A 113,103-nucleotide genomic window follows, 5' to 3' on the forward strand; every position below is an offset into this window, starting at 1 on the left:
CGCGGCCGTCGTAGACGCCCTGACCGGCGAGGTCCTCTACGACCGGGATGCTGACGAGCCCGCGGCGCCGGCCTCCGCGGTCAAGATCCTCACGGCCATCGCCGCCCTCGAGGTGCTCGGCCCGGAGCACCGCTACACGACCTCGGCCGTGGCCCTGCCCGGGCACGTGGGGGCCAAGGAGGTCACCCACGTGGTCCTGGATGCCGGTGGCGACGTGCTGCTGGGCACGGGCGGCAACGGCGAGGAGGCCAGCGGCCGCGCCGGGCTCGGGACGCTGGCCCGGCGCGCGGCGGACCGGCTGGCCGAGGAGGGCACCACGGGGACCGTGACGGTGCGCGTGGACGACACGGGGTACGCCGGCCCGCGCGCCTCCCCGGACTGGAGCCCGGACATCGTCACCTCGGGCAACGCCTCCGTGGTCCAGCCGATCGCCACCTACGGCGGCCGGGCGTGGCCGAGCACGGCCACCGACCGGCTGAACGACCCGGCGCTCTACGCGGCCGAGGTCTTCCGCGACCGGCTCGCGGTCCACGCGGCCCGGAAGGGCCTGGACGTGGTGGTGGACGACGGCGTGGAGCGGCTGGCGCTCAAGGGGCGCGGGACGGAGCTGGCCGGCGTGGAGTCGGCGCGGGTCGCCGAGCAGGTGCAGTACATGCTCAAGGCCTCGGACAACCAGGTCGCCGAGGCCACCGGCCGCAACGTGGCCCTCGCCGAGGGCGGCCGGGGCAGCTTCGAGGGCGCCGCCGCGGCGATCGAGCGGGCGGTGGCCCGCCTCGGCGTGGACACGGAGGGCCTGCGCCTCGTGGACGCGTCCGGGCTGTCCGGGGAGAACCGGGTCACCGCGCTGCAGCTGACCGGGGCGCTGCAGGCCGCGGCCACGGACCCGGACCTGGACACGGCGGCCACGGGACTGCCCGTGGCCGGCCGGGACGGCACCCTGGAGCAGCGGATGGTCGGCACCCCCGCCGAGGGCGTGGTGCACGCCAAGACCGGCACGCTCAGCGAGGTGGCGTCCCTGACGGGCACGGTGGAGACCGGGGACGGTCGGCAGCTGCTGTTCAGCTTCATCGCCCGGGACCAGCCGGGCGTGCTCACGGACGCACGGCTCGCCGTGGACCGCGGCGCGGTGCTGCTGGCCGAGTGCGGATGCCGTCGGGACGAGTGATCCGTCCGGCCCTGTCTTTGCCTTCGCAAACCAGCGGGTAGGATCGTGGCCATGTCCCTGCCCGTGACCGAACACCGACTGTCCCAGCAGCGGGCCATCTACGGCAGCCCCCTCGCCGAGCGCTTCGGGGCCGTGATGGCGGCCTACGGGCTCAGCCAGCGGTCCCTCGCCCGCGTGCTCGGGCTGTCCGCGCCCATGCTCTCCCAGTTGATCAACGCCCAGCGCATCAAGATCGGCAACCCGGCCGTCTACGAGCGCCTCGTGCTGCTCGAGGAGCTGCAGGACCAGCCCGATCCCGAGCACGTCCTCGCCGAGGTGCAGGCCTCCGAGCCGGTGCTGACCACGCACGCCTCGCGGGCCCGTGTGCCGGACACGGGCCGGCGCCCGGGCGGGGAGGTCGTCGTGCCCCTGTCCCGGCTGGCCGGGCGCGCCCCCCTGCTCGCCGCCGCCGAGGCCGCCCGGCAGGCCGGCTCCGAGGGCCTGGCCCTCGCGCTCGAGCAGGCCGCCGCGCTCAGCCGCGTGGACTGAGCCCCGCGGGCCCCTCCGCGGACACCGGGGCCCTCCGGCGCCGCGCCCTCCGCGGCGACCTCCCACCGGGGACCCGGCCCGGTCCCCGCGCCGGGCGCCCCGCGCCGTGCCGCCCCCCTGTGGCGGGGTGGGCGGGTGTGGTGGGATGGGTCCATGGACTCCACCGTCTCGGACCCCGCCGCCCCCACCCCGCAGGGCGTCACCCCGCCCATCGACTGGGACGTGGCCGCCGCCACGGCCGCCCGGCTGTGCGCGGCCGGCCCCCGCTTCACCCGGCGCCAGGCCGAGCGCGAGGCCGAGGGGCTGCGGCGCGCCGCCGAGGCCTCCGTGGACCACGTCCACCGGCTCACCCGGCTCGAGGCCGCCCGGGACCTGCGCGACTCCGACGTGCTGGTGGTGGACCGCCCCACGTGGATCCGCGCCAACACCCAGGCCTTCTCCACGCTGCTTGCCCCCGCGTTCGAGCACATCCGCGCGGCCCGGCCGGCCGAGTACGCCCGGACCACGAGCGGGCTCGCCCCGTCCGCCACGGGCGTGGAGACCGGTGCCGTGCTGGCGTTCCTGTCCTCGAAGGTCCTGGGCCAGTACGAGCCCTTCTGCGCCCTGCCCGGCCCGGACGGCACGCCGGCGGGCCCCCACGGCGGGCGGCTGCTGCTGGTGGCCCCCAACATCGCCGAGGTCCGCGTGGAGCTCAACGTGGACCCGGAGGACTTCCGGCTGTGGGTGTGCCTGCACGAGCAGACCCACCGCGTGCAGTTCGCCGCCGCCCCGTGGCTGCGCGGGTACCTGCAGGACAACATCATCACGATGGTCTCGGGCATGTTCGACAAGGTGGACACCCTGCCCGAGCGGCTCTCCACCCGCGTCCGGGCGCTGCTGCGCGGCCCCGAGGCGGACGAGCGTTCCGTGGCCGGGGGCGAGGGCTCGCCCGAGCTCGGCACCGACACCCACCCGGCCTCGATGGGCCTGCTCGAGCTGATCCAGGACCCCGAGGACAAGGCCAGGCTGGCCCAGCTCACCGCCGTGATGTCCCTGCTGGAGGGGCACGCCAACGTCATCATGGACGGCATCGACGCGTCCGTGGTGCCCACCGTCAAGACCATCCGCCAGCGCTTCGACCACCGGGACGCCACCCGGTCCTCCCTGGACCGGTGGGTCCGCCGCTTCCTCGGCATGGACGCCAAGATGCAGCAGTACCGGGACGGCCAGCGCTTCGTGAAGCGGGTCGTGCGCGACCTCGGCATGGACGGGTTCAACGCGGTGTGGGAGGCCCCCGGGCACCTGCCCACCGAGCGCGAGCTGCACCACCCCGAGGAGTGGATCGAGCGGATGCGGGGGCGCAGCTGAGCGCACACCCCGGCCCGACGGCGCCCGCCGGGCCCCCGGACTGGCCGCCTCGGTCCCGCTGGCCCGAGCCGCTGCACCGCGCGGTCGCGGCGGTGCGCGCCGCCGTCGCGGGCCGCGCGCTGCCCCTGGTCGCCCTCTCCGGCGGTGCGGACTCCGCGGCCCTCGCCGTCGCCGTCGCCGAGGCCCTGCGGACCGGGCCGGGACTGCCCGGCGGGGCCGGCGCCGTCGTGGTGGACCACGGCCTGCAGGCCGGCTCGGCCCGGGTGGCGCGCGACGCCGCGGCCCTGGCCCGGCGGCTCGGACTGGACCCCGTGACCGTGGAGACCGTGGAGGTGACCGTCTCCGGGTCCGGTCCGGAGGCCGACGCCCGCGCCGCCCGCCACGCCGCGCTCGCCGCGGCCGCGGCCCGGGCCGGTTCGCAGGCGGTGCTGCTGGCCCACACGCGCGACGACCAGGCCGAGCAGGTCCTGCTCGGGCTGGCCCGCGGCTCCGGGACCCGCTCGCTGGCCGGGATGCCGCCCGGGCGCGGGCTCCTGGTGCGCCCCCTGCTCGGGCTGGGCCGCCGGGACACGGAGGCCATCTGCCGCTGGGCCGGGATCCGCTGGTGGGAGGACCCCGCCAACGCCGACCCGGCCTTCCTGCGCTCGCGGGTCCGCACGCTCGTCCTGCCCCTGCTCGAGGATCCCCGGCGCGGACTGGGCCCCGGGGTGGCCGCCGCGCTCGCGCGCAGCGCCGAGATGGCCGCCGAGGACGCGGACGCCCTGGACCAGTGGGCGGCGGCCGAGTACACCCGGCTGGCGGCCGGAGGTCCGGGGGGCGGTGGCCCGAGGGCTGGCGGCGGGGACGGCGGGCCGCTGGCGGGCGACGCGCGGGACGCCGTCGCGGGGGCGGCCGCCGGGGCCGCGGTGGCCCTGCCGCTCGAGGACCTCGCGGCCCTGCCGGACGCGGTCCGGCGCCGCGTCATCGGCCGCGCGGTGGTCTCGGCGGGCGGGGAACGGCCCAGCCGGGAGCGCGTGCTGGCGGTCGACGCCCTGGTGGGGACGCGCTCGACGGGGGGCGGATCGGCGGGCCCGGTCGAGCTGGCCGGCGGGGTCACCGTGCGCCGTCGGCGCCGGGCCGGGTATGCGAGACTGGTCTTCTACGCCGGCCGGCCGTCACCCCCCACCTCGGGGCCGGACCGCCCGCCGGCGTCATCCCGGTAGCAGAACTCAGCAGGAGCAGCCCGCATGGAAGCACAGGACGTGCACGGCGACCTGGATCACGTGCTCATGACCACGGAGCAGATCCAGGAGACCATCAAGGATCTCGCAGCGCAGATCGACCGCGACTACGAGGACAAGGACGTCCTGCTGGTGGCCGTGCTCAAGGGCGCGGTCATGGTCATGGCCGACCTCTCGCGTGCCCTGCGCTCGCACGTGACCCTCGACTTCATGGCCGTCTCCTCCTACGGCTCCGGCACCCAGTCCTCCGGCGTGGTGCGCATCCTCAAGGACCTCGACGCCGACCTCATGGGCCGCCACGTGCTGATCGTCGAGGACATCATCGACTCGGGCCTGACCCTGTCCTGGCTCAAGACCAACCTGGAGTCCCGCGGCCCGGCCTCCGTGGAGATCTGCGCCTTCCTGCGCAAGCCCGAGGCCATGAAGGTGGACATCGACGTCAAGTACGTCGGCAAGGACATCCCCAACGAGTTCGTGGTCGGCTACGGCCTCGACTTCGACGAGCGGTACCGCAACCTGGACTTCATCGGCACGCTCGCCCCGCACGTCTACTCCTGAGCCGCCTCCACAGGTTGTCCACAGCGTGATTAACAGCTGTGGGCAACCTGTGGACAACGTGCCGGACGCCGATCCCCCGGCGCGCGGGCGTCCCGGCCGCGGCCCCCGGTGGCCCCGGGCATTCCACCGCTCGCGAACGGCGGGCTCCCAGCACCGCGCCGTAGACTCGCGCCCGGTACCGTTGACGGGTACGGCAGGACCGTGTCCCGCCGCCGGTGGACGGATCGTCCGCGCCGCAGGCCGAGGTCAGGAGAGTTGTTGAACGCCAAGAAGGTCTTCAAGGGCCCGATCATCTGGATCGTCCTGGCCGCGTTGTTCCTCGTCCTGCTCGTCCCCGCCCTCACGCAGGGCTCGAGCGCCCGCGTGGACACCAACGTCGGCCTGGCGCTGCTCCAGGAGGACAAGGCCGAGCAGGCCCGCATCCAGGACGGCGAGCAGCGCGTGGACCTGACGCTGCGGGACCCCTACGTCCAGGACGGCCGGGAGCTCGGCGAGGAGGTCTACTTCTACTACTCCACGGCCCGCGCGGAGAAGGTGGTCGAGGCCATCGACGACTCCTCGCTGGACGGCTTCACGGACCAGCCGGTGCAGAACAACTGGCTGCTGTCCCTGCTCGGGTTCATGGTCCCGTTCATCCTGATCGCCCTCGTGTTCTGGTTCCTGATGTCCCGGGTCCAGGGCGGCGGCGGAAAGGTCATGCAGTTCGGCAAGTCCAAGGCCAAGCTGATCACCAAGGACATGCCGCAGGTGACGTTCGCGGACGTCGCCGGGGCGGACGAGGCGGTCGAGGAGCTCCACGAGATCAAGGAGTTCCTCTCCGAGCCCACCAAGTTCCAGGCCGTGGGCGCCAAGATCCCCAAGGGCGTGCTGCTCTACGGCCCGCCCGGGACCGGCAAGACGCTGCTGGCCAAGGCCGTCGCCGGCGAGGCGGGCGTGCCGTTCTACTCGATCTCCGGCTCGGACTTCGTGGAGATGTTCGTCGGCGTCGGCGCCTCCCGCGTGCGCGACCTCTTCGAGCAGGCCAAGAACAACTCGCCGGCCATCATCTTCGTGGACGAGATCGACGCCGTCGGGCGCCACCGCGGCGCCGGCGTGGGCGGCGGCAACGACGAGCGCGAGCAGACCCTGAACCAGCTGCTCGTGGAGATGGACGGCTTCGACGCCACCACCAACGTCATCCTCATCGCCGCCACCAACCGGCCGGACGTGCTGGACCCGGCCCTGCTGCGCCCGGGCCGCTTCGACCGCCAGATCCCGGTGGAGGCCCCCGACCTCGAGGGCCGGCACCGGATCCTGCAGGTGCACGCGCAGGGCAAGCCCATGGCGCCGGGCGTGGACCTGCACGCCCTGGCCAAGCGCACCCCGGGCTTCACGGGCGCGGACCTGGCCAACGTGCTCAACGAGGCCGCGCTGCTCACCGCGCGCTCCAACGCCCAGCTGATCGACGACCGGGCGCTGGACGAGGCGGTGGACCGCGTCATGGCCGGCCCGCAGAAGCGCTCGCGCCTCATGAAGGAGCACGAGCGCAAGGTCACCGCCTACCACGAGGGAGGCCACGCCCTGGTGGCCGCGGGCCTGCGCAACTCGGCGCCCGTCACGAAGATCACCATCCTGCCGCGCGGCCGCGCCCTCGGCTACACGATGGTGGTGCCGGAGGACGACAAGTACTCCGTGACCCGCAACGAGCTGCTGGACCAGCTCGCCTACGCGATGGGCGGCCGCGTGGCCGAGGAGATCATCTTCCACGACCCCTCCACCGGCGCCTCGAACGACATCTCCAAGGCCACGGACACCGCGCGCAAGATGGTGACCGAGTACGGGATGAGCGAGCGCGTGGGCGCCGTGAAGCTCGGCGCCGGCAGCGGCGAGCCGTTCATGGGCCGGGACATGGGCGCGGGCCGCGACTACTCCGAGCAGGTGGCCGGGCTCGTGGACGAGGAGGTCCGCCAGCTGCTGGACCAGGCCCACGACGAGGCGTACTGGATCCTCACGAGGAACCGGGACGTCCTGGACCGCCTGGCCTACGAGCTGCTCGAGAAGGAGACGCTCAACCAGGCCCAGATCGCGGAGATCTTCGCGGACGTGCGCAAGCGCGACCCGCGCGAGGTGTGGCTCTCGAGCGAGGACCGGCCCGTCTCCGACCAGCCGCCCGTGCTGTCCCCGGCGGAGCGCCGGGCGCGCGCCGCGAGCAACGGGCACGAGGCCGGGCCGGTGGACCCCGAGTCCACCTCGGACACCCTGGTGCCCACCGTGGACCCGACGCCGGGCAGCCAGCTCCCCGGGGAGGACCCCGGCGGTTCCGGCGGGGGCCCGGGGGCGGGACCGACGGACCTGCCCTCCCAGCCGCAGGGATAGGATCGCTGTCGTGACTGAGACTGATCGAGTGACGGCCCAGGAGGCCGAGCGGGTGGCCGGGCTGCTGGCCGACCCGGAGGCCGAGCTGCCCCCGGCGGGCGTGGACCTGCAGCGCATCGAGGCCGCCGTGCGGGAGATCCTCGAGGCCGTGGGGGAGGACCCGGACCGGGAGGGGCTGGAGGACACCCCCGCCCGGGTGGCCAAGGCCTACGCCGAGTTCTTCGCCGGCCTGCACCAGGACCCGGCGGACGTCCTCGGCACCACGTTCGACATCTCCCACGAGGAGCTCGTGCTGGTCAAGGACATCCCGTTCTACTCCACGTGCGAGCACCACCTCGTGCCGTTCCACGGCACCGTCCACATCGGCTACATCCCCTCGAAGGACGGCCGGGTGACGGGGCTGAGCAAGCTCGCCCGGCTCGTGGAGGTCTTCGCCCGGCGCCCGCAGGTGCAGGAGCGGCTGACCACGCAGGTGGTGGAGGCGCTGATGACCCACCTGCACCCGCGCGGGGCGATCGTGGTGGTCGAGGCCGAGCACCTGTGCATGTCCATGCGCGGGGTGCGCAAGCCGGGGGCCAAGACCGTGACCTCCGCGGTGCGCGGCCAGTTGCGCGACGCCACCACCCGGGCCGAGGCGATGGGGCTCATCCTGCACGGCTGAGCCCGGCCCCCCGACGACGACCCGCGCGAGACGCCGCGGCGGAGCGGCCCACCGCGGCCGGCGACCATCCCGACGGCCGGCCCCGGCCCGGACGACGACCACCCGCGACGACGAACCGCCACGGCCGTGCCCGGCGCCGGGACGGCCGCAGACGAAAGGACCACCCTTGGACTCGATGGCAGCACAGGCAGGCACCGGCCCGGCGACGGGACCGCTGACGGTGATCCGCAAGGTCCGCCGCCGGACCCTGGCCGACCTCCCCACGGACCGCACGCTCGTGATGGGGATCCTCAACGTCACGCACAACTCCTTCTCCGACGGCGGGGACTACCTGGACACGGAGACGGCCATCGAGCAGGGGCTGCGCCTGCACTACTCGGGGGCGGACATCATCGACGTCGGCGGGGAGTCCACCCGTCCGGGGGCCGAGGCCATCGACACCCTCACGGAGCAGAACCGGGTGCTGCCGGTCATCGAGGCGCTGCTGAAGGCCGGCGCCGTGGTGTCCGTGGACACCATGCACACCGCCACCGCGGAGGCCGCGCTGAAGCTCGGCGACGTCATCGTCAACGACGTCTCGGGGCTCAACCACGAGCCGGACATGCCCGAGCTGATCGCCCGCACCGGCGCCCCCTACGTGCTGATGCACAACCGCGGGGACGCGCAGACCATGGACTCCCTCGCCGAGTACGAGGACGTCGTGGAGGAGGTGGTGGGCGAGCTCTCCGGCCTCGTGGACCGGTTCCTCGCCGCCGGCGTGCGCCGCGAACAGCTCATCCTCGACCCGGGACTGGGCTTCGCCAAGGCGGGGGACCAGAACTGGGAGCTGCTGCGCGGCCTGGACCGCCTCGTGGGGCTGGGCCTCCCGGTGCTCGTGGCGGCCTCCCGCAAGCGCTTCCTCGGCAGCCTGCTCGCCACCCGGTCCGGCGCCGAGCCGGCCCCCAAGGACCGCGACCACGTCACCGCCGCCGTCTCCGCCCTCTCGGCGGCCCACGGGGCGTGGGGCGTGCGCGTGCACCACGTGGAGTCCTCCCTGCACGCCGTGAAGGTGGCCCGGGCCTGGACCGGGGGCCCGGGACCGGTCGGCCGCCAGCCGGGGGCGTGAGCGGCGTGGCGGACCGGATCGCGCTCACCGGCCTGCGCGCCCGCGGCTTCCACGGGGTCTTCCCCGAGGAGCGGCGGGACGGCCAGGACTTCGTGACGGACGTCGTCGTGCACCTGGACGTGGCGCCGGCCGCCGCCACCGACGACCTCTCGCTGACGGTCAACTACGCCGAGGTCGCCGGCGCCGTGCTGGAGGTCGTCACGGGCGAGCCGGTCGACCTCATCGAGACCGTGGCCGAGCGCATCGCCCGGTCCGTCCTGGACTCCCAGCCGGTCGCCGCGGCCGTGGACGTCACCGTGCACAAGCCCGGTGCGCCCATCGAGGCCGACTTCGCCGACGTCGCCGTGACCGTCTCCCGGAGCCGGCCGTGACCGGCCGGGATCCCGACGCGCGGGAGGCGGCGCCCGCGGACGGGCCCGTGCCGCCCCGGTCGCCGGGGGAGGGCGCGGGGCCCCACGCGCCGGCCGATCCGCTCGACCGGGCGCCCGGCCGGCCGGTCCCGGCCGTCCTCGCCCTCGGGGCCAACCTCGGTGATCCGGCCGCGACGCTGCAGGCCGCGGTCCGCGCCCTGGCGGAGCGCGAGGGCATCGAGCTGACCGGGGTCTCGCCCGTGGCGGTCACGGCGCCGGTGGGCGGCCCGGCGGGACAGCCGGACTACCTCAACCTGGTCCTGGCGATCCGGACCACCCTGGCCCCGCGGGCACTGCTCGCCGCCTGCCACGCCGTCGAGCAGGCCCACCACCGCACCCGCGAGGTGCGCTGGGGTCCGCGCACCCTGGACGTGGACATCATCGCCTACGCCGACCTCGCCTCGGACGTCCCCGAGCTGACGCTGCCCCACCCGCGCGCGCACGAGCGGGCCTTCGTGCTCGCCCCGTGGTCCTGGCTGGATCCCGACGCCCGGCTCGGCGGCGTGCCCGTGGCGGAACTCGCGGCCCGCGCGGCCGACGCCGGCACCGTCCGCCGGCTGGGCGACGCCCCCGCCGCCCCGGGGCCGGGAGCGCCGGCGTCGTGAGCTCGATCCGTCCCCTGTGGCTGCTGGTCGTGTGCGCCGTGAGCGGCGTGCTGGGCTGGCTGGGCGCGCTGCTGGCGGCCCGGTCCGGCCTCGTCGCCCCCGTGCTCGTGGCGTCCTCGGTGGTCACCCTCGCGGCGGTGGCCGTGCTGGTCCTGGCCCTCGGGATCCGCGTCCAGCGGGACAAGCGGCGCCCGCCGGCCGCGCGGATGGACCCGGTGGCCGCGGCCCGCACGCTCGTCCTGGCGCAGTCCGGGGCGTACGCGGGCGCGCTGATCGCCGGATGGCACGCCGGGGTGCTCGTCCACCTGGCCTCCGCCACGGGATTCGGCACGGCCACCGTCAACGACGCGCTGGTGATGATCATCGGCGGCCTCGTGCTGGTTATCGTGGGGTTCGTGGTGGAGCAGTTCTGCCGGCTGCCCCCGGACGACGGGGCGGACGGCACCGCCAACGGGTCCGGAGGGGACCCGGACGGGACCCGGCGCACCCAGGGCCCCGCCTACGGCACGGAAGGGGAGGGCGGCTATGCCCGGTCCACGGGACGATGACCACGCGACGGCCTGGGACCTGCGGTCCCTCGAGGGCGTGGAGTGGACGCCCGTCTCCCGCAAGCTGATCCCCGCCCGGATGCTGGGGGAGGGCCTGGGGGCCCTCGCCGTCCTCCTCGTGACCTGCGTGCCGCTGGTCCTGCGCCTGGCCGGGGCGTGGCCCGGCTACCCGGCGTGGCTGGCGTGGGGGCTGCCGGCCGTCGTGCTCGTGTGGTCGCTCGTGGACCTGGCCCTCGTCCCGCGGCAGGTCCGCGCGCTGGGCTACGCCGAGAGGGAGGACGACGTCCTGGTCCGCTCGGGCCTGTTCTTCCGCCGGGTCCTCGCGGTGCCCTACGGCCGGCTCCAGTACCTCGACGTCAAGGAGGGCCCGGTGCAGCGGCGCTTCGGGATCCGGACCCTCGAGCTGCAGACCGCCTCGGCCGCCACGAACGCCACCCTGCCGGGCATCCCGGTCGAGGACAGCGAGCACCTCCGCGACCGCCTGATGGCCCGCGGGCAGGCCCGGCTGGCGGGGCTGTGACCGGCGCGGGGCCGGACCGGCCGGAGGCGGCCGACGGCGACTGGCACCGCGTGCACCCCATCAGCCCCTGGGTGCGGGGCTGGGTGGTCCTCGTGGGGCTGCTGTTCGTGGCCACCCAGTCGGTGGGCGAGGACCTCGTCGGGGCCCTCGTGGGCGCCGGGGAGTTCCGCGCCGCCGAGGGGCTGTGGATGACCCTCGCGGTCTACGGTGCGGTCTTCGTGGTCATGGTGATCGCCTACTTCTTCTCGTGGCGGTTCACGAAGTACCGGCTGGGGGAGGAGCAGGTGCTGCTGGACAGCGGCGTCGTCTTCCGTCAGCACCGGCGGGTCCGGTACGACCGCGTGCAGGCGGTGGACATCCGCCAGCCGCTGCTCGCGCGCGTCTTCGGCCTCGCCGAGCTGCGCTTCGAGGCGGCCGACGGCGGCCGGACCGCCCTGCAACTGGCCTTCATCCGGGAGGAGGAGGCCCGCGTGCTGCGCGCGGAGATCATGGGACGCGCCGCGGGCGTCCGGCCCGGGTCCGACCCGGCACCGGGCCATGCTCCGGGCCACGCCGCGGTGGCCCTCGCCCCGGGGGCCGGGGCCACGGGCGAGGGCCGGCACGGTCCGGCGGGCGCGCCGGCACCCGGCCCGGCACCGGCACCGGGCGAGGGGCCGTCGGGCGCGGGGGCCGGCGCCGCCGTCGGGCCTCCCGTGCCGCACCCCCTGCCCGAGGCGCCCGAGCAGGTCATGCTGCAGGTCCCGGTGCCGCGGCTGGTCGGTTCGCTGCTGCTGTCCGGCGGCACGGCGGGGATGGCGACGGTCCTGGTCCTGCTGCTGGCGGGCTCGGCGTTCGCCGATGCCGTCCTCCCGGCCGGCATCGACGAGCCGTGGTCCGCGGCCCTCCTGTTCTCCCTCATCCCCTTCGGCTTCTCGCTCGTGAGCTTCCTGTGGAGCGGGTTCAGCAAGGGCTACGCCTTCACGGTGGCGACCTCCCCGGACGGGCTGCGGCTGCGCTACGGCCTGCTGGAGACGGCGCAGCAGACCGTGCCGCCGGGGCGCGTGCAGGCGGTCTCCGTCCGGCAGGGGCTGTTCTGGCGCCCCTTCGGCTGGTACCGGATGAACGTGAACGTGGCCGGCTACGGCCCCGGCACGGAGCCGGGGGGCCCGGACAAGACCCTCGTGCTGCCCGTGGGCACCCTCGAGGACGTGCTGCGCGTGCTGTCCGTGGTCGCCCCGGACCCCGGCGTGGAGGAGGCCCCGGAGGTCATCCGGGCCGGGATCGTGGGCCGGGGCGACGACCGCGGGTTCACGGCCTCCCCGCGCCGGGCCCGCTGGCTGGACCCGCTGGCGTGGCGCCGCAACGCATTCCGCTCCACCCGCACCATGCTGATGCTGCGCTCCGGCCGTCTCGAGCGCCGGCTCGTGCTCCTGCCGCACGAGCGGATCCAGTCCATCGACGTCCGCCAGGGCCCCCTCGACCGGCGGCTGGGCCTGGCGCGGATGCGGTTCCACTCCACCCCGGGCCCGATCGCGCCGGCCCTGGAGCACGCCGACGCCGCCGTGGCCCGCCGCCTGTTCCGGGAGGCGGCGGACATCGCGGCCGTCTCGCGCCGGCTGCGGGACCGCAACCAGTGGATGCGGCCGGAGGAACTGGCCCGCTTCGACCGACGCACCCAGGAGGTGGCCCGATGAGTTCGCCCTTCGGCAACGCACCGCAGAGCCGGCCCGGCCGGCTGGGGATCGGCGTCATCGGCGCCGGGAAGGTGGGGGCCGTGCTCGGGGCCGCCCTGCGCAACGCCGGCCACGCGGTCACGGGCGTCCACGCGGTCTCGGAGGCCTCCCGGACCCGGGCGGAGTCCCTGCTGCCGGACGTGCCGGTCCTCGAGATCCCCGAGATCCTGCGCCGCTCCGAGCTGGTCCTGCTCGCCGTGCCGGACGACATCCTGCCCGAGCTGGTCTCGGGGCTGGCCGAGGCGGGCCACTTCCAGGCCGGGCACCTGGTGGTGCACACCTCGGGCCGGCACGGGGTGTCCGTCCTGGACCCGGTGCGCCCGGCCGGGGCCATCCCGCTGGCCATCCACCCGGCGATGTCCTTCACGGGGCTGAGCCTGGACCTCGCGCGGCTGCAGGACTGCATGTTCGGCGTCACCGCGGACGCGATCGTCCTGCCCGTGGCCCAGGCCCTCGTGGTCGAGATGGGCGGGGAGCCGACCGTCATCGCCGAGGCCGACCGCGGGACCTACCACGCGGCCCTCTCGCACGCCTCGAACCACCTGGTCACCCTCACGGCGCAGGCGGCGCAGCTGCTCGCCTCGATCGGGGTGGAGCAGACGGACCGGATGCTCTCGCCGCTGATGCACGCCTCCCTGGAGAACGCGCTGGCCAACGGGGACGGGGCGCTCACCGGGCCGGTGGCGCGCGGCGACGTCGGCACCGTGCGCCGGCACCTCGAGGTGCTCTCCGCGCTCCTGGAGGACGGCATGCCCGCCGACGTGCTGCAGACCTACCGGCAGCTGGCCCGCGCGACGGCCATGCGCGCCCACGCGCGCGGTGCCCTGCGGGACGACGTCGCCGCCGGGCTGCTCGAGGTGCTCGCCGAGGGCGGGCCGGGGACCGCGCCCGGCGCCGCCTGACTACGCCGGACACGCCGGAGGCGCCGGCGGTCCCTGGACCACCGGCGCCCCCGGCGCCGTGACGCGCTGTACGGCTCAGTACTGCTCGCTCGCGCCCTTGACGTTCTGCGCGGCCCGGGTGGACTCGTCCTTGAGGTGGCCCGCCTTGTCCTGGCCCTCGGCCTTGACGTGCTCTACGCCGGAGGTCGCGGTCTCCTTGACGGAGTCCACGGCGTCCTGCGCCTGGGGCTTGAGGTGTTCGCCCATGTCCCGGGCCACGGACTTGGCCTCGTCCACCACCGGCCCGGCGTGCTCCTTCACCCGCTCGGCGGCGTCCTGCTCGGCACGCGAGGCCGGGATGAGCGAGCCCACGAGCCAGCCGGCGCCGAGGGCGATCAGCCCCGCCGCCAACGGGTTGCCACGGGTGCTGCGGCGGACCCGGGCGGGGGCCTGCTGGACGGCGTGCACGGCGTCCTCGGCCCGGTGCTGGGCCTCGTCGGCGAGCCCGTGGGCCCGGTCGGCCAGGCCCGGCGAGCCGGTCCCGGCGGAGTACGGGTCGTAGGTGTCATGGGGTGATCCCATGACCGACTCCTTGAGGTTGACCAGGCCCTCGCGGACGCGGTCGCCCTGCCGGTGGACGGCCCGGGTGGGACTGGTCTTCTCGGCCAGGGCGTCCACGTCGCGGCCGAGCTCGTGCCGGGTGCGCTCGATGTCGGCGCGGATCTCATCGGGATTGTTGCTCATGGCGTCTCCTTGTTCGGGTTCAGGGTCGCGGGGATCTCCTGGACCGTCTCCTGGGTCTGGCGCAGGCCCCGGAGGCGTTCGAAGTGCTTCTTGCCCATCAGGGCGAGGACGGCGGCCACGATGCCCCACAGGACGGCCACGATCAGGGCCGCCCAGCCCGGGTGCATGACCGCGGACAGCGCCCACATGAGGGCGGTGGACAGGAACAGCAGCACGAAGACGGCGGCGAGCGCGGCCCCGGCGAACATCCCGGCGCCCGTCCCGGCCTTCTTGGCCTCGACCGTGGCCTCGGCCTTGGCCAGGGCGATCTCCTGCCGGAACAGGGTGCTCAGGTTCGCCGAGAAGCTGGCGAACATCTCCCCGAGCGACTCGTGGCGGGCCCGGAACTCGGCCTCGGGCTCGGGCGCTGCCGTGGCCCCGGTCGCGGGGCCGGGATGGCCCAGGGGGTCGCTCGCGGCCGCGGCGGCCGCCCGGGGCGGCACCGGCGCCTCCTGGCGTGGGTCCGTGGTCATGGGCGACCTCCCGGCTCGCCCGGGCCGGCGCCGTACGGCTTCTCGGCCGCCGGCGTCCCGAGGACCTCGGTGGCCGGGGCGCCCGTGCCGAGGTCGGGCTCCTCGTCGGCGCCGCCGACGGTCGGGGGCACGGCGGGCGGCAACGGTGCGTCCGCGTCATGGCCCCCCGTCCCCTGCCCGGGGTAGACGCCGGCCGGGGGGCCGGCGTAGCCGTCCCCGGAGGCCGCCGCGGAGTACTCGCTACCGGCCCCCGCGCCCAGGGAGGCACCGGCCGGGGTGGTGTCGCCCGGGTAGACGGTCCCCGGCACCCGGCCCACCGGCGCGGGGCCGGTGGCCGGACCGGGGCGCACGGGCGCCGTGGTCGGGCGCACCTCATGGCCCGAGGAGTCCTTCAGGCCGCGGGTCAGGCGCCCGGCGACCAGGCCGACGCCCGCGGCGATGGCCAGGAAGGTCCCGGGACGCCGGGCCGCGAAGCGCCGGACGTCGTCGAGCAGGTCCATCGGCTCGCGCGTCTCCAGGTGCTCGGTCACCCGGCGTGCCCGCTCCGAGAGCATGGACACCGCCTGGTTGACCATGTCCGACTCCGGGCGCTCACCGCGGGCGATCCGCTCGAGGTCGTCGGAGACGGTGCGCGACTGGGAGGCCAGCCGGTCCTTCTGCGTGGACAGTTGCGAGGTCGCCTCCTGCCGGGCCGAGGCGGCCAGGTCCTTGGCCTGGCCGACGGCCTCCTCCTTCACGTGGCGGGCCTCGTCCTTGGCCGTGCCGGCGACGTCCCGCGCGGCGTCCTGCGCCTCCGTGCCGAGCCGGCCGGCCTCCTGCTTCGCCGCGTCCTGCGTCCCACCGCCGGACGTCGTGGGGTATTCGGGGTTCAGCGTCATCAGTTGTCCCTCCCGTTCAGGGCCACGGCCTCGGGTATCGGCCGTGCCTAGACGGCGACCCTAGGCACACTTCCGCACGGATGGACATGACTGGCGGCCGGTTTGAGGTTTTCCCAGCTTGCACCCGGCCGGCGCCAAGCCGGCCGGTGACCCCGGCCACTGCTGGGACACCGTGGCTCCCCGCAGCGGGCCGGTCCGTAGACTCGAGGCCGTGACCCCGCTCGACCGCGTTCCCGACCGCACTCCCGTCCCCGCCGGCACCGGCCTCACCCTGGAGGACACCGTCCGGCAGGCCCCCGGCGACCGCCCCCTGCCCGCCGTGCACGCCACCCGGGAGGGGTTCCGGGCGGCGCTCGCCGCCCGGGTGCGCGACGTCGTCGCCTCCGGGGTGCCCGAGCCCACCGTGGGCCTGGTCCCGACCATGGGCGCCCTGCACGGCGGGCACGCGGCCCTCGTGCGACAGGCGCGGCAGGAGAACGACATCGTGGTCGCCTCGGTCTTCGTCAACCCCCTGCAGTTCGGGGACCCCGCCGACCTGGAGAACTACCCGCGCACGCTCGAGGCGGACCGCCGGGTGCTCGGCGCGGAGGGCTGCGAGCTGGTCCTCGCCCCCGGGCTGGAGGAGATGTACCCCGGTTACCCGGACGCCCCGATCGTCACCGTCTCGGCCGGCGCCATGGGCCAGGTGCTCGAGGGCGCCAGCCGGCCGGGGCACTTCGACGGGGTCTGCACCGTCGTCGCCAAGCTCTGGCACGCGGCCATGCCGCCGGCCCCGGCCCGGCTGCGCAGCTACTTCGGCCAGAAGGACGCCCAGCAGCTGGCCGTGCTGCGGCGCATGCGGGCCGACCTCGACTTCGACCTCGAGATCCGCCCGGTGCCCCTCGTGCGGTCCCCCGAGGGGCTCGCCCTGTCCAGCCGGAACACGCGGCTGTCCGCCGAGGCCCTGCGGGCCGCCCTCGTCCTGCACCGCGCCCTGGACACCCTGCGGCTGGCCGCCGAGGCCGGCCGCCCGCTGGACGTGGACGCCGCGCGGGAGATGGTTCGGGCCGAGCCCCTGGCCACCCTGGACTACCTCGAGGTGGTGGACCACGCCACCCTCGAGCCGCTCGGCGCCGCGGAACTGGCCGGACCCCTCGAACGGGAGGCGCTCGCGCTGGTCGCCGCGGAGTTCGAGCCCGTGCGGCTCATCGACAACATGGTGTTGCCCGCCGCCTCGGCCTGACGCCCGGCCCCGCGCCGCCCTCCCCGCGCCGCCCTCCCGGCGCCGGCCCCCGCTCCCGGCCCCGCCCGGCCTCCCGTCCGGTTCCCGGCCCCGCCCGGCACCGCCCCGGTTAGGATCGGACCCAAGCCCGGCCCGCGGGCCCGTCCGGCGTTCCGGTCCGGGACCCGCCGGGCCCGGCGCACCCGCGCGCCGGCGCCGCCGTCGTCCCCGTCAGCCCGAGGAGCCCACGTGACCGAGACCGTGACCGCCACCCGCCAGCCCACCGCCCGTGAGGACCTGTACCGGCACGTCAACGGGGCGTGGATGGAGACCGCCTCGATCCCGGCCGACCAGGGGTCCTACGGGGCGTTCATGGAGTTGCGGGACGCCTCCGAGGTCGCGGTCCGGCGGATCGCGGAGGACGCCGCCGGGCACTTCTGGTCCGGCCCCGGGGCCAGCCGGGAGTCCGGCCCGTTCACCGCCGGGGACGACGACGCCGGGGCCCGCCGGCGCATCGGCGCCCTCTACGCCTCGTTCATGGACGAGTCCGCGGTGGAGGACCGCGGGCTGGAGCCCATCGTGGCCGACCTGGCCGAGGTGACGGCGGTGGAGACCCCCGAGGAATTCATCGAGCTCTCGGGCCGGTTCCAGCGCTCCGGGGTCAGCGGCCTGATCCACACGGGTGCCCTCAACGACGCCGGCAACCCCGAGCGCATGCTCCTGCACCTGCTGCAGGACGGCCTGGGCCTGCCGGACGAGTCCTACTACCGCGAGGAGCGTTTCGCCCCCCTCGTGGCGGACTACCGCCAGCACGTGGCCAACATGTTCCAGCTCGGCGGCATCGGCGGGGACTCCCCGGAGACCCGCTCGGACGCGGACCGCGTGGTGGACCTCGAGGCCCGTATCGCCGCCGCCCACTGGGACGTGGTGAAGTGCCGGGACGCCGTGGCCCGCTACAACCTGCTGGACCGCTCCGCGCTGCTGGACTCCTTCCCGCTCGCCGAGCGCTGGCTCGAGGGCATCGGCGCCGCCGGCTCGCGCAGCGCCGAGGTGGTCGCCTGGCAGCCGGACTTCCTCGCGGCGATGCAGCGCCTGCTCGTGGAGGCCGACCTGGAGGACTGGAAGCTGTGGCTGCAGCTGCAGGTGCTGCGCTCGGCCGCCCCGTACCTCACGGAGGCCTTCGTGGAGGAGCACTTCAGCTTCTACGGCCGCAAGCTCGCCGGGGCGGAGGAGGTCAAGCCGCGGTGGAAGCGCGGCGTGGGCTTCGTCAACGGCGCGGTGGGCGAGGACGTGGCCCGGCTCTACGTGGCGCGGCACTTCCCCGAGGGGCACAAGGCGGCCATGGACGAGCTGGTCTCCACGCTGCTCGAGGCCTACCGGCGGTCCATCACCACGCTCGAGTGGATGGGGGAGGAGACCCGGCAGCGGGCCCTGGAGAAGCTGTCCATGTTCAAGCCGATGGTCGGGTACCCGGTGAAGTGGATCGACTACTCCGCCCTCGAGGTGGACCCCGAGGACCTCGTGGCCAACGTGCGGGCCGCCGCCGCGTTCGGCTTCGAGCGGGACCTGTCCAAGATCGAGACGGGGCCGGACCCGGAGGAGTGGCACATGACCCCGCAGACGGTCAACGCCTACTACTCGCCCCTGGAGAACGCGATCGTGTTCCCGGCGGCCATCCTGCAGCCGCCGTTCTTCCACCCGGACCGCGACCCCGCGGAGAACTTCGGGGCCATCGGCGCGGTGATCGGCCACGAGATCGGCCACGGCTTCGACGACCAGGGCTCGCAGTATGCCGGGGACGGCTCGCTGCAGAACTGGTGGACGGACGAGGACCGCGCCGCGTTCGAGCAGCGCACCGCGCGGCTCGTGGACCAGTACGAGGTCCTCTCCCCCGCCGAGGCGCCGGAGCACCACGTCAACGGGCGGCTCACCCTGGGCGAGAACATCGGGGACCTGGGCGGGCTGGGCATCGCGTACGAGGCCCTCGGGATCTGGCGCGAGGAGCACGGCGACGCCGGCCCGGCCGGCGACGGCGGCGGGGTGGCCGACGGCGACGTGCCCACGGTCGGCGGCGCCGGGGCGGCGCGGGCCGGGGCCCGGCCGCAGGCGGACGGCCCGGCCGAGCGGGCGGACGCGGAGGCGGCGCGCGTGGAGCAGGACCGGGCGTTCTTCGCCTCCTGGGCCGAGTGCTGGCGCCAGCTGTCCCGGCCGGAGACCACCATCACCCGGATCACCTCGGACCCGCACTCCCCGAACGAGTTCCGGTGCAACCAGGTGGTGAAGAACCTCGACGCCTTCCACGAGGCCTTCGGCACCGAGCCGGGGGACCCCATGTGGCTGGACCCGGCCGACCGCGTCACCATCTGGTGAGCCGTAGACTGGTGGACCGTGACGACCCAGAACACCCCGGTCCCGCCGGCGACGGCGGGCGGCCAGCCCAGCGACCCCACGACGAGCGACCAGCGGCAGGTGCGCCGGGACAAGCGCGGTGAGATCCTCGCCGCCGGCCGGGAGGCGTACCCCGTCGCCGTGGAGCGCACGCACTCCCTGACCGAGGTCCGCGCCGCGTACCCGGACCTGGAGCCGGGGGCCGAGACCGGTGAGCGGGTCGCCGTGGCCGGGCGCGTGGTGTTCCTGCGCAACACCGGCAAGCTGTGCTTCGCGACGCTCCAGGAGGGCGGCGAGGACGGCGCCGGGGCCCGGCTGCAGGTCATGGTCTCCCTGGCCAAGGTCGGGGAGGAGTCCCTCGCGGACTGGAAGCGCCTCGTGGACCTGGGCGACCACCTGGCGGTCCAGGGCGAGGTGATCGCCTCGCGGCGCGGGGAGCTGTCCATCATGGCCGAGGGCTGGCAGATGGCCTCCAAGGCGTTGCGGCCGCTGCCCGTGCTGCACGCCGAGCTCAACGAGGAGACGCGGGTGCGCCAGCGCTACGCGGACCTCATCGTGCGCCCCGAGGCACGGCAGATGGTGCACACCCGGGCCGCGGTCATCCGCTCGATCCGGCGCACCCTCGAGGACCACGGCTACGTGGAGGTGGAGACCCCCATCCTCCAGCTCATCCACGGCGGCGCCCACGCCCGCCCCTTCAAGACGCACCTGAACGCGTTCGACCAGGACATGACCCTGCGCATCGCCACCGAGCTCTACCTCAAGCGGGCCGTGGTGGGCGGCATCGACCGGGTCTTCGAGATCGGCCGGGTGTTCCGCAACGAGGGCGTGGACTCCACCCACTCCCCGGAGTTCACCACCCTGGAGTCCTACGAGGCCTGGGCGGACATGCACGTCATGGCCCGGCGGATGCAGGAGATGATCCTCAACGCCGCGGACGCCGTCGGCGCCGGGCGCACGCTCGAGACCCCGCGCGGCACCGTGGACCTGGGCGGGGAGTGGCGCTGGCTGGCCGTGTACCCCGGGCTGTCCGAGGCCGTGGGCCAGGAGGTCACCCCGGACACCCCGGCGGACGTGCTGCGTCGGATCGCCGAGGAGCACGAGGTGGCCTTCGACCCGTTCTGGGACGAGCAGAAGCTCGTGATCGAGCTGTTCGGGGAGATCGTGGAGCCCACGCTCATCAACCCCACGTTCGTGTACAACTACCCGCCGGCGGCCCAGCCGCTGGCGCGCCCGCACCGCTCCGAGCCCGGGGTGATCGAGGCCTGGGACCTCATCATCGGCGGCATGGAGCGGGGCACCGCCTTCTCCGAGCTCATCGACCCGGTCATCCAGCGCGAGCGGCTCACCGCCCAGTCCGAGGCCGCCGCCGCGGGCGACGACGAGGCCATGCAGCTCGACGAGGACTTCCTGCGCGCGCTGGAGTACGGCGCCCCGCCGATGGGCGGCATCGGCCTCGGCATCGATCGCCTGGTCATGCTCTTCACCGGCGCCGGCATCCGGGAGACCATCCTGTTCCCGCTGCTCAAGCCGGAGGCGCCGGGGGCCGCCGGCTGATGGCCTCGTTCTGGGAGTACTTCTCCGTCCTGGCCCCCTCCGTGGGGCTGGGGCTCATCTTCTGGCTCGTGATGCGCTCCCTGTTCCGCGCCGACAGCGGCGAGCGGAAGGCGCGGGCCGAGCTGGAGGAGCGCGAGGCGCGCGAGTGGGCGCGGCTGCGCGCCGAGCGGGAGGGCACGGCGCCCCCCGCGGAGCCGGGGCCCGGGCGCGACGACGCCGCGGGCTGACGGGACGCCGCAGCGGGCTGACGGGACGCCGCAGCGGGATCCCGGGCCACCCCTGCCCGGAATGCCCTGCTCAATGGGACATTCCCGGACACGGGATGCCCCATTGTGGAGCGGGGACTTCGCCGTGGGGGTCGCGATCCAGTCCGCTCAAGTTGAACAATTCCTTAATCATCCGGGATACTGGGGACCGGCGCCGGATCCTCGACCGCGGAATCTTCATTCCCCTGACGGGATATTCGATCAACCGGTGTCGGTGAACGTCAGATCGACTGACGCACCGGGCTCGACCGAAGGGGAAACGCCGTGGCGCAGAAAGTGGAAGTGGTCTTGGTTGACGATCTAGACGGAACTCCGGCCGAGGAGACGCTCCAGTTCGCCCTGGACGGTCGGCACTACGAGATCGACCTCTCGGCGGAGCACGCGAAGGAACTGCGGACCACGCTCAAGGCGTACATCCGCAAGGCGCGCGCGGTCGCCCCGCCGGCCCCCGCCAACGAGGCGGCGAAGATCCGGGAGTGGGCGGCGGAGAACGGCTACGAGGTGTCCCAGCGCGGACGGCTGCACCGGGACATCGTGGAGGCCTACCGCAACGCCAAGAAGTAGCCCGGCGCCGGGGCTCCGGAAGGCTCCCGGGCGGCTGTTCTCCCTGTGGCGAACAGTCGCCCGCAGCCGTCCACCGGTGCGTAGCATCGGAGGCACAGTCAGCAAGGAGTGTGCCCATGTTTGAGAGATTCACGGACCGTGCCCGGCGGGTGGTGGTGCTCGCGCAGGAAGAGGCGCGGATGCTCAACCACAGCTACATCGGTACCGAGCACATCCTGCTCGGTCTGATCCACGAAGGCGAGGGAGTGGCCGCCAAGGCCCTCGAGTCGCTCAACATCTCCCTGGGGGCCGTGCGCGAGCAGGTCCAGGAGATCATCGGCCAGGGCCAGCAGACCCCCTCCGGCCACATCCCCTTCACGCCGCGCGCGAAGAAGGTCCTGGAGCTCTCCCTGCGCGAGGCGCTGCAGCTGGGCCACAACTACATCGGCACCGAGCACATCCTGCTCGGCCTCATCCGCGAGGGCGAGGGCGTCGCCGCCCAGGTGCTCGTGAAGCTCGGGGCGGACCTGAACCGCGTCCGCCAGACGGTCATCCAGCTGCTGTCCGGCTACCAGGGCGGGGCCGGCGGCAAGGAGGCCGCGGGGGCCGGAGTGTCCTCCGGCGGCCAGACCGAGGGCGCCCCGGCCGGCTCCGTGGTGCTGGACCAGTTCGGCCGGAACCTCACCGCCGCCGCCCGCGAGGGCAAGCTGGACCCGGTGATCGGCCGCGCGCTCGAGATGGAGCGCGTCATGCAGGTGCTCTCCCGGCGCACCAAGAACAACCCGGTCCTGATCGGCGAGCCCGGCGTCGGCAAGACCGCCGTGGTCGAGGGCCTGGCCCAGGCGATCGTGCGCGGGGACGTGCCGGAGACGCTGACGGACAAGCAGCTGTACACGCTGGACCTCGGGTCCCTCGTGGCCGGCTCCCGCTACCGCGGTGACTTCGAGGAACGCCTGAAGAAGGTCCTCAAGGAGATCCGCACCCGCGGGGACATCATCCTGTTCATCGACGAGATCCACACCCTCGTCGGGGCCGGTGCCGCCGAGGGCGCGATCGACGCGGCCTCCATCCTCAAGCCCATGCTGGCCCGCGGCGAGCTGCAGACCATCGGCGCCACCACGCTGGACGAGTACCGCAAGCACATCGAGAAGGACGCCGCGCTCGAGCGCCGCTTCCAGCCGATCCAGGTCAACGAGCCCTCCGTGGACGAGACCACCGAGATCCTGCGCGGCCTGCGGGACCGCTACGAGGCCCACCACCGGGTGTCCATCACCGAGGACGCCCTGCGGGCCGCCGCCTCCCTCGCGGACCGCTACATCTCCGACCGGTTCCTGCCGGACAAGGCGATCGACCTGATCGACGAGGCCGGGGCGCGGCTGCGCATCAAGCGCATGACCACCCCGCCGGAGATCAAGGAGTACGACTCCCGGATCGCCGAGGTGCGCGCCGAGAAGGAGGCGGCCATCGACGGCCAGGACTTCGAGGGCGCCGCCAACCTGCGCGACCAGGAGCAGAAGCTCACGGACGAGCGCAACCGCAAGGAAGAGGAGTGGCGCACCGGCGTCACCGAGGGCATCGCCGAGGTGAACGAGGACCTCATCGCGGAGGTGCTGTCCGCCTCCACCGGCATCCCGGTCTTCAAGCTCACCGAGGAGGAGACCGACCGCCTGCGGAACATGGAGGCCGAGCTCCACCAGCGGGTCATCGGCCAGGACGAGGCCATCAAGTCCCTGTCCCAGGCCATCCGGCGCACCCGGGCCGGGCTCAAGGACCCGCACCGGCCCTCGGGCTCGTTCATCTTCGCCGGGCCCACGGGCGTCGGCAAGACCGAGCTGGCCAAGGCGCTGGCGGAGTTCCTGTTCGGGGACGAGGACGCCCTCATCACCCTGGACATGTCCGAGTTCCAGGAGAAGCACACCGTCTCCCGGCTCTTCGGTGCCCCTCCCGGCTACGTCGGGTACGAGGAGGGCGGCCAGCTGACCGAGAAGGTCCGCCGCCGGCCGTTCTCCGTGGTGCTGTTCGACGAGGTGGAGAAGGCGCACGCCGACCTGTTCAACTCCCTCCTGCAGATCCTCGAGGACGGTCGCCTGACCGACTCCCAGGGCCGCGTGGTGGACTTCAAGAACACCGTGATCATCATGACCACGAACCTCGGCACCAAGGACATCTCCAAGGGCGTCATGACGGGCTTCCAGTCCGCCTCGGACACCCAGACCGGGTACGACCGGATGAAGGGCAAGGTCCAGGAGGAACTGCGCCAGCACTTCCGGCCCGAGTTTCTCAACCGCGTGGACGACGTCATCGTCTTCCCCCAGCTGTCCAAGGGCGAGATCGTGCAGATCGTGGACCTGTTCATCGCCCGGCTGCAGAAGCGGCTGGACGACCAGGACCTCACCATCACGGTCACCCCGGCCGCGAAGGGCTTCCTGGCGGACCGCGGCTACGACCCGGCCTTCGGTGCCCGCCCGCTGCGGCGGACCATCCAGCACCTGGTGGAGGACCAGCTCTCGGAGAAGATCCTCTTCGGGGAGATCCTCCCGGGCTCGAGCATCACCGTGGACCTCGAGGGCGAGGGGGAGACCGCCAAGCTCACCTTCGCCTCCAGCGGCAGGCCCGAGGCGATCGAGGGCACGCACGTGGCCGGCGAGATCGAGGCGCAGGCCTCCGGCCAGTGACCCCGGCGGGTGCCGGTCCCCGGACCGGCACCCCTCCCGCCACCCTCGACCCGCTGTCCCCCGCGGGCCCGGGTCCCGTCGCCGCCCCGGCCGGGGCCGACGTCGGTGCGGTCCGGGCTCCGGGACGCGGCCGGCGGAGCGGCGGAGCGGCCCCGGCCGGCTCCCGCCCGTCCCGTGATCGCCCGCCCACCGCGGGCCTACACTGAACCGATGGACTCCCCCCAGCTGCACCTCCGTCCGGCTCGGACGCAGGACGTCCCGGCGATCCGCGCCCTCGTGGAGCCGCTCGCGCGCCAGCGGGTGCTGCTCCAGAAGGAGGCGGTGGCCTACTACGAGGCCATCCAGGAGTTCCTCGTGGCGGAGGCCCCGGACGGTTCCCTCGCGGGCTTCGGGGCCCTGCACGTGATCTGGGAGGACATCGCCGAGGTGCGCACGCTGGCCACCTCCCCGGACTGGCGGGGGCACGGCGTGGGGCACCTGCTGCTCGAGCGGCTGCTGGACCGGGCGCGGTCCGTGGGCGTGGGCCGGGTGTTCTGCCTGACGTTCGAGGTGGAGTTCTTCACGCGCCATGGCTTCGAGGTCATGGCGGACCAGTCCGCGGTGGACCCTGAGGTCTACTCGGAGCTGCTGCGCTCGCACGACGAGGGCGTGGCCGAGTTCCTCGACCTGGCCCGGGTCAAGCCCAACACCCTCGGCAACACCCGCATGATCCACCACCTGTGATGCCTTGCGGGCCGGGCCCGCTCGTGGTTTCTTGTGGTGACAGGCCACCGGCACCGGGCCGGGGCCCGTCTGGTCAAGGAGGTTCCCCATGGGTACCGGAGATCGCGTGGAACACGGCATGGAGGAGGCCAAGGGCAAGATCAAGCAGGGCATCGGCGAGGCGACGGACAACGACCGCCTGAAGTCCGAGGGCCGTGCCGACGAGGCCAAGGGCAACCTCAAGAACGCCGTCGAGGACGTCAAGGACGCCTTCCGCGGGGACAAGCACTGACCCGCTGATCCCCGGGACCCGTTCCGGCGCCCCGGGGCCCTCGGCCCGGAGACCCCTCAGCCCGGAAGGCTGAGCGTGGGCTCCGGGCCGTCGTCGTGACGGACCGCGAGCCCGTCCGCGAGCAGCCCCGCCACACAGCGGTCCAGCTGGGCGTCCTCGGGACGGTGCGAGCCCAGGCGCCCGGACTCCTGTGTGCGCCGCGGCAGGGCCGCCACGGGGACCGGGCCCTCCTCCCGGAGCAGGGCCATGATGGCGCCGCGCACCTGCCGGTCCGTGCCGGCCCAGGCCTGCCCGGTGGGGCGGTAGTGCGGCTCGGGCATGCCGGCGGCGCGCCAGGCGCACAGGTCCGCCACGGGGCACTCCCCGCAGCGCGGGGAGCGGGCCGTGCACACCAGGGCGCCCAGCTCCATCACGGCCGCGTTCCAGCGGCACGCCTCGTCCCGGTCCGCCGGCATGAGGTCCCGGGCCAGGGCCATCTCGGCGGCGGTCAGCGACTTCTCCGGCAGGGCCCGGCCGGAGACGAGCCGGGCGTGGACGCGACGGATGTTGGTGTCCACCACGACCTCCGGCTGGCCGAAGGCGAAGCACGCCACGGCGGCCGCCGTGTAGGCGCCGACGCCCGGCAGCGCCAGCAGTTGCCCGTGGTCGGCGGGGACGAGCCCGCCCGGGGACTCGGCGATGGCCGCCGCCGCGGCCTGCAGGCGCAGGGCGCGCCGGGGGTAGCCCAGGCGGCCCCACGCCCGGATGACCTCCGCGGCCGGTTCGCGTGCGAGGTCCGCCGGGGTGGGCCAGCGTTCCATCCAGGCAGTCCACACGGGCAGGACCCGGACCACGGGGGTCTGCTGGAGCATGATCTCGCTGACCAGGATCCCCCAGGGGGTGCACGCCGGGTCCCGCCACGGCAGGTCCCGGCCGTGGGCGGCGAACCAGCCGTTGACGCGCCGGTGCAGGGTGGCCGTGATCCCCTCCGGGGAGGGCGCGGACCGGGCATCAGGCATGCGTTCCAGTCTAGTGCCGGGTTACTGCCGGATTCCCGGGGGCGCGAGCCGTAGTCTGGAGCCATGTCGAGTGCGCCCCGAAACAGCGGTCTGCTGGGTCCGCAGCCCCCCGAGGTCTACCGGCGTCGCCGCCTCACGGCCCTCGTGCTCCTGCTCGTCGTCCTGGCGGTCGTCGTGGGCCTGGTGTGGTGGCTGGTGTCCCTGTTCCGGCCGGACGGGGGCGACGCCGGCCAGGCCGCCGCGCCCGCGTCCCCCGTCGCGACCGCCCCGGCCTCCCCCGCCGGGGACCAGGCGTCGCCCGGGTCCCCCGACCCCTCCGCCAGCCCCGGCGCGACCGGCGGCGCCAGCGCCTCCCCCTCCGACGGGGCCTCGCCCTCCGACGGTGCCTCGGCGTCCCCGGACGCCTCGGACGGGGCCTCGCCGAGCGCGACCGCACCCGAGTGCCTGCCCGGCGACCTGGTGGTCTCCGGGGCCACCGACCGGCAGGCGTACGGCGAGGGGGAGGATCCCGTGCTGGAACTGCGGGTGGACAACACGGGCCAGGAGCCGTGCCAGGCCAACCTCGGCACCACCCAGCAGGTCTTCACCGTGTACTCGGGCTCGGACCGGATCTTCTCCACCGAGGACTGCCAGGTGGAGGGGCAGGACGCGATGATGGTCATCTCCCCGGGCGAGCAGGAGCGCTCCCGGTTCACGTGGCCGCGCGTGCGCTCGGCCCCGCAGTGCGCCGAGGTCACCGCGACGCCCGGCAGCGGCACCTACCGCCTGGAGGTCTCCCTCGGCGACCTGACCGCCCAGCCGGTGACCTTCACGCTGCAGTAGCGCCGTCCGGCCCGCACCCCGGGGTCCGGCCGTGGCCGGGTGGGCCCTCGGCCCGATGACCCCGGGGCGCGGCCGCGGGCGTCCGCGGGCCGCCGGGAGCCGCCGGCCGGCTCAGCCCCCGACCCAGTGGCGCATGGTCTTGAGCGCCTCCTCGAGGGTGGCCACCTCGGAGACGGTGACGTTCTCCGGCAGCTCGCCGAGCGGCTCCGGCGAGACCGGCACGACCGCCCGGCGGAAGCCCAGGCGCGCGGCCTCGCGGATCCGCCGGCCGATGCCCGGCACGGGGCGCACCTCCCCGGCGAGCCCGAGCTCCCCGAAGGCGATCATGCCCGAGGGGACCGGCGCCTTGACCTTGGCGCTCGCGATCGCCAGGGCCGCCGCGAGGTCCGAGGCGGGCTCGGTCAGCCGCACGCCGCCCACGGTGGCCACGTAGCAGTCGTCGTCCGTCAGCGGGAAGCCGGCCCGCCGCTGCAGGATGGCCAAGATCATGGTGATCCGGGCGGAGTCCAGGCCGCTCACGGTGCGCCGGGCGGCGCCCTGGCCCGAGGGCGTCAGCAGGGACTGCACCTCCGCCACGAGGGGGCGCCGGCCCTCCAGGGTGACCGTCACGCACGTGCCCTCCACGGCGGTCTTCGTGCCCGAGAGGAAGAGCCCGGAGGGGTCCTCGAGGGACAGGATGCCCGAGTCGCCCAGGTCGAAGCAGCCGACCTCGTCCGTGGGGCCGAAGCGGTTCTTCACGGCGCGCACGAGCCGCAGGCGCGAGTGGCGCTCGCCCTCGAACTGGCAGACCACGTCCACGAGGTGCTCGAGCAGCCGCGGGCCGGCGATCGAGCCGTCCTTGGTCACGTGCCCCACCAGCACGGTGGTCATGTTGCGGTTCTTCGCCTCGGTGATGAGGCTGGCCGCCACCTCGCGCACCTGGGTGACGCCCCCGGCGGTGCCCTCCACGGACTGCGACTGCAGGGTCTGCACGGAGTCCACGACGAGCAGGTCCGGGTCCGCCTTCTCGATCTGGCCCAGCACGCGGCCGAGGTCCGTCTCGGCCGCGAGGAACAGCGTGTCCGCGACGGCACCGATGCGGTCCGCGCGCAGGCGCACCTGGGCGGCGGACTCCTCCCCGGTCACGTACAGCACGGTCCGGGTGGCGCCCTCCGGCCGGCGGTGCCGGGCCACCTTGGCGGCCACGTCCAGCAGGAGGGTGGACTTGCCGATGCCCGGTTCGCCGGCCATCAGCACGACGGCGCCCGGGACCAGCCCGCCGCCGAGGACGCGGTCCAGCTCGGACACCCCGGTGGTGTGGAAGCGCGCCTGGGAGGCGTCCACGTCCCCGATGGGCACGGCGGGCACGGCCACGGTCGCGGCCGGGGTGCGCCCGGCGGTGGCGTCCGCACCGGTCTCCACCACGGTGCCCCAGGCCTGGCACTCCCCGCACCGGCCGACCCACTTGGCCGTGGTCCAGCCGCACTCGCTGCAGCGGTAGCCGGGGTTCGCGCGCTTCGCGGTCTTCGTTGCCATGCACCAAGGCTAGTGGCGGGGCCGGACGCGATAGCGCCGCGCCGGCTCAGAGCCGCGGGAGGTAGGACACGGCCTCCTCGTGCGTGGCCCCGGTGGCCTCGAGCAGGTCGACCATCATGGGCCGCAGCAGCATCACGAGGGCCTCGCCGTGCAGCGAGGTCGCGCCGAGGTCGGCCGGGTCCAGCCGCGCGGCGGCGCCGCCCAGGGCGTCGCGCGCCACGGACAGGGACCGGTGCCGCCCCCGGGCGCCGGGCTCGCCGAGCGAGCGGCCCAGGATCGCGACGGCGTCCGCCGCCTCGTCGAACCAGTCCGCGAGCCGCTGGACGCCCTCCTCGTCCAGGGAGTCGTTGTCGATGACGCTGATCACCCGCCGGGCCACGATGCGCAGGCTGCGCACCGCCAGGTCCGACTTCTCCACGGCGTGCGCGGTGGACTCCAGCTGGGGCCGGGCGCGGCGCTGGGTGGGGGAGAAGGTGGCCACCTCGCGGGCGTTGCGGATGTCCTTCTGCAGGTTGTCCACCGCCGCCTGCGTCCCCCGGCAGGCCACGAGCGCCATCCACGCGGTGCGCGAGTCCCCGCCGCGCAGCGCCTCCGAGCAGTCCCGCAGGGTGCGGGTCATGGTCGCGTGCAGGTCCCGCAGCCCGGTGGCCGCGTCCTTCTGCAGGTTCTTGGGGTACAGCAGCGTGACGAGCAGGGCGATGAGGCCCCCGACGACGGCGTCCTGGCTGCGCGTGAACGGCCCGCCCTGCCCGGCGGGCAGCAGGACGACGAGGATGGACTGCAGGCTCATCTGCAGGGTGAAGGCGGCGCCGGAGTCCAGGAAGCGGGCCACCATGATGGACGTGAAGACCACCAGCACGGCCTGCCAGTAGCCCTGGCCCAGCGCGTGCTGCATCAGGTCGCCGATGAGGATCCCCAGCGTGCAGCCCGCCGCCACCTCGACGACCTTGCGCACCTTGGGGTCGCGGTTGAACCCCAGGGCGATGAGCGAGGCGGTGGCCGCGAAGAGCGGGTCCTCGTGGCCCAGGACGAACTCGGCGAAGACGTAGGCGAGCACGGCGCAGACGGCGCTGAGGGCGGCCGGCACCACGCTCGAGCGCACCCGGGCCGCCCCGGCCCGCACGCGCCGGCGGCCGAAGGACCGCGTGCGTGACCACGCCTCCCGCAGGGCGGGGGACCGGGCGGCCCGGGAGGCGGTCTCGTGCATGGCACCAGCCTACGGCGGGCGGTGGGGGACGGGCCGAAGGACCACCCCGGGCGGACCCTTGCCCTGCCACACCCTACCGGTCGATGTCGTGAGATTACTCACAATGACGACGCCGGCGGGGCCCGCGCGCCGCCCGGTCCGGGGCTCGGGATGCGCACCCCAGGGCCGGGATTCCGGGCTGCGGTGGGCGCTGCGGGGCCACGCGTCCGCGTCGGGGGCGGTGGGCTCGTTAAGGTCGCGTTAATCTTCGACCGCCCTCCGTGTCACCTTCCGCCCCTAGCTTCTTCGATGGAACGAGGCCCGCAGCACCAGGAGTCCCGCGCCCGTGAGACCACGGGCAGCCGGTGGCGATGGCCTCGCCGGCACTGTCGTCAAACTCGAAAGAGGCATCCCGTGAAGGCTCTCCGCTTCGGCCGCTCCGCTGCCGTCCTGTCCGTCGCCGCCCTCGCCCTGACCGCCTGCGGCGGCAACGGCGGCTCCTCCGAGTCCCCCGCGGCCGAGGGCGGCTCCGGCTCGGCCCCCGCCGAGGTGCAGGGCACCCTGATCGGTGGTGGCGCCTCCTCGCAGGAGTCGGCCATGACCGCGTGGACCAACGGCGTGACCGAGGTCCAGTCGGGCCTGACCGTCCAGTACGACCCGGTGGGCTCCGGCTCCGGCCGCGAGGGCTTCCTGGCCGGCCAGTACTCCTTCGCCGGCTCCGACGCCGCGATGGACGAGGAGGAGATGACCCAGGCCCAGGACGTCTGCGGCCCGGAGGGCGTCTTCCACGTCCCGGCCTACATCTCCCCGGTCGCCGTGGCCTACAACCTCGAGGGCGTCGACGAGAACATCAAGATGGACGCCGAGACCATCGCCAAGGTCTTCACCGGCGAGATCACCACCTGGAACGACCCGGCCATCGCCGAGCAGAACGAGGGCGTCGAGCTGCCGGACACCCCGATCACCGTGGTGCACCGCGCCGACGACTCGGGCACCACCGAGAACTTCACCGAGTACCTCGCCGCCGCCGCCCCCGAGGCCTGGACCTACGACGTCGTCGAGACCTGGCCCTCCGAGATCACCGCCGAGTCCGCCCAGCAGACCTCCGGTGTCGTCTCCCTGACCCAGTCCACCGACGGCGCCATCACCTACGCCGACGCCTCCCAGATCGGCGAGCTCGGCACCGTGGACGTCAAGGTCGGCGAGGAGTACGTGCCCTACTCCTCCGAGGCCGCCGCCGCCGCCGTCGAGAAGGCGGAGCCGGCCGAGGCCGGGGCCGTCGAGCTCGACCGCAAGACCACCGAGGCCGGCGTCTACCCGATCGTGCTCGTCTCCTACCACATCTACTGCAACCAGTACCAGGACCAGGAGACCGCCGACATGGCCAAGGCCTTCGGCGAGTACGTGGTCTCCGAGGAGGGCCAGGCCGCCGCCGAGGAGTCCGCCGGCAGCGCCCCGATCTCCGACAAGACCCGCGAGGCCGCCCTGGAGGACATCCAGGCCATCTCGGTCCAGGGCTGACCCCCGGTTCCGACCGGTCTTGACAGACACCTGACGCAGCCGCCGGTCCCTCCTCGTGAGGACCGGCGGCTGCGTCATGCTTAGATTGGCCATCCGACCCCCCGGATGCGGGATCACCGCCCGCACCACGAACTCCGAAGGGAGTCCCCGTGACTGACACAGCCACCGAGCCGTCCAAGGAGACGTCGCTCAAGGGCTCGCGCGGCGGCGCGGCCGGAGACAGCGTCTTCTCCGGACTGGCGCTGGCTGCCGGTGCCCTGATCCTGCTCGTGCTCGCCTTCGTGGCGATCTTCCTGGTGTACGAGTCCCTGCCGGCCCTGTGGCCGGAGGTGTTCTCGAACCGGGACTCCATCGAGAGCGCGGACACGTTCTGGCAGTACGTCTGGCCGCTCATGGCCGGCACGCTGATCGCGTCCGTCATCGCGATCATCCTGGCCACCCCCGTGGCCGTGGGCATCGCCCTGTACATCTCGCACTACGCCCCGCGGTCCATCGCGACCCCGGTCGGCTACGTGATCGACCTGCTGGCCGCGATCCCCTCCGTGGTGTTCGGCGCGTGGGGCATGACCGTGCTCGCGGGGGCCATGGTGCCGATCTACGGCTGGCTCAACGAGTACCTGGGCTGGATCCCGCTGTTCTCCGGCTCCCCGTCCACGACGGGCCGCACGCTGCTGACGGCGGCCGTGGTGCTGGCCGTGATGATCCTGCCGATCATCACCTCGCTGTGCCGCGAGATCTTCCTGCAGACCCCCAAGCTGCACGAGGAGGCCGCCCTCGCCCTCGGCGCGACCCGCTGGGAGATGGTCAAGATGACCGTCTTCCCGTTCGCCCGCGCCGGGATCGTGTCCTCGGTCATGCTGGGCCTCGGCCGTGCCCTGGGCGAGACGATGGCGGTGACCCTCGTGCTGTCCCCGGGCATCTTCTCCTGGAGCCTCCTGCAGTCGGGCCGCAACGCGACGATCCCGTCGGAGATCGCGCTGAACTTCCCCGAGGCCTTCGGCATGCGCCAGTCCGAGCTGATCGCGGCCGGCCTGATGCTGTTCATCATCACCCTCGCGGTCAACATGGTGGCCCGCTGGATCGTGAGCCGCCACAAGGAATTCTCGGGAGCGAACTGATGACGATGACGAACGACACCGCTGCCCGGCACCGCGCTCCCCAGCAGGGCCCCCGGCAGAGGAACTCGCTGACCGCCGGCCAGATGCCCGGCTGGACCTGGATGGCCGTACTGGCCGGCGCCCTCGTGGTGGCCGCCGGGCTCACCGCACTGGTGGGCGCGGGCGGGTTCAGCTGGGTGGGCTGGCTGGTCCTCTCCGCCGTCCTCTACGTGGCCGGCATGTACGTGACCACCCTGGTGGTGGAGAACCGCCGGCGCGCCACGGACGGGTTCTGGCGCAACCTCGTGTGGGCCGCCTTCATCCTGGCCCTCATCCCGCTCCTCTCCGTCATCTGGACGGTGCTGGCCAACGGCCTGCCCACGCTGATCGAGACCCCGCAGCTGCTGTGGCGGGACATGCAGGGCGTGACCGGCGCGGACGACATCGCCACGGTCGAGGAGGGGGCGCCGCTCGCGGGCGGCTTCCTGCACGGCCTCGTGGGCACCCTGATGATCACCCTGCTGGCGACCGTCATCTCCGTGCCCATCGGCCTGCTCACCTCCATCTACCTCGTGGAGTACGGACGGGGCGGCTGGTTCTCCCGGTCCATCGTGTTCTTCGTGGACGTCATGACCGGCATCCCGTCCATCGTGGCCGGCCTGTTCGCCTTCGCCCTCATGGAGCTGGTGATCACCTCGATCCTGGGCGAGGGCCCGCGCCAGCTGCAGATGGTCAAGATGGGCCTGTCCGCGGCGATCGCCCTGTCCGTGCTGATGATCCCCGTGGTCGTCCGCTCCACGGAGGAGATGCTGCGCGTGGTGCCCAACGAGCTGCGGGAGGCCTCCTACGCGCTGGGCGTGCGCAAGTGGCGGACGATCTTCAAGGTCGTGCTGCCCACGGCCATGTCCGGCATCGCCTCCGGTGTCACCCTGGCCATCGCCCGGGTGACCGGCGAGACCGCCCCCATCCTGGTGACGGCCGGCTACGCCGCCACCGTGAACTGGAACCCGTTCGGCGAGTGGATGACCGCCCTGCCGGTCTACATCTACCGCCAGCTGATGAACCCCACGGCCCCGGCCGCCGGCCTGCCGTCCGCGGAGCGCGCCTGGGCGGCCGCGCTCGTGCTGATCGTGATCGTGATGCTGCTCAACCTCGCGGCCCGCATCATCGCCAAGGCGTTTGCGCCGAAGAAGACCGGCCGCTGAGCCGAGCAGACTGCTAGAGAAGGAAAGCTCCATGTCCAAGCGCATCGACGCCATCGACCTGAACGTCTACTACGGCGGCTTCCGCGCCGTGGAGGGCGTGAACATCAACATCGAGCCGCGGTCCGTCACCGCGTTCATCGGCCCCTCGGGCTGCGGCAAGACCACCTTCCTGCGCACCATCAACCGCATGCACGAGGTCCTGCCCGGGGCCCGCGCCGAGGGCAAGATGCTGCTGGACGGGGAGGACATCTACGCCCCCGGCGTGGACCCCGTGACCGTCCGCACCATGGTGGGCATGGTGTTCCAGCGGCCGAACCCGTTCCCCACCATGTCCATCCGGGACAACATCCTGGCGGGCTACAAGCTCAACGGCACCCGGATGTCCAAGTCCGCGGCGGACGACATCGTGGAGAAGTCCCTGCGGGGGGCCAACCTGTGGAACGAGGTCAAGGACCGCCTCGACAAGCCCGGCTCCGGCCTGTCCGGCGGCCAGCAGCAGCGGCTGTGCATCGCCCGCTCCATCGCCGTGGAGCCGGACGTCATCCTGATGGACGAGCCGTGCTCGGCGCTGGACCCGATCTCCACGCTGGCGATCGAGGACCTCATCAACGAGCTCAAGGACAACTACACGGTCGTCATCGTCACCCACAACATGCAGCAGGCCGCTCGCGTGGCGGACAAGACCGCGTTCTTCAACATCGCCGGCACCGGCAAGCCCGGCAAGCTCATCGAGTACGACGACACCTCCGTCATCTTCAACAACCCCAAGAACAAGCAGACCGAGGACTACGTCTCCGGTCGCTTCGGCTGACCGGGAGACCGGGGGCGAGCGCTCCCGGGCACCCACGGGGCGGGATCCGGCGCGGGTCCCGCCCCGTCGTCGTCCCCGGGGTCCCGCGCGGCCGGCCTCGACGCGCCGCCCGGCCCGCCCCGTCGTCGTCCCCGGGGTCCCGGTCGCGCCCTCCGGCGCGGCGCGCTCAGAGCAGGGGGGTGCCCGCCGCGGCGAGGAGCAGGGCCGCGCCGCCGCAGGCGAGGAACGTGACCACCCAGTAGGACGCGATGCGGGAGAGCTCCTGCCAGCGCACCGCCGTGTAGCGCTGGTTCTGCCCGGCGCCGGCGATCGCCCCCACCGTGGCGTGCGTGGAGGACAGGGGCAGGTGGAGGGCGTAGGAGCCGGCGAACAGCAGCAGGGCGCTCACCGTGGAGGCGACGGCGGAGCGGAGGGGATCGAGGACCACGATCCGCTCGGTCAGGGTGTGCGCGATCCGCCAGCCCCCGAGGAGGGTGCCGAGGCCCAGGATGCCTCCCGCGAGCACGGGGATCCACCACGCGGACCCGAGGGAGATGCCGGCGGGGACGAAGGCCAGGAGCAGGCCGAAGCTGACCCGCTGGCCGGACTGCACCCCGTGGCCCAGGGCGTTGGCGGCCCCGGTGACGGACAGCGCCATCCGGGCCACCCGGTTCACGGTCCGGGTGGCCGCCTCCCGGCCGAGCCAGGCCGCAGGGGTGACGAGCAGCCACGAGAGGAGCCAGGCCAGGCCCGGGGTGACCACCAGCCCCAGCGTCACCACCAGCACGAGGCCCCACCACCAGTCCATGTCGATCCCGTGGTCGCCCGTGATCGCCAGGGCGGCGCTGCCCCCGACCAGCCCGGCCAGCAGGGAGTGCGTCATGGACACGGGCATCCCGCGGGCCCAGGCGAACAGGCCCCAGCCCACGGCCCCCAGCAGGGCGGCGGTGCCGAGCAGCAGTCCGGAGCCGCCCTGGTAGAGGCCCGGCGGCAGCGCGGCCCACGCCGTGGAGAGGAGGCCGCCGGAGAGCACTCCGCCCACCGCGTTCATCGCGGCCGCCAGCACCAGGGCCGACCCCGGCGTCAGGGCGCGGCTGCGCACGGGCAGCGCGATGGCGTTGGGGGCGTCGCGGAAGCCGTTGACGAGGCCGAAGGCGAGGGACAGCGCGACGACGACGACCGTCATCACCAGCAGCGTGGTGGGCACCGGTCAGGACTCCCGCACGAGGACGCGGCCGAGGTGGACGGCGACCTGGCGGACGGCGGCGACGGCAGCCTCCAGGCCGCGGGCGGTCTCCCGCTGGCGGTTGTAGTTGCGCTGGAGCAGGTCCCCGGTCATCCCCGAGACCCACTGGACCAGGAGGCGCTCGGCCCGCGTGCACATGCGCTGCAGCTGGACCCAGGTCTCCTCCAGCTGGTCGAGGTCCCGGAACTGGCGCGTCGCGTCCTCGAGCAGGTCGGCCTGGCGGCCCAGGATCTCCAGGATGTCCATGGCCTCGCCGGGCAGGCGGTACTGCTGGGTGGCGATGATGACGCCGCCGGCGATGCAGACCTTGTCCACCGCGTTGTTGAGGCCGTCCGCCAGGAGGTAGAGGTCCTCCCGCGGCAGCGGGGTGATGAAGGCGCTGCGCAGGCTGGTCATGAGGCCCATGAGCCGGGCCGTGGCCTCGGCGTCGATCCGGGCCAGTTCGGCGTCCACGTCCGCCGCGTGGGCGGGGGTGGAGCCCATCAACTGGGAGACCTGGTCCACGGCGGAGCGCATGGCTGCGGTGAGGGCGGCGAGGTGTTCGAGGCTGGCGGAGTCCGGTGCGAGCAACCGGGACAGGGAGAAGCTCATCACCCCGTAGGATAGCCCGCCGCGGGGTCCCGGGGCGGCGTCCGGAGTCCTGTTGAGCGACGTCCGGGGGGAGGGCGGTGCCGGACCGGGAACGCCTCTCGGCGAGTGGCCGCTCGTGGCGGCGAGATATTGGAGCCCGGGGTTACCGCGGCCCGGCACCGGCATCCAGTGTGCGCGCCGGACGGGGCCGCTGTCCACCGCGGGAGGCGGGATCAGCCCGCGGCGGAACCGGGAATGCGCGAGGGCGGCCCCTCAGTCCAGGGTGCCGGCGCGCCAGGCCGCCGCGGCCTCCTCCAGCTCCTCGGCCGTGCCGAGCAGCCGCTTGGCCTGCCGCAGGAGGGCGCCCGCCTGCTCCGGCCGGCCCGCCTCCAGCGCCTCGGCGTGGTGGGCCTGGCCGAGGCAGACCACGCGGCAGTACGCCGCGGCGCGCTCGAGGGCCACGTCGAAGTCCCCGGTGAAGGCGCCCGTGAGGATGTGGTCGGTGAGCACCTGCAGCTCGCGGGCGCCCGGGGGCTCGATCGCCCCCGCGATGGCCCGGGCCACGTGGGCGCCGTAGCCGGCGCGGTACCACGCGGCCCACTGGGCGCCGTTGCGGGTCGTGGCGGTGCGCAGGGCGTACAGCCGCCACAGGGCGCCGCCGAGGGAGATCGCGGGGGCGTCGGCCCACAGTCCCGCCACGGTGTCGATGCCGGTCTCCTCCACCAGCCCCACGAGCCGCTGCACCGCCTGCTCGTCCGCGCCGCCGCGGCCGCCCTCGACCAGCGCGCGCGCCAGCAGGGCCGCGCCCTCCGCCGTCTCCGCCGGGTCCGGGCCGCCCTCGAAGGGGGCGAACTGCTCGGGAGCGAACGGCCGGGGCCGGTGGTGCCGGACGGTGCCGGCCGCCGTCGAGCTCGGGGACCGGTGGGACTGCCTCCGGGGGGACGTCACGGGTGGGGGACCTCTCGAGGTGCGGGGACGGGGGTTCCCCCACGGTACGCCTCCATCCTGAGGGGTGGCTGGCCGTGGCCGTGCGCCGTGCCCGCCGGCCTCCGCGGGCCGGATCCCCGGGTCCGACGGCGGCCCCGTCCGGTAGCATGGACAGCGGCCTCGGGCAGGCCGGGGGCCTTTAGCTCAGTTGGTAGAGCATCGGACTTTTAATCCGCTGGTCGCGGGTTCGAGCCCCGCAGGGCCCACCACCGGGCGGTCCCCGCCGTGGACGGCGTCCGCGGCGGGGACCGTCGCCGTCCGGGAGGACGGGTGCTCGCCCCTCGCCGCGCGAGAGGTTTCGGAATGGTCACGGCCCCCCGGTCCGCATCAAGATTCCATAACCCTCGGGCGGTCGGCCGGAGGGTGCCCGGGATGGGCGCGGTGGGCTGCCGCCCGGCGGCACGCGGGCCAGAAGCCGCGTGACATGGGCGTTCCCGGCCTCTCCGCACGCGCCGGGGGCCGAGCGGCCCGGTCGTCGGCCGCCGGGCCGAGGATGAACTACCGGTCAGTAACCCCCTGTCGCGGCGTGCGGTTCATGCCTACCCTGATCGGCATGAGTGCTTCCCTCCGGAGGCTCCGCCGCAGGGTCCTCCTCGGCGGCGCCCTTGTGCCCGTGGCCGCCGTGGCCACGGCCCTCGGCATCCCCGGGGCCGCCGCGGCCCCCGGTCCCGAGGTGCACGCGGCCATGGTGGCGGGACGCGACACCCGGCTCGCGTTCGACCTCGACGATGCCCTGCCGGAGCACCCCGACCTGGTGCGCCGCCTGCAGTGGATGCGGGCCGGCGAGGTGCCCGCCGCCCGGCCGGGCGACCTGCGGGTGGCCACCTTCTCGGCCGGGCTGAGCCGATCCGTCCCCGGCCGGCTGGCCGAGGAGGTCTCGGCCCCCGGCTCCGAGCGGGCCGAGCGCGTGGCCGAGACCGTCCAGCGCGCCGCCCCGGACGTCGTGCTGCTGACGGACGTGGACGTGGACGGCGGCGACGAGGCCGCGCGGGACTTCCGGACGAACTACCTGGCCGTGGGCACCGGCGGCCAGGAGGGCATCGACTACCCCTACGTCTACACGGCCGAGGTCAACAACGGCGTGGACACCGGGGCGGACCTGGACGACGACGGCGTGATCGGCGGGACGGGCGACTCCTTCGGCCCGGGCGAGTTCGCCGGCCAGCACGGCATGGTGCTCTACTCCCGCTATCCCCTGGACACCGGGTCGATCCGCACCTTCCGGGACCTGCGCTGGGACGAGATGCCCTACAACGCCCTGCCGGAGGACGACTACACCGAGCTCGAGCGGTCCGTGCTGCGGCTGTCCTCCACCGCCCACTGGGACATCCCGGTGCGGGTGGGCGGCCGCACGGTCCACGTCCTGGCCTCCCAGCCGGTGGACCCCGCGTCCGGGGAGTCCTCGGCCGCGCGCCACCACGACGAGATGCGGTTCTGGTCCGACTACGTCACCGGCCGCGGGGACTACATCACGGACGATGCCGGCCGGTCCGGCGGGCTGGCGCGGGACAGCGACTTCGTGCTCGCCGGCACCTTCGGGGACCGCACCGGGACCGCCCTGGACGAGGACCACCCCTCGGCCATCCGGGCGCTGCTGGACGCCGAGGTCATCCGGGACCCGGAGCCGGAGTCCGCCGGGGCGCGCGCCGCCGACCGGGACGAGGCCACGGCCACCCACGCGGTGCGGGACGGCGAGGGCGAGCTGGTCCTGGACCGCACCGACTTCGTCCTGCCCTCCGCCTCGCTGTCCACGAGCGCCTCGGGCGTGTTCTGGCCCCTCCCCGGCCAGCTGGGCTCCCACCTGACGCCGACCGGCGGCGACGCGGACCGGGCCGGCCTCAGCGAGCACCGGCTCGTGTGGGCCGACGTCACCCTGGGCTGAGGCCGACCGTGCACGCCCAGACCCTCTCCAGCGGCCACCACGTCGTCTGGTCCCGTCCGCCCGCCGAGCGCCGCGGCACCGACCTGGTGGTGGTGGTCCACGGCTACGGCGCCAACGAGGTGCGCGCGGCCCAGGCCTACTTCGGCATGCTCCCCGAGGGCACCACCGGCCTGGCCGTGCGCGGGGGGTTCGAGATCGACGCCGGCGCCTACCCCGTCGCGGACGGGACCGACGGCGCCGGGGCGGGCCCCGGCGGGCCGGACCCGGGCGCGTGGGGCTGGTTCCTGCTGGACTACTTCCTGACGAACGACTTCGCCGAGGTGGTCGCCTCCGCCCACCGGGTGTTCGACCTGCTCGACGCCGAGGAGGTGTCCGGCGCCGGATTCGGCTCCGTGGCGCTGCTCGGGCACTCGCAGGGCATGGCGATGGCCTCGACGGTCTGCCGGCTGAGGCCGGAGGCCTTCGCCTGCGTGGTGGGACTCAGTGGGTTCGTGCTGTCCAACCCGCTGCTGGCCACCCTCGACGCCCCGCCCGAGGGTCCCGGGCCCCGCCCGTTCTTCTGGGGCCGGGACGTCGCGGACCTGGTGATCAACCCGGACGCGATCGCGTTCACCGCCGACTGGCTGGAGCGGCACACCCACCTGACGGCGCGCACCTACGAGGGCATGGGCCACGGCACGAGCCCGGAGGAGGCCAGGGACGTGCGGATCTTCCTCAAGCACGCCCTGGCCGCCGCGCGTCAGTAGTCGCGCGTCTCCCGCCGGGTGATCGACTCGCCCGTGTCCGGGTCCTGCACGTTCCGGGCCTCGGTGACGCGGCGCCGGGAGCCCGAGGCCCCCATCTGGACGAGGGACAGGACCAGGAGCAGGGCGCCGGCGGCCATGAGGATGTAGCCCGCGATCGTCAGGTCGATGCCGGGGATCACGTCCTGCACGGCGAAGGCGATGATGGCGCCGATGGCGATCAGGGCGATGGAGCTTCCGAAACGCATGGTGTTCCCCTTCGGTCGAGCGTGCGGCCGGACCCCGCTCGGGCCTGGCCTGCGCGTAGTGTTTCAGGAGCAGGGGCGAACGGGCCACCCGTGCCGCCCCGGTGCCACCAGGACAGCCAGCACAGGAGGACACGATGGCCAAGAGGTCGATCATCGCGGGCATGGCCGGGCGAAGGGCCGCCGACTTCGCCCTGAACCGGGCCCTGGACGAACAGGGCAACCCCACGCCGGCGTTCCAGCGCATGGTGCTCAAGGCCATGGACGTCCAGCGGCCCCTCGTGCTGCGCAACCTCAACCGGCTGCGGCGGCAGAACCCCTCGGACACGCCCGCCCAGCTGGCCGAGCGGCTGGGGGCGCAGTACCTGAGGGCGGTCACGGGGGGCGGCGCCGCCGTCGGGGGCACCGCCGTGGTCCCCGGCGTGGGCACCGCGGCCGCGCTGGGACTGTCCGCGGCCGCCACCGTGGGGTTCCTCGAGGCGACCGCCCTCTACGCGCAGTCGATCGCCGAGCTCATGGGCATCCCCACGGACGACCCGCAGCGGGCCCAGACCCTCGTGATGGCGGTGATGCTCGGCGACGACGGCCGCCGGCTGCTGCGCGACTTCACGAGCCAGGCCCACGGTGCCGGCCCCGGGCCGCTGGCCGGCCCCGGGCCGCTGGCCGGCGCCGTGTCCGTGCTGTCCGGCTCCTCCGGGATCTCCGAGGCGCTCTTCCAGCAGATGAAGCGGATGTTCCTCAAGCGGTTCCTCATCCGCCAGGGCGCGGGCCTGTTCGGCCGCCTCGTGCCCTTCGGGATCGGTGCCGTGATCGGCGGCCTGGGCAACCGCGCCATGGGCAAGGGCGTGGTCAAGGCCGCGCAGGACCTGTTCGGCCCGCTGCCGGAGCAGGTCCCCGGCACGCTGGCCGCCGAGTTGCGGGCCCTGCCGTCCGGCCGGGGCGCGCGCCAGGACGCGGGCCGCGAACCGGCCGCGCCGGAGGCAGTGGACGGCGCGGAGGACGCCGGGCCGGCCGGCTTCCGCGCCCTGCTCGCCGAGGACGAGCGCCGGGACGCCGAGGAGCTGCGGGACGAGGGGACGCTGGCCGAGCTCGGCGTGGACGAGACCCCGGAGGAGTTCGCCGCGGAGGTCGAGGCGGCCCGCCGGGCCCACCGGCGGGCCCGCGGGGAGCGGTAGGGGCGTCCCGGGCGGGGCCCGGGCCCGCGGCCGGAGCGCGGTCCTCGGCCACGCGCCGGGCCGCGCCCGGTCCTCAGCCGAGGACCGCGGTGGCCACGGAGTAGATGGCCAGTCCGGCCAGGGCGCCCACGATCGAGCCGTTGATGCGGATGTACTGCAGGTCCCGGCCCATGTAGAGCTCGATCGTCCGGGACGCCTGCTCGCCGTCCCAGCGCTGGATCGTCTCGCTGATGACGCCCACCAGCTCGGGGCCGTAGTTCCGGGCCAGGTGCTGGGCGGCGTCCGAGGCCCAGCCGTCCACGCGGCCGGCCAGGGCCCGGTCCTCCTGCAGCCGCACCCCGAGGTCCTGCAGCGCCGCGACCATCGCCCGGTGCAGGTCGGAGGAGGTGTCGTGCAGCTGGCCCAGCAGGGCGTCCTTGGCGGTGGCCCACGCCTGGCCGGCCCACTCGCGCATGCGCGGGTCGTCGAACAGCTCGCGCTTGGCCTGCTCCACGCGCTCGCGCGTCACGGGGTCCTCGCGCATGTCCCGGACCAGCTCGTCGAGCCACTCGTCCACGGAGCGGCGCAGCTCGTGGCGCGGGTCGTCCCGGACCGAGGCCAGGTAGCGCAGCACCTCGGCGTGGATCCGCTCGGCCAGCAGCTGGTCCACCACCTCCGGGACCCACTGGGGGGATCGGCGCCGCACGCTGTCCACGAAGAACTCCGGGTTCCGGGCCACCCAGTCGCCCGCGCGCGTCACCACGAGGTCCACCACGCGGTCGTGGTGCCGCTCGGCGACCACCTTGGCCAGCACCGTGGACAGCGTGGGGGACCAGTCCGGCTCGATCATGTGGCGCTGGACCAGTCCGGCCAGCAGGTCCCGCACCAGCACGTCGTCCAGGGCGGCGAGGATCCCCTCGGCGGCGGCGGAGACCTCGACCGCCACGCGTTCGGCGTTGGGGCGCCGGCGCAGCCACGCGCCGCCCCGGTGGGCCACCTCGAGGGACTCGAGCTTCTCCCGGGCCACCTCACCGGCGAGGAAGTTGTCCTGCACGAAGGTGCCGAGCGACTCCCCGATCGAGTCCTTCTTGCGCGGGATGATGGCCGTGTGCGGGATCCGCAGGCCCAGCGGGTGGCGGAACAGGGCGGTCACCGCGAACCAGTCGGCCAGGGCGCCCACCATGCCGCCCTCCGCGGCGGCGCGGACGAAGGCGAGCCACGGATAGCGCTCCTGCAGGCTGAAGGCCACCACGAACACCACGGCCAGCGCCACCAGCAGCCCGGTGGCCACGGCCTTCATCCGCCGGAGCCCGGCCGCGCGCTCGGCGTCCGTGGTCTCCCCGCCGCGGGGGGTGCGCGGGACGCGCGGCCCCGCGCCCCGGCCCGTCCCGGCGCGGTGGGACCCGGCGACACCGGGCCGCCGTGCGCGGACCGGCCCGGCCTCGGGGGCGCGGACGGCACCCGGTCCCGACGGCGCCCGGCCGGGATCCCCGCCCCCCGCGGTCGTGTGGGGGGCACCGGTCCCGGTGGTCCCCACCGGTGCGGCGGGCGCGTCCGGGCGGGCCGGGGCGGGGCCGGCGTCGGGAAGGTTCTCGTCCATGGGTCCTCCGGCCGGGGTCAAGGTGTCAGCACAAGTTAACCAGCCGGTCGCCTCCCGGGGGCGGCGTCCGGCACACCGCCGGTCCTAGGCTGGCCGCGTGTCCGACACCCCGACTCCCGTCAGCCCGGAACACCGTCCCCCCGTCGACGACCGTCCCCTGGTGATCGCCCACCGCGGGTCCTCGGGAGCCTACGCCGAGAACACGCGTGCCGCCTTCCTGCACGCCCTGGCCGAGGGGGCGGACGGCGTCGAGGTGGACGTCCACCTCACGCGGGACCGGCACCTGGTGTGCCTGCACGACGCGACCCTCGAACGCACCACCAACGGCTCGGGTGCCGTCTCCGACCACACGCTCGCCCAGCTGCGCCGGCTGGACGTGCACAGCTGGAAGGGCGCCCGGCTGCCCGGCGACTACGGTCCCCCCTCGGCCCAGCTGCTCACGCTGCCCGAGCTCGTGGACCTGCTGGTGGCCGCCGGCCGGCCCGTGCGGCTGGCCGTGGAGCTCAAGCACCCCAGCCCCTTCGGCCACGAGCTCGAGGAGCGGGCACTGGCGGCCCTGTTCGCGGCGGGCTGGGACCCGGAGACCTCGCGCGTGGGCGCGGTGGAGGTGTCCTTCATGAGCTTCTACCCGGGCTCCCTGCAGTACCTCGCCCCGATCGCGGGCACCGACCACCTCTGCCAGCTGCTGACCGTGGTGCCGCGCGAGCCGGTGCCCAGCCGCTTCAGCCTGGGGCCGCTGAGCCGCGCCGCCGTGCGGGCCACCCTGCGCCAGGCCGTGGCGGACGCGGAGCGGCTCGTCCGGGAGGGCCGGACGGGGATGGCCGGGCCCGGGGTGGCGTACGTGCGCCGCCACCTCGCCGACGTCAAGGCCTGGCACGCCGCCGGACGCCGGCTGCGCGTGTGGACCGCGGACCGGCCCGCGGACGTGGAACTGCTGCGCGGCCTGGGGGTGCAGGAGATCACCACGAACCTGCCCGCGCGCGTCCTGGCCCAGCTGGCCGCGCGCCCGGCACCCGTGGCGGAGGCCCTGTCGGGGCCGCACGTCGCGGGGTACGCCACGGCCGGGCGCCGCTGACCTGCGCGGAGTCCGCCGGGAGGGACCCCGGGGGCTCCCGCGACCGCCGTCGGTGTGACTATGCTCACGGTACGCACCGGGGCGCCACGAGTGCCCCCGCACGACTCGCCGTCACTCGATCGTCACTCGACACCCGGGAGGGACCCATGCCCGCATCCGCCAGGCGACGCCTCACCGCCCTGACCGCCGCCGCGGCCGCCGCGGCCCTGCTGCTCTCCGGCTGCGCCCAGAGCCAGCGCGAGGACTCCGGCGGAGGGGACGCCGAGGGCTCCGGGGGATCCAGCGAGCAGGTGGACAGCCGGTTCATCTTCGCCTCGTCCTCCGACCCCAAGACCCTGGACCCGGCCTTCGCCAACGACGGCGAGACGTTCCGCGTCTCCCGCCAGGTGTTCGAGGGGCTCGTCGGCACCGAGCCGGGCACCCCGGACCCCGCGCCGCTGCTCGCGGAGTCCTGGGAGGCCAGCGACGACGGCCTGACGTACGACTTCACGCTCAAGCAGGACGTGACGTTCCACGACGGGACGCCGTTCGACGCCGAGGCCGTGTGCGCGAACTTCGACCGCTGGTACGGGTTCACGGGCATCCAGCAGGCCGAGACGATGTCCTACTACTACGGCAAGCTCTTCCGCGGCTTCGCCGACAAGCCCGAGGACGCCGTCTACGAGTCCTGCGAGGCCGTGGACGAGAACCACGCCACCGTGACCCTGGCCCAGCCGTGGGCCGGGTTCATCGCCTCGCTGTCCCTGCCCGCGTTCGCCATGCAGTCCCCGGCCGCGATGGAGGAGTACGGAGCGGACGAGGCCAAGGGCACCGCGGAGTCCCCGCAGCTGACCGAGTACGCCCGGGCGCACCCCACCGGCACGGGCCCGTTCAGGTTCGAGTCCTGGAACGTGGGCCAGGACATCACCCTGACGGCCAACGAGGACTACTGGGGCGAGCAGGGCGACGTCCAGGAGATCACCTTCCGCGTGATCGACGACCCCGTGGCCCGGCGCCAGTCCCTCGAGGCCGGGGAGATCGACGGCTACGACCTGGTGGCCCCGGCCGACGTGGCCGACCTGGAGGAGGCCGGGTTCAAGATCTTCACGCGCGACCCGTTCACCATCCTCTACCTGGGCCTGAACCAGGAGGTCGAGGAACTGCAGGACGTCAAGGTGCGCCAGGCCATCTCGCACGCGATCGACAAGGACGCGCTGATCCGCCAGACCCTGCCCGAGGGCACCAAGAAGGCGATCGAGTTCATCCCGGACTCCGTGAACGGCTACACGGAGGACGTGGAGACCTACGACTACGATCCCGAGCGGGCCAAGGAGCTGCTGGCCGAGGCCGGCTACCCGGACGGGTTCACGGTGGACTTCAACTACCCCACCGGCGTCTCCCGGCCCTACATGCCCACCCCGGAGCAGGCCTTCTCCAACATCTCCGGCCAGCTCGCCGAGGTGGGCATCGAGGTCAACCCGGTGCCGGAGAAGTGGAGCCCGGACTACCTGGACCGCATCAACGGCACCTCCGACCACGGCATCCACCTGCTCGGCTGGACCGGTGACTACAACGACACGGACAACTTCGTGGGCGTGTTCTTCGGCCAGGAGAAGCCCGAGTTCGGCCTCGACGACCCGGAGCTCTTCGCGGCGCTCGAGAAGGCGCGGCAGACCGCGTCCCTCGAGGAGCAGACCCCCCAGTACGAGGACATCAACCGCATGGTCTCGGAGGTCGTCCCGGCCGTCCCGCTGGCGCACCCGGCCCCGTCCCTGGCGTTCGCGGACCGGGTGGAGGACTACCCGGCGAGCCCCGTCAACGACGAGGTCTACAACGAGATCGAGCTGAACGAGTGACCGTCGGGGTCCCGTCCGCGGGACCCCGACGCCACCCTCGAAGGGACGCCGCGTGCTCAGACTCATCGGCAGGAGGCTGCTCCTGCTGGTCCCCACCCTGTTCGGCCTGTCCGTGCTGCTCTTCCTCTGGGTCCGGGCCCTGCCCGGCGGACCGGCCACCGCCCTGCTGGGGGACAAGGCCACCCCGGAGGCCGTGGCCCGCGTCAACGAGGCCTACGGCTTCGACCGCCCCCTCCTGGAGCAGTACGTCCTCTACATGGGGCGCATCATCTCCGGGGACTTCGGCACCTCGCTGCAGACCAGCCGGTCCGTGCTGGAGGAGTTCGCCTCCCGGTTCCCCGCCACCCTGGAGCTCACCGTCTTCGCCATGGTCTTCGCCGTGGCGCTCGGGATCCCGCTGGGCTACTGGGCCGCCCGCCACGTGGGCCGGTGGCAGGACCAGGTCGCCGTGCTGCTGTCCCTCATGGGCGTGGTGGTGCCGGTGTTCTTCCTGGCGTTCATCCTCAAGTGGGTGTTCGCCGTGCAGCTGGGCTGGCTGCCCACGGACGGGCGGCAGGACCCGCGGATCGACGCGACGCACTACACGAACCTGTTCGTGTGGGACGGGATGATCACGGGGGAGTACGACGCCGCGTGGGACGCGCTGCTGCACCTCGTGCTGCCGGGGGTGGCGCTCGGCACCATCCCGCTGGCCATCATCGCGCGCATCACCCGGGCCTCCGTGCTGGAGGTCATGAACGCCGACTACGTGCGCACCGCCCGGGCCAAGGGCCTGGCGCCCCGGCTCATCCGCGACCGGTTCGTCATGCGCAACGCGCTGCTGCCGGTCATCACGACGCTCGGCCTGCAGCTGGGCCTGCTGATCTCCGGCGCGGTGCTCACGGAGACCGTCTTCGCGTTCAACGGGATCGGCAGCTTCCTGTGGGACGCCATCTTCAACCTCGACTTCCCGGTCCTGCAGGGGTTCATCATCTTCATCGCCCTGATCTACTCGCTGATCAACCTGGTGGTGGACGTCTCCTACGGCCTCATCGACCCCAGGGTGCGTGTCTCATGAGCGTGAACCTCCCGCCCGTCCCCGGCGGTGCCCCCGTCCCCGGCGGGGGGCCGGGGCCCGAGCGCGTCCCGGGCGGCGTGCCGCTCGCGGCCGCTCCCGTGCCCGACGGCGGCGCGCCCGGCCCGGAGGCCGGCGCCGGCGGTGACGGCTCGGGCGCGGCCCGGGGCACCTCCGTGTGGCGGGACGCCTTCCAGCGCCTGCGCCGCAACCCCGCGGCGATCGCCGGGGCGGTGATCGTGGCCCTGTTCCTGCTCGTGGCCCTGCTGGCGCCGGTGCTCGCCCCGTACCCCGGGGAGTCCGTGCCCGGCGCCCGGGAGATCACCCCGGGGGACATCCCCGGACCCGGGGAGCTGCCCGCGTTCCCCCTCGGGCTGGACCGCTTCGGCGGGGACGTGCTGTCCAAGCTCATCTGGGGGGCGCAGTCCTCGCTGGTCATCGGCATCGTCTCCACCGCGCTGGGCCTGGTCGGCGGCATGCTGCTGGGCCTGCTGGCCGGCACGTTCGGCGGCTGGGTGGACGGGCTCGTGATGCGCATCGTGGACATCCTGCTCTCCGTGCCGAACCTGCTGCTGGCGGTCTCCATCGCGGCGGTGCTCGGCCAGGGCGCCTACGCGGTGATGATCGCGATCGGGGTGTCCCAGGTGCCCATCTTCGCCCGGCTGCTGCGCTCGTCCATGCTCAGCCAGAAGGGCTCCGACTACGTGCTGGCCGCCCAGACGCTCGGGCTGGGCCGGCGGACCATCACCATGAGCCACGTGCTGCCCAACTCGGTGGGGCCGGTGATCGTCCAGGCCACGCTGACGCTGGCCACCGCCGTGATCGACGCCGCCGCACTGTCCTTCCTCGGCCTCGGTGGTGGCCGGCCGGAGACGGCGGAGTGGGGGCGGATGCTGACCTACGCCCAGGCCGAACTGGGCATCGCCCCGTGGCTGGCCTTCCTGCCCGGCCTGTGCATCGCCGTCACCGCGCTCGGGTTCACGCTGCTCGGCGAGTCCCTGCGCGAGGCGCTGGACCCGAAGTCGCGGGCGCGGTGAGCGGCGTGGGCGGGGCGGCCGCGGGACCGGGGAACGAGCACGAGAGGAGGGACCGCATGCAGGACCCGATAGAGGACGGCGTGGGGCGCCGCCGGGCGGCGGCCGCGGAGCCGGACGGGCGGGTAGACCCGGGAGCGGCAGCGCGGACGGACGTGGGACCGGAGGGGGCCCGGCCCCTGCTGGAGATCTCGGACCTGCAGGTCGACTTCACCACGATGCACGGCGCCGTGCGCGCGGTGGAGGGCGTGTCCCTGGCCGTGGCGCCGGGCCGCACCCTGGCGATCGTGGGGGAGTCCGGGTCCGGCAAGTCGACCACCGCCATGGCCGCCATCGGGCTGCTCCCGGGCAACGGGCGGGTCACCGGAGGCTCCATCCGCTTCGACGGCCAGGACCTGGTGGGGCTGCCGGAGTCCCGGATGCGCTCCCTGCGCGGCCGCCAGGTGGGGCTGGTCCCGCAGGACCCCATGTCCAACCTCAACCCGGTCTCCCGCATCGGCACGCAGGTGGCCGAGACGCTGCTGACGCATCGGCTGGCCACCCGGCGGGACGTGGACGGCGCGGTGGCCGAGGTGATGCGCCGGGCCGGGATCCCGGAACCCGAGCGGCGGGCGGGGCAGTACCCGCACGAGCTCTCCGGGGGCCTGCGCCAGCGCGCGCTCATCGCGATCGCCCTGGCCTGCCGCCCGCAGCTGCTCATCGCGGACGAGCCCACCTCCGCGCTGGACGTGACCGTCCAGCGGGTCATCCTCGACCAGGTCGAGCAGATGACCGCCGAGCTGGGGACCGCGGTGCTGCTCATCACCCACGACCTCGGGCTGGCCGCCGAGCGCGCCCAGGACCTGGTGGTGATGCACCGCGGGAGGGTGGTGGAGACGGGGCCGGCGGCGCGGCTGCTGGAGGACCCGCAGCACCCCTACACGCAGTCGCTCGTGCAGGCGGCGCCGTCCGTGGCCGCGGTCCGGCTCACGCCCGGCGCCTTCGCCGCGGGCCCGCACCGGGCCGGCGCGCCGGGTGACCAGGACGGCGCGACGCCGGCCGCGGCGGGCGGGCGGGACGGCGCCGGGGTCGGGGGCACGGGGCCGGGCCGGGAATCGGCGGGGCCGGGGACGGGAAGCCCGACGGCGACCGGTGCCGGGGCCGCCGTCGAGCCGCTCGTGCGGATCACCGGCCTGACGAAGGCCTACCCGGTACGCGGCCGCGAGGACTTCTACGCCGCGCGGGACGTCACGCTGGAGATCCCGCGGGGCACCACGGTGTCCATCGTGGGGGAGTCCGGGTCCGGCAAGACGACCACGGCGCGGATGCTGCTGCGGCTCATCGAGCCGACCTCCGGCTCGATCGAGTTCGACGGTCGGGACGTGCTGGGGCTGGACCGGGGCGGGCTGCGGGACTTCCGCCAGCGCGTGCAGGCCGTGTTCCAGGACCCCTACTCCTCGCTGAACCCCATGTTCACGGTGGGCCGGATCATCGAGGAGCCCCTCGTGGCCTACCGCCGGGGCGGGGCGCGGGAGCGCCGGGCCCGGGTGCGGGAGCTGATGGAGCAGGTGGCGCTGCCGGCGGGCATGGTCCGCCGCTATCCCTCGGAGCTCTCCGGCGGCCAGCGCCAGCGCGTGGCGATCGCCCGGGCGCTGGCCCTGAACCCGGACCTGATCGTGTGCGACGAGCCGGTGTCCGCCCTCGACGTGCTGGTGCAGGCCCAGATCCTGCGGCTGCTGGGCGCGCTGCAGGAGGAGCTGGGGCTGAGCTACCTGTTCATCTCGCACGACCTGGCCGTGGTGCGGCTCGTCTCCGACTACGTGTGCGTCATGAAGGACGGTGAGCTCGTGGAGGCGGCCACGTCCGAGGAGGTCTTCACGAACCCGCGGCACCCCTACACCCGCCGGCTGCTCGCCTCGATCCCGGGCAACGCGCTGGACCTCGACCCCGAGGCCGCCTGAGCCCGGGAGCCTCCGCCGCTACAGCGCCCCGTGCCGCCGCGCGACGTCCACGGTCAGCTCGGCGATCGCCTTCTCCTCGTTCGTGGGCACCACGAGCACCGGGATGGCGGAGTCCTCGGTGGAGATCACCCGGGGCGCGTCCGAGCGCTCGAGGTTCCGCTCGGCGTCGTAGGCGATGCCCAGGGGCTCGAGGCGGTCCAGCACCGCGGCGCGGAACGGGGCCGAGTTCTCCCCGATCCCGGCGGTGAACACGACCGCCTGCGCCCCGCCGACCGCCACGTGGTAGCCGCCGACGTACTTCGCCAGCCGGTAGGAGGCCACCTTCAGCGCCATCCGGGCCCGGCGGTCCCCGGCGTGGGCGTTGTCCACCACCTGGCGCATGTCCGCGTGGCCGGACATGCCCAGCAGGCCCGACTCCTTGTTGAGCACGCGGTCCATCTGCTCGGCGTCGTAGGTGCCGTTGCGGATCAGGTGCGTGATGATCGAGGGGTCCACGTCCCCCGAGCGCGTGCCCATGACGAGCCCGGCCAGTGGGGTGTAGCCCATGGAGGTGTCCACGGAGCGCCCGCCGCGGATCGCGGTCGCCGAGGCGCCGTTGCCCAGGTGCAGGACGACCGCGCGGAACTCCTCGCGGGGGATCCCCAGCGTCTCGGCGGCGATCCCGGTGACGAGGTCGTGGCTGGTTCCGTGGAAGCCGTAGCGGCGGATGCCGTCCTCGGTGTAGAGCGCGTCCGGCAGCGCGTAGCGCCAGGCCTCCTCCGGCATCGTCTGGTGGAAGGAGGTGTCGAAGACGACCACCTGGGGCATGTCCGGCCAGCGCTCGCCGATGGCGCGCAGTCCCTGGGCGGCGGCGGGGTTGTGCAGCGGGGCCAGCGGGGCCAGCCGCTCGATGGCCCGGATGACCTCGTTGGTCACGAGCGCCGGGGCCTTGAAGCGCTCGCCGCCGTGCACCACGCGGTGGCCCGCGGCGTCGATCCTGCGGTCGCCGATCACCTCCGCCAGCTCGGCGTGCACCCGGTCCAGGGCCTCGGCGTGGTTGTCGATCCCGGAGCCGGGCACGCCGATGCGCTCCACGAGGCCCCGCGCGAGCACCGCGTCCGCCGGCACCGCCCCGGGACCGTCCGCCGTCCCGTCCGGCCTCCCCGCGTCGTCGGCCACCTCCCGGAGCTGGTACTTCAGCGAGGACGAGCCGGAGTTGATGACGAGGATGAGCATGGCGGGGGCCTTTCGGAGCCGGCGGGGCCGGTCGGGAGGGGACGGGACGGGGCTGCTGGTCGGGACTCAGGCGCCCTGCGCCTGGATGGCCGTGATCGCCACCGTGTTGACGATGTCGTCCACGGTGCAGCCGCGGGAGAGGTCGTTGACGGGCTTGTTCAGGCCCTGCAGCACGGGCCCGACGGCGACGGCGCCGGAGGACTGCTGGACCGCCTTGTACGTGTTGTTGCCCGTGTTCAGGTCCGGGAAGATGAACACGGTCGCCTGGCCGGCCACCTCGGAGTCCGGCATCTTCGAGGCGGCCACGGAGGCGTTGACCGCGGCGTCGTACTGCAGCGGGCCGTCCACCTTGAGCTCCGGGTGGTCCCGGCGCACCAGCTCCGTGGCGGCGCGCACCTTGTCCACGGCCTCGCCCGAGCCGGAGCCGCCCGTGGAGTAGGACAGCATGGCCACGCGCGGGTCCACGCCGAACTGCGCCGCCGTCACGGAGGAGGCGTAGGCGATGTCCGCGAGCTGCTCGGCGTCCGGGTCCGGGTTCACGGCGCAGTCGCCGTAGACGAGGGCGCGGTCCGGCAGCAGCATGAAGAACACGGAGGAGACGATGGAGACCCCGGGCCGGGTCTTCACGAACTCCAGCGCCGGACGGATGGTGTTGGCGGTGGTGTGGGCGGCCCCGGAGACCATGCCGTCCACGTCCCCCAGGTGGACCATCATGGTGCCGAAGTACGCGCCCTCGGTCATGACCTCGCGGGCCCGGGCGATGTCCACGCCCTTGTGCGAGCGCAGCCGGGCGTACTCCTGCGCGTAGCGCTCGTGGTCCGCGGCGGTGGCCGGGTCCACGAGCTCCAACCCGGTCAGGTCCACGCCCTCGCGGGCGGCCACCTCGCGCACGGCGGCCTCCGCCCCGAGCACCACGAGGTCGCACACGTCCCGGCGGCGCAGGATCTCGGCGGCGCGCAGCACGCGGGGGTCCTCGCCCTCCGGCAGCACGATCCGCTGCCGGTCCGCGCGCGCCCGCTCGATCAGCCCGTGCAGGAAGCGCAGCGGGGTGGTCCGCTCGGCGCGCGGCAGTCGGATCCGCTCGAACAGCTCGTCGCCGTCCACGCGCTGGTGCCACGCGCCCAGGGCGGCGGCCGTCTTGCGGGGCTGGGCGCTGGAGAGCTCGCTGCGCACCGTGGCCACGGCGCGGGCGGTGCCGAAGGTGTCCGCGAAGGTGCTGAAGATCGGGAACGAGGCCCCCGCGTAGAGCCGCTGGATCCTCTCGTTCGGCTCGATCCCGTTGGTCAGGATCATCCCGGAGGGCACCGGGAACTCGGGGGCCAGGGCGGAGGCCACCGTGGCCAGCACGGCGTCCGAGCGGTCCCCGGAGACCAGCACGAGCGCGCCCTCGCGCAGGATCTGCAGGAAGTTCCCGCCCTCCATGGACACGGCGCGGACCTCGGAGACGTCCCGGTCCAGGTTGGTGCTGCCGGCCACCTGGGTCAGGTTCAGGGCGGCGGCGACCTCCGCGACGGAGGGCAGTGCCAGCTCCGGCAATTCCGGCAGGACGTACACCGGCCAGGCGTGCCGGCCGGGACGGATGGCCGCGGCGACGGCGTCCAGCCGGGCCGGGTCCGCCCGGTTGACCATCATGGCCAGCAGCTCGACGCCGGACTCGTCCAGGGTGCGCCGGGCCAGGTCCACGGCGTCGGCGACGCCGGCCGCGTCGAGCCCCGAGCCGGAGACGACGCCCACCACGGGAGTCCCGAGGTGCCGGGCGAGGGAGGCGTTGAGGTCCAGCTCGAAGGCGGGATCCGCCCCGGTGAGGTCCGTGCCCTCCACGACGATGATCGAGCACCGGCCGGCCATCTCGTCGAACAGCGCCACGCACCGCTCGTGGAGCTCGTCCGAGCGGCCCTCCGCCATCAGCCCCCGCGCCTCGGCCGCCGTCATCCCGCCCCGGGCCCGCTCGGCGTCGAGCCCGTAGTTCTCCCGCATCAGCAGGACCATGGGGTCGGTGTCCACCGATCCCCCCGGGACCACCGGTCGGAAGAAGCCGATGGACCCGGTGCGCTTGTACAGCGAGTCCGCCAGGCCCAGCGTGACGAGGGACTTGCCCGCCCCGCTCGTGGTGGTGGTGACGAAGATGCCCTGCGTCATGTCGCGTTCCAAGCCTTCCCGTGGACGGTTGCTCCGGGTCCCACTCTATGTCCGGCTCCCCGTCCGGCTCCGCCCCGTGCCGAGGCGGCCGGGGTGCACCCCGCTCCGCCGGGCCCGGTCCCGTGGGGCCGGGCCCGTCGGGCCGGGCCCGGCGCCGGCGTCACGGGGCGGCCGGCGTCGGCGGCGACCCGCGTCACCGACTACCGTGTCCTAGGTCATGGCGGTGCCCTCCGCCCTGGCATCCCATCGCACCCCACCTCGCACCCCAAGGGGAGACCATGTCATCGCATCACCCCGTGGACCGCCACCATCCGGTCCACAATCCCGACGTCGTCGGGTTCACGCAGGCCGAGATCGACGAGACCCCGGTCCGGGTCCGGTGGAACTCCCTCGGCCCCGGCATCGTCGCCGCCGCCACGGGCGTGGGCGCCGCCGACCTCGTCGCCACCCTGACCGCGGGCTCCCGCTACGGCTACATGCTCATGTGGGCCGTGGTGCTCGGCGTCATCTTCAAGATCGTGCTCGTGGAGGGCACCGGCCGCTACTACCTGTCCACCGGCAAGACCATCTTCCAGGGCTGGCGCACCCTGGGGGCCTGGACCAGCTGGTACTTCGGCATCTACATCATCGTCTGGGGCTTCGTGTACGGGGCCACCGCGATGAGCTCGGTGGCGCTGCCGCTGGCGGCCCTGTTCCCGGGCGTGGACTCCAAGGTCTTCGCGATCGCCTCCGGGCTGATCGGCCTGGCCCTCGTGTGGATCAACAAGTACGGGCTCATCGAGAAGCTGATGACCGTGCTGATCGGCATCATGTTCGTCGCGGTGCTCGTCTCGGCCGCGCTGACCGCCCCCAACCTCGGGGAGATCCTCACCGGGCTGGTCCCGCGCATCCCGGCCGAGCCGGACGCCATGTTCTACGTCCTCGGCCTGGCCGGCGGCGTGGGCGGCACCATCACGCTGGCGGCCTACGGCTACTGGCTGCGGGAGAAGGGCTGGAACACGCCCAAGTGGATGAAGGTCATGCGCTACGACAACGCCACGGCCTACGTGCTCACCGGCGTCTTCGTCATCGCCACCATGATCATGGGCGTGGAGCTGCTGCACTCCGCCGGCCTGGCCATCTCCGCGGGCGACCGCGGCCTGCTGGACGTGGGCAACGTCCTGGCCGAGCGCTACGGCCAGGCCTTCTCGGTGATCTTCCTCGTCGGGTTCTTCGCGGCCTCCTTCTCCTCCCTGCTCGGCGTGTGGCACGGCGTCTCGCTGATGTTCGCCGACTTCTGGACGAACTTCCGCAAGCCCGCGGACAGCCTCGACCAGGACGACGCTCCCTCGCTCGAGTCGAGGCCGGCCCGGTTCTACCTCATCTGGCTGACCATCCTGCCGATGTCCCTGCTGTTCCTGGACCGGCCGATCTTCCTGATCCTGCTCTACGGCACCCTCGGCGCCCTGTTCATGCCGTTCCTGGCGATCACCCTGCTGTTCCTGAACAACCAGCGCCGGACCGTCCCGGCGCGGTTCCGCAACCGGTGGTTCCACAACGTGCTGCTCGGCCTGACCGCGCTGGTCTTCGTGCTGCTGGGCGGCAACGAGCTGGTCAAGGCGGTGGCCCCGCTCCTCGGCGGCGGCGCCTGACCCGCCCCTCCCGGCGTCCCTTGGGGCGCCCGGCGGGGTGCGGCAGACTGGAGGCATGATCGTCGCCTTCTCCGTCTCCCCCTCCGGACGCCCCGAGGGATCCGCCGCCCGGGCCGAGGCCCCGGACGGCTCCGTCCACGACGCCGTGGCCGCCGCCGTCCGGGTGGTCCGGGACTCCGGGCTGCCGAACCGCACCTCCTCGATGTTCACCGAGATCGAGGGGGAGTGGGACGAGGTCATGGGCGTCGTCAAGCGTGCCGTGGAGGCGGTGGCGCCGTTCGGCTCCCGCATCTCCCTCGTCCTCAAGGCGGACATCCGCCCCGGCCACAGCGGGGAGCTGGACGGCAAGGTCGAGCGGCTCGAAGCGGCCCTGAAGGAGCTGTGAGCCGCCGGGACGACCGGCCCCGCCACTACGTCCGCGACGCCGCCCGGGCCGACCTCGAGGCCGTGCTCGCCATGAAGGCCCGCGCCTGGCGCGAGGCCTACGGCTCCGTGCGCGACGAGGCGTTCTTCGCCGCCGCGGAGGCGAGCCTGCCCGGACAGCTCGAGCACTGGCGCCGCGAGCTGGCGCGCGGCACCGCGCTGTGGCTCGCCGAGGACGCGCGCGGGCGGTGCGTGGGCATGGCCGCGGCCGGCCCGGCCCGGGAGCCCGACGGCGGCGCGGGCACCTCCCTGCCCGCCCTCGAGCTGTACTCCCTCCACGTCCTGGAGGAGGCCCAGGGCACCGGGGTGGCCGACGCCCTGCTCGAGCGCGCGATCGGGGACGCGCCCTGCCGGCTCTCCGTCCCGGCCGTCGACGCCCGGGCGCGGGCCCTCTACCGCCGCCACGGCTTCGTGGAGGTCGGCGACCCGGAACCGATGACGGGCCCCTGGGCGGGCCTCGACGCCCAGCGGATGGTCCGCCGTGGCGCGTGACCGTTCCGCCCGGCGCCGGTCTGCGGCCGCGGGCGGCCCCGCGTCCCGGCGGGGCGCGGGCGGCGAGCCCTCGATCGAGCCCGGCCTCTACCCGATCGACGCCGGCACCGCCGAGATCCTGCGCGACCCGTTCACGGAGGGCGCGTGGCTGCTGCGGCTCAACGGCGCGGAGTCCTCGCAGCTCAACCCGGACGACCCGCTGGAGCTGGGCTTCGAGTACATGCGGTGGATCGCCGCCGTCGTGCGCCACCGCTGGGGGCGGGACGCCCCGCTGCGGATCCTGCACCTCGGGGCCGCCGGATGCAGCCTCGCCCGCTGGGCGGCGGCCTGGTACCCGGGCTCCCGGCAGGTGGCCGTGGAGCTCGACGCCGGCCTGGCCGCCCTGGCCCGCGACCGCTTCGGCCTGCCCCGCGCCCCCGCCCTGCGGATCCGCGTGGGGGAGGCCGGCGAGGTCCTGGCCGGGTCCCGGGACGGCAGCCGCGACGTGGTCGTGCGCGACGTCTTCGCCGGGTCCGGACCGCGGGACCAGGCGACACCGGCGCACCTGACGGGGCTGGACGCGGCCCACCACGCCGCCCGGGTCCTCGGGGACGGCGGGATGTACCTCGTCAACCACGGCGGCGGGCCGGACCTCACGGCCGCCCGCCGCGAGGCGGCCACGCTGCGCGCGGCGTTCCGGACCGTGGCGGCGATCGCGGACCCGCAGATGCTCAAGGGGCGCCGCCGCGGGAACATCGTCCTGGCCGCCACCAACGGCCCGCTGACCGCCGGCGGGGACGGGCCGCAGGGGCGCGACGCCCTCGTGCGGCACCTGCTCGCGGACCCGTTGCCGGCCCGGCTCGTGGAGCCCGTGGACGGCTTCGCGGCGGGGGCGCGACCCTTCGACGAGCCGCTGCCGAGCACTAGACTGGAACCATCATCCGCCCGTGTCAACGACGACAACGGCGTGAACCACAGGAGGCCGTCATGACCGGAACCCACGACCAGGACCGCACCCCGATCACCCCGGAACAGGCCACCACCCACGGCGTCGTGGTGGGCGTGGACGGTTCCGAGCAGTCCGTCTCCGCCGCGAAGTGGGCCGCCCGGGAGGCCGAGGCCCGGAACCTGCCGCTGACGCTCGTGACCGCCTACACCATGCCGGTGTTCGCCGCCTCCGCCCTCGAGGCCGGGTACGGCGTCCCGGACGACACGATGATCCGCGACGGCGCGATGCAGGTGCTGCAGGGCGTGGTCAACCAGATCGGCACCCTCGCCGTCCCGCTCGTGCACCGCGTGGAGATGGGCGACGCCGCGGGCGTCCTGGTGGACTACTCGGCCGATGCGAACCTGCTGGTGGCGGGCACCCGCGGCCGCGGCGGGTTCTTCGGCCGGCTGCTCGGTTCCGTGGCCTCGGCGCTGCCGGCCCACGCCAAGTGCCCCGTGGTGATCGTGCCCAAGGGCGAGCACGCCACGCGCGCCGCGGAGGGCGTGCCCGTGGTCGTCGGCGTGGACGGCTCCGAGCAGGGCCGCGTCGCCGCCCTGGCCGCCGCGCTGGAGGCCGAGGTCCGCCACAGCCCGCTGCGCGTGGTCATCGCCATGCCGCCGATCTCCGGCGCCGTGGCCTGGCTGCCGGCCACGGTGGACGAGCAGGCGATGGTCGAGGACATGCAGGAGAAGCTGGACGCCGGGGCCGAGTGGCTGCGCTCCGAGTTCCCCGGGCTCGAGGTCACCGCCGAGATCGTCGACGGCGTGCCCGTGGACGTCATGGTCAACGAGTCGAAGACCGCCCGGCTGACCGTGGTCGGCACGCGCGGGCACGGCGGCTTCACGGGCGCCCTGCTGGGCTCCACGAGCCAGGGCGTCATCTCCCACGCGCACGGACCCGTCATGGTGGTGCCCTACCTCAAGGACAGCCGCCTGGCCACGCGGGCGCGCTTCGGGCCGACCTACTCCTGAGCCGCCCCGCGCCGCTCAGCCCCAGCCGAGCTCGTGCAGCGTGGCGTCGTCGATGCCGAAGAAGTGCGCCACCTCGTGCACCACGGTCACGGTGATCTCCTCCACGAGGTGCTCGCGGTCGGCGCACATCCTCAGCAGGGGGCCGCGGAAGACGACGATCCGGTCCGGCAGCTGCCACGGCATCCCGGCGCGCTCGGTCAGCGGGATGCCGTCGTAGAGCCCGAGCAGCTCGGTGTCCGGGTCCTCCCACGGCTCGGGCTCGTACTCCTCCTCCACGAACACGGCCACGTTGGAGAGCCGCTCGGCCAGGGCCGGCGGCAGGGCGTCGAGGGCCTCCGCCACGGCGCGGTCGAAGTCCTCCTCGGACATCTCGACCCCGACGCCGTCCGGCGAGCGGCCGGCGTCGGGGTCCTCGGAGGGTCCTGCGGGGTGCTCGGTGGTGTCCATCCCTCCATCGTGCCCTCTCGCGGGCCGGGCCGGTGCGGGAGCCGGTTTGCGGTGGACGCCCGGAAGCCTCTACACTCTTACAGGTCCACTTCGGAGAACCCGGAGCGACTGGGCCCCCATCGTCTAGAGGCCTAGGACACCGCCCTTTCACGGCGGCGACACGGGTTCGAATCCCGTTGGGGGTACGCAAGTCTCGCTGTTCCAGGCGATCCGGGCAACCGGAGAGCGAAGGTGGTCAGACCACCGGAAAACGTCTGGTAGAGTTAGGTCTCGCACACTGGCCCTGTAGCGCAGTTGGTTAGCGCGCCGCCCTGTCACGGCGGAGGTCGCGGGTTCAAGTCCCGTCAGGGTCGCTCGGATGTTCCGATCGCCGGTCTCGCCGGCACGGAGGATCTTGGTGATCACCGGTCCACGGACCGGATGGTGCCAGGCTCTGTAGCTCAGTTGGTAGAGCGTTCGACTGAAAATCGAAAGGTCACCGGATCGACGCCGGTCGGAGCCACCAGCAGCACCGAAGGCCCCCGCTTCCCGCGGGGGCCTTCGTCGTTCCCGGGGAGTGTCCTGTGCGCGCTGCCGGCGCTCCGGCACCCCACCGGGACGACGACGGCCCCCGCCGCGTGGCGGGGGCCGTCGTCGTCCGTGGGCGCGGGACCGGTCCGGGGCCGGTCCGCCCCGTTAGTCCCGCCCGGGCGCGTGGCGCCCGCCGTCCTCCGCCCTCCGGCGGGAGAGCCAGGACGTCCGCGAGGCCGGTCGGGGGTCGGCCCCCTCGGCAACCGCCGCGTCGAGGGCGATCTGCTGGCGGCGGGACCGGGAGAGGTTCGCCCACCAGAAGTCGGCGGAGATCCCGCCGGTCTCCTGGGCGTCGTCGTCCGTGCTGAGCCCGAAGCGCTCCTGGATGTCCGCCAGGAAGGCCTTGCGGCGCAGCGCCTCGACCCGGCGGACGTTGGCGTCCAGGCCGCGGAACACGGCGATGCACATCAGCACGAGCAGGACGCTCATCGGCAGGCCGATCGTGATCGCCAGCGTCTGGATGGCGGTCAGCCCGCCGGCCAGCAGCAGGGCCGCCGCCATCAGCGCGGTGGCCACGGCGAAGAACACGCGGTACCGGTGGGCCGGCTCCGGGTCCCCGCCCGTGGCGATCATGGCCATCACGAGGGAGCCGGAGTCCGAGGACGTGATGAAGAAGATCGCCGAGAGCAGGATGGCGCCGATGATCAGCGCGGTCCCGCCGGGCAGCTGCTCGAGCACCTGGAACAGCGCGGAGTTGACGTCCACCGAGCCGTCCGGACCGATCACCGAGGTGTAGCCCGCGGGCCGGTTGATCTCTTGGTAGATCGCCGTGCCGCCGAGCACGCCGAACCAGACCACGGAGATGGCGGTGGGCACCAGCAGGACGCCGACCATGAACTGGCGCACCGTGCGCCCGCGGGAGATGCGGGCGATGAACACGCCCACGAACGGGGTCCAGGACATCCACCAGGCCCAGTAGAAGGTGGTCCAGCCGGCCTGCCAGTCGTCGCCGGCCTGGCCGTAGAAGGCCGAGCCGTCGAGGGACATGCCGATGTAGTCCTGCAGGTAGCCGCCCAGGGTCTGGACGAGCTCCTTGAGCAGGAACTGGGAGGGCCCGGCGATGAGCAGGAACAGCACGAAGCCGGCGGCGATGAGCAGGTTCGTGGTGGAGAGCCACTTCATGCCCCGGTTGACGCCGGAGATGACGGACCACAGGACGAAGGCCGTGATGACGGCGATCATGGCGTACTCCACCCACGGGCTGTCCTGGGGGACGACGCCGAGCGAGCGCAGTCCCGCGGACATCTGCGTGACGCCGAGGCCCAGGGAGGTGGCCACGCCGAACACGGTGCCCACGAGGGCGGTGGCGTCCACGAGGTGGCCCCACGGGCCCCGCGTGGCCTTCTCGCCGATGAGCGGCTCGAGGGCCCAGCGCATGGACAGTGGCCGCCCGCGCCGGTGGATGGCGTGGGCCACGGCGAGGCCGACGACCGCGTAGATGGCCCACGGCTGCAGGCCCCAGTGCAGGTACGTGGTGGACAGGGCCTGCTGGGCGCGGACGGCGGCGGAGGCCTGCTCGGCCTCCAGTGCCGGGCGCGGGGTGGCGAAGTGCATGAGCGGCTCGGTCATGCCGTAGAACACGAGGCCGATGCCCATGCCGGCGGCGAAGAGCAGGGCGAGCCACGACCCGGTGGAGAACTCCGGGGTGCTGTCCGGCCGGCCCAGGGTGATGTTCCCCTTGCGGGAGAAGATGAGGTAGAGGCAGAACACGGCCAGCAGGAAGGCCATGAGCAGGTACCACCAGCTGAAGTTGCTGATGATCGCCTGCTGGACCACGCCGATGCCGGCCTCCATGGCCTGCGGGAAGGCCATGGTCACGGCCACGAAGGCCAGGATGACCACGGAGGAGGGCCAGAACACCCAGGGCACCAGCCGGGAGCGCTGGGCGTCGTCCGGGGTGGCCGGCACCTCCTGCGAGGGCACCGGTCCGGGGGTCTGCGAGGGCGGCGAGGTCGGGGGGCTGGTGGTCGATGACATTACTCCACCGTAGCGCGGCGGCCCGCGGCGCCCCCGGCCCTCGTGGGGTCCCTCACAGGGCCCTGACAGGCTCCCTTCGCCCGGACCCCTGCCACGGGCCCTGCCGGCGACCGCCCCGGACCCTCCCTTCCTCCCTTCCCCGGGGCGGTCGTCAGCGCGGGGCCATGCGCAGGGCGCCGTCCATCCGGATCGTGGTGCCGTTGAGGTAGTGGTTGTCCACGAAGGTCTCCACGAGGGAGGCGAACTCGGCGGGCCGGCCGAGCCGGTGGGGGAACGGCACGCCCTCCGCGAGCCCCGCCCGGTACTCCTCGCTGATCGTCATCACCAGCGGGGTCTCGATCACGCCGGGGGCGATGGTGTTCACCCGGATGCCCTGGCCGGCGAGGTCCCGGGCGGCGGTGATCGTCAGGCTGTGCACCCCGCCCTTGGAGGCGGCGTACGCGGCCTGGCCGATCTGTCCCTCGAAGGCCGCCACGGAGGCCGTGTTCACCACGACCCCGCGCTGGCCGTCCTCGTCCACCGGCTCCGTGGCGGCCATCGCCTCGGCGGCGAGCGTCAGCACGGTGAACGTCCCGAGCAGGTTCACCCGCACCACGGTCTCGAACAGGCCGAGGTCGTGCGGGCCGGACCGGCCGAGGATGCGCGCCGAGGGGGCGATCCCCGCGCAGTTGACCACGGTGCGCAGGGGACCGGCCGCGGAGGCGGCGGCGACGGCGGCCCGCACCTGGTCCGGATCCGTCACGTCCGCGGGGACGTACGTGACGCCCTCGACGGCCGGGGCCTTCTCGGTGGCGGCGGCCAGGTCGACGCCGATCACGTGGGCGCCGCGCCCGGCGAGCACGGCGGCGGTGGCGGCGCCGAGCCCGGAGGCGGCGCCGGTGACGAGGGCGGAGGTGTTCGCGAGGTCCATGCGGGCAGGCTATCCGGTGCGGCGGGCGCGTGTCGCCCGCCCCACGGGAGGGCTCAGCGCCGCAGGAACCAGGCGGCGGAGTCCGGCATCAGCTGGCCGTCCTGCAGCGCCTCGTCGTGGCTGAAGATCGCCGCCGCGTAGTCCTCCGGCACGTCCACGGCGGTCTCGGCCAGGTTGGCCATCACCAGCACCACGGTCTGCGGCACGGTGTCCCCGGAGGCCGGGTCGCGCCAGCCGCCGGTGGTCACGGTGAAGGCCAGCACGCCGTGCTCGGGGCTGTGGAACCGCGACCACGCGAAGGCGCCCGTGCCGAGGTCCAGCTCGCCGCGCACCTCGATCAGCTCGCGGTACAGCTCGAACGTGGAGCCCTCCACGTCCACCTGCTGGTCCGCCGCGTAGCGCGCGTAGGACTCCGGCTGGGGCAGCCAGGGGGCCGCGGGCCGGGCCGGTCCGCCGGGGGCGGTGCCGCCGTCGGGCCCCTCGGTCCCGGCCGCCTCCCCGGTGCCGGAGCCGGTCCCGACGGCGAATCCCAGCCCGGGCGCACCGGCCCGCCAGGGCATGGGGATCCGGCAGCCGTCCCGGCCCTTCTCCTCGCCGCCCGTGCGGAAGAAGGTGGGGTCCTGGCGCAGCGCGTCGTCCAGCTCGGTGTGCTCCGGCAGGCCCAGCTCGTCGCCCTGGTACACGTAGGCCGAGCCGGGCAGGCCGAGCTCGATGAGGGCGGCGGCGCGGGCGCGGCGCCAGCCCAGCGCCTCGTCCGGCTGCTCGTCCTCGGCGCCGATGCCCGAGGGGTAGCGGGTGGGGTCCGTCAGCCCGAAGCGGGAGGCGTGGCGGACGGTGTCGTGGTTGGAGAGCACCCACGTGTTCGGCGCCCCCACCTTGTCCGCCTCCTCGAAGGACACGGTGATCGCGTCCGAGAGCCGCACGGCGTCCCAGCCGGCCAGCAGGAAGGTGAAGTTGAACGCCTGGTGCATCTCGCCCGGGCGGACGTAGCGGAACAGCCGCTCGAGCGGGGCCACCCACGCCTCGGCCACGAGCACCGGGTCGTGGTCGTACTCGGCGAGCACCGCGTTCCAGGACCGGTAGATCTCGTGGACGCCGTCCTGGTCGTGGTACGGCACCGGGTGGGAGTGGTCCCGGGGGTTCTCCTCGGCGTGGCCGGAGACGTCCGCGCCGTCGTCGGGCCCGGGCAGCGCCCCGGACTCCTCCGGGCGGGTGACCGCCACGGCGGCGTCCGTGACCATGCCGGGGCGCTCGTGGTGGTCCGGCAGGCCCTCGGCCTTGACCAGCCCGTGCGCCACGTCCACCCGGAACCCGTCCACGCCGCGGTCCAGCCAGAACCGCAGGATGTCCTCGAACTCCTCGCGGACCTCCGGGTTGTCCCAGTTCAGGTCCGGCTGGGAGGAGTCGAACAGGTGCAGGTACCAGTCCCCGGGCGTCCCGTCCGGGTCCGTGGTGCGCGTCCAGGCCGGGCCGCCGAAGGTGGACTGCCAGTTGTTCGGCGGCTCGGAGCCGTCCGGGCCGGTCCCCGGACGGAACATGTACCGGTCCCGGGCGGCGCGGCCCTCCGGGGTGGCCGGGTCCGCCGCCAGGGCCTCGACGAACCAGGGGTGGGCGGCTGAGGTGTGGTTGGGCACGAGGTCCACGATGAGGCGCAGTCCGGCCTCGTGGACGGCCTCGAGGAGCTCGTCGGCGTCCTCGAGGGTGCCGAAGAGCGGGTCCACGTCCCGGTAGTCGGCCACGTCGTAGCCGCCGTCCTTCTGCGGGGAGACGTAGAACGGGGAGAGCCAGAGCGCGTCCACCCCGAGTTGCTGCAGGTAGGGCAGTCGGGCGGTGACGCCGGCCAGGTCCCCCATGCCGTCGCCGTCGGCGTCCGCGAAGGAGCGGGGGTAGACCTGGTAGATCACGGCGTCCACCCACCAGGGGTTCTGCGGGCGGTTGCGGGCTTCGGACGGTGGGGTGCTCAGGGGTCCCGTGGTCATGGGTCCCACCCTAGTGGTGCGCCCGTGGTGGGCGGTGGGTTCCCGGGTCGCGAACCGGGGGTGCCGGGCGGCGGGACCCGTGGTTCATGACCCGGGAGGCAAGGGGGCGGGAGGCGCCGCGGGGTGGGGGAGCGGAGCGCGGGTCAGTCCCCGGCGGCGGGGAGCATGGGCCGGTGCTCGAAGAAGGTCTGCAGCACCACGGTCGTGCGGGTGTTCACGGAGGCCACCTGCCGCACCTCGTTGACGAGCGCCTCCAGCTCCTTGGGGGTGGCCACGCGCACGAACAGCATGTACGCGGCGTCCCCGGCCACCGAGTGGCAGGCCTCGATCGCCGTGATGGGCTCCAGGAGCTCCGGGGCGTTGTCCGGCTGGCGGGGGTCCAGGGGCGTGATCTCGATGAACGCCGAGAGCGGCCTGCCGATGGCCTCTGGGTCCAGCAGGGCCCGGTAGCCGGTGATGACGCCGCTGCTCTCGAGCTTGCGCAGCCGCGCCTGCACGGCCGAGACCGAGAGGCCCACCCGTTCGGAGAGCTGGGCGAGGGTGGCCCGCGGGTCGTGGGAGACCTCGGTGGCCAGCCTCAGGTCCACGGGATCGTCCATGGAGTGCACGGTACCAGCCCGGATCGTCTCGGGGAGTTGACACCACCCCCGCCGTGTGTGAATGTTCCCGTGTGTGATGCATATCACCGGAAAATTTACGTTCAATCCCATCAGGAGGGCCTAAATGTCCACGTCCCAGCAGGCAGTGCAGGCGATCATCGGCGAGCCCGAGGTCGTCGAGGACGCCCATGGCGTGGAGACCAGCCCGGCCTGGCTGCGGCTGAAGGCCGCGGCCACCGCGCTGCAGGGCCTGCAGGCCCGGGATGGGTCCGTGCCCGATCCCACCGACCACCCCGCGGCGCGCCGCCACGTCGAGGAGATCGTGGCGTCCGTCGTCGAGCTCGCCCCCCGGTTCCCGCACGACACGGCGTACCTCGAGGCCCTGCCGGCGGACTTCGCGCGCTGGGCCGACGGCGGCTTCGGCGAGCCGGACTTCCTCGACTCGCTCGTGGAGTTCCAGCCGCAGCGGCACCGCGTGGACGGGGTCCGCCACCTCGTGGTGTTCCCGATGTACACCCAGAACGGCTCGCCGGACCGGCACGTCGAGGCCCTGCTGGTCGAGGCGATCTGGCCGGAGTTCATCGCCGCACTGGAGGCCGGGGACTACGGCAACAGGCTCTTCGTCTCCCTGCGGCTGGTCGACTTCACGCCGGGGTACGACACCAACTCGGCCGTGCTGTTCCCCGAGACGGTGGCCACCCGGGAGACGCCCGTGTTCACGTGGGGCGCGATCTTCCAGGACCGCGAGGCGGCCCGCTACCGCCGCGTCGTCTCCGCGGCGGCGGAGATCACCCGGCTGCGACTGCCGGACGAGGCCGCGGCCCTACTGGCGGACCAGGACCTCGCCGAGAGGACCTTCGTGATGTGGGACCTCATCCACGACCGGACGCACATGCGCGGGGACCTGCCCTTCGATCCCTTCATGATCAAGCAGCGGATGCCGTACTTCCTCTACACCCTGGAGGAGCTGCGCTGCGACCTGACGGCGTTCCGCGAGGCGGTGTCGATCGAGCGGGGCCTCGCCGCGCGCGCCGCGGCCGGGGAGGAGCTCACCGCCCTCGAGGAGCAGACCCGGCGCCACGCCGGACTGGTCCAGTACGCGGTCGTCTTCGACCGGATCTTCCGCTTCGCCCTCACCGGCTCGCGCGTGCGCAACTACGACGGCCTGGGCGGCCAGCTGCTGTTCGCCTGGCTCCACCGCAAGCACGTGCTGCAGTGGCGGGACGTGGAGCTCAGCGTGGACTGGGGGGCGATCGCGGACGCCGTCGTGGAGCTCGGCGAGGCCGTCGACCGGCTGTACTGGGAGTCGATCGACCGGCCCAGGACGCTGCACTGGCTCAAGGCGTACGAGCTCATCGCCGCCGTCGTGCCCCCGCACCCCGCCTCCGCCTGGGCGCAGGGACTGCCGCGGGACGTGCTGGCCGGTCCGCCCCGGGGCTACACGGACCTGGTGCTGGACGACGAGTTCCCGCTGTCCATGTTCTTCGAGGCGCTCGGCCGGAAGCTGCGCGGCGTCATCGAGTCCACGGCCGGCATCCGCGCCACGGACGCCTGAGCGATGGCCGACCTGACCGGACGGACGGTGCTGGTCGCGGGCGCCGGCAGCGCGTCCGGGCTGGCGGCGACGCGCGCCCTGGCCGCCGCCGGGGCCCGCGTCGTCGCCACCGGCCGCAACGCCGCGCGGCTCACCCCGCTCGCGGCGCTCGGGGCGGACACCGAGGTGGTCGACCTCGCGGACGAGGTCGCCGTGCTCGGCCTCGTGGACCGCCTGCGGGAGCGCGGCCTCGCGGTCGACGGCGTCCTCCACCTCGTCGGCGGCTGGCGCGGGGGAGGGGGGCTGGCGGGCCAGGCGGAGGCGGACTACCGCGCCCTGGAGCCCTCCCTCACCGCCCTGCGGCACGTCAGCCGCGCCCTCGACGACGACCTGCGGTCCTCGCCGGCCGGCCGGCTGGCGATCGTGTCCTCGACGGCGGTGGCGCGCCCGCTCGCGGGCGGGGCCAACTACGCCGCCGTCAAGGCGGCCGCCGAGGCGTGGACCCGCGCCGTGGCGCAGGGCTACGCGAAGGCGGCCCGCGAGGCCGGCGAACCCCTGCGGGCCGCGGCGGTCGTCTACCGGGTGAAGGCCCTGGCCGGGCTGGAGGACCGCCTCGCGGCCGCCTACGCCGGCCTGTGGGACGCGGACGCGGCCCGACTGAACGACTCGATCATCGAGATCCACGAAAGGTGATGCACGGAATGCAGAGGATCCACGACCCGCAGGTGCGGGGATTCGCCTCGGACAACTACTCCGGGGTCCACCCCGAGGTGCTGGAGGCCCTCGCCGTGGCCAACGGCGGCCACCAGGTCGCCTACGGCGAGGACGAGTACACGGCCCGGCTGCAGGAGGTGGTCCGGGGCCACTTCGGCGCCGGCGCCACGGCGTGGCCCGTCTTCAACGGCACGGGCGCCAACGTCGTCGGCCTCGAGTCCATGCTCCCGCGCTGGGGCGCGGTGGTCTGCGCGGACTCGGCGCACATCCACGTCGACGAGGGCGGGGCGCCGGAGAAGTCCGCCGGCATCAAGCTGCTGCCCGTGCCCACGGCGGACGGCAAGCTCACGCCCGAGCTGATCGCCCGGGAGGCCTGGGGCTGGGGGGACGAGCACCGTGCCCAGCCCCTCGTCGTCTACCTCACGCAGTCCACCGAGCTCGGCACGCTGTACACGCCGGAGGAACTCCGGGCGATCACCGACCACGCCCATGCCCACGGCATGGCCGTGTTCATGGACGGGGCCCGCCTGGCCAACGCGGCGGCCGCCCTGGGGCTGCCGCTGCGGGCGTTCACCACCGACGCCGGCGTGGACGTGCTCTCCCTCGGCGGCACCAAGAACGGGGCACTCGCCGCCGAGGCGGTGGTGGTCCTGGACGAGGCGGCCTCCCACGGGCTGGTCTACCTGCGCAAGCACCAGATGCAGCTGGCCTCCAAGATGCGCTTCGTCTCGGCGCAGCTGCTGGCCCTGCTGGACGGGGACCTCTACCTGCGCACCGCGGGCCACGCCAACGCCATGGCCCGGCGCCTGCGCGAGGGCATCGAGGCCGGCATCGCGGACGGGTCCCTGCCCGGCGTTGCCTTCACCCAGCCGACCCACGTCAACTCGGTGTTCGCCACCCTGCCCCCGGGCATCGCGGACCGGCTCCGGCAACGTTTCCGGTTCTACGACTGGGACGCCGCCCGGGGCGAGGTCCGCTGGGTGTGCAGCTTCGACACCACCGAGGAGGACGTGGACGCGTTCCTGGCCGCCCTGCGCGCGGAGCTCGTCCCCGTCGGCTGATCCGGGCGGGGGCGCCCGGGCGGATCCCGGCCCCCCGCCCGGCCGCGTTCCCCCGTCCCCCCGTCTCCCCGTGCTCTCCACGTCCACGTCGGCCGGGCCCGCAACGGTCCGGTCCCGCCCCTGCTCCCGCCGCGGAGCACCCGTCGTTCCCCGAGGAGGAACCACCGTGACCACCACGTCCACCCAGCCCGCCGCCCCGGCCTCCGGCCCGGCCGCCGGCCGCTTCGCCTGCCGCTCCGTGGACCCCGCCACGGGCACGCTCCTGGCCGAGTACCCGCACGCCACGGACCGGCAGGTCCGGGAGGCCCTGGCCGCCGCCGAGTCCGCCTTCCGCGACTGGCGGTCCCGGACCATCGAGGACCGGGCCGCGATCATCGCGCGGGTCGGCGAGCTGTTCGCCGAGCGCGCCGGGGACCTGGCGGCCATCGCCACGCAGGAGATGGGCAAGCCGCTCTCGGAGGCCCGGGGGGAGGCGGAGTTCAGCGCGGAGATCTTCGCGTACTACGCCGAGCACGGTCCCGTCCTGGCCGCGGACCAGCCCCTGCCGACCCCCGGCGGCACCGGGCGGGCCGTCATCCAGCGCCGGCCCGTCGGCCCGCTGCTGGGGATCATGCCGTGGAACTACCCCTTCTACCAGGTGGCCCGGTTCGCGGCGCCGAACCTCATGCTCGGCAACACCATCCTGCTCAAGCACGCCGAGATCTGCCCCGAGTCCGCGCTGGCCCTCCAGCAGCTCATGGACGACGCGGGGGTGCCCGCCGGGGTGTACCAGAACCTGTTCGCCACGCACGGGCAGGTCTCCACGATCATCGCCGACGACCGAATCCAGGGCGTCTCGCTGACCGGCTCGGAGCGGGCCGGGGCGGCGGTGGCCGAGCAGGCCGGCCGGCACCTGAAGAAGGTCGTGCTCGAGCTCGGGGGCTCCGATCCCTACATCGTGCTGGACACGGACGACGTCGCGGCCTCGGCCCGCGCGGCCCTCGCCACCCGGATGGGCAACACCGGCCAGGCCTGCAACTCCAACAAGCGGATGATCGTCTCGGCGGGGATCTTCGAGGAGTTCGTGGCCGAGCTGACCCGGCAGGCCGCCGCGCTGGTGCCCGGCGACCCCGCCGTCGAGGCCCCGGGCACCTACGCCCCGCTGTCCTCCCGGGCCGCAGCCGAGCGGCTGGCCGGCCAGGTCCGCGCGGCGGTGGAGGCCGGGGCCATCCTGCACATCGGCGGCACGCTGGCCGAGGGCCCCGGGGCGTACCTCGCCCCGGCCGTGCTGACGGGCATCACCCCGGGGATGGCCGCCCACCACGAGGAGCTGTTCGGCCCCGTGGCCGTGGTCTACCCCGTGCGGGACGACGAGGAGGCCGTCGCCCTGGCCAACGACACCCCCTACGGCCTGGGCGGCGCCGTGTTCAGCACCGACCCCGAGCGGGCCCGCCGGGTGGCCGAGCGGCTGGAGGCCGGCATGGCCAACGTCAACGCCGCCGAGGCCGAGGGCGCGGGCATGCCCTTCGGCGGGGTCAAGCGCTCCGGCTTCGGCCGGGAGCTCGGCCCGCTGGGCATGGACGAGTTCGTCAACAAGCGCCTGCTCTACATCAACGACTGACCGCCGCCGGGACGGCCGGGCACCGCGCCCGGGCTCCCGGCGCCCCCACCCGTCCTGTCCACGGAAAGGCACGCATGGACACCCTCACACCTCCCACGACGCACCTGGCCGCCCCGCCCGAGGCCCATGCCCGGCTGCGGCGCAGCCTCAAGCCGCGCCACCTCACGATGATCGCGATGGGCGGGGCCATCGGCACGGGCCTGTTCGTGGCCTCGGGCAACACCATCGCCACCGCCGGTCCCGGCGGGGCCCTGCTCGCCTACGTGGCCATCGGCCTGATGGTGTACCTGCTCATGCAGTCCCTCGGCGAGATGTCCACCTACCTGCCGGTCTCCGGCGCCTTCGAGGAGTACTCCACCCGCTTCGTCAGCCCCTCGTTCGGCTTCGCCATCGGCTGGAACTACTGGTACAACTGGGCGATCACCGTGGCCGCCGAGCTGGTGGCCGCCGCCCTCGTCATGCGGTACTGGCTACCGGACGTGCCCTCGTGGATCTGGTCGGCGCTGTTCCTGGCGGTGCTGTTCGGGCTCAACGCCCTGAGCACGCGCGCCTACGGCGAGAGCGAGTTCTGGTTCTCCCTCATCAAGGTGGCCACGGTCGTGGTCTTCCTCGTGCTCGGCGTGCTGATGATCGTGGGCATCCTCGGCGGGGAGTCGCCGGGCTTCGCCAACTGGACCGCGGGGGAGGCGCCGTTCGTCGGCGGCGGGGCCGGGATCCTGGCCATCTTCATGGTCGCCGGCTTCTCCTTCCAGGGCACCGAGCTCGTCGGCGTCGCCGCCGGCGAGGCCGAGGACCCGGACCGGAACGTGCCCCGGGCCATCCGCACCGTCTTCGTGCGCATCCTGCTCTTCTACGTGGGCGCCATCGCCGTCGTCGGCTTCCTGGTCCCGCACACCAGCCCGCACCTGCTGGGCAGCGGCGTGGAGGACATCTCCATCTCGCCCTTCACCCTCGTGTTCGAGAACGCCGGCGTCCTGGCCGCCGCCACCGTGATGAACGCGGTGATCCTCACCGCCATCCTCTCCGCCGGCAACTCGGGGCTCTACGCCTCCACCCGCATGCTCTGGGCCCTCGCGGACAGCGGCAAGGCCCCCCGCTTCCTCGCGAGGGTCAACCGGCGCGGGGTGCCGATGAACGCGCTCATCGCCACCACCACGGTGGGGGCCGCGTGCTTCCTGACCACCCTGGTGGGCGACGGCGCCGCCTACGTGTGGCTCGTCAGCGCCTCCGGCCTGGCCGGGTTCATCGTCTGGATGGGCATCGCCTGGAGCCACTACCGCTTCCGCAGGGCGTACTTGGCCCAGGGCCACGACCTCGCCGACCTGCCCTACCGCGCGCGGTTCTTCCCGCTCGGGCCGGTGGTCGCGCTCGCGCTGTGCGCCGTGGTGATCCTCGGGCAGAACCACCAGGCCTTCGTCGGCCAGGTCGACCTGCTCTCGGCCGCCACCGCCTACATCGGCCTGCCGGTCTTCCTGGCGCTCTGGGCCGGCCACCGGATCGTCACCGGCTCGCGGATGGTCCGGTACGAGGAGGCCGACCTGAGCCGCCCCGTGGACTGATCCGCCGCGCCGGTGCGAGGTTCCCCCGGCCCCGCGGCCGGACGGGGAGCCGCACCGGCGGGCCGGTCGTCGCCGCTCTGGCCGGAGGCGCCCGGCCCGCGCCCGGTTCAGCTCGCCCGGCCGAGCTGCCGCACGGGCAGCCAGCGGCGCACCATGCGGTGGTTGGCCACGACGGCCGCGTCCGTGTCCCCCTCCTCGAGCGCCTCGAGGGCGGTGTGCACGTCGAACGGGGAGTCGTCCGGCCACACGAGCCGGGCCAGCCCGCCGTAGTCCAGCTCCACCACGGAGTCCGGGTGGAAGGACTCGAGCCAGGACACGAGGATGGTCAGGTCCCCGAGCAGGTCCATGTCCGGGGCGTGCAGCGAGAGCACGACGGCGGCGCGCCGGGCGCGCTCGAGGGCGAGGGCCAGCGGGACGGTGATCCGCACCGAGCGGACGGAGCCGGCGTCGAACCGGCCGCCGGGCCCCTCCGGGGCGGGGCCGTCCGTGCCGATCTCGATGGCGTCGTCCTCGTGGACGAGGGCGAACCAGGCCGCCGGGACGCCCCACACGGCGGTGCGGGTGTGCACGTGCCGGATCTCCTCGAGGTCCTCCACGTCCATCCGCGCGGCCAGCCGCTCCACGTTCGCCTGCCGGGCCGCCTCCGGGACCAGCAGGCCGAAGGTCGGCGGCCGCATCGACTCGGCCAGCTGCCCCGCGGCGAGTTCGCAGCGCAGCGCCATCTCGTCGGGGCAGAAGTACTCCGAGTACGCCGGTCCGGCGCCGCTCCCCGGACCGCCCGACGACGGCCCCTCCCCGGGTGCGCCGGTCCCGGCCACCGGGACCCGGAGCACGCGCACCAGGTCCTCACCATGGGGGAACGGGTCGGTCACGTCGCGCAGCAGGCGGATCCACGCCCGCCGGGCCGCCTCCTCCTCGGTCTCCGCCCGCGTCCGGTGACGGGCGCGCAGGAGACCGGCCTGGACGGCGTCGGGAAAGGCGGCGAGGGGCTGGTAGACCCGGAGCTCGGACTGGTATTCCATGGCCCCCGCTCAGGCCCCCGCGGCGGGGCCGAGCTCCACGACGACCGGGGCGTGGTCCGAGGCGCCCTTGCCCTTGCGCTCCTCGCGGTCGATCCAGGCGTCCGTGACGGAGTCGGCCAGCGCGGGGGAGGCCAGGACGAAGTCGATGCGCATGCCCTCCCGCTTGGGGAAGCGCAGCTGCTTGTAGTCCCAGTAGGTGTAGACGCCGGGGCCGGGGTGCCGGGGCCGGACCACGTCCTGGAAGCCGGCCTCCTCGAAGGCGTGGAAGGCCGCCCGTTCACCGGGGGAGACGTGGGTGAAGCCCTCGCGCCGGAACAGCTCGATGTCCCACACGTCCTCGTCCTGCGGGGCGATGTTCCAGTCACCGGTCAGCGCCAGGCGCAGCCCCGGGTCCTCGGCCAGGGCGCCTGCCGCGCGCTCGCGCAGCACGTCCAGCCAGTGCAGCTTGTAGGCCATGTGCTCGTCCTCCAGCCCGCGGCCGTTGGGGACGTAGAGGGACCAGATCCGCAACGCGTCGGCACCCTCGCCGACCGTGGCCGCGATGGCCCGGGCCTCCTGGACGGGGTCCACGCCGCCCTTGCCGAACTCCGGCTGGCCCACGAAGGTGCGCTCCACGTCCGCCAGCCCCACGCGGGAGGCGATCGCCACGCCGTTCCACTGCGAGAAGCCGAAGTGCGCCACCTCGAAGTCCATGCGCTCGAAGAGCTCCCACGGGAAGTTCTCGTCCTTGCACTTGGTCTCCTGGATGGCCAGGACGTCCACGTCGCTGCGGTCCAGCCAGGCCTCCACTCGGTCGGCGCGGGCTCGCAGGGAGTTCACATTCCAGGTCGCGATCTTCACCCGTCCAGCCTAACGACACTCCCCGGCCGCCCCGGCCATCCCTCGCGCTCGCGGGGGCGGAGGTCAGCCCTCGCGCCACCAGGTGTCGAGGATGCTGACCGGGGTGGTCCGCTTGTGCCGGGAGCGCAGGTAGAGCTGCTCGAGCTTCTCCGCGGTCACGGCGGGGATGACCCGCCCCTCGAGGTAGTCGTCGATCATCTCGTAGGTCAGCCCCAGCTCGGCCTCGTCCGTCTGGCCCGGCTTGTCGTCGAGCAGGTCCGCGGTGGGGACCTTCGCCCACAGCCGCTCCTCGGCACCCAGGTGCTTGAGCAGCTGGCGGTTCTGGCGCTTGTTGAGCCCGAACAGCGGGAGCACGTCCGCGCCGCCGTCGCCGTACTTGGTGAAGAAGCCGGTGATGGACTCGGCGCCATGGTCCGTCCCGATCACCAGCAGGCCCTCGGCGCCGGCGATCGCGTACTGGGCCACCATGCGGACCCGGGCCTTGACGTTGCCCTTGTTGTAGTCGGAGATCGGCTCGCCCGTGGCGGCGGTGAACTCGGACTCGAAGCCGTCCACGGCGGGGGCGATGTCGTAGGTGGTCTCGGCGTCGCCGTCGATGAAGTCCAGGGCCGCCTGGGCGTCGTCCTCGTCGTGCTGGACGTTGTAGGGCAGCCGGACCGGCACGAACTCGGCCTGCACGCCCTGCTCCCGCAGCCCCTCCACGGCCAGCTGGGCCAGCCGGCCGGCCAGGGTGGAGTCCAGTCCGCCGGAGATGCCCAGCACGAAGCCCCGGGCCCCGCTGGCGCGCAGGTAGTCCTGCAGGAACCGGACCCGCTGCTCGACCTCGGAGGCCGGATCGATCTCCGGCTTGACACCCATCTCGGCGATGATCGCCTTCTGCAGTTCACGCATGGGCCCCAGCCTAGGGGTGAGGACCCCCCGCGCGCAGGTCCTGCCGCCGGTCAGCGGGGGGTCAGCTGCGCGTCCACCCCAGGTTGCGGGCCATGGTCTGCAGCGCGCTCATGACGGTCTCGTACTGCTGCTCGTCCAGGCCCTCGGTGATGTCCGCGCGCAGCTCCTCGACGACGGCGGCCACCCGCTCCCCGCTCGTGCGGCCGGTGCTGGTGAGCGTGTAGAGGTCGCCCTCGGTGACGAGCCACCCGGACTCGACCAGTTCGTCCAGGTGCTCCTTCACGGTCCGCGGCCCCTCGTCCGCGCCCGCCACGGACATCGGCAGGGCGTGGGCGAGCTCCTCCGTGGACTGGGGCCGGGTGGTGAGGGCGTTCATGAGCTGCCACTGCGCCCGGGTCAGGCCGTGCTCGGCGAGGGACTCGTTGACGCGCTGGGTGAGGAGCGTGTCCACCATGTTGAGCCAGTAGCTGAGCAACTGTTCGGTGGGACGCTCCTGCGGGGGTTCCTGGTGCTGCTGGGAGTCGCTCATGTCACCACCCTAGGAGGGGTCCGGCCGAGAATCTAGGATGGACGGCATGACTACTCAGACCCCGGATTCCCCGTCGGCGCGCACCGCCGAGCAGAAGGCACAGGACCGCTCCCGGCTGCTGGAGCTCATCCAGGACCTGGCCGTCGTCCGGGGCCGGGTGACGCTGTCCTCCGGCAAGGAGGCCGACTACTACATCGACCTGCGGCGGGTCACCCTGCACCACGAGGCCGCCCCGCTCGTGGGCCGGGTCATGCTGGACATGCTGGACGAGGCCGGGATCGGCTTCGCCGCCGTGGGCGGGCTGACGATGGGCGCCGACCCGGTGGGTACCGCCATGCTGCACGAGGCCGGCCGGCAGGGCCGCGCGGTGGACGCCTTCGTGGTGCGCAAGGCGCAGAAGTCCTACGGCATGGGCCGGCAGGTGGAGGGGCCCGCGGTGGAGGGCCGGGACGTCGTGGTGCTCGAGGACACCTCCACCACCGGCGGATCGGCCCTGACCGCCGTGGAGGGCGTGCGCAACGCCGGCGGGAACGTCCGCGCCGTGGCCGTGATCGTGGACCGCTCCACGGGGGCCGCCGAGCGGATCGAGGCCGAGGCCGGCGTGCCGTACCTCTTCGCCTTCGGCAAGGACGAGCTGGGCCTGGACTGATCCCGCTCGCCCATTCCGGACTTCGCGGGCAATAGCGACCGGTCGCTATTGCCCGCAAAGCGGCCGGCCCGGCTTCGCCCCCCCGGTCCGGGACGCCTACGCGGCGATCATCCCGTGCGGGTCGATCACGTACTTCTTGGCCGCGCCCTTGTCGAAGGCCCGGTAGGCCTCGGGCGCCTCGTCGAGCCCGATGGTGGTGGCGTTGACGGCCTTGGAGATGTCCGCCTTGCCCGCCAGGATGAGGTTCATCAGCTTGCGGTTGTAGCGCTTCACCGGGCACTGGCCCGTGGTGAACGAGAGCGACTTGGCCCAACCGGTGCCCAGCTGGACGCCGATCTGGCCCACCTTCGCGTTCTCGTCGATGCCGCCCGGATCGCCGGTCACGTAGAGGCCCGGGATGCCCAGCGCGCCGCCCACCTGGGTGACGGACATGATGTCGTTCAGCACGGTGGCCGGGGCCTCGGCGGCGTTGGCACCGTGGCCGCGGGCCTCGAACCCGACCGCGTCCACGGCGGCGTCCACCACCGGGACGCCCAGGATCTGCTCGATCCGCTCGGACAGAGAGCCCTCCTGGCTCAGGTCGACCGTCTCGCAGCCGAAGCTCGCGGCCTGCTTCAGCCGGTCGGCGTTCATGTCCCCCACGATCACCGCGGAGGCGCCGAGCAGCTGCGCCGAGAACGCGGCGGCCAGGCCCACGGGCCCCGCGCCGGCCACGTAGACGGTGGAGCCGGTGGTCACCCCGGCGGTGTACGCGCCGTGGTAGCCGGTGGGGAAGATGTCCGAGAGCATGGCCAGGTCGAGGATCCTCTCCAGGGCCTGGTCCCGGTCCGGGAACTTCAGCAGGTTGAAGTCCGCGTAGGGGACCATGACGTACTCCGCCTGGCCGCCGATCCAGCCGCCCATGTCCACGTAGCCGTAGGCGGCTCCGGGGCGGGCGGGGTTCACGTTGAGGCACACGCCGGTCTTGCCCTCGTTGCACATGCGGCAGCGCCCGCAGGCGATGTTGAAGGGCACCGAGCAGATGTCCCCCTCCTTGACGAAGAGGACGTCCTCGCCGGTCTCCACGACCTCGCCCGTGATCTCGTGGCCGAGGGACTGGCCCACGGGCGCCGTGGTGCGGCCGCGCACCATGTGCTGGTCGCTGCCGCAGATGTTCGTCGCCACCAGCTTGACGATCGCGGCGTGCGGCGCCTTCTGCTGGATCCCCATCTTGGTGGCCACCTCGGAGGGCAGCTCCAGCTTGGGGTAGTCGATCGCCTCGACCGCGACCTCTCCGGGGCCCTTGTAGACGACTACGCGATTTCCCGTCATGGTGGTTCCTTTCGATGGTGGATGACACGCAGGGGACGGGCGGGGGCGGATGGTGCCCTCGCCCTTGGTGGTCTAGACCTCGGGGGAGCGCCGGTCCCTCCGGTGGCGTTCCTCCGCGACGGCCCGCTCCCCGGACAGCACCGGGTCGTCGGCGCGCGGCTCGGCCTCGGCGAGGTCCCGCGGACGGGCGATGAGGTCGTAGGCGACGGCGGCGGCGCAGGCCCCCACGAGGGGACCAATCACGTAGACGGCGAACTGGGACCAGTCGACCGCCCCGCCGAACAGGGACTGGGCGAGGTACGGCCCGAAGGTGCGCGCCGGGTTGAGCGAGCCGCCGGTCAGGGGTCCGATGACGAGGATCGCGCTGGCCACGGACAGCCCGATGATGAGCCCGGCCCAGCCCTTGGGGGCCCGCTGGTCGACGGCGACGGCCATGATGGCGAGCATGAGCGCGAAGGTGCCCAGCACCTCGGCCACGATGCCCTGGCCGAGGGAGACGCCGCTGCCCAGGACCGTCGCACCGCTGCCGAGGTCCACCGCCGTCGTGCCGAAGGCCGCGACCAGCAGCAGGCTGCCGATCGCCGCGCCCAGGAGCTGGGCCACCACGTAGGGGACCACCTCCGCCCACGGGAAGCGCCGGGTGACGGCCAGGGCGAACGTCACGGCGGGGTTGATGTGCGCACCGGAGACCGCCAGGAACGCGTAGACGGACACCGCCACCGCGATCGCGAACCCGAGGGCGATGAAGCCCACGGCGGGATAGGAGAGGGTCCCGGCGTCCACGGTCAGGGCGGCCAGCACCGTGCCGACGCCGAGCACCACGAGGACTGCCGTTCCGAGGATCTCGGCGGCGAGGCGCCGCCAGAGGCTGGGGGCCATGGTCACCCTTCGCAGGAGGGGCCCGGAAGCAGCGGGGTCGAGGACGCCGGCACGGATTCCGGGGAAGTGACGCGAGGGTAGGCAGGCGCGCGTCAGGGGGTCAAGGGGTCGTGACCGTTCCCCGCGCAGGTCGGCGGCCGGTCCGCCGGCGTCAGAGCCAGTCGTTCTTGCGGAACAGCACGAAGAGCACCACGGCCATGGCGAGCATCAGCGCCACGGCGAAGGGGTAGCCCAGGGCCCAGTGCAGCTCGGGCATGTGCAGGAAGTTCATCCCGTAGACGGACCCGACGAGTTGGGGCGCGAAGAGGATGGCCGCCCAGGAGGAGATCTTCTTGACCTGCTCGTTCTGCCGTACCGAGACCTCGGCGAGGTTCTTCGCGGCCAGCGTGGAGTCCAGTTCCAGGGCGTGCTCGAGCATGGTGCGCATCGCGGTGACCCGGTCGTTGAGCTGCACCGTGTGGTCGTGGACGTCGCGCAGCTTGCGGACCACCTCGAGCGTGGAGGGGTCACCCTCGAGGTCCTCGATCATGGTCTCGAGCATCATGGGCAGCGAGCGCACGGCCCGCTGGAAGTTCACCACCTCGCGCGAGAGCTGGTAGATGCGGCGGGAGACGTGCCCGTCCCCGGCGAAGATCTGGTCCTCGATCTCGCCGATGTCGTTCTCCAGGCCGTCCGCCACGGGGAAGTAGTCGTCCACCACCGAGTCGAGGATGCCGTGGACCACGGCGGAGGTGCCGGCGGCCAGCCGGTCGGGGCGGTCTCGCTCCAGGTGCCGGCGCACCCGGGACAGGTCCGGGACCTCGGAGTGCCGCACCGTGACCACGTAGTCCGGTCCCACGAACACGTTGAGCTCGCCGAACTCGACCGTCTCCGTCTCGTCGAGGTACCGGGCGGGGATGAGCACGAGGAACCGGTCGTGGTCCCCGTAGTGCTCCAGCTTGGCCCGCTGCCCGCCGGAGAGGGCGTCCTCGACCGCCAGCTCGTGCAGGTTCAGCTCCGCGGCGACCTCCTGCAGCTCGGCCTCGTCCGGGCGGTACAGGCCCATCCACGCCATGCCGCCGATGCGCTGGCACTCCTCGAACGTCTGCTGCAGGCTCGTGGGGGCCAGCACGCGCCGGCCGTCCTTGTAGATGGCGTTGTCGACGATCGTCACCGCACCATTGTGCGCCACCGGAGGGCCCGACGCCGGTGCCCGGCCCGGGTGCCCCGGACCGCTAGGTGCCGGGGCGGGGCACGCCGGCGCGGGCCAGGTAGGCGGCCAGGTCCGTGGTGAGGGGCAGGGTGCCCAGCGCGGCCGCGCCGACCCACCGGGCGTCGTCGGCGTCGTCACCGGGCACCAGGGTGCCGCCGGCGACCGTGGCGGCGAAGTCGTGCACCTCGTAGGCCCGCCCGTCGCCCGTGGGGATCCGCAGCCACCACAGCTCCCGGCCGACCCGCACGCGCAGCCCGGTCTCCTCGAGGGCCTCCCGGGCGGCGGCCTGTTCCAGGGTCTCCCCGGGCTCCACCCGGCCGCCGGGCACCGACCAGCGCCCCCGCTGCGGCTCGCGGCCGCGCAGGACCAGCAGCACCCGGCCGGCCTCGTCCGAGATCACGGCGCCGGCGGCGAGGATGGTCTCCACGCTCCCCACGGTAGTGGCACCGGAGCCGGAGGCCGGATGCCGCGGGGCGCGGCCTAGCAGCAGCGGCCCTGCGGGTTCCGGTCCTGCCAGTCCATCCGCTCGCGCCAGAACTCGCGCTCGGACAGGGCGGGGGTGCCCGGGTGGGTCCGGGCGTGGTGCTCCAGGTAGCGCTGGTAGGCGTCCGCCCCCATGACGCCGCGCAGGAGCCACCCCGTGGAGCGCCAGGCGCCCCGCAGGCCCCGGAGCGGCTCCGCGGACACGGTCAGTGCCTCCGGCTCACGGGCCGCATCCCGGCCGGCAGGGCCTGCCACTGGGCCTCGAGCTCCTTCTCGGCCGGGGTGGGAACCAGGCCCGCCGGCGCGTAGATCTCGGACTCGACGCGCGGGTCCTCGTTCTCCGGCAGGCCGCGGACCCGGAAGGACCGCACCGTGGCCATCACGGAGGTGGTGATGACGATCAGGGTCAGCACGAGGAAGACGACCGACAGCGTGCCCTGGACGGTGGTGTTGCGGACGACCGCCTCCATGGCCTCCACGGACTTGGCGGTGCCGAAACTCGTCTCGCCGGCCGCCAGCGCCTCGCGGAAGGCGCTGTTCTGGGCCCAGTAGCCCACGGCGGGGACCGGGGAGAAGATCTTGAACAGCGAGGCGGTGACCGTCACGACGGCCGCGAAGGCCAGCGGCAGCACGACCACCCACAGGTGCCGGAAGGTGCCCCGCTTGGCCACGATCGCCATGACGACCGCCAGGGCGATGGCCGCCAGCAGCTGGTTGGCGATCCCGAACAGCGGGAAGAACGTGTTGATGCCGCCCAGGGGGTCCGTGACCCCGAGGATCAGGATGTACCCCCAGCCCGCCACCATGATGGCCGTGCACAACCACGCGCCCGGCCGCCAGGAGGTGTCCTTGAACCGCGGGATGACGTTGCCGATGGTGTCCTGGAGCATGAAGCGGGCCACCCGGGTGCCCGCGTCCACCGCGGTGAGGATGAACAGGGCCTCGAACATGATGGCGAAGTGGTACCAGAAGCCCATCATCGCCGGACCGCCGAACCACTGGTTCATGATGGTCGCGATGCCCACGGCCAGGGTCGGGGCACCGCCGGTGCGGGAGACCACGGACTCCTCGCCCACGCCGGCCGCGAGCGAGGTCAGCGCGTCCGGGGTCAGGTTCACGCCCGCCAGGCCGAGGGAGTTCACGAACGCCACGGCGCCCTCCACCGTCCCGCCGGTGACGGCGGCGGACGAGTTCATGGCGAAGTAGATGCCGCGGTCGATCGAGATCGCCGCGACCAGCGCCATGATGGCCACGAAGGACTCCATGAGCATGCCGCCGTAGCCCAGGAAGCGGGTCTGGCGCTCCTTCTCCACGAGCTTCGGGGTGGTGCCGGAGGAGATCAGCGCGTGGAACCCGGACAGGGCGCCGCAGGCGATCGTCACGAACAGGAACGGGAACAGCGAGCCGGCCACCACGGGGCCGTCCTCGCGCCCGGCGAACTCGGAGAACGCCGGGACGGAGACCTCGGGGCGGACCACCACGATCGCCACGGCCAGCAGCCCGATGACGCCGATCTTCATGAAGGTGGAGAGGTAGTCGCGCGGGGCCAGCAGCAGCCACACGGGCAGGACGGCCGCCACGAAGCCGTAGACGATGATGGCCCAGGCGATCGTGGTGCGGTCGAGGCTGAACAGTTCCGCGCCCCACGGGGACTCGGCGATCCAGCGCCCGGAGATGATGGCGAACATCAGCAGCACGAAGCCGATGACCGAGACCTCCATGATGCGACCGGGGCGCAGGAACCGGAGGTAGACGCCCATGAACAGGGCGATCGGGATGGTCAGGCCCACGGAGTACACGCCCCAGGCGGATTCGCCCAGGGCGTTGACGACCACGAGGGCCAGGATGGCCACGATGATGATCATGATGGTCAGGGTGGCCAGCAGGGCCGCGGTGCCCCCGATGACCCCCAGCTCCTCGCGGGCCATCTGGCCCAGCGAGCGGCCCCCGCGGCGCATGGAGAAGAACAGCACCAGGTAGTCCTGCACGGCCCCGGCCAGCACCACGCCGACGATGATCCACAGGGTCCCCGGCAGGTAGCCCATCTGGGCGGCCAGCACCGGGCCCACGAGCGGGCCGGCGCCGGCGATCGCGGCGAAGTGGTGCCCGAACAGGACCCGGCGGTCCGTCGGCATGAAGTCGCGCCCGTTCTCGTTGTACTCGGCCGGCGTCGCCCGGGTGTCGTCCGGACGGGTGACCTTGCGCTCGATGTACCTGGCGTAGAAGCGGTACGCGATGAGGTAGGTGCACACGGCGGCGAACACGAACCAGATGGCGTTGATCGTCTCGCCGCGGGAGATGGCCAGGACGGCCCAGGCCACGCCGCCCAGCAGGGCGATCACGCCCCACAGGGCGATCTTGCCGGGGGTCCACCGGCGGTCCTCGGCCTCGGCCACCGCCGGGTCCACGGCGGTGGGTGGCAACCCGGTGGCGGGTGCGGAGTGCTCAGTCATGTCATCCCTCGTCTCGGCTGCCGTCCGGGCCCATGCCCCACGAGGCCCTCGGCGAGAGGGCGGGGCGGCAGGTGCAGGTCTTACTGTGCTCTCGGCCACGGGGGGCCGTCAACGACCATGGGCCGTGGCGTGGCGCGGGTCCTCCGCTCGCCTCACGGGTGCCTCCCGCCCGCGTGTCCCGGGGCGGCGGGGCGACTACCGTGGTGGCCATGAGTGATCGTGGAGTCTTCAAGCCCGCCGAGTCCGTCACCACCGCGCCGCTGGCCGCGCTGGGCCTCATCGGCGGCTACCTGGCCGCGCGGGAGACCGGCATCCGTCCGCTCGGCGGCGTGGTGCTGGCCGCCGCCGGCGCCTACGCCGGCCGCACCTGGGCCGCCAAGGCCGGTGCCCCGGCGACCACCGCCCTGGCCCTTCTCTACCTCGGCGGGTTCGGCGCCTCGCACCCGCTGGCCAAGCGGATCGGGGCCTGGCCCTCCGTGCTCACCGTCGCCGGCGCCTCCGCCCTGGCCTCGTGGGCCCTGGTGGACCGCCGCCGGTGACCTCCGCCCCGGCGTCGGGCCCGCGTCCCGGGTCCGACGACGGCCCGGCCGCCCCGGTGCCCCCGGCCACCCCGCAGGGTGGGCCGGACGCGGACCGCGCGGTCGGCGTCGGGCCCTGGGAGGGCGAGTGGCCCGCCGGCGGGCACTGGGACCCGGAGCTGCTGCGCGCCGGGGACCGGCGCAACGTGGCCGACCACTACCGGTACTGGTCGCTCGAGGCGATCGTCGCGGACCTGGACACGCGCCGGCACCCCTTCCACGTGGCGATCGAGAACTGGCAGCACGACCTGAACATCGGCACCGTGGTGCGCACGGCCAACGCCTTCAACGCGGCGGGCGTGCACGTCATCGGCCGGCGCCGCTGGAACCGGCGCGGGGCCATGGTCACGGACCGGTACCTGCACGTGCACCACCACCCCACGGTGGCGGACTTCGTGGCCTGGGCGCGCGCCGAGGGCCTGGCCGTGATCGGCGTGGACATCTTCCCGGACTCGGTGCCGCTGGAGACCCACGACCTGCCCGAGCGCTGCGTGCTGGTGTTCGGCCAGGAGGGCCCGGGGCTGTCGGAGGAGGTGCACGCCGCGGCCGAGGCCACGCTGTCCATCGCCCAGTTCGGCTCCACCCGGTCGATCAACGCCGGCGTGGCCGCGGGCATCGCGATGCACGCGTGGATCCGCCGGCACGCCTTCGGCCAGCATCCCTGAGCTCCTGCCCGCCCCCGGTCCGCGCCTCCGGAGCGCCCGCCCGCGCACCCGGGGAGGCGGGGCGTCGTGGACTCTGGCTCCCGGCCCCGCTCTCTCGTACAGTGCACCCAGAAGTAGCAGGAGCAGTCAGTCCGTCAGCACTGCGGACCGCGCGGCCCATTCGGGCCGGACGGGGCAATGGGAAGCGGTATGCAGCATGCCGCTTCACCCCGCCGGATCACCGGCGGGTCTCCATCACCCGAGAGAGGTTCCCATGGCCACCGGCACCGTCAAGTGGTTCAACGCCGAGAAGGGGTACGGCTTCATCGCGCCGGACGACAACTCCGCGGACATCTTCGTGCACTACTCGTCCATCCAGGGCGGGGGCTACCGCGAGCTGCAGGAGGGGCAGAAGGTCGAGTACGAGGCCGAGCAGGGCGCCAAGGGCATGCAGGCCTCGTCCGTGCGCCCGCTCTGAGCCGAGCCGCCCCCAGCCGTCCGCTCCCACCCGGCGTGCCCGCCCCCTCCCGGGACGGACATGCCGGGGCGGCCGTCCCCCAGCGGGGGGGGGGCGGCCGCCCCGTGAGCGGTCCCGGCGCCGGTCAGTGGCCGGGCTTCTTCACGCCGAACATGAACAGCCGCCGGTCGATGTCGTAGTAGACCGTCTTCGTCGCCTCGAGGACGTCCTGGAGGACGTCGGCGTCATCGGGCGTCAGCGTGATCACCTCCTCCCACGCGCCCTCGTCGAGCACGAGCTGCAGGGTCCACGTGCCGTTGCCGCCCGCGTCCCCGGCGCGGAAGCTGAACTGGTAGTGGCTGAGCTGGCGCACCTGGATGCTGTCGTCCGTGACCCTGGTCTGGTCTGCCATGGTCCTCATCTCCTGGGTGGTTCGCACTGGTCCCCGTGACCAGTGCCGCAGAGGGTAGTGAGGCCGGATCGGCGCGCACAAGGACCCGGGAACCGCAGGGCGCGGGCGATGACTAGGATGGGCGCAGGACAGGGTCTGCAGCGGGGCGGCCTGCCCGCCCCGACCGCGGACCGCGCCACCCGAGGCCGGCGAGCCGCCGGTCCTCACGGTCACCACAGCAAGGAGCTGCCATGCCCATCGCCTCCCCGGACAAGTACGCCGAGATGATCGACTCCGCCAAGGACGGCGGCTACGCCTACCCGGCGATCAACGTCACCAGCTCCCAGACCCTGAACGCGGCGATCCGCGGCTTCGCCGAGGCCGGCTCGGACGGCATCATCCAGGCCTCCACGGGCGGCGCGGCCTACTTCTCCGGGTCCTCCGTGAAGGACATGGTCACCGGCTCGCTGGCCATGGTGGCCTTCGCCCGCGAGGTGGCCAAGAAGTACGACGTCAACATCGCCCTGCACACGGACCACTGCCCCAAGGACAAGCTGGACGGGTTCGTGATGCCCCTGCTGGACGCCTCCGAGGCCGAGGTCAAGGCCGGCCGCGACCCGCTGTTCAACTCCCACATGTGGGACGGCTCGGCCGAGACCCTCGAGGAGAACCTGCGCATCGGCCGGGAGCTGCTGGCCCGCACCCACGCCAACAAGCAGGTGCTGGAGGTGGAGATCGGCGTGGTCGGCGGCGAGGAGGACGGCGTGGCCCACGAGATCAACGACAAGCTCTACACCACCGTCGAGGACGGCCTGGCCACCATCGAGGCCCTCGGCGCGGGCGAGAACGGCCGGTACATCACCGCCCTGACCTTCGGCAACGTCCACGGGGTCTACAAGCCCGGCGGCGTGAGGCTGCGCCCGGAGATCCTGGACCAGATCCAGCGCGAGGTCGGGGCCAGGATCGGCAAGGACCGTCCCTTCGACCTCGTCTTCCACGGCGGCTCGGGCTCCTCCGCCCAGGAGATCAAGGACGCCGTGTCCTACGGCGTCATCAAGATGAACGTGGACACGGACACCCAGTACGCCTTCACCCGCCCGGTCGTGGCGCACATGTTCCAGAACTACGACGGCGTGCTGAAGATCGACGGGGAGGTCGGCAACAAGAAGCTGTACGACCCCCGCACGTGGGGCGCGAAGGCCGAGGAGTCCATGGCGGCCCGCGTGCAGCAGGCCTGCCAGGAGCTGGGCTCCGCGGGGCAGTCCATCAAGTGACCGGCCGCGGGAGCGCCGCGGCCGGCTGAGCCGGAGGTGGAGGGATGCAGTGGTTCGCCGCCATCGCGGTGGTGGCCATCCTGGTCTGGGGCCTGCTCATGCTCGTGAGCATGACCACCGGCACGGCGCTGCCCGGGCGCCCCGGGGCGCCCGACCCGGACGAGCTGGCCGACCTCCGCCGCCGCGTGGAGGAACTGGAGCGCGGGGCCGTCCCGCCCGAGCTGGAGCGCCGGATCGACCGGCTCGAGGCCCGGCTGGACCGGCGGGAGGCCCGCGAGCTGGAGCAGGACCGGTGGACCCGGCAGGCCCGCGAGCTCGGCCTGGACGACGACGGCCGGGGCCCGGGCGCCCCCGGTCCCGGCCCGCACGGTACGGGCCCCGACGTCCCCGACCCCTGTGGCCCCCGCCCGGACGCCTGAGGGCGTCCGGGCGCTCCCGGCCCTCGTCCGGCGGGAGGGGCGCGACTAGAGTCGGGGGTGAACCCGCCCCGTCGTCCCGCAAGGAGCACCATGTCAGACGCGTCCCTCGTCGGCCGGAACCTGATGCAGCCCGAGCCCACCCGGCTGCCCGAGGAACCGGAGGTCCTCGCCCGGATCGAGGCCGGTGACCTCCCGGAGGACATCGCGCCCCGCTTCCCGAAGTCCTCGCTCGCGTGGTCGCTCATGGCGGAGGACGCCTGGGGCGAGGGCCGGACGATCGACGCCTACGCCTACGCCCGCGTGGGCTACCACCGCGGCCTGGACGCCCTGCGCGGCGCCGGCTGGCGCGGCGCGGGCCCCGTGCCGTACGAGCACGAGCCCAACCGCGGCTTCCTGCGCTGCCTGTACCTCCTGGGCCAGGCGGCCGCGGCGATCGGCGAGGGCGAGGAGGTCCACCGGATCGAGGCCTTCCTCGCGGACGCCGACCCCACCGCCGCAGGGCAGATCGCCCGGGGCTGAGCCGTGAGCGCCACCCCCGGCCCGGCGGGCACCCGCTCCGCGCGGGGCACCGTGCTCGTCGGGACCTTCAACGAGCCGGGGGACCTGGCCCCGGCGCTGCCGTCCCACGGCGGCCTCGTCCTCACGGAGGGCTGGCCGGCCGCGCCACGGGCCGTGGCCGGCTCCGGCCCGGACGCCCCCTCGTGGCTCGTCCCGGGCCGGCCGGGCACGCCCTCCGAGGGCCGGCTCTATGCCGCCCAGCACGTGCGCCGGGGCTCCGTGGCAGTGCTCTCCCCGTCCGCGCCCCTGGAGTCGGGCACGCACGAGGCCGGCTGGGCCACCACCCAGCGCGTGCCCACCGCGGGGGAGAACACCTGCCACGCGGACCTCAACCCCGCGGGCACCTGGCTGGCCGCGGCCTCCTACGACTCGGCCACCCTCACCGTGGTCCCCGTGCTCGACGACGGCCGGCTGGGCCGCGCGCTCGCGGTCCAGGCCCCCGCCGGCTCCGGTCCCGTGCCCTCGCGCCAGGAGGGGCCGCACCTGCACTTCGTGCTGTTCCTCGACGACGACCGCCTGCTCGTCACCGACCTCGGCGGCGACCGCATCCTGGAGTACTCCGTGTCCTCGATCGAGGCGGCCGCCGACCGAGGTGACGCCGACGCCGGCTCGCCGGGTGCGGCCGACGGCCAGGCCTACCGCGAGGAGCCCGGCCGCGCGCCGGGCGAGGTCCCGGACCGCGACCGCGGCCCCGACTCCGGCGAGGGGTCCGGTGAGGGGGACCCGGCCGGCGTCGTGGCCGTGGCGGCGGCCCCGCGCGCGGTGCACCACCTGCCCGCCGGGACCGGGCCCCGGCACCTCGCGGTGCTGCCCCCGCTGGAGGGCGCCGCGCACCCCGGGCGGCACTTGGCGGTGGTGGGGGAGCTGGACTCCCGGCTGCACGTGCTCGGGCTCGAGCCCGGCCCGGAGGGCTTCCACGAGGTGGGGATCGTGCCCACGCACGCCCAGGACGCGGACCCGGAGTCGGCGCGGGACAACCTGCCGAGCCACCTCGTGGTCTCGGCGGACGGGACCCTCGTCTACGTGGCCAACCGCGGGCGCAACACGATCGGGGTGATCCGCCGGGGTGACTCGCCCGAGTTCGTCGCCGAGGTGGACTGCGGCGGGGACTGGCCCCGGCACATCGCCCTCGCCCCGGGGCCCGCCGGGCCGGGGCTGCTCGTCGCGCTGGAACGGGAGGACGCCGTCGTGCTCCTGCCGATCGGCCCCGACGGGCTCCCGGGGCCCGCCACGGGCCGGGTGGCCGTGCGGCGCCCCGGGTTCGTGCTGCCCCGCGGCTGACGGGCCGCCGGCGTCCCTTCCCCGCCCGCCCCGGCTCGCCCGCGCTGCTCTCCCTGGCTCCCGGGTCGCGAACCGTGCGTGCCGGCGCCCGGGACCCCCGGGACGTGACCCGGGAGCACGCCGACGCAGGAGCCCGGGGCGCCCGCGGCGCGGGTAGGGTGTTCGTGCCGAACCAATTCCCGACACCCTGGAGGCTGCCCGATGCTGTTCCTGGCCCGCATGGACGTGACGTTCCCCGAGTCGATGACGGACGAGGTCAAGGCCGACTTCGTCGCGAAGGAGAAGGAGTACTCGGGCAACCTGCAGCGCCAGGGCAAGATGCAGTCGATCTGGCGGGTCGTGGGCGAGTACGCGAACTACTCGGTGTACGACGTCGAGGACAATGACGAGCTGCACGCCATCCTGTCCGGCTTCCCCATGTACCCCTACATGAAGATCAAGGTCACCCCGCTGGCCAAGCACCCGAACTCGATCCGCTGACCGCCGGTCCGTTGCCCGCGGATCAGCTGAACGCCCGGGCGCCCGCCGTCCCGGTGGACGTCCGGGCGCAGAACTAGACTGCTCGACCGTGGCCAAACTCTACTTCCGCTACGGTGCGATGAACTCCGGCAAGTCCACCGGGCTGCTCCAGGCCGCGTTCAACTACGAGGAGCGCGGCCAGCGGGTGCTGCTGGCCAAGCCCCGCGTCGACTCCAAGGGCGGGGACCAGATCGTCTCCCGGCTCGGGGTGACCCGCACGGCGGACGTCCTCGTCCCGCCCGGCGCGGACCTGCTGGAGCTGTACCACCGCCACGCCACCGCCGAGGACCCCTCGGCGCTCATCGCCCACGTGGACGCGCCGGTCCGCCCGGTGGCGTGCCTGCTCGTGGACGAGGCGCAGTTCCTCGAGCCCGCCCAGGTGGACGACCTGCTGCGGATCGCCGTGGTGGAGGACGTGCCGGTGATGGCCTACGGGATCCGCACCGACTTCCGCACCGCCTCCTTCCCCGGATCGGCCCGGCTGATGGAGCTCGCCCACTCGCTCGAGGAGCTCAAGACCATCTGCCGCTGCGGGCGCAAGGCCATCTTCAACACCCGCAAGGTCGTGGACGTGACCGGCGAGGAGGCCGTGGAGCGGTTCGTCTTCGAGGGGGACCAGGTGGCGATCGACGGCGTCGAGGTCACCTACGAGTCCCTGTGCGGCGTGTGCTACCTGGCGGAGTCCGGCGGGCGGCTGGGGTGAGTGCTGCTCCTGCGCGACGGGACTATAGGGTGGCGCCCGCCGTCGCGCAATGGGGAGATGAACCCTCGTCAGGGCTCAGTGCGGGATCCTCCCGGCTCGTAGCATGGTGATGGCGAAAAGGGGGTAGCCATGGTCGATTTCACGATCGACGTCGATCCGTTCAACGGTGTGGTCAACGGCGTGGACGGTAGCCTGGCGGATGTCGACACCGGCAGGGGTTCCGTGATTGATACCGCGGACGAACTCTCGGGGGTGGCACGGCACGCAAACCTGCTGTCCGCGGTCCAGGCCCTCAAGGACGAGACCTTCGCGGTCCTGGCCACGGACTCGAAGGCGTACATCACCGAGGCCATCACCGCGGCCCGGGAAGCGCGGGACGCATACCTGGAGTTCAACGCCACCGTCGAGGCCGACACTCCTGACGGGGCAGGGGGATAGGCCGTGGTCACCATCGACACCTCCGCCCTGACCCAGTGGGAGTCCTCGAACCGCCTGGACGAACTCGGGATGGACCTCCTCTCGCACACCGGGGCATTCCGCACCACGGTCGACGGGCTCAATGGCGACTGGAAGAGGATCGATCCCTTCTACCATGGGGCGGGGAACGACGAGCTCGTCAACGGACTGATGCCTGCCGTGCGGAGGGCGAACCAGCTGGCGAATGCCGGCGTCTCCGCGGACTCCGCCCTGCTGACCCTTGCAGAACGCCTCCGATCACTCGAATCCGACCGGTCCACCCTTGGATCCGACGTGGCCGCGTTCCACGCAGCCCACGGGTGGACGGCCCTGGACGACCTAGACTCAACGGCCCGGGCGGAGTACTACCGGCTCAATGGCACGGCGGGGTCCTTGCAGGGCCGCTATGAGACGGCCATTCGCACGTGCGTCGATGCCCTGGGCCGAATCCGCCCCGACCGGCTCTCCGGCGATTCCCCGGACGCCAGGAGCGTCGGCGCCTCCGCGATGACGGGCGTGGAGACGGTGATGTTCGGGGCGTTGCCGGGTGTCATCGCGGACACGGGTACGGTGCGTTCGCTGCGCCAGGGCGCCCATGCTCCCTCCCCCCACGTCGGGCGTCACGTCACGGTCTTCGGTCGGCACATCCGGTTCCTCGATCCGGTGATGGACGTGGTGGGAAACCCCGGGGGCGCGTGGTCGGCCCTCATGACTCCAGCCACCGCACCAGGACGTCACCGTAGTGGGTCGCGGGCCTTCGGGCCCCCACGCCACCTCAGCGAGGCAATCCACCGGCACACGCTGCCTTCCGCCGGCACGCCCGGGATGACCCTGGCCCAGCGCGCCCGGCACGTCGGGGGTCGGTTCGGGCAGGCGTTCCTGGATGGACTGCCCATCGTGGGCGAGGCCCGGGGCGGTCGCACGTCCGCGGCCTTCACGCAGCACCGAGGGTACGAGGTGAGCACGAGCCGCACGACCGGGGTGCTCAAGACCGGGGGTCGCGCCCTCGGCACCATCGGCACCGTGTTTACCGCGACCCTTACGTACCGGGAAGAGCGGGAGGTCGAGACGGCGCAGGTGGCGGCCGAGAATCCGGAGCTGGATCGACAGCAGGTCGAGCAACGGGCTACCGAGAATGCCGTCGCGGGCACTGCCGGACGCGTCGGGTCCACCATCCTCGCCTCGGCGGCCGTCGGCGCCGCAGCAGGTTCCGTGGTTCCCGGGCCCGGGAACGTCGTGGGCTTCGTGGCCGGCCTGGCCGCCGGTATCGCCATGGAGGTGCCGGTGGCGGACGTAGACGGTGACGGACAGCGGGATTCGCTGTCGAAGATGGCTGGCGAGGGCCTGAAGGACGCCTGGGACTGGGTCCGTGGACGCTGAGGCGAACAGCGATGACCCGGCCCTCGTCCCGATGGTCATCGGCCCTTTCCTGATCGACGTTCCGGGTGAATGGGAGATCGTGGACCTTCCGGACGAACGCGTCACGGTGATTAGGGAGCCGAGGGCTCCGGACGACCCCCTGCTGGCCATCCCGGGTTTCGTCACACCGAATGTCGCTCTCCGCTTCTTCGAGGCCCCGTCTGCCGAGGGCGGGGCCGCGAAGGCCGCTGCCCGGGAGGCCGCGGCGACGTATGACCAGGTTCCTGGATCGGTACTGCTGGCGATCAGCCCCTTCATGACGCGGGAGGGATTGCCGGGACGGGCCCACGTGATGGCCGGGATCCACGAGGGCATCCCGTTCCAGTCCGCGCGTTGGTTCGCCGGGGACGGTGCCTTCGTCATCGAAATCACCCTGATCGGGCCGGCCACGCCCCTGGGCGGACTGGTGGAGTTGGGGCAGCGAATGGCCGACAGCATCAGGCCGACAGCGGAAGGCAGGGGCGACATCACCCCCCTGATCCCGGAGGACCTGCAGGACCGGGCCATGATGGACGGCCTGGGCGTACCCGCCCGGGCCGAGACGGCCCGGGCTCCCGGCCTCGAACGCGTTGATCCCATTCTTGCCGCCCGCCCCCTGCTCCGTCCCGTCCCGGAGACCGTCCCCCTGTGCCCGGAGGCCTGGTCCTCCCTGCTCGAGCTGGCCCACGGCGGCATCAGGGGGCGTCTGATGGGGGCGACTCGGTCGACGCCGCACCCCGAACTGGTCCAGGCCGGACTCGCGACGGAGCGCCGACTGACGGACGCGGGGCGCGCATGGGCCACCCTGGGCGGGTTTCCGGTCGCCCTGACCCTTCACGGGGCCCGGGCCGACGGTGAACGGTACGGTGAGATCCGACTGGACGGAATGGACTGCCTCGTCACCCTCGACCAGCCGTTCCCCACGGATCGCGCTCTCACGCCCACCGGTTCCGGATCTCGACTGGTGGGAGCCCTTCTCACCCTGGCGTTGCCCACCGTGCTCCTGGACTGGTCCGGGGCGAGAGCGGACTGGTTCACGGACCTTCGGGCCACCGGACCGGCACGCCACTTCGTGCCTGGCCGGGCCTCCGTCGAGGACGCCTCCTCCTGGTCCGTGGAATCCGGCGACGTCATCGCGGCGGAGGTCCTTGCCGGCCAGGGCACTCGGTGGACCGCTGCCTTGGCCACCGGAGAACCCCGGGTGTCCTGGTACCAACCGGACGGGCGGGGGCCACTGATGGTCGCGCCATCGACCGATGGCACGGTGAGGCTGGAGTCGACGACCGGTCTGGCCCTGTACGAGACGCTGTCACGGTTGATCCGGGACGTGGCCCGCTACCCAGCGGATACCGTAGTGCCATGACGGAATCTCCCCGGACGAACAACCTCTCTCGCCCGGCCCCGGGCCCCTTGCCGGCCACGGCGAGGGTCGGCGTGGTGCGTTGGTATCTTGTCGGCATCGCCTGCTTGGTCATCACCCTCTGGCTGGCGCTCGCCGTGTTCGGGATCCCGGCCTCGTTCTTCAGCGATCCCTCCCCGATGCTCGGCTTCCTGCGGGTCGTCGCGGTGCCGGGCGTGCTGCTGGCCGGGTACGCCGCCTGGTACTACCTCAACGGGGCGCTCCGGCCGCAGCACGTGACGGTCGACGAACGCGGCGTCACCACGCCGGCATGGACCCTGGCCTGGGAGGAGATCCTCAATGCGGAGGTGGCGCCTGCGCCCTGGGTCGAACCGCACAAGCAGCAGTTGGCGTTCCACGTGACGGACGAGGCCTTCGCCAGGGTCCGTTCCGCGAATCGGGGGCATTCAGGGCGGCCGTTCGGGATGGGCGGATTGGTCGCTAATCGTCCGATCGTTAGGACGCAGTACGGGACCTGGCCCATGGCGAGCGAGCTCCTCCCCGTCGTCGAGGCCCAGCTGGAGGCAACGCCGTACCCGGGCAGGCGGCCACGATGGCCCCAGTAGGACCCGCTGGCGTCACGGCCCGCCGGCCAGGCCTTCCGCTGGCGCCGCCTTGCCGAACAATCCGTCGAGGATGACCCGTAGCCCCCACTCGAACGCATCGTCACCGAGGGGGTTCGTGGCAGCCGCGGGATCGACGGTGGCCAGCCGGGCGGCCTCCTGCGTGGCCGCGATGGAGCCGAGGACGTGGTTCATCACCAGGTGCTGGGCCCAGGCGGCGTTCTCGATCCCGGCCGCCTCCAGGAGGCTCCGGAGCCGATTCAGGGGCGTGAGGGCCTCCGACTGGAGGGACTGCGCCACCCGGACGACCTCCGCGCTGTCCGGCACGCTGACGAGCGCTGTCCGGATGCCCCGTGCCAGATGTGCGATGACCTCGCGTGCCCCGGCGCCCTCGAGCGTGGGGGTGTCTGCCTCGACGCCGCGCAACAGCCGCGCCGCCACGCCCACCAGCAGTTCCTGCTTGTTCTTCACGTGCCAGTAGAGCGCGCCGACCTGGACGTCGAGCTCCCGGGCGAGCCGGCGCATGGACAGGTCCGCCAGGCCGAAGCGGGTGAGGATGCCCAGGGCCGTGTCCTCCACCTGCTCCCGGGTCAGCGTCATGCGCTCCAGTGTAGGGTCCGCCGCCATCCCGGCTTCACCGGGCGTTCACCCCGCCCGCGGAGGCGGACGGAGTCGCGCCGGCGTGCCGTCCCGTCATCTTCTTGAACACCGTTCAGGACTGTGCTGTACTCGGCAGCGCATTGACTTGAACGCCGTTCAAGGCCGGATCCCCGGCCCGCGGCCCTCCGGAAGGCATCCATGGCACAGACCGCTCCCGAGACCACCCTGCCCGCGCCGGCCGAGGCCGTCACGGCGGACCAGCCGCCCGCCGTCGCGCCCGCCGCCCCGGCCGCCGTCGCCCCCTCCGCGCCCGCGGCCTCGAGCCCGGCACCCGCCGCGGCGGACCCCTTCGCGGTGGCCGCCGCCGTCGCCGCCGGCCACCGGCTGAACGCCGCGGAGGGCCTGGCGATCCTGTCCACCCCGGACGAGGACACCCTGCGGCTGGTCACCGAGGCGGGCCGCCTGCGGCGCCGGCACTTCGGCAACACGGTCAAGGTGAACTACCTCGTGAACCTGAAGTCCGGGCTGTGCCCCGAGGACTGCACGTACTGCTCGCAGCGCCTGGGCTCGACGGCCGAGATCCTGAAGTACACGTGGCTCAAGCCGGACGAGGCCGTGGAGCAGGCGAAGATGGGCATCGGCGGCGGCGCCTCCCGCGTGTGCCTGGTCGCCAGCGGGCGCGGCCCGACGGACCGGGACGTGGATCGCGTGGCCACCATGACCGAGGGGCTCAAGGCCGAGCACCCCGAGGTGGAGGTGTGCGCGTGCCTGGGCCTGCTCAAGGACGGCCAGGCGGACCGGCTCCGGGAGGCCGGCGTGGACGCCTACAACCACAACCTCAACACGGCGGAGTCCAAGTACGCGGAGATCTCCACCACCCACACCTACGCGGACCGGGTGGAGACCGTGGAACGGGCCAAGGGCGCCGGGCTGTCCCCGTGCTCCGGGCTGATCGTCGGCATGGGGGAGTCGGACGCGCAGGTCGTCGAGGCGGTGCTGGCCCTGCGCGAGCTGGACAGCGACTCGATCCCGGTCAACTTCCTCATGCCCTTCGAGGGCACCCCGCTGGCCGGCACGTGGGAGCTGACCCCGCTGCGCTGCCTGCGCATCCTCGCCCTGGTCCGCCTCGCCTGCCCGGACACCGAGCTGCGCCTGGCCGGCGGCCGCGAGATGCACCTGCGCGGGCTGCAGGCCACCGCCCTGGAGGTCGCGAACTCGCTGTTCCTCGGGGACTACCTCACGAGCGAGGGGCAGACCGCCGAGCAGGACCTCGCGATGATCGCCGACGCCGGCTTCCGCGTCCTGGGCGCTGGGGAGACCCCGGGCCCCGAGGCCGCTGCCGGGCAGGCGGCCCCCTGGGCGGCAGTGCCCGCCGAGGATGCCGTCGCGCAGGCCACGACGCCGGCCGGCGGGTCCTGCGGCGCAGCAGCGGTGCCCGGTGGACCGGCGGCGACGCCGTGCGGCTCCCACGCGGCCGAGGGGGCGGGATGCGGATGCTGTTCGGCCGAGACGGTCTCCGACACCGTCGCCGACACCCCGGCCGGGGTTCCCGCGGGCGTGGAGCCCCGGATCCGCCGTCGCGGGGCGGGCACCGCCGAGGCCCCGAACGCATGACCAGTCCCACCCTCGATCAGCCCCGGACCGCGCCCGCCCCACCGGGCCGACGCTCGCTGCTGGCCCGGGACGCCGGGCTGCTCTGGCACCCTTACGCGCCCGTGGACGCCGGTGCGCTGTACGCGGTCCGGGACGCGCGCGGCGCCCGGCTCGGCCTCGAGGACGCCGCGGGCGCCCGGCACGAGGTGGTGGACGGCATGGCCTCGTGGTGGTCCGCGATCCACGGCTACCGCAACCCGGTGCTGGACGCCGCGGCCCGCGAGCAGCTGGACTCCTTCAGCCACGTGATGTTCGGCGGGCTCACGCACGAGCCGGCGGTCGGGCTGGCCGAGCGGCTCGTCGCGATGGCCCCGGCTGGGCTCGAGCACGTGTTCCTCGCGGACTCGGGCTCCATCAGCGTGGAGGTCGCCCTCAAGCTCGCCCTGCAGGTGCAGGCGGCCCGCGGGGAGACGCGCCGGACGCGCTTCCTCGCGCTGCGCGGCGGCTACCACGGGGACACCTTCGCCACCATGGGCGTGTGCGATCCGGTGGACGGCATGCACGCGGAGTTCTCCGGGCTCGTACCCGCCCAGGTGTTCCTGCCCCGCCCGCCCGCCGCGCGGCTCGGCGCGGACGAGGCCTGGGAGTACGACGACGGCGCGCTCGCCGCGTGGGAGGCGGCGGCCCGCGAGACGGCGGCCGCCCACGCCCCCGAGCTCGCGGCGATCGTCTGCGAGCCGGTGCTCCAGGGCGCCGGGGGGATGCACGCCTACCCGCCGGCCGTCGTCCGGGTGCTGCGCGAGCTGGCCGACGAGCACGGGCTGCTGCTGGTCCTCGACGAGATCGCCACCGGCTTCGGCCGCACCGGGCGGCTGTTCGCCTCGGAGTGGACGGCCGGGCCGGACGGCCGCGGGGCGATCGTGCCGGACATCCTCTGCGTGGGCAAGGCCCTGACCGGGGGCTACCTGACCCTGGCCGCGATGCTGTGCACCACCGCCGTCGCCGCCGACCTCGGCGCGGGCCCGAACGGCGGCGCCCTGCTGCACGGCCCCACGTTCATGGGCAACCCGCTGGCCTGCGCGGTCGCCACCGCCTCCCTCGACCTGCTCACGGGCTCCCGGCAGCCCTGGGGGGAGCAGGTGGAGACGCTGCAGTCCCGGTTGCGCACCGGGCTGGCCCCCGCCGCCGGCCTGGACTGCGTGCGGGACGTCCGGGTCCTCGGCGGGGTCGGCGTCGTCCAGCTGGACGGTCCCGTGGACGTGCCCGCGGTGACCCGCGAGGTCGTGGCCCGCGGTGCGTGGGTGCGCCCCTTCCGGGACCTCGTCTACGTCATGCCGCCGTACGTGACGCCGGCGGAGGACGTGGCGCGGCTGTGCGCGGCGATCGTCGAGGGCGTGGACCGTGTCCACGGCTGAGGCGGAGCGGGCGGAGGTCCCGGCCGCGGCCCCGCCGGCCGACCCCTGGCGCGACTGGATCGGCTCGCGCGCCCGCGTCCGCCGGGCGCGCGACGGCGAGCGGCGCGACCGTTCCCTGCCGGCCGGCGCCGAGGACCTGGCCTCCAACGACTACCTCGGCCTGTCCCGGGACGCCTCCGTGGTGCGGGCCGCCGCGCTGGCCGCCCGCGCGCACGGCACGGGGGCCGGGGCGAGCCGCGTGGTGACCGGCACCCACCCGCTGCTGCACGGGCTGGAGGCCGACCTCGCCCGGTACGCCGGGCGGCGCCAGGCGCTCGTGTTCTCCAGCGGCTACACCGCGAACCAGGGGCTGCTCGGGGCGCTCGGCGGCCCCGGCGCGCTGCTCGTCCTCGACGCCCACGCGCACGCCAGCCTCCACGACGGCGCCCGGCTCTCGCGCGCCGAGGTGCGCGTGGCCGCCCACGGCGATCTGGCGGAGGTCGAGTCCCTGCTGCGCGCCCACCGGGACGCGCACGGGCCGCGGGCCCGGGCCGCCGTCGTGGTGGAGTCCGTCTACTCCGTGCTGGGCGACGCCGCGGACCTGGCCGCGGCCGCCGCGGTGTGCGCGGCGCACGACGCGCTGCTGGTGGTGGACGAGGCCCACACCCTCGCCGCCGTGCCCGGCGGCTCGGCGGTGCGCGCGGCCGGGCTGCACGACGCCGGCCACGTCCTGGTCACCGCGACGCTCTCCAAGGCGCTGGGCGCCCAGGGCGGGGCGGTGCTGCTGGGCGGGCCGTCCGCCGGCGCCTGGCGGGAGCACCTGCTCAACACCGCCCGCACCTTCCTCTTCGACACCGCCCTGGCCCCGCCGGCCGCCGGCGCGGCGCGGCGCGCGCTCGCCCTGGCCGACGAGCGGCGTATCGGCCGGCTCGCGGCGAACGCCGAGCTCGCCCACCGCCTCCTGGCGGCGCACCCCGCGACGGCGGACCGCGTGGAGCGCGGGGCGGGGGCCGTGCACTCGGTGCGGATGCGCACCCCCGCCGGGGCGGTGCGCGCGGCGGAGGCCCTGCGGGAGTGCGGCATCGCGGTGGGCTGCTTCCGTCCGCCGAGCGTTCCGGACGGCATCGCCCGACTGCGCATCACCGTCCACGCCGACCACGGCCGGCGCCGGCTCGCCCGCGCGCTCGAGGCCGTGGCGCAGACCATCGACCGGGAGGACCCATGAGCTGCCCCTTCGCCCCGACGACGGCCGCCCCCGCGGCCTCGGCAGTCGTCCCCCAGCGCGTCCCCGTCCCGGCGGGCGCGCCGATCGCCGCCCCGCTGCCGCAGGCCTATCCGGAACAGGTCCTGGACCGGCACCGCTGCGTGGAGGACCCTGCCGTGGTCCGGGAGATCCTGCGCCGGGCCGAGGACTTCGTGCCGGACAACGCCCTGACCACGGTGGTCCCCCTGGCCCCGGCCACCCTGCGCCGCCTGGCCGCCGCCCGGTTCAGCCTGCCCGCCGTGCTGGCCAGCGCCTCGGGGGCGGCCCACCGGACGGTGCGCCGTACCGTCGCCCGGTACTTCAGCCCCGCCCGGGTGGCCGCGCAGGCCGGTCCGGTGGCCGGGCTGGTCCGGGACGCCTGCGCCGGGCTGCGGGACCGCCTGGGCGCGGGCGGGGAGGCCGACCTCGCGGTGGAGGTGGCCGGCGTCGTGCCCCCGGCGATCCTCGAGGCGCTGACCGGCGTGCCCAATCCGCCGCACGCGGACCTCAAGCGCTGGAGCCGGGACTCGCTCGAGCTGTTCTGGGGCTGGCCGGACGCCGCGCGCCAGCTCGAGCTCGCCGAGAGCGCCGTGGCCTTCCACGCCTGGCTCGGCGGGGCCGTGGACGACTGCCTCGCGGCCGGTCCCGTGCCGGGGCTGCCGGAGGGGCGGAACCTGTTCGCTGCCCTGGCCGCGGCCGGCGTGGACCGGGACCGGATCCGCTCGCTCGGGTACTTCCTCGTCATCGCCGGCCAGGAGACCACCGCGATGCTGGCCCAGACCGTGCTGACGACCGCCCTGGTCGACGGGCACTGGGCGGCGTGCGCCGATCCCGACGGCGGGGCCGCGGCGGCGCGCGACGTGGTGGGGTCCGTGCTCGCCCAGGCCTCGTCCGTGCCGACGTGGCGCCGGGTCGTGGCCGTGGACACCGCGATCGGCGGCGAGGCCTTCGCCGCGGGGGAGCACCTCGTGCTGCGGCTGTCCGGCGGTGGGCTCGGGTCGGGCGCGGACACCTCGCTGGCCTTCGGGTTCGGACTGCACCGGTGCCTCGGCGCAGGCCTGGCCGAGATGGAGGCCGCCGTGATCCTGCACGAGTGCGCGCGGGCGCTGCCGGGGCTGGCCGGCGTGGACCGGCCGGATTGGGGGCACCTGCTGTCCTTCCAGGCGCCGCGCACGGTGCGCGTGCGCGCGGTGGCCGGGGCGGGGGTGGCGGCGTGAGCGCGGCCGTGCTGTGCGTGACGGGCACGGACACGGACGTCGGCAAGACGATCGCGACGGCGTGCCTCGCCGCCGCGGCGCTGGCCGCCGGCGAGCGCGTGGCCGTCTACAAGCCCGCCCAGACGGGGGTGGGCCCGGACGAGCCCGGGGACGTGGACACGGTGGCGGCGCTGCTGGGCCGCCCCGGGCGGCTGACCGTGGCCGAGGGCGTGCGGGTGGGTCCGGCGATGGCGCCCGTCGACGCGGCACTCGAGGCCGGGGGAGAGGCCGCCGCGGCCGCGCTGCCGGACCTGCGCCGGCACCTGGACCGCATCGCGGACCTCGCCGCGGCCCACGACACCGTGCTCGTGGAGGGGGCCGGGGGACTGCTCGTGCAGCTGACGCCGGCGGGGGACACGATCGCGGACGTGGCCCTGGCGTGTGAGGCGCCGCTGGCCGTCGTCGCCCGCCCGGACCTCGGGACCCTGAACCACACCGGCCTGACGCTCGAGGCCGCCGGCCGGAGGGGCGTGCGGCCGGGGCCGCTGGTCGTGGGCAGCTGGCCCGCGGAGCCGAGCGCGGTGCACCGCGCCAACCTCGTCCGGCTGCAGGAGCTGGCCGCGGAGCACGGGTACGCCTTCGGCGGGACCCTGCCCGCGGGGCTCGGCGCCGCGGAGGCGGCGGAGGTGTTCCGGGTCGCCGGCGGGCTCGTCGCGTCCGGTCGGGGCCGGTAGTCCGGGGACCCTGGCCCCCCGACGCGCGACGGTCCGGCACCCCTCGAGGGGTGCCGGACCGTCGTCGGGGGGTCCTGGAGCGCCGGGGTCCTGGAGCTCGTCAGGACGGTGCGGCTCAGGCGGGGTCCGCGGGGGCCGTCACCTCGGGCTGCGGATCCGCGAGGGTCTTCGGGACCGTGTCCTCGAACTGCGGGAGGCGGTTCAGGTAGTCCACCACCGAGTCGGTGGACTCCACGTCGCCGAACTTGTTGTCGATGTCGTAGAGGTTCCACTGCACGACGCCCGGGACGCGGTCGCCGATGGTCTCCCGGGGGATGATCGGACGGAAGCCCTTGGCGATCGCGTCCTCCACGGTGTGGCGCACGCAGCCGGCCGCGGTCGCGCCGGTCACGATCAGGGTGTCGATGCGGTTGGAGGTCAGGAAGAGCTCGAGGTTCGTGCCCGGGAACGCGGAGGCGCGGTTCTTCTCGATCACGACCTCGCCCTCGGCGGGGGCGATGCGGTCGTCGATCTGCGCCCAGTACGAGTCCGCCGGCAGGGTCTCCACGGGGATCTTCGAGTACCACAGGCCCATGTCGTTCGTCCCCGAGCTCGCGTCCCGGTTGCGGTAGACGTTCGTGGTGTAGAAGACCGGGACGCCCTTGGCGCGCGCGGCCTCGTTGATCCGCTGCACGTTCGGGATGATCTCCTCCATGCCGGGGCAGCTGAAGGGGTGGCCCGGGCGGGTCCAGGCGTTCGCCAGGTCGATGTGGATGACGGCGGGGCGGTTGCCGTAGCCGATCCGCCGCTTGAAGCCGCGGTCGTTGTAGATGCTCGTGCCGGCCTCGAAGGCCTCCTCCAGCACTGCTGCGAGACGGGCCTCGATGTCGTTGGACGTGATCGTCATGGTTCTCTTCACTCCTTGGGATGCTGAGTTGCTGACTAAGCAACTGGGTTGCTGTGATAGGTAACCTAACCCACCGATCGACCCGGCGCTAGGGGTGCGGGGAAATTCTTTTCCCGCGTTCCGGTTGCTGCGGGAAACGCTCGTGAAACAGCGCCGTCACGCAGTCGGGATAGCGTGCCACCATCCATTGCGTGTTGCATCCATCAGAACTACATTGCTCAGTCAACAACAGCTGGTGATCCAGGTCACTCGTCGCGCACGGCGCGCGGCCCACCCCGCCTCCACGGACAAGGACTCCTCATGAGAGCACCGAACGCACCTACCCACTCCACCGGCCCCGCTCGCGGGCTCTCGGACACCCTCGAGAAGGTCCGTCCCGAGCACCTGCGCAAGGTGGTGAGCGCGTCCTTCGCCGGCACTGTCGTCGAGTGGTTCGACTTCGCCATCTATGGCTACATGGCCACGCACATCGCCGCGACCTTCTTCACCTCCACCGATCCGGTGATCGGCCTGCTGGAGGCCTTCGCGGTCTTCGCGGTGGCCTTCGCGCTACGCCCCCTCGGCGGGATCGTCTTCGGCCGGCTGGGTGACAGGCTGGGCCGCAAGAGGATCCTCGTCCTGACGGTCCTGCTGATGTCGGCGTCCACGGCGGCCATCGGCCTCATCCCCGGCCAGGAGGCGATCGGCGTCTGGGCCGCCGTCCTGCTCGCGGTGGCCCGGTGCGTCCAGGGCCTCTCCGCCGGCGGCGAGTACGCCGGTGCCACCATCTACGTGGTCGAGCACAGCCCGGACCGCCGGCGGAACCGCCATTCCAGCGCCATGTCCGCGGCCACCTTCGTCTCGTTCGCCCTCGCCGCGGGGCTGGGCGCGCTGCTCAGCACCGTCCTCCCGCCCGCGGCGATGGGCGAGTGGGGCTGGAGGGTCCTGTTCCTGCTGTCCATCCCGATGGGCCTGATCGCCTTCTACATCCGCTCCAAGCTCCACGAGTCCCCCGAGTTCCAGGCCATGGTGGAGGAATCCGCCCACCGTCCGGCCCCGACCCTCGGCCAGGTCGTGCGCACCCAGTGGCCGCAGATGCTCAAGCTGGGCGGATTCGTCATGCTGACCGCCCTGTCCTTCTACATCTTCTCCACCTACATGGCCACGTTCCTCATCCAGGTGGTCGGCCTGCCCCAGCACTTGGCGCTGCTCTCCAGCCTCGTCTCCCTCCTCTTCGCCACGGCCCTGTCCCCGGTGATGGGCCGCGTCTCGGACCGGATCGGACGCCGTCGCACCATGCAGCTGGCCGCGTCGCTGCTCGTCGTCCTGACGATCCCGGCGTACATGCTGGCGGAGACGGGCACCCTCGGCGGCGCCGTGGCCGGCCAGCTGCTCATCGCCACCGGAGCCGTCACGGCCAACGTGGTGACCTCCGTGCTCATCTCGGAGATGTTCTCCACGGACGTGCGGTACACGGCCTCGGGGATGAGCTACAACATCACCTACGCCGTCTTCGGCGGCACCGCCCCCTACATCGCCACGTGGCTCGTGGCATCGACCGGCAACTCCCTGGCCCCGGCCGTCTACGTCTCGATCGTCGCCGCGGTGTCCCTCGTGGTGGTCTCGGCCTTCATCAGGGAGACCGCCGGGCGTCCGCTGCGCCGCTTCCACGACGACCCGGTGGCAGCGGACGCCTGACGGCCCGCCTGCCGACCACGCCGTGGCCGCCCCCTCGTCGTCGCGGACCGCTCAGCGGCTGCCCAGGCGTGCGGAGACCTGCCCGGCCGCGCGCAGGACGGCGTCCCGCAGGACGTCCTGGCTGGCCCGGAACTGCACCCGGGACCGCGGCGCGCTGGCCGTGATGCAGCCCACGGCCCGTCCGCGGTAGTCCCGGACGGGCGCGGAGACGCCGTACTCCTCGAAGGTGGTCTCGCCGTCGTTGACGGCGTAGCCCTGGTCCCGGACGGTCCGCAGGTGCTCATGGGCTGGGTCGTCGAGCCCCCGGTAGCTGTCCCGTTGGATGATGCCCCCCGAGAGCAGGCGGCCGACCTCCTCGGGCGGCAGCTCGGCCAGGAACACGCGGACGGACGAGCTGGCGTACTTGTTGTAGCGCGTGCCGATCGAGGCGCTGTGCTTCACCTGGTGCGGGCTGGCCGTCTGCTCCACCACGATCGCGTTGGTGCCGTTCCAGACGGAGATCGCCGCAGTCTCGTCGGTGGCCTCGGTCAGCTCCTCCAGGTGGGGCACCGCCGCCCGGCGCACGTCCAGCTCGGCCAGCAGTGGGCCCGCCAGGCCGATCATCCCCAGGCCCAGGCGGTAGCGCCCGGAGTCCTCGTCGCGCTGCACGTAGCCGGACTCCGTCAGGCCGGCGAGCATCCGGGAGACGGTGCTCTTGTGCAGTCCGACGAGCTCGGAGATCTCCGTGACCCCCAGCAGTGGACGCGAGGTCACGGAGAAGGCCTCCAGCACCGCCAGCCCGTTCAGCAGTGACGCTGCCGCACCCTGCGGCTTGTCCCCCTGGGACTGGGTTCCCGGCATGATCTTCCTCCCCGGGCGAGTGCACCGTGCCTCCGCCGCCTGTCCGTGAACATGCTAGGCGATGCCCTCGCGCCCCCCACCGGCCCCCCGGTGTCGCGGGCCGCGTCCCTCCGCGGGGGCTCGCGCAACATCCCGGAAACGCCGACTTAACCTCCCAGGCCTTGCGATGTCGTTGCGCGGGAGGAAATTCTGTTGGTGTAACCACAACACATCGGCCGAAGATAGGGCTCCAGCGCCTGACATGGGAAGGGACGGGCGGAGAAACGAGCCATTGCGCGTTGCTCTAGATGGAACTACATTGCTAGCCAAGCAACCCGTGATCCAGGTCACAGCCTGCTTCGGGGTCGGCCCGGGCCGTCCGGCCCGCTTCCCGCCCCGGATGGAGTTCCACTCCACCTCTCGAAACCATCCTCCCATCCCCACCAAGTCCCGAGCCCCTCTCGAAAGGACCCATCATGAAGCGCATCGGAGTAGACGTCGGCGGCACCTTCACCGACCTGTACTTCTCCGACGACGAGCAGCGCCTCGCCGTCGTGGAGAAGGTCCCCTCCACCCCGCACGATCCCTCCGAGGCGGTCGTCAGCGGGATCGCGAGGCTCTGCGAGAAGGCCGGGGTGGCCCTGTCGGAGATCGACCAGCTCGTCCACGGGACCACGGTCGCCACCAACACCGCGCTGACGCACACCGGTGCGGAGGTCGGCATGATCACCACCGAGGGCTTCCGGGACATCCTCCACATCGCCCGGCACAAGAAGCCCCACAACTTCTCCCTGCAGCAGGACCTGCCCTGGCAGACCAAGCCGCTCGTCAAGCGCCGCCACCGCCTGACCGTGAACGAGCGCATCACCGCCCCGCACGGCGACGTCCTGCGCCCCCTGGACGAGGACGAGGTCCGCGAGCGCGTGCGGGAGCTGAAGGCGGCCGGCGTCGAGGCCATCGCCGTCTGCCTGCTCCACTCCTACCTGAACCCGGTCCACGAGCAGCGGATCGGCGAGATCGTCCGCGAGGAGTTCCCCGAGGCGTTCCTCTCGCTGTCCAGCGACATCGTCCCCCTGTACCGGGAGTACGAGCGGTTCTCCACCACCGCGCTGAACGCCTACGTCGGCCCCCGCGTCTCGGCGTACCTGCACCGGCTCCACGACGAGGTGACGGCCCTCGGCTACCAGCGGGAGATCCTGCTCATGCAGTCCTCCGGTGGCATGGTGCCCATTCGCGAGGCGGCCCGCCGTCCCGTCACGCTGATGATGTCCGGCCCGGTCGGCGGACTGATCGGCGGGGTGTGGGCCGGCAAGCAGTCCGGCTTCGAGAACGTGGTGACCCTGGACATCGGCGGCACGTCCGCGGACATCGGCGTCGCCTACCAGGGCGACCTGCGCATGCGCCACCTGCTGGACACCAAGATCGGGGACCACCAGGCCATGGTGCCCATGGTGGACATCGACACCATCGGCGCCGGCGGCGGGTCCATCGCGTACGTGGACGCCGGCGGGGTCTTCCGCGTCGGCCCCCAGTCCGCCGGCGCCGTCCCCGGCCCGGTCTGCTACGGCCGCGGCGGGACCGAGCCGACGTCGACCGACGCCCAGGTGCTGCTCGGCCGCATGCGCCCGGACCGGGTCCTCGCCGGCTCCGGACTGGACATGGACCTCGAGGGAGCGCGCGCGGCCATGCAGGGCCTCGCGGACCAGCTGGGCATGTCCGTGGAGGAGGCGGCGCTGGGCGCCCTGCAGATCCAGAAGTTCGGCATGACCCAGGCGATCGAGCAGAACTCGGTGCGGCGGGGCTACGACCCCCGCGACTTCACCCTCGTCGCCGCCGGCGGCGCGGGGGCGCTCTTCGCCTGCGAGATCGCGGCCGAGCTCGAGGTCCCGCACGTGCTGATCCCCGCCCACCCCGGCATCATCGCGGCCACCGGCCTGCTGGCCACCGACGAGAAGTACGAGTTCGTGGCCACCAGCCGCTTCCGGTTCGCCGACGCCGACCCGGCCGTCATCCAGGCCTCCTTCGAGCAGCTCGAGCGCGAGGCGAACGCCCAGCTCGACGCCGAGGGCGTGCCGGCCGGGCGGCGCCGGCTGGACTGGCTGGCCGACGCCCGCTATGAGGGACAGGGCTACGAGATCCGCTTCGACGTGCCGGAGGGCCCGGTGACCACGGCCTGGCTGGACCAGGCCGAGGCCGCCTTCCACGACGCCCACTTCGAGGAGTACGGCCACCGCTTCAAGGACGGCGCCGTGGAGGTCATCAACATCCGCGTCGAGGCCCGCGCCGTGATGGACGAGCTCCCGACGCCGGAGGCCACCCAGTCCGGCAGCCTCGAGTCGGCCCTCGTCGAGACCCGGCCGGTGACCTTCGACGTGGACGGCAAGCCGACCACCGTGGACACCGGCTTCTACGACCGGGAGAGGATGGGCGTGGGCACCACCTTCGTGGGACCGGCGGTGATCGAGCAGTACGACTCCACCGTCGTGGTGCCGCCGGCCTTCAGCGGCCGGGTGGACGAGGCCGGCAACCTGGTCATCGCCTGCCCGGTGGCCACGGAGACCGCCGAGAAGCTCGCCACGCCGATCCTCATGCGCGTGATCGGCGGCGCCCTGAACTCCGCGGCCAAGGAGATGGCCTCGGTCCTGTTCCGGATGGCGTACTCCTCGATCATCCGCGAGTCCGAGGACCTCGGGGCCGGCCTGTTCGACAAGGACGGCAACGTCCTGGCAGAGTCCGACTCCACGCCGATGTTCATGGGGTCCATGCCGAAGATCGTCAAGGGGGTCATCTCGGTCCTCGGGGACGACATCCACGAGGGCGACGTCATCCTGCACAACGACCCCTACCTCGGGGCCACCCACTCCCCGGACGTGGCGATCATCGAGCCGATCTTCCACGACGGTGAGCTCGTCGGGTTCGCCGGGGCCTCGGGCCAGCTCATCGACAACGGCGGGGCCTTCTCCGGTCTCATGGTGGACATCCAGGACGTCCAGTCCGAGGGCACCATCTTCCGGGCCGTGAAGGTCTACGAGAAGGGCGTCCGGCAGGAGTCCCTGATCCGGCACATCCTCCACAACACCCGGACGCCCACCTCGAACGAGGGCGACTTCCAGGCGATGATCGCCGCCTGCGAGCTCGCCAAGTCGCGGTACCTGGCCCTCGTGGAGCGCTACGGCCGGGACGCGGTCCGCGACGCCGGACAGAGCTGGATCGACTACTCGGAGCGGATGCTGCGGCAGGAGATCGCGAAGATCCCGGACGGCGTCTACGAGACCGAGGTGGGCTACCTGGACGACGACGGCCGCAACTACGGCAAGAAGCTGCCGATCGCCGTGAAGGTGATCGTGGAGGGCGACGAGATCACCTACGACCTCACCGGCTCCTCCGAGCAGGTCCCGACCGCGTACAACTGCGCGTTCGAGGGCACCACCGTCTCGGCGTTCACGTTCATCACGCGCATGATGTTCCTGGACGAGGTCGCCTTCCCGGTCTTCGTGCCGCAGAACGAGGGCATGCTCAAGCCGCTGAAGGTGATCGCCCCCGAGGGCACGATCTTCAACCCGAAGTACCCGGCCGCCACGTTCTCCCGGTTCTCCCAGGTCCAGCGGGCCGTGGACCTGGCCCTGCGGGCCCTGGCCCCGGTCATCCCGGACCGGGTCACCGCGGGCAACTCCGCCCACATCCACTTCATGTCCTACTCCGGGTGGGACGAGGCGCAGGGCGAGTACTGGGTCTACCTCGAGGTCAACGAGGGCTCCTACGGGGCCCGGGCCACGAGCGACGGGCCGGACTCCGTGGACAACCTCATCGCCAACACGCGCAACAACCCGATCGAGGAGCTGGAGTGGCGGTTCCCGATGCGCACCGACCGGTACGAGCTGCGCTCCGAGCCGGCCGCGGCCGGGGAGTACCGCGGCGGCATCGGCATCGTGCGCGAGAACACCTTCCTCACGGACACGGTGGTCACGTGCGAGGGCGAGCGCCACGACTCGGACGCGCCGTGGGGCGCCTACGGCGGGCACGACGGGCTCAACGCCTCCCTGGTGAAGAACCCCGGCCGCGAGGGCGAGGAGTCCTGGCCGTCCAAGGTGACCGGCCGCCAGATCCAGGCCGGTGACTCCCTCCAGATCACCGTCCCCAGCGGCGGCGGCTTCGGCGATCCGCTGAAGCGCGATCCGTTGCGCGTGCTCGAGGACGTCCTGGACGGCTTCACCACCGCCGAGGCCGCCACGCGCGACTACGGCGTCGTCCTCAAGGAGGTGGACGGCCGGCTCACGGTCGACCTGACGGCCACCGCCCAGCAGCGCGAGCGGCGGGGCGCGGAGCTCAGCACCGTCTCCTGACCCGGGGCAGCACCACGCGAGGGGTGGCCGGGGCCGGTCACGCACCGGCCCCGGCCACCCCTTCCCCCGTTCCGGCTCCCGCACCGCCCTCCCCAGCGGTACTCATCGGCACCCCGCCCCGGCCGTTCGCGCCCTCGGGCACCCCCTCCCACCCACGCAAGGAACCGCCATGTCCATCACCCAAACCCGGCAGGTCGAGTCCACCGACATCACCCCCCAGGACGTCCGCCTGGCCACCTGGATCTGTTTCTTCGCCTGGACCTTCGCGGTCTACGACTTCGTCCTCTTCGGCAACCTGTTGCCCCAGTTGGCCTCCGACCTCGGGTGGTCCGCCGCCCAGTCCACCGAGGTGAACACGTGGGTCACGGCGGGCACCGCGCTGGTGGCCTTCGCGATCGGCCCCGTGGTCGACCGGATCGGCCGCCGCAAGGGCATCCTCGTCGCGGTCATCGGGGCGGCGGTCGCCTCCCTGCTGACCGCCATGGTCGGCTGGGTCGCCGGCATCACCGTCGGACTGGGGATCGTCTTCCTCGTCCTCGTCCGCTCCCTCGCCGGCCTGGGCTACGCCGAACAGGCCATCAACGCGGCCTACCTCAACGAGATGTTCGCCCACAGCCACGCGGACCCGGCCAGGGCCCGGCGCCGCGGACTGGTGTACTCGCTCGTCCAGTCGGGCTGGCCGATCGGCTCCGTGCTCGCCGCCGGCTCGGTCTACCTGCTGTTCCCGGTCGGCGGGTGGCAACTGTGCTTCATCGTCGCCGCGGTCCCGGCCGTGTTCATCGTCATCGCCGGCCGCTGGCTGCGGGAGAGCCCCCAGTTCGCCCGCCGTCGGGAGATCGACCACCTGCTCGCCGAGGGCAAGGAGGTCGAGGCCCAGCGCCTCGGCGTGCAGCACGGGATCGACGTCACCGCCCAGGCCAGCCCCCTCGTCTCCGTGTTCCGCGGGGAATCGCTGCGGTCCACCCTCACGATCGGCGGCGCCTTCCTGCTGAACTGGCTCGGCGTGCTGGCCTTCTCCATCCTCGGCACCTCACTGCTGTCCGCGCCGGACGGCAAGGACATCGCCTTCGACAACGCGCTGCTGATCCTGATCATCTCCAACGCCACCGCCTTCGCCGGGTACCTGTTCCACGGCTGGCTCGGCGACCGGATCGGGCGGCGCAACGCGATCGGGATCGGCTGGATCCTGTGCGCGGTCTCCTTCTTCACCATGCTCCAGGTGCCCAACGGGGACTTCCCGCTGATCGTGGCCCTGTACAGCGCCGGACTGTTCTTCCTGATCGGCCCGTTCTCCGCCCTGCTGTTCTTCACCGGCGAGAGCTTCCCGGTCCACACCCGCGCCACGGGCAGCTCGATCATCAACGCCGCCGGCCAGGTCGGGGCCATCATCGGCGGCCTGCTGCTCACCGCCACCCTGACCGCCGGGGCGGGCTGGGTCAACGCGGCGATGTGGTGGGGCGTCGTCCCCATCCTGGCCTCGGGGCTGCTGATCTTCGCCGCCCGGAACGTCGATCCCCGGACCGTCCGCACCGACTGATCGGCACGGATCCAGGCCCGAGACCGGCCTCCGCCCGGCGGCACCTCCATCGAGCCCGGGAGGTGCCGCCGGGCGGAGGTCATCCACCTCCTGGGGATCGGAGACCGCAGCAGGGCCACCGCGCCCAGGACCTTCCGCAGACTTGTAAAGCGGCCTTTACGTCAAGCGGTCTTGTCTGTAAAGTGTGTTTGACACTGCAGGTCATGGACGAGGGGAAGGACCTCCACGATGGACACCAACAGGGGCATGAAGAGCGCATGGGGGCGGGCGCGGTTCGGCGGCGGCTCGACAACACTGCTGGCGGCCTCACTGACTGCCGGAGCCCTCGTGTCAGCCGGCCTGGGCGGACTCTTCCTGGTTCTGGGCAACACGCAGGATCCGGTGCTGGCCTTCTCCGTGGTCGCCGTCGTCACCCTGCCGGTCACGGCAGTGCTCGCCTGGGCGGTGCTGGTGGATCGCTCAACGCTGGCCGGGGCTCTCGAGAAGCCGGAGGACTCGATCGAGTCGGCCTGGTACGACAGGGCGGCCGGCGGGGCGTTCGGAGACGTCCTCATCGTCGGGGGCCTCGGTGCCGGTGCGCTCGCGTTCACGGGAACCGAGGCACCCTTGGCCTGGGCGTTGTCCGCACTGGTCCTCTTTGCCATGCTGGACCTCGCCGTGCGCTACCTGTGGCTGAAGAGGGCGGCGCGGTAGTGGAGAACACGCTTCCGCAGCACCGGCAGGGCCTTGGCTGGTCCCAGCAGCGACTGGCTGACGAGCTCGGCGTCTCCCGGCAGACCATCATCTCGATCGAGAAGGGGCGGTACGACCCCTCCTTGCCCGTGGCGTTCCGGCTCGCACAGGCCTTCCACTGCACCATCGAGGAGCTCTTCACCCCTCCGAACGCCCAGGATCCATGAGTCCGAGGGCTCGACGGGGGGCGGTGCGGGACGAGGCGTTGCGTGCCGGGCCCGGAGGGACGGGCCCCGCCGTCCCCGGCGGGACTGACCCGCGCCGACTGGCAGACTGACAGGGGCACGCGCAGCACGAGGGTCCGGCCCGGGATCCGCCACGCGATCGCTGCCCGCAGCGCCGAAGGAGTCCGCCACGAACCGCTCGCCAGTCCTGCGCCCCGCCCTGCCCTGGGTCATCGCGGGCATCGTCGTCCTCGCCCTGAACCTGCGCGCCCCGATCATCGCGCCGACCGCGGTGCTCGGGCCGATCCGGGACGACACCTCGCTCAACGCCATCGGCGCCGGCCTGCTGACCGGCCTGCCCGTGCTGCTGTTCGCCCTGGCCACCCCGCTGGCCACCCGGTGGATCCGGCGCTTCGGCCCCGAGGCGGTCGTCCTGCTGTGCCTGTCCGGCGTGCTCGCGGGCACCGTCATCCGGTCCACCGGACCGGCCTGGGTGGTGCTGGCCGGGACGGCGGTCATCGGCATCGCGATCACCCTGGGCAACATCGTCGTACCGGTGATCATCCGGCGGGACGTGCCCTGGCGCCAGGTGTCCCTGGCCACCGGCGCGTACTCGGCGGCCATGAACGTCGGCTCCATGCTCACGCTGGTGGTCACCGCGCCACTGGCCGACGCCATGGGCTGGCGCTGGGCCATCGCGGCCTGGGCGGTCCTCACCGCCGGCGGACTGGCCTACTGGCTGTGGTGGTCCCGGCGCCTGCGCGCCCGCGCCACCGCCCCGGTCCCCGGTCTTCCCGACGCCGCGACGGGCACCTCCTCGGCCGGTGCCGTGGACGCCCCGGCGCCGGCCCCGGGCGCCGGCCGATCCCGCTTCCGGATGATCGTCGTCCTGCTCACCGTGGCCTTCTGCGGGCAGTCCGGGGCCTACTACGCCACCACCACCTGGCTGCCGACCCTGCTGGGCGATGCCATGGGACTGGCGGCGGGAGCCTCGGGCGCCACGGCCTCGCTGTTCCAGGTGGCGGCGATCGTGGGAGCGTTCGGCGTGCCGGTGATCACGCTCCGGGCCCGCAGGCACTGGGTTCCGGTGGCCGTGATGGGAGCGCTCTGGATCGCCCTGCCCCTAGGCTTGCTGCTGGCCCCGGAGACCTACGTGCTGTGGTCCATCATCGGCGGCATCGCCCAGGGCGGAGGATTCACCGCCATCTTCTCCATCATCGCCCGGGTGGCCGTCACCGACGCCCAGGCCGCCTCCGGTTCGGCGTGGGTGCAGACCGGTGGCTACCTGGTCGCCACGGTCACCCCGCCCCTGGCCGGCTGGCTGAACGCGACCTCCGGTGGCTGGACGGCTCCCCTGGTGCTGGTGCTGGTCCTGACCGTCCTGTTCTGTACCGGCGGTCTCCTGGCTGCGCGTCTTGCACAGCGACCCTCCTGAACCCGGCGGGCGCGGTGGCCTCGACGAGGGCGGGCCCTCAAGGGTGCCCCGCATGACGCCCCGTCACCGGGGCGGACCACCGGGCGGGGCCTCCGGGACGCTGGCCGAGGGGCTGCGACGTCGGTCTACGTCAACCCGGGGAAGGTCCGGTGGGGGTTCCCCTATCGGGTAGCCCGGCGCGTCCTGAAGGGCAGCATGTCTCGACGGTCCCTGGTCTTCGTACAACTCACTTTGGATGCTGAAGGACCCTCAGCGAGTACCCACACTCTTCGATGTCGGTCACGCGGGAGTCATGGTGTCCGGGTGCATGCTCTGGGCATCGAATGCCGGATCGGGCAGGCCTGGTCGCGGTGGCCCATCAAAGTCATCCGGGTCAGCGAATCAGCAGGTTGTCGTGGACCTGCGTCCACCCATCGTCGGTCAGGCCGGTAACGTCGGCCCCGTCGCGAACGGCCGTGGCCTGCTGGCCCTCGAAACTCACCGTCCCCATCTCGGATTGCCCGTTCCCCGGGCCGAAGCAACCCGTCACACCGGCTTCCACGGCCACGATGCACACACCCCCGGCCATGCCCGGATCGGCTGGGGCGGCCAAGAAGTATGAGATCCCCTCATGATCGGCGAGGAATCGTGCACTGTCCGGTTTAAGGTCTTGCAGGGCAGAGTCCTCGAGCCGTCCATCTCCGGCCGAGAGCTGATCCTGAGCTGTCGCCGGTTCTTCCAGCACGGCGAAGCCGGCACCACTTTGGCTGCAGCCGGTCACCAGCAGGAGCGTGAGCATCGCGGTTGCGGTTGGATACCTACGCTGCACTGGCACTCCTGCACGTCGAAGAAGGCGTTTCCATCCACCCTAGTCAGATTAGGGGCGAGGCAGATCACAGGGCTCTAACGATGGCACTGGAGCGGCGCCCAGGTTCGGGGCCGCGGTGCTGGCCATCTCCGCACCAAGATCAGACCGCGCTACTCTCGGGAGGCACTGGAGCACGCCTTGTTCGTGTAGACGACCCACCTCCGCAAAACGATCGGCTTACGGAACCTGAGCCAGCGCAGCCCCGGCGGCCAGGTCCTCGGACCGGAAGCCGCCACTGAGCATCGACAGAACACCGCCATTTACCGGTGAAAGCCACAGACCCCACTCCCCCGGATTCTGGCGAAACTTGCCGACGCCACAATCACGCGCTTTTGTCTCATTCGCCAGCGTCTCAACTACCTGAGAACAGTCGAGCTATTGAGACGAGGGCCGGATGGCAAGCCTGGGTACGCGTGTCAGGTTCAGAAGTGGGCTTCACTGATGTCAGGAGCGCCCTGCACTCGATTCCCCCGTCGTCTCCGCGTCGATGAGTAGTCATCGACAGCGACCTCGATCAGTCCGGCTTCACGCCGGTGGGATGCTCGGTCCAGCCTTGTTCTTGTTAGCCGGTTCTGTCATACGGTCCGGCCCGGCGAGCCCGTTGAGATCTGGTTCGTCGAGGTCACTGATGTCGCGGGCTGAGCGCGGGAGCTTTGCCTCGATGGGGTGCCTTCTCCTCGCAGGGAGAAGCGAGCCCCGGGCCTTTTCATTCTTTCCGGTCAGGCCTTAGCGGTGTCTGACCTGGGTGCTGGTTTTGGGGTGTTCCTGGAGGGATGAAGAGCTAGGAACGCTGTGCGGCACCTGCCGTGCCCGTCGGAGCAGGGGTGGCCTGGTCGTTTGTGCCGTTGCGGTCTTCGCTGAGGCTGTAGAACCAGGCGATGTGGTGGTGTAGGGCGTCGGCGGCGTCCTGGCCGCGTCGGTCACGGAAGGCTTCCAGGATGGTCTTGTGCTGGTCTTGAAGGGTGCACCGCACGTCAGCCCAGTTGGGTAGGCCTGCGACGGTTTCCTGGACATAGCTGATGGTGGCCTGACGGAGGGAGTCCATGATGGTTTCGACCACCACGTTTCCGGCCAGGGAGCTAAGCAGGGTGTGGAATTGGGAGTCGTGTTCGTGGAACCACCCGGAAGGCAGGTCCGGGTCGTCCATGGTGTCGAGCAGCTCGGCGGCCTGGTTCAGGATTTCTGAGCGCTGTTCCGTGTCCGGGGCGGCGGCGGAGTCGAGGGCCGACTGGGTTTCCAGCAGGAGTCGGGTCTGGACGATGTCCCGGACCGGAAGGGACCGGGTGGCGATGTGCATCCGCAGCGCCCACGCCAGGGCGGAGGACGGTTCGGAGATCACCACGGCCCCTGAGCTGGGTCCGGAGCCGGTCGCGGATCGGACCAGGCCCATGGCGTCGAGGATGCGCACGGCCTCGCGGACCGATGCCCGGGAGATGGCGAACTCCTCGGCGAGCTGGCGTTCGCTGGGTAGTTTGTCCCCCACGGAGATCTCCCCGGACCTCAACCGCTGCTCCAGCCAGTCGAGCACGACGGTGTAAGTACGGGACGTGGGGGGCATGGGTATCTCCGGGGCCTAGGTGGACCGACTCATCGTACTGGCTTTGGGCGCGTTCTCAGTTGCCCGGCAGCATCCAGGCCAGCACGTTGGACTGCAGGAACACGAGGGTGCACAGCAGCAGCAGCAGGCCGACCGACCACCAGATGACGGAGCGGAAGATGGCCGATTCCTTGCCCTCCATGGCCACCGAGGTTGCCGCGATGGCCAGCGACTGGGGCGAGATCATCTTGCCGACCACCCCGCCGGAGGTGTTCGCGGCGGTCATCAGGTGCGGGTCCAGGCCCGCCTCCAGGGCGGCGGTCTTCTGCAGGTTGGCGAACAGTGCGTTGGCCGAGGTGTCCGAACCGGTCACGGCCGTGCCGATCCAGCCCAGGACGGGTGAGAAGAAGGCGAAGGCGGCACCGAGTCCGGCCACCCAGGTGCCCATGGCGATGGTCTGGCCGGAGAAGTTCATCACGTAGGCCAGGGACAGCACGGCCATGATGGTCAGGGCCGCGAAGCGCATCCGCCAGAACGTCCTGCCGATCTCCGCCACGGCGTTGCCCAGGGAGAGTCGGAACTTGCCGTGGGCGTTGAAGAGGGAGTAGATCAGGGCCACCAGCAGCCCGGCGATCAGCAGCAGGGTGCCCGGGCTGGAGAGCCATTGGAACTTGTAGACGGTGTTGGTGATCGGCTCGCCGTCGGCATTGAGCAGCCGCCCGTCCAGTCCGGGCCACGGGATGGCGATGTCCGTGGCGGCCAGCGCCGCCGGGATATCCACTCCGATCGTCCACAGCTTGGCGATGCCGAAGACCGC

General features: G+C 73.3%; 105 protein-coding genes and 4 tRNA genes (2 of these 109 running past the window's edge). 74 read left to right on the forward strand and 35 right to left on the reverse strand.

Annotation, left to right across the window (positions count from 1 at the left end; genetic code table 11):
• From dacB to E7744_RS00330, 14 genes are all read left to right on the forward strand, one after another.
• A protein-coding gene (gene dacB / locus E7744_RS00265) for a D-alanyl-D-alanine carboxypeptidase/D-alanyl-D-alanine-endopeptidase (protein ID WP_137772383.1) crosses the window boundary here: on the forward strand, positions 1-1,165 show its 3' portion. The gene continues 506 nt to the left of window position 1, outside the view; only the last 1,165 of its 1,671 coding nucleotides appear in the window; its start codon lies off the left edge, out of view; it ends in the stop codon at positions 1,163-1,165.
• Positions 1,166-1,216: 51 nt separating this feature from the next.
• The gene (locus tag E7744_RS00270; RefSeq protein WP_137772384.1) at positions 1,217-1,693 is read left to right on the forward strand and encodes a DNA-binding protein; all 477 of its coding nucleotides are present in this window, start codon (positions 1,217-1,219) and stop codon (positions 1,691-1,693) included.
• Between the two features lie 153 nt (positions 1,694-1,846).
• The gene (locus E7744_RS00275; protein ID WP_137772385.1) at positions 1,847-3,040 is read left to right on the forward strand and encodes a zinc-dependent metalloprotease; all 1,194 of its coding nucleotides are present in this window, start codon (positions 1,847-1,849) and stop codon (positions 3,038-3,040) included.
• Positions 3,010-4,242, forward strand: a complete 1,233-nt coding sequence (tilS, locus tag E7744_RS00280) for a tRNA lysidine(34) synthetase TilS (protein WP_137772386.1) — start codon at positions 3,010-3,012, stop codon at positions 4,240-4,242. The genes E7744_RS00275 and tilS overlap by 31 nt, the downstream gene beginning before the upstream one ends.
• Positions 4,243-4,266: 24 nt before the next feature.
• A complete protein-coding gene (gene hpt, locus E7744_RS00285) occupies positions 4,267-4,818 on the forward strand; it encodes a hypoxanthine phosphoribosyltransferase (RefSeq protein ID WP_137772387.1) in 552 nt (183 codons plus the stop codon).
• 258 nt (positions 4,819-5,076) lie between these two features.
• Complete coding sequence (ftsH, locus tag E7744_RS00290; RefSeq protein ID WP_137772388.1) at positions 5,077-7,173, forward strand: ATP-dependent zinc metalloprotease FtsH; 2,097 nt, start codon at positions 5,077-5,079, stop codon at positions 7,171-7,173.
• A gap of 52 nt (positions 7,174-7,225) precedes the next feature.
• Positions 7,226-7,834 (forward strand): GTP cyclohydrolase I FolE, encoded by a 609-nt coding sequence (gene folE / locus E7744_RS00295; RefSeq protein ID WP_137774751.1) that lies wholly within the window; start codon positions 7,226-7,228, stop codon positions 7,832-7,834.
• A gap of 166 nt (positions 7,835-8,000) precedes the next feature.
• On the forward strand, positions 8,001-8,939 hold the full coding sequence (folP, locus tag E7744_RS00300) for a dihydropteroate synthase (RefSeq protein WP_137772389.1): 939 nt from the start codon (positions 8,001-8,003) through the stop codon (positions 8,937-8,939).
• Positions 8,936-9,310 (forward strand): dihydroneopterin aldolase, encoded by a 375-nt coding sequence (gene folB, locus E7744_RS00305; protein ID WP_137772390.1) that lies wholly within the window; start codon positions 8,936-8,938, stop codon positions 9,308-9,310. Before folP ends, folB begins: the two co-directional genes overlap by 4 nt.
• Positions 9,307-9,954, forward strand: a complete 648-nt coding sequence (folK, locus tag E7744_RS00310; RefSeq protein WP_256376019.1) for a 2-amino-4-hydroxy-6-hydroxymethyldihydropteridine diphosphokinase — start codon at positions 9,307-9,309, stop codon at positions 9,952-9,954. Before folB ends, folK begins: the two co-directional genes overlap by 4 nt.
• The gene (locus tag E7744_RS00315; RefSeq protein ID WP_137772391.1) at positions 9,951-10,502 is read left to right on the forward strand and encodes a DUF3180 domain-containing protein; all 552 of its coding nucleotides are present in this window, start codon (positions 9,951-9,953) and stop codon (positions 10,500-10,502) included. Before folK ends, E7744_RS00315 begins: the two co-directional genes overlap by 4 nt.
• The gene (locus E7744_RS00320; protein WP_137772392.1) at positions 10,480-11,022 is read left to right on the forward strand and encodes a PH domain-containing protein; all 543 of its coding nucleotides are present in this window, start codon (positions 10,480-10,482) and stop codon (positions 11,020-11,022) included. The genes E7744_RS00315 and E7744_RS00320 overlap by 23 nt, the downstream gene beginning before the upstream one ends.
• Complete coding sequence (locus tag E7744_RS16440) at positions 11,019-12,695, forward strand: PH domain-containing protein (RefSeq protein ID WP_137772393.1); 1,677 nt, start codon at positions 11,019-11,021, stop codon at positions 12,693-12,695. The genes E7744_RS00320 and E7744_RS16440 overlap by 4 nt, the downstream gene beginning before the upstream one ends.
• Positions 12,692-13,636 (forward strand): Rossmann-like and DUF2520 domain-containing protein, encoded by a 945-nt coding sequence (locus tag E7744_RS00330; protein WP_137772394.1) that lies wholly within the window; start codon positions 12,692-12,694, stop codon positions 13,634-13,636. Before E7744_RS16440 ends, E7744_RS00330 begins: the two co-directional genes overlap by 4 nt.
• 75 nt (positions 13,637-13,711) lie before the next feature.
• Here the strand turns inward: E7744_RS00330 and E7744_RS00335 are convergent, their stop codons facing one another.
• From E7744_RS00335 to E7744_RS00345, 3 genes are read right to left on the reverse strand one after another with little or no spacing between them, the layout of a single operon-like run.
• Positions 13,712-14,359, reverse strand: coding sequence for a DUF3618 domain-containing protein (locus tag E7744_RS00335; RefSeq protein WP_137772395.1), 648 nt, complete (start codon positions 14,357-14,359; stop codon positions 13,712-13,714).
• A complete protein-coding gene (locus E7744_RS00340) occupies positions 14,356-14,871 on the reverse strand; it encodes a phage holin family protein (protein ID WP_137772396.1) in 516 nt (171 codons plus the stop codon). The genes E7744_RS00335 and E7744_RS00340 overlap by 4 nt, the downstream gene beginning before the upstream one ends.
• Positions 14,868-15,749 carry a hypothetical protein gene (locus E7744_RS00345; RefSeq protein WP_137772397.1) on the reverse strand — a complete coding sequence of 294 codons (882 nt, stop codon included), beginning with the start codon at positions 15,747-15,749 and terminating at the stop codon, positions 14,868-14,870. Before E7744_RS00345 ends, E7744_RS00340 begins: the two co-directional genes overlap by 4 nt.
• Before the next feature lie 211 nt (positions 15,750-15,960).
• On the opposite strand from E7744_RS00345, the gene panC reads away from it, so the two are divergent.
• From panC to E7744_RS00385, 8 genes are all read left to right on the forward strand, one after another.
• Positions 15,961-16,971 carry a pantoate--beta-alanine ligase gene (gene panC, locus E7744_RS00350; protein ID WP_137772398.1) on the forward strand — a complete coding sequence of 337 codons (1,011 nt, stop codon included), beginning with the start codon at positions 15,961-15,963 and terminating at the stop codon, positions 16,969-16,971.
• A 228-nt stretch (positions 16,972-17,199) separates the two neighbouring features.
• Positions 17,200-19,320: a M13 family metallopeptidase gene (locus E7744_RS00355; RefSeq protein ID WP_371415359.1), complete on the forward strand. Its 2,121-nt coding sequence runs from the start codon at positions 17,200-17,202 to the stop codon at positions 19,318-19,320.
• An 18-nt stretch (positions 19,321-19,338) separates the two neighbouring features.
• Positions 19,339-20,895 carry a lysine--tRNA ligase gene (gene lysS / locus E7744_RS00360; protein ID WP_137772399.1) on the forward strand — a complete coding sequence of 519 codons (1,557 nt, stop codon included), beginning with the start codon at positions 19,339-19,341 and terminating at the stop codon, positions 20,893-20,895.
• Complete coding sequence (locus E7744_RS00365) at positions 20,895-21,122, forward strand: hypothetical protein (RefSeq protein ID WP_137772400.1); 228 nt, start codon at positions 20,895-20,897, stop codon at positions 21,120-21,122. Before lysS ends, E7744_RS00365 begins: the two co-directional genes overlap by 1 nt.
• Positions 21,123-21,425: 303 nt before the next feature.
• On the forward strand, positions 21,426-21,725 hold the full coding sequence (locus tag E7744_RS00370) for an Lsr2 family protein (protein WP_137772401.1): 300 nt from the start codon (positions 21,426-21,428) through the stop codon (positions 21,723-21,725).
• 116 nt (positions 21,726-21,841) lie between these two features.
• Complete coding sequence (locus tag E7744_RS00375; RefSeq protein ID WP_137772402.1) at positions 21,842-24,379, forward strand: ATP-dependent Clp protease ATP-binding subunit; 2,538 nt, start codon at positions 21,842-21,844, stop codon at positions 24,377-24,379.
• A 210-nt stretch (positions 24,380-24,589) separates the two neighbouring features.
• Positions 24,590-25,102, forward strand: coding sequence for an amino-acid N-acetyltransferase (locus E7744_RS00380; RefSeq protein WP_137772403.1), 513 nt, complete (start codon positions 24,590-24,592; stop codon positions 25,100-25,102).
• A gap of 88 nt (positions 25,103-25,190) precedes the next feature.
• Entirely contained in the window at positions 25,191-25,373 is a 183-nt protein-coding gene (locus tag E7744_RS00385; RefSeq protein WP_137772404.1) for a CsbD family protein, read from the forward strand.
• A 56-nt stretch (positions 25,374-25,429) separates the two neighbouring features.
• Here E7744_RS00385 and E7744_RS00390 read toward each other — a convergent pair whose 3' ends face one another.
• Positions 25,430-26,371, reverse strand: a complete 942-nt coding sequence (locus E7744_RS00390; RefSeq protein WP_137772405.1) for an A/G-specific adenine glycosylase — start codon at positions 26,369-26,371, stop codon at positions 25,430-25,432.
• A 63-nt stretch (positions 26,372-26,434) separates the two neighbouring features.
• Between E7744_RS00390 and E7744_RS00395 the strand changes: the two genes are divergently transcribed.
• Complete coding sequence (locus E7744_RS00395; protein ID WP_137772406.1) at positions 26,435-27,193, forward strand: hypothetical protein; 759 nt, start codon at positions 26,435-26,437, stop codon at positions 27,191-27,193.
• Between the two features lie 111 nt (positions 27,194-27,304).
• Here E7744_RS00395 and radA read toward each other — a convergent pair whose 3' ends face one another.
• On the reverse strand, positions 27,305-28,708 hold the full coding sequence (gene radA / locus E7744_RS00400) for a DNA repair protein RadA (protein ID WP_137772407.1): 1,404 nt from the start codon (positions 28,706-28,708) through the stop codon (positions 27,305-27,307).
• A 46-nt stretch (positions 28,709-28,754) separates the two neighbouring features.
• Positions 28,755-29,915 (reverse strand): aromatic acid exporter family protein, encoded by a 1,161-nt coding sequence (locus E7744_RS00405; RefSeq protein WP_137772408.1) that lies wholly within the window; start codon positions 29,913-29,915, stop codon positions 28,755-28,757.
• Between the two features lie 393 nt (positions 29,916-30,308).
• Here E7744_RS00405 and E7744_RS00410 point away from each other — a divergent pair, with 393 nt between their 5' ends.
• From E7744_RS00410 to pstB, 4 genes are all read left to right on the forward strand, one after another.
• Complete coding sequence (locus E7744_RS00410) at positions 30,309-31,415, forward strand: phosphate ABC transporter substrate-binding protein PstS (protein ID WP_137772409.1); 1,107 nt, start codon at positions 30,309-30,311, stop codon at positions 31,413-31,415.
• 149 nt (positions 31,416-31,564) lie between these two features.
• Entirely contained in the window at positions 31,565-32,533 is a 969-nt protein-coding gene (pstC, locus tag E7744_RS00415; protein ID WP_137772410.1) for a phosphate ABC transporter permease subunit PstC, read from the forward strand.
• Positions 32,533-33,717 (forward strand): phosphate ABC transporter permease PstA, encoded by a 1,185-nt coding sequence (pstA, locus tag E7744_RS00420; RefSeq protein WP_137772411.1) that lies wholly within the window; start codon positions 32,533-32,535, stop codon positions 33,715-33,717. The genes pstC and pstA overlap by 1 nt, the downstream gene beginning before the upstream one ends.
• 31 nt (positions 33,718-33,748) lie before the next feature.
• The gene (gene pstB / locus E7744_RS00425; protein ID WP_137772412.1) at positions 33,749-34,528 is read left to right on the forward strand and encodes a phosphate ABC transporter ATP-binding protein PstB; all 780 of its coding nucleotides are present in this window, start codon (positions 33,749-33,751) and stop codon (positions 34,526-34,528) included.
• Positions 34,529-34,694: 166 nt separating this feature from the next.
• On the opposite strand, the gene E7744_RS00430 is transcribed toward pstB, so the two are convergent.
• The 3 genes from E7744_RS00430 to E7744_RS00440 all read right to left on the reverse strand — a co-directional run bounded on the left by E7744_RS00430 (position 34,695) and on the right by E7744_RS00440 (position 37,271).
• Positions 34,695-35,714 carry an inorganic phosphate transporter gene (locus tag E7744_RS00430; protein WP_137772413.1) on the reverse strand — a complete coding sequence of 340 codons (1,020 nt, stop codon included), beginning with the start codon at positions 35,712-35,714 and terminating at the stop codon, positions 34,695-34,697.
• A gap of 3 nt (positions 35,715-35,717) precedes the next feature.
• Positions 35,718-36,344, reverse strand: a complete 627-nt coding sequence (locus E7744_RS00435; protein WP_137772414.1) for a hypothetical protein — start codon at positions 36,342-36,344, stop codon at positions 35,718-35,720.
• Positions 36,345-36,596: 252 nt separating this feature from the next.
• The gene (locus E7744_RS00440) at positions 36,597-37,271 is read right to left on the reverse strand and encodes a hypothetical protein (protein WP_137772415.1); all 675 of its coding nucleotides are present in this window, start codon (positions 37,269-37,271) and stop codon (positions 36,597-36,599) included.
• A gap of 172 nt (positions 37,272-37,443) precedes the next feature.
• Here E7744_RS00440 and E7744_RS00445 point away from each other — a divergent pair.
• From E7744_RS00445 to E7744_RS00455, 3 genes are all read left to right on the forward strand, one after another.
• Positions 37,444-37,519 (forward strand) — tRNA-Lys (locus E7744_RS00445).
• A gap of 344 nt (positions 37,520-37,863) precedes the next feature.
• Positions 37,864-39,192: an endonuclease/exonuclease/phosphatase family protein gene (locus E7744_RS00450; RefSeq protein ID WP_137772416.1), complete on the forward strand. Its 1,329-nt coding sequence runs from the start codon at positions 37,864-37,866 to the stop codon at positions 39,190-39,192.
• 8 nt (positions 39,193-39,200) lie between these two features.
• Positions 39,201-39,938 carry an alpha/beta hydrolase gene (locus E7744_RS00455; protein ID WP_137772417.1) on the forward strand — a complete coding sequence of 246 codons (738 nt, stop codon included), beginning with the start codon at positions 39,201-39,203 and terminating at the stop codon, positions 39,936-39,938.
• Here the strand turns inward: E7744_RS00455 and E7744_RS00460 are convergent.
• Positions 39,932-40,183, reverse strand: a complete 252-nt coding sequence (locus E7744_RS00460) for a DUF6458 family protein (RefSeq protein ID WP_137772418.1) — start codon at positions 40,181-40,183, stop codon at positions 39,932-39,934. The genes E7744_RS00455 and E7744_RS00460 overlap by 7 nt on opposite strands.
• 134 nt (positions 40,184-40,317) lie before the next feature.
• Between E7744_RS00460 and E7744_RS00465 the strand changes: the two genes are divergently transcribed.
• Positions 40,318-41,355, forward strand: a complete 1,038-nt coding sequence (locus E7744_RS00465) for a hypothetical protein (protein WP_137772419.1) — start codon at positions 40,318-40,320, stop codon at positions 41,353-41,355.
• Positions 41,356-41,428: 73 nt separating this feature from the next.
• Here E7744_RS00465 and E7744_RS00470 read toward each other — a convergent pair whose 3' ends face one another.
• Positions 41,429-42,934 (reverse strand): DUF445 domain-containing protein, encoded by a 1,506-nt coding sequence (locus tag E7744_RS00470; protein WP_246858483.1) that lies wholly within the window; start codon positions 42,932-42,934, stop codon positions 41,429-41,431.
• Between the two features lie 97 nt (positions 42,935-43,031).
• Here E7744_RS00470 and E7744_RS00475 point away from each other — a divergent pair, with 97 nt between their 5' ends.
• The 5 genes from E7744_RS00475 (at position 43,032) to E7744_RS00495 (ending at position 49,872) form a co-directional block, all read left to right on the forward strand.
• On the forward strand, positions 43,032-44,009 hold the full coding sequence (locus tag E7744_RS00475; protein ID WP_137772420.1) for a glycerophosphodiester phosphodiesterase family protein: 978 nt from the start codon (positions 43,032-43,034) through the stop codon (positions 44,007-44,009).
• Positions 44,010-44,155: 146 nt separating this feature from the next.
• Positions 44,156-45,844, forward strand: a complete 1,689-nt coding sequence (locus E7744_RS00480) for an ABC transporter substrate-binding protein (protein ID WP_137772421.1) — start codon at positions 44,156-44,158, stop codon at positions 45,842-45,844.
• Between the two features lie 52 nt (positions 45,845-45,896).
• Complete coding sequence (locus E7744_RS00485) at positions 45,897-46,901, forward strand: ABC transporter permease (RefSeq protein WP_137772422.1); 1,005 nt, start codon at positions 45,897-45,899, stop codon at positions 46,899-46,901.
• Positions 46,898-47,935, forward strand: a complete 1,038-nt coding sequence (locus E7744_RS00490; protein ID WP_137772423.1) for an ABC transporter permease — start codon at positions 46,898-46,900, stop codon at positions 47,933-47,935. Before E7744_RS00485 ends, E7744_RS00490 begins: the two co-directional genes overlap by 4 nt.
• Before the next feature lie 56 nt (positions 47,936-47,991).
• Complete coding sequence (locus tag E7744_RS00495) at positions 47,992-49,872, forward strand: ABC transporter ATP-binding protein (RefSeq protein ID WP_137772424.1); 1,881 nt, start codon at positions 47,992-47,994, stop codon at positions 49,870-49,872.
• 18 nt (positions 49,873-49,890) lie between these two features.
• On the opposite strand, the gene E7744_RS00500 is transcribed toward E7744_RS00495, so the two are convergent.
• Positions 49,891-51,087, reverse strand: a complete 1,197-nt coding sequence (locus E7744_RS00500) for an acetate/propionate family kinase (RefSeq protein WP_137772425.1) — start codon at positions 51,085-51,087, stop codon at positions 49,891-49,893.
• A gap of 66 nt (positions 51,088-51,153) precedes the next feature.
• A complete protein-coding gene (gene pta, locus E7744_RS00505; protein ID WP_137772426.1) occupies positions 51,154-53,226 on the reverse strand; it encodes a phosphate acetyltransferase in 2,073 nt (690 codons plus the stop codon).
• Positions 53,227-53,504: 278 nt separating this feature from the next.
• Between pta and E7744_RS00510 the strand changes: the two genes are divergently transcribed.
• Genes E7744_RS00510 through E7744_RS00530 form a run of 5 tightly spaced genes read left to right on the forward strand, consistent with a single transcriptional unit; the run spans position 53,505 to position 57,710 of the window.
• Entirely contained in the window at positions 53,505-54,857 is a 1,353-nt protein-coding gene (locus E7744_RS00510) for an Nramp family divalent metal transporter (RefSeq protein WP_137772427.1), read from the forward strand.
• 55 nt (positions 54,858-54,912) lie between these two features.
• Entirely contained in the window at positions 54,913-55,242 is a 330-nt protein-coding gene (locus E7744_RS00515) for a thiamine-binding protein (protein WP_137772428.1), read from the forward strand.
• On the forward strand, positions 55,239-55,772 hold the full coding sequence (locus E7744_RS00520) for a GNAT family N-acetyltransferase (protein WP_246858484.1): 534 nt from the start codon (positions 55,239-55,241) through the stop codon (positions 55,770-55,772). Before E7744_RS00515 ends, E7744_RS00520 begins: the two co-directional genes overlap by 4 nt.
• Positions 55,762-56,742, forward strand: a complete 981-nt coding sequence (locus E7744_RS00525) for a spermidine synthase (RefSeq protein WP_168199703.1) — start codon at positions 55,762-55,764, stop codon at positions 56,740-56,742. The genes E7744_RS00520 and E7744_RS00525 overlap by 11 nt, the downstream gene beginning before the upstream one ends.
• Positions 56,739-57,710: a universal stress protein gene (locus E7744_RS00530; protein ID WP_137772429.1), complete on the forward strand. Its 972-nt coding sequence runs from the start codon at positions 56,739-56,741 to the stop codon at positions 57,708-57,710. The genes E7744_RS00525 and E7744_RS00530 overlap by 4 nt, the downstream gene beginning before the upstream one ends.
• A 15-nt stretch (positions 57,711-57,725) precedes the next feature.
• On the opposite strand, the gene E7744_RS00535 is transcribed toward E7744_RS00530, so the two are convergent.
• The gene (locus tag E7744_RS00535) at positions 57,726-58,157 is read right to left on the reverse strand and encodes a metallopeptidase family protein (RefSeq protein ID WP_371415360.1); all 432 of its coding nucleotides are present in this window, start codon (positions 58,155-58,157) and stop codon (positions 57,726-57,728) included.
• 112 nt (positions 58,158-58,269) lie between these two features.
• Here E7744_RS00535 and E7744_RS00540 point away from each other — a divergent pair.
• From E7744_RS00540 to E7744_RS00550, 3 genes are all read left to right on the forward strand, one after another.
• Positions 58,270-58,342: transfer RNA gene (locus E7744_RS00540), tRNA-Glu, on the forward strand.
• A 94-nt stretch (positions 58,343-58,436) separates the two neighbouring features.
• Positions 58,437-58,510 (forward strand) — tRNA-Asp (locus E7744_RS00545).
• Between the two features lie 76 nt (positions 58,511-58,586).
• A tRNA-Phe gene (locus E7744_RS00550) sits at positions 58,587-58,662 on the forward strand.
• A gap of 170 nt (positions 58,663-58,832) precedes the next feature.
• On the opposite strand, the gene E7744_RS00555 is transcribed toward E7744_RS00550, so the two are convergent.
• The 4 genes from E7744_RS00555 to E7744_RS00570 all read right to left on the reverse strand — a co-directional run bounded on the left by E7744_RS00555 (position 58,833) and on the right by E7744_RS00570 (position 64,192).
• On the reverse strand, positions 58,833-60,704 hold the full coding sequence (locus tag E7744_RS00555) for a BCCT family transporter (protein WP_137772430.1): 1,872 nt from the start codon (positions 60,702-60,704) through the stop codon (positions 58,833-58,835).
• A gap of 151 nt (positions 60,705-60,855) precedes the next feature.
• Positions 60,856-61,614 carry an SDR family NAD(P)-dependent oxidoreductase gene (locus E7744_RS00560; RefSeq protein ID WP_137772431.1) on the reverse strand — a complete coding sequence of 253 codons (759 nt, stop codon included), beginning with the start codon at positions 61,612-61,614 and terminating at the stop codon, positions 60,856-60,858.
• 53 nt (positions 61,615-61,667) lie between these two features.
• Entirely contained in the window at positions 61,668-63,593 is a 1,926-nt protein-coding gene (locus E7744_RS00565) for a glycoside hydrolase family 13 protein (protein WP_137772432.1), read from the reverse strand.
• A 143-nt stretch (positions 63,594-63,736) separates the two neighbouring features.
• The gene (locus E7744_RS00570; protein ID WP_137772433.1) at positions 63,737-64,192 is read right to left on the reverse strand and encodes an Lrp/AsnC family transcriptional regulator; all 456 of its coding nucleotides are present in this window, start codon (positions 64,190-64,192) and stop codon (positions 63,737-63,739) included.
• A 124-nt stretch (positions 64,193-64,316) separates the two neighbouring features.
• On the opposite strand from E7744_RS00570, the gene E7744_RS00575 reads away from it, so the two are divergent.
• From E7744_RS00575 to E7744_RS00595, 5 genes are all read left to right on the forward strand, one after another.
• Entirely contained in the window at positions 64,317-65,747 is a 1,431-nt protein-coding gene (locus E7744_RS00575; protein WP_137772434.1) for a DUF6421 family protein, read from the forward strand.
• Between the two features lie 3 nt (positions 65,748-65,750).
• Positions 65,751-66,419 (forward strand): SDR family NAD(P)-dependent oxidoreductase, encoded by a 669-nt coding sequence (locus tag E7744_RS00580; RefSeq protein ID WP_137772435.1) that lies wholly within the window; start codon positions 65,751-65,753, stop codon positions 66,417-66,419.
• Positions 66,420-66,427: 8 nt separating this feature from the next.
• Positions 66,428-67,501: a low specificity L-threonine aldolase gene (locus tag E7744_RS00585; RefSeq protein ID WP_137772436.1), complete on the forward strand. Its 1,074-nt coding sequence runs from the start codon at positions 66,428-66,430 to the stop codon at positions 67,499-67,501.
• 238 nt (positions 67,502-67,739) lie between these two features.
• On the forward strand, positions 67,740-69,101 hold the full coding sequence (locus E7744_RS00590) for an NAD-dependent succinate-semialdehyde dehydrogenase (RefSeq protein WP_137774757.1): 1,362 nt from the start codon (positions 67,740-67,742) through the stop codon (positions 69,099-69,101).
• A gap of 74 nt (positions 69,102-69,175) precedes the next feature.
• On the forward strand, positions 69,176-70,660 hold the full coding sequence (locus tag E7744_RS00595; RefSeq protein ID WP_137772437.1) for an amino acid permease: 1,485 nt from the start codon (positions 69,176-69,178) through the stop codon (positions 70,658-70,660).
• A gap of 107 nt (positions 70,661-70,767) precedes the next feature.
• On the opposite strand, the gene E7744_RS00600 is transcribed toward E7744_RS00595, so the two are convergent.
• The 4 genes from E7744_RS00600 to E7744_RS00615 form a co-directional block, all read right to left on the reverse strand.
• Positions 70,768-71,682, reverse strand: a complete 915-nt coding sequence (locus E7744_RS00600) for a hypothetical protein (protein ID WP_137772438.1) — start codon at positions 71,680-71,682, stop codon at positions 70,768-70,770.
• Positions 71,683-71,691: 9 nt separating this feature from the next.
• Positions 71,692-72,522 (reverse strand): exodeoxyribonuclease III, encoded by an 831-nt coding sequence (locus tag E7744_RS00605; RefSeq protein WP_137772439.1) that lies wholly within the window; start codon positions 72,520-72,522, stop codon positions 71,692-71,694.
• Between the two features lie 63 nt (positions 72,523-72,585).
• The gene (nadE, locus tag E7744_RS00610; protein WP_137772440.1) at positions 72,586-73,413 is read right to left on the reverse strand and encodes an ammonia-dependent NAD(+) synthetase; all 828 of its coding nucleotides are present in this window, start codon (positions 73,411-73,413) and stop codon (positions 72,586-72,588) included.
• A 61-nt stretch (positions 73,414-73,474) separates the two neighbouring features.
• Entirely contained in the window at positions 73,475-73,942 is a 468-nt protein-coding gene (locus tag E7744_RS00615) for a MarR family winged helix-turn-helix transcriptional regulator (protein ID WP_137772441.1), read from the reverse strand.
• 46 nt (positions 73,943-73,988) lie between these two features.
• Here E7744_RS00615 and pyrE point away from each other — a divergent pair, with 46 nt between their 5' ends.
• Positions 73,989-74,591, forward strand: coding sequence for an orotate phosphoribosyltransferase (pyrE, locus tag E7744_RS00620; protein WP_137772442.1), 603 nt, complete (start codon positions 73,989-73,991; stop codon positions 74,589-74,591).
• A 96-nt stretch (positions 74,592-74,687) separates the two neighbouring features.
• Here the strand turns inward: pyrE and fdhA are convergent, their stop codons facing one another.
• The 6 genes from fdhA to E7744_RS00650 form a co-directional block, all read right to left on the reverse strand.
• The gene (gene fdhA / locus E7744_RS00625) at positions 74,688-75,902 is read right to left on the reverse strand and encodes a formaldehyde dehydrogenase, glutathione-independent (protein WP_137772443.1); all 1,215 of its coding nucleotides are present in this window, start codon (positions 75,900-75,902) and stop codon (positions 74,688-74,690) included.
• Positions 75,903-75,974: 72 nt separating this feature from the next.
• Positions 75,975-76,781, reverse strand: coding sequence for an MIP/aquaporin family protein (locus E7744_RS00630; protein ID WP_137772444.1), 807 nt, complete (start codon positions 76,779-76,781; stop codon positions 75,975-75,977).
• Positions 76,782-76,932: 151 nt separating this feature from the next.
• Positions 76,933-77,934 carry a magnesium and cobalt transport protein CorA gene (locus E7744_RS00635; protein WP_168199705.1) on the reverse strand — a complete coding sequence of 334 codons (1,002 nt, stop codon included), beginning with the start codon at positions 77,932-77,934 and terminating at the stop codon, positions 76,933-76,935.
• Positions 77,935-77,995: 61 nt separating this feature from the next.
• Positions 77,996-78,400 (reverse strand): NUDIX hydrolase, encoded by a 405-nt coding sequence (locus E7744_RS00640; RefSeq protein ID WP_137772445.1) that lies wholly within the window; start codon positions 78,398-78,400, stop codon positions 77,996-77,998.
• A 53-nt stretch (positions 78,401-78,453) separates the two neighbouring features.
• On the reverse strand, positions 78,454-78,660 hold the full coding sequence (locus tag E7744_RS00645) for a YbdD/YjiX family protein (RefSeq protein ID WP_246858485.1): 207 nt from the start codon (positions 78,658-78,660) through the stop codon (positions 78,454-78,456).
• Between the two features lie 2 nt (positions 78,661-78,662).
• On the reverse strand, positions 78,663-80,909 hold the full coding sequence (locus E7744_RS00650; RefSeq protein ID WP_137772446.1) for a carbon starvation CstA family protein: 2,247 nt from the start codon (positions 80,907-80,909) through the stop codon (positions 78,663-78,665).
• A 209-nt stretch (positions 80,910-81,118) separates the two neighbouring features.
• On the opposite strand from E7744_RS00650, the gene E7744_RS00655 reads away from it, so the two are divergent.
• The 3 genes from E7744_RS00655 to E7744_RS00665 all read left to right on the forward strand — a co-directional run bounded on the left by E7744_RS00655 (position 81,119) and on the right by E7744_RS00665 (position 82,609).
• On the forward strand, positions 81,119-81,448 hold the full coding sequence (locus tag E7744_RS00655; protein WP_137772447.1) for a hypothetical protein: 330 nt from the start codon (positions 81,119-81,121) through the stop codon (positions 81,446-81,448).
• On the forward strand, positions 81,445-82,152 hold the full coding sequence (locus tag E7744_RS00660) for a TrmH family RNA methyltransferase (protein WP_371415361.1): 708 nt from the start codon (positions 81,445-81,447) through the stop codon (positions 82,150-82,152). The genes E7744_RS00655 and E7744_RS00660 overlap by 4 nt, the downstream gene beginning before the upstream one ends.
• Before the next feature lie 253 nt (positions 82,153-82,405).
• Positions 82,406-82,609, forward strand: a complete 204-nt coding sequence (locus E7744_RS00665; protein WP_137772448.1) for a cold-shock protein — start codon at positions 82,406-82,408, stop codon at positions 82,607-82,609.
• 124 nt (positions 82,610-82,733) lie between these two features.
• On the opposite strand, the gene E7744_RS00670 is transcribed toward E7744_RS00665, so the two are convergent.
• Positions 82,734-83,000, reverse strand: a complete 267-nt coding sequence (locus E7744_RS00670) for a hypothetical protein (RefSeq protein ID WP_137772449.1) — start codon at positions 82,998-83,000, stop codon at positions 82,734-82,736.
• 230 nt (positions 83,001-83,230) lie between these two features.
• Here E7744_RS00670 and fbaA point away from each other — a divergent pair, with 230 nt between their 5' ends.
• The 10 genes from fbaA (at position 83,231) to E7744_RS00720 (ending at position 91,552) form a co-directional block, all read left to right on the forward strand.
• Positions 83,231-84,253: a class II fructose-bisphosphate aldolase gene (gene fbaA, locus E7744_RS00675; protein ID WP_137772450.1), complete on the forward strand. Its 1,023-nt coding sequence runs from the start codon at positions 83,231-83,233 to the stop codon at positions 84,251-84,253.
• A 44-nt stretch (positions 84,254-84,297) separates the two neighbouring features.
• Positions 84,298-84,672, forward strand: coding sequence for a hypothetical protein (locus E7744_RS00680; RefSeq protein WP_137772451.1), 375 nt, complete (start codon positions 84,298-84,300; stop codon positions 84,670-84,672).
• 90 nt (positions 84,673-84,762) lie between these two features.
• Complete coding sequence (locus tag E7744_RS00685; protein WP_137772452.1) at positions 84,763-85,191, forward strand: DUF3151 domain-containing protein; 429 nt, start codon at positions 84,763-84,765, stop codon at positions 85,189-85,191.
• A 3-nt stretch (positions 85,192-85,194) separates the two neighbouring features.
• Positions 85,195-86,511, forward strand: coding sequence for a beta-propeller fold lactonase family protein (locus E7744_RS00690; protein WP_137772453.1), 1,317 nt, complete (start codon positions 85,195-85,197; stop codon positions 86,509-86,511).
• Between the two features lie 201 nt (positions 86,512-86,712).
• Positions 86,713-86,991 carry a muconolactone Delta-isomerase gene (catC, locus tag E7744_RS00695; protein WP_137772454.1) on the forward strand — a complete coding sequence of 93 codons (279 nt, stop codon included), beginning with the start codon at positions 86,713-86,715 and terminating at the stop codon, positions 86,989-86,991.
• An 88-nt stretch (positions 86,992-87,079) separates the two neighbouring features.
• On the forward strand, positions 87,080-87,733 hold the full coding sequence (locus tag E7744_RS00700; RefSeq protein ID WP_137772455.1) for a thymidine kinase: 654 nt from the start codon (positions 87,080-87,082) through the stop codon (positions 87,731-87,733).
• Between the two features lie 129 nt (positions 87,734-87,862).
• Positions 87,863-88,171, forward strand: coding sequence for a hypothetical protein (locus tag E7744_RS00705; protein ID WP_137772456.1), 309 nt, complete (start codon positions 87,863-87,865; stop codon positions 88,169-88,171).
• Positions 88,172-88,174: 3 nt separating this feature from the next.
• Complete coding sequence (locus tag E7744_RS00710; RefSeq protein ID WP_137772457.1) at positions 88,175-89,569, forward strand: hypothetical protein; 1,395 nt, start codon at positions 88,175-88,177, stop codon at positions 89,567-89,569.
• Positions 89,559-90,950: a hypothetical protein gene (locus E7744_RS00715; protein ID WP_137772458.1), complete on the forward strand. Its 1,392-nt coding sequence runs from the start codon at positions 89,559-89,561 to the stop codon at positions 90,948-90,950. The genes E7744_RS00710 and E7744_RS00715 overlap by 11 nt, the downstream gene beginning before the upstream one ends.
• Positions 90,947-91,552 carry a hypothetical protein gene (locus E7744_RS00720; protein ID WP_137772459.1) on the forward strand — a complete coding sequence of 202 codons (606 nt, stop codon included), beginning with the start codon at positions 90,947-90,949 and terminating at the stop codon, positions 91,550-91,552. Before E7744_RS00715 ends, E7744_RS00720 begins: the two co-directional genes overlap by 4 nt.
• A gap of 12 nt (positions 91,553-91,564) precedes the next feature.
• Here E7744_RS00720 and E7744_RS00725 read toward each other — a convergent pair whose 3' ends face one another.
• Positions 91,565-92,149, reverse strand: coding sequence for a TetR/AcrR family transcriptional regulator C-terminal domain-containing protein (locus E7744_RS00725; protein WP_168199706.1), 585 nt, complete (start codon positions 92,147-92,149; stop codon positions 91,565-91,567).
• 198 nt (positions 92,150-92,347) lie between these two features.
• On the opposite strand from E7744_RS00725, the gene bioB reads away from it, so the two are divergent.
• From bioB to bioD, 5 genes are read left to right on the forward strand one after another with little or no spacing between them, the layout of a single operon-like run.
• A complete protein-coding gene (gene bioB / locus E7744_RS00735; RefSeq protein ID WP_246858486.1) occupies positions 92,348-93,763 on the forward strand; it encodes a biotin synthase BioB in 1,416 nt (471 codons plus the stop codon).
• Complete coding sequence (gene bioA / locus E7744_RS00740) at positions 93,760-95,157, forward strand: adenosylmethionine--8-amino-7-oxononanoate transaminase (protein WP_137772463.1); 1,398 nt, start codon at positions 93,760-93,762, stop codon at positions 95,155-95,157. Before bioB ends, bioA begins: the two co-directional genes overlap by 4 nt.
• Complete coding sequence (locus tag E7744_RS00745) at positions 95,144-96,361, forward strand: aminotransferase class I/II-fold pyridoxal phosphate-dependent enzyme (protein ID WP_137772464.1); 1,218 nt, start codon at positions 95,144-95,146, stop codon at positions 96,359-96,361. Before bioA ends, E7744_RS00745 begins: the two co-directional genes overlap by 14 nt.
• The gene (locus E7744_RS00750; RefSeq protein WP_137772465.1) at positions 96,358-97,596 is read left to right on the forward strand and encodes a cytochrome P450; all 1,239 of its coding nucleotides are present in this window, start codon (positions 96,358-96,360) and stop codon (positions 97,594-97,596) included. Before E7744_RS00745 ends, E7744_RS00750 begins: the two co-directional genes overlap by 4 nt.
• Positions 97,593-98,309, forward strand: coding sequence for a dethiobiotin synthase (gene bioD, locus E7744_RS00755; RefSeq protein ID WP_137772466.1), 717 nt, complete (start codon positions 97,593-97,595; stop codon positions 98,307-98,309). Before E7744_RS00750 ends, bioD begins: the two co-directional genes overlap by 4 nt.
• A gap of 115 nt (positions 98,310-98,424) precedes the next feature.
• Here bioD and E7744_RS00760 read toward each other — a convergent pair whose 3' ends face one another.
• Positions 98,425-99,195, reverse strand: coding sequence for an N-carbamoylsarcosine amidohydrolase (locus E7744_RS00760; protein ID WP_137772467.1), 771 nt, complete (start codon positions 99,193-99,195; stop codon positions 98,425-98,427).
• A 300-nt stretch (positions 99,196-99,495) separates the two neighbouring features.
• On the opposite strand from E7744_RS00760, the gene E7744_RS00765 reads away from it, so the two are divergent.
• Positions 99,496-100,872 (forward strand): MFS transporter, encoded by a 1,377-nt coding sequence (locus E7744_RS00765; protein WP_137772468.1) that lies wholly within the window; start codon positions 99,496-99,498, stop codon positions 100,870-100,872.
• Positions 100,873-100,923: 51 nt separating this feature from the next.
• Here the strand turns inward: E7744_RS00765 and E7744_RS00770 are convergent, their stop codons facing one another.
• On the reverse strand, positions 100,924-101,712 hold the full coding sequence (locus E7744_RS00770) for an IclR family transcriptional regulator (RefSeq protein ID WP_137772469.1): 789 nt from the start codon (positions 101,710-101,712) through the stop codon (positions 100,924-100,926).
• A gap of 455 nt (positions 101,713-102,167) precedes the next feature.
• Between E7744_RS00770 and E7744_RS00775 the strand changes: the two genes are divergently transcribed.
• The 5 genes from E7744_RS00775 (at position 102,168) to E7744_RS00800 (ending at position 109,902) form a co-directional block, all read left to right on the forward strand.
• The gene (locus tag E7744_RS00775) at positions 102,168-106,034 is read left to right on the forward strand and encodes a hydantoinase B/oxoprolinase family protein (protein WP_137772470.1); all 3,867 of its coding nucleotides are present in this window, start codon (positions 102,168-102,170) and stop codon (positions 106,032-106,034) included.
• Positions 106,035-106,203: 169 nt separating this feature from the next.
• Positions 106,204-107,571, forward strand: a complete 1,368-nt coding sequence (locus E7744_RS00785; RefSeq protein WP_137772471.1) for an MFS transporter — start codon at positions 106,204-106,206, stop codon at positions 107,569-107,571.
• 228 nt (positions 107,572-107,799) lie between these two features.
• Complete coding sequence (locus E7744_RS00790) at positions 107,800-108,264, forward strand: hypothetical protein (RefSeq protein ID WP_137772472.1); 465 nt, start codon at positions 107,800-107,802, stop codon at positions 108,262-108,264.
• Positions 108,264-108,470 (forward strand): helix-turn-helix transcriptional regulator, encoded by a 207-nt coding sequence (locus E7744_RS00795; RefSeq protein WP_137772473.1) that lies wholly within the window; start codon positions 108,264-108,266, stop codon positions 108,468-108,470. Before E7744_RS00790 ends, E7744_RS00795 begins: the two co-directional genes overlap by 1 nt.
• Before the next feature lie 289 nt (positions 108,471-108,759).
• Positions 108,760-109,902 carry an MFS transporter gene (locus tag E7744_RS00800; RefSeq protein ID WP_246858487.1) on the forward strand — a complete coding sequence of 381 codons (1,143 nt, stop codon included), beginning with the start codon at positions 108,760-108,762 and terminating at the stop codon, positions 109,900-109,902.
• Positions 109,903-110,275: 373 nt separating this feature from the next.
• Here E7744_RS00800 and E7744_RS00805 read toward each other — a convergent pair whose 3' ends face one another.
• The 3 genes from E7744_RS00805 to E7744_RS00815 all read right to left on the reverse strand — a co-directional run.
• Positions 110,276-110,680: a hypothetical protein gene (locus E7744_RS00805; RefSeq protein ID WP_137772475.1), complete on the reverse strand. Its 405-nt coding sequence runs from the start codon at positions 110,678-110,680 to the stop codon at positions 110,276-110,278.
• 850 nt (positions 110,681-111,530) lie between these two features.
• The gene (locus E7744_RS00810; protein ID WP_246858488.1) at positions 111,531-112,277 is read right to left on the reverse strand and encodes a FadR/GntR family transcriptional regulator; all 747 of its coding nucleotides are present in this window, start codon (positions 112,275-112,277) and stop codon (positions 111,531-111,533) included.
• Positions 112,278-112,362: 85 nt separating this feature from the next.
• Positions 112,363-113,103 carry the final stretch of an L-lactate permease gene (locus E7744_RS00815; RefSeq protein WP_137772477.1) on the reverse strand. The gene runs 930 nt beyond the window's last position, so the window shows 741 of its 1,671 coding nt (coding positions 931-1,671); its start codon lies beyond the right edge, outside the window; the stop codon is at positions 112,363-112,365.

The organism is Citricoccus sp. SGAir0253 (assembly GCF_005877055.1).
Taxonomy (GTDB): Bacteria; Actinomycetota; Actinomycetes; order Actinomycetales; family Micrococcaceae; genus Citricoccus.

Excerpts from the sequence above, each read along its gene's own strand:
- E7744_RS00270 (WP_137772384.1), top strand. The coding sequence starts at position 1,217 with ATGTCCCTGCCCGTGACCGAACACCGACTGTCCCAGCAGCGGGCCATC.
- E7744_RS00275 (WP_137772385.1), top strand. The coding sequence starts at position 1,847 with ATGGACTCCACCGTCTCGGACCCCGCCGCCCCCACCCCGCAGGGCGTC.
- hpt (WP_137772387.1), top strand. The coding sequence starts at position 4,267 with ATGGAAGCACAGGACGTGCACGGCGACCTGGATCACGTGCTCATGACC.
- E7744_RS00320 (WP_137772392.1), top strand. The coding sequence starts at position 10,480 with ATGCCCGGTCCACGGGACGATGACCACGCGACGGCCTGGGACCTGCGG.
- E7744_RS00330 (WP_137772394.1), top strand. The coding sequence starts at position 12,692 with ATGAGTTCGCCCTTCGGCAACGCACCGCAGAGCCGGCCCGGCCGGCTG.
- E7744_RS00335 (WP_137772395.1), bottom strand. The coding sequence starts at position 14,359 with ATGAGCAACAATCCCGATGAGATCCGCGCCGACATCGAGCGCACCCGG.
- E7744_RS00340 (WP_137772396.1), bottom strand. The coding sequence starts at position 14,871 with ATGACCACGGACCCACGCCAGGAGGCGCCGGTGCCGCCCCGGGCGGCC.
- E7744_RS00345 (WP_137772397.1), bottom strand. The coding sequence starts at position 15,749 with ATGACGCTGAACCCCGAATACCCCACGACGTCCGGCGGTGGGACGCAG.
- E7744_RS00365 (WP_137772400.1), top strand. The coding sequence starts at position 20,895 with ATGGCCTCGTTCTGGGAGTACTTCTCCGTCCTGGCCCCCTCCGTGGGG.
- E7744_RS00375 (WP_137772402.1), top strand. The coding sequence starts at position 21,842 with ATGTTTGAGAGATTCACGGACCGTGCCCGGCGGGTGGTGGTGCTCGCG.
- E7744_RS00380 (WP_137772403.1), top strand. The coding sequence starts at position 24,590 with ATGGACTCCCCCCAGCTGCACCTCCGTCCGGCTCGGACGCAGGACGTC.
- E7744_RS00385 (WP_137772404.1), top strand. The coding sequence starts at position 25,191 with ATGGGTACCGGAGATCGCGTGGAACACGGCATGGAGGAGGCCAAGGGC.
- E7744_RS00390 (WP_137772405.1), bottom strand. The coding sequence starts at position 26,371 with ATGCCTGATGCCCGGTCCGCGCCCTCCCCGGAGGGGATCACGGCCACC.
- E7744_RS00395 (WP_137772406.1), top strand. The coding sequence starts at position 26,435 with ATGTCGAGTGCGCCCCGAAACAGCGGTCTGCTGGGTCCGCAGCCCCCC.
- radA (WP_137772407.1), bottom strand. The coding sequence starts at position 28,708 with ATGGCAACGAAGACCGCGAAGCGCGCGAACCCCGGCTACCGCTGCAGC.
- E7744_RS00405 (WP_137772408.1), bottom strand. The coding sequence starts at position 29,915 with ATGCACGAGACCGCCTCCCGGGCCGCCCGGTCCCCCGCCCTGCGGGAG.
- pstA (WP_137772411.1), top strand. The coding sequence starts at position 32,533 with ATGACGATGACGAACGACACCGCTGCCCGGCACCGCGCTCCCCAGCAG.
- pstB (WP_137772412.1), top strand. The coding sequence starts at position 33,749 with ATGTCCAAGCGCATCGACGCCATCGACCTGAACGTCTACTACGGCGGC.
- E7744_RS00435 (WP_137772414.1), bottom strand. The coding sequence starts at position 36,344 with ATGAGCTTCTCCCTGTCCCGGTTGCTCGCACCGGACTCCGCCAGCCTC.
- E7744_RS00450 (WP_137772416.1), top strand. The coding sequence starts at position 37,864 with ATGAGTGCTTCCCTCCGGAGGCTCCGCCGCAGGGTCCTCCTCGGCGGC.
- E7744_RS00460 (WP_137772418.1), bottom strand. The coding sequence starts at position 40,183 with ATGCGTTTCGGAAGCTCCATCGCCCTGATCGCCATCGGCGCCATCATC.
- E7744_RS00465 (WP_137772419.1), top strand. The coding sequence starts at position 40,318 with ATGGCCAAGAGGTCGATCATCGCGGGCATGGCCGGGCGAAGGGCCGCC.
- E7744_RS00470 (WP_246858483.1), bottom strand. The coding sequence starts at position 42,934 with ATGGACGAGAACCTTCCCGACGCCGGCCCCGCCCCGGCCCGCCCGGAC.
- E7744_RS00480 (WP_137772421.1), top strand. The coding sequence starts at position 44,156 with ATGCCCGCATCCGCCAGGCGACGCCTCACCGCCCTGACCGCCGCCGCG.
- E7744_RS00490 (WP_137772423.1), top strand. The coding sequence starts at position 46,898 with ATGAGCGTGAACCTCCCGCCCGTCCCCGGCGGTGCCCCCGTCCCCGGC.
- E7744_RS00495 (WP_137772424.1), top strand. The coding sequence starts at position 47,992 with ATGCAGGACCCGATAGAGGACGGCGTGGGGCGCCGCCGGGCGGCGGCC.
- E7744_RS00500 (WP_137772425.1), bottom strand. The coding sequence starts at position 51,087 with ATGCTCATCCTCGTCATCAACTCCGGCTCGTCCTCGCTGAAGTACCAG.
- pta (WP_137772426.1), bottom strand. The coding sequence starts at position 53,226 with ATGACGCAGGGCATCTTCGTCACCACCACCACGAGCGGGGCGGGCAAG.
- E7744_RS00510 (WP_137772427.1), top strand. The coding sequence starts at position 53,505 with ATGTCATCGCATCACCCCGTGGACCGCCACCATCCGGTCCACAATCCC.
- E7744_RS00515 (WP_137772428.1), top strand. The coding sequence starts at position 54,913 with ATGATCGTCGCCTTCTCCGTCTCCCCCTCCGGACGCCCCGAGGGATCC.
- E7744_RS00530 (WP_137772429.1), top strand. The coding sequence starts at position 56,739 with ATGACCGGAACCCACGACCAGGACCGCACCCCGATCACCCCGGAACAG.
- E7744_RS00535 (WP_371415360.1), bottom strand. The coding sequence starts at position 58,157 with ATGGACACCACCGAGCACCCCGCAGGACCCTCCGAGGACCCCGACGCC.
- E7744_RS00555 (WP_137772430.1), bottom strand. The coding sequence starts at position 60,704 with ATGTCATCGACCACCAGCCCCCCGACCTCGCCGCCCTCGCAGACCCCC.
- E7744_RS00560 (WP_137772431.1), bottom strand. The coding sequence starts at position 61,614 with ATGGACCTCGCGAACACCTCCGCCCTCGTCACCGGCGCCGCCTCCGGG.
- E7744_RS00565 (WP_137772432.1), bottom strand. The coding sequence starts at position 63,593 with ATGACCACGGGACCCCTGAGCACCCCACCGTCCGAAGCCCGCAACCGC.
- E7744_RS00570 (WP_137772433.1), bottom strand. The coding sequence starts at position 64,192 with ATGGACGATCCCGTGGACCTGAGGCTGGCCACCGAGGTCTCCCACGAC.
- E7744_RS00575 (WP_137772434.1), top strand. The coding sequence starts at position 64,317 with ATGTCCACGTCCCAGCAGGCAGTGCAGGCGATCATCGGCGAGCCCGAG.
- E7744_RS00580 (WP_137772435.1), top strand. The coding sequence starts at position 65,751 with ATGGCCGACCTGACCGGACGGACGGTGCTGGTCGCGGGCGCCGGCAGC.
- E7744_RS00585 (WP_137772436.1), top strand. The coding sequence starts at position 66,428 with ATGCAGAGGATCCACGACCCGCAGGTGCGGGGATTCGCCTCGGACAAC.
- E7744_RS00595 (WP_137772437.1), top strand. The coding sequence starts at position 69,176 with ATGGACACCCTCACACCTCCCACGACGCACCTGGCCGCCCCGCCCGAG.
- E7744_RS00600 (WP_137772438.1), bottom strand. The coding sequence starts at position 71,682 with ATGGAATACCAGTCCGAGCTCCGGGTCTACCAGCCCCTCGCCGCCTTT.
- nadE (WP_137772440.1), bottom strand. The coding sequence starts at position 73,413 with ATGCGTGAACTGCAGAAGGCGATCATCGCCGAGATGGGTGTCAAGCCG.
- E7744_RS00615 (WP_137772441.1), bottom strand. The coding sequence starts at position 73,942 with ATGAGCGACTCCCAGCAGCACCAGGAACCCCCGCAGGAGCGTCCCACC.
- pyrE (WP_137772442.1), top strand. The coding sequence starts at position 73,989 with ATGACTACTCAGACCCCGGATTCCCCGTCGGCGCGCACCGCCGAGCAG.
- fdhA (WP_137772443.1), bottom strand. The coding sequence starts at position 75,902 with ATGACGGGAAATCGCGTAGTCGTCTACAAGGGCCCCGGAGAGGTCGCG.
- E7744_RS00630 (WP_137772444.1), bottom strand. The coding sequence starts at position 76,781 with ATGGCCCCCAGCCTCTGGCGGCGCCTCGCCGCCGAGATCCTCGGAACG.
- E7744_RS00650 (WP_137772446.1), bottom strand. The coding sequence starts at position 80,909 with ATGACTGAGCACTCCGCACCCGCCACCGGGTTGCCACCCACCGCCGTG.
- E7744_RS00655 (WP_137772447.1), top strand. The coding sequence starts at position 81,119 with ATGAGTGATCGTGGAGTCTTCAAGCCCGCCGAGTCCGTCACCACCGCG.
- E7744_RS00665 (WP_137772448.1), top strand. The coding sequence starts at position 82,406 with ATGGCCACCGGCACCGTCAAGTGGTTCAACGCCGAGAAGGGGTACGGC.
- E7744_RS00670 (WP_137772449.1), bottom strand. The coding sequence starts at position 83,000 with ATGGCAGACCAGACCAGGGTCACGGACGACAGCATCCAGGTGCGCCAG.
- fbaA (WP_137772450.1), top strand. The coding sequence starts at position 83,231 with ATGCCCATCGCCTCCCCGGACAAGTACGCCGAGATGATCGACTCCGCC.
- E7744_RS00680 (WP_137772451.1), top strand. The coding sequence starts at position 84,298 with ATGCAGTGGTTCGCCGCCATCGCGGTGGTGGCCATCCTGGTCTGGGGC.
- E7744_RS00685 (WP_137772452.1), top strand. The coding sequence starts at position 84,763 with ATGTCAGACGCGTCCCTCGTCGGCCGGAACCTGATGCAGCCCGAGCCC.
- catC (WP_137772454.1), top strand. The coding sequence starts at position 86,713 with ATGCTGTTCCTGGCCCGCATGGACGTGACGTTCCCCGAGTCGATGACG.
- E7744_RS00705 (WP_137772456.1), top strand. The coding sequence starts at position 87,863 with ATGGTCGATTTCACGATCGACGTCGATCCGTTCAACGGTGTGGTCAAC.
- E7744_RS00720 (WP_137772459.1), top strand. The coding sequence starts at position 90,947 with ATGACGGAATCTCCCCGGACGAACAACCTCTCTCGCCCGGCCCCGGGC.
- E7744_RS00725 (WP_168199706.1), bottom strand. The coding sequence starts at position 92,149 with ATGACGCTGACCCGGGAGCAGGTGGAGGACACGGCCCTGGGCATCCTC.
- bioB (WP_246858486.1), top strand. The coding sequence starts at position 92,348 with ATGGCACAGACCGCTCCCGAGACCACCCTGCCCGCGCCGGCCGAGGCC.
- bioA (WP_137772463.1), top strand. The coding sequence starts at position 93,760 with ATGACCAGTCCCACCCTCGATCAGCCCCGGACCGCGCCCGCCCCACCG.
- E7744_RS00750 (WP_137772465.1), top strand. The coding sequence starts at position 96,358 with ATGAGCTGCCCCTTCGCCCCGACGACGGCCGCCCCCGCGGCCTCGGCA.
- E7744_RS00760 (WP_137772467.1), bottom strand. The coding sequence starts at position 99,195 with ATGACGATCACGTCCAACGACATCGAGGCCCGTCTCGCAGCAGTGCTG.
- E7744_RS00765 (WP_137772468.1), top strand. The coding sequence starts at position 99,496 with ATGAGAGCACCGAACGCACCTACCCACTCCACCGGCCCCGCTCGCGGG.
- E7744_RS00770 (WP_137772469.1), bottom strand. The coding sequence starts at position 101,712 with ATGCCGGGAACCCAGTCCCAGGGGGACAAGCCGCAGGGTGCGGCAGCG.
- E7744_RS00775 (WP_137772470.1), top strand. The coding sequence starts at position 102,168 with ATGAAGCGCATCGGAGTAGACGTCGGCGGCACCTTCACCGACCTGTAC.
- E7744_RS00785 (WP_137772471.1), top strand. The coding sequence starts at position 106,204 with ATGTCCATCACCCAAACCCGGCAGGTCGAGTCCACCGACATCACCCCC.
- E7744_RS00790 (WP_137772472.1), top strand. The coding sequence starts at position 107,800 with ATGGACACCAACAGGGGCATGAAGAGCGCATGGGGGCGGGCGCGGTTC.
- E7744_RS00805 (WP_137772475.1), bottom strand. The coding sequence starts at position 110,680 with ATGCTCACGCTCCTGCTGGTGACCGGCTGCAGCCAAAGTGGTGCCGGC.